We start from the raw sequence: 113,413 nt of genomic DNA, 5'->3' as shown, positions 1-113,413 counted from the left end.
GGTTGGGGGTGAGCCCGCGCCGCGCGCACCAGCGGGCGAGGTAGCGGGAGTACGGGCTGATGGCGTACGTGGTGAAGAACCCGTCGCGGGACTTCACGGCGGTACGCAGCCGGACGGCCTCGTCGTCGACGGCGGCGACGGCCTCCCGGGCGCCCTCGCGCTGCGCCGGGGTGAGTGCGACGGTGGCGACCAGGCTGCCCAGCTCGACGCGGTGCAGACCGGTCTCGTCGCGGTCGAGGGACTCGGTGAGGGTGTCGGTGAGGACGTCCGTGAGGTGGGCGGTGCCGGCGCCGACCGGGATCCTGCCGACCGCGCGGGTCAGCGCGGCACGGGCCGCGGGCTGCGCGGTGAGCGCGCCGGGCACGGCCGCGGCCGGGAAGCGGGGGTCGGTCAGCGCGAGCCGCAGGGCGTGCAGATGGCCGACGAAGCGGGGGTCGACGACGGCGACCCGCTCGCCCGCAGGCACCGCGTTGATCAGCTCGGCGGCGGCCGTGGGATCGTTCGCCGTATGGACGTCAAAGCCCAGCGTGCGCAGGTCGGCTTCGAGCGGCGACCCGGCGACCGGCGGACCGGTGAGGATGGCGGTCGACAGACGAACTCACTCCTTGGATGCTGACAAGGCAGCGCCGGTCGGTCCGCATTCGATACGAACTACCCGGGCAGCGGGCGTGGCACACCTCGCCCCTGGGAGGACCGGTGGCACGTCGGCAGAGGCTATCGGATCGCCGGATGCGGCCGTTCACCACGCATTCACCGCACGATCGAGTGACCGACGGCTGCGCCTGCCGCGATCATCATGGTGGATCGGGCGGCGCATGAACAACTGGCCGGGAGCCCGGGACCCGATCCGGTGCCGGTTATGAGAGGGCTGGTCACGGGGCGGGCGGGTTGTGCCGGGGCCGGTGTGGTGAGTGCCATCCCAGGTCCGGGGCGCGCGCCGTCCGCCGGTGCCGCCACGGCCGCCGCCCGGTGTCCACCGCGCCGGGAGCCGCGCGGCCCACGGCGGGTGTGGACCATCTCACGGCAGGCGCGCCGGGTGACCGGTGCGCGGGCTTGTTGCGCCGCGCACCCGCTGTGCCGGTGATGCGGACCCGGCTAGGGCAGACTTGGCGTCGAAGACCGACGACAAGGATGGGCATGCCGATCACACCTGCCAACGGACAGACCGCCGCGGACCCGGCGGTGAGCACACCGGGCGGCACCGCCGAACCGATCATGCTGGAGCTGGTCGACGAGGACGGTACGACGATCGGCACCGCGGAGAAGCTCGCCGCCCACCAGCCCCCCGGGCAGCTGCACCGGGCCTTCTCGGTCTTCCTCTTCGACGAGAAGGGCCGGCTGCTGCTTCAGCGCCGGGCGCTGGGGAAGTACCACTCCCCCGGTGTGTGGTCCAACACCTGCTGCGGGCATCCCTACCCGGGCGAGGCGCCGTTCGCGGCCGCCGCCCGCCGGACCGCGGAGGAGCTGGGCCTGGCGCCCTCCCTGCTGGCCGAGGCGGGCACGGTCCGTTACAACCATCCCGACCCGGACTCCGGCCTCGTGGAGCAGGAGTACAACCACCTGTTCGTCGGGCTGGTGCGGGCCGAGCCGGCGCCCGACCCCGAGGAGATCGGCGAGATCGCGTTCGTGACGCCGGAGGAGCTGGCCGAGCGGCATGCGGAGGCGCCGTTCTCCGCGTGGTTCATGACCGTGCTGGACGCGGCGCGGCCGGCGGTGCGCGAGCTCACAGGAGGAGCGGCGGGCTGGTAGCCGGCGGCGGGCTGGTAGCGGGTGGGGTGAGCGGAAGCTCGGCCCAGATGGCCTTGCCGCCGTTCCTGGTGTGCTCCACACCGCATTTGCCGCCCACCTCCGCGGTGAGCGTCTTGACCAGCCACAGTCCGCGGCCGCCGAGATCACCCTGATCCGCCTCCAGTGCCTTGGGGCGGTAGGGGTGATCGTCCTCGACCGCGACCCGTAGCCAGTTCGCCCCGAGGGTGACCTGTACGGCGATCTGGGGCGAGAGCAGGGCAGCGTGCCGGACGGCGTTGGTGACGAGTTCGGAGACGATGAGCAGCAGGCCGTCCATGATCGCGGCGGCGACGGGTACACACTGTTCGGCGAGCAGATCCCGGACCGCGTGCCGGGCCTGCGGCACCGAGGTCTCCAGTGCCGGGGCGGTGAACCGCCAGACACCTTCGTACGCGAGCGGGGAGGTCAGCTCTTCGGGGGGTTCTGCGGGGGGTCCGGAAGGCATCCTCACAGGAAGAGTGTTGGGAATGCATTGGTCCGGACCGGCCTGCTGACCACAAGTCAGCATCTATCGACGGCTTATGGCCGATTCCGAGTGGTTGGCCCGGCCCGGGGACCGGACCTGTTCCCTTTGCGCGGCGTTCCCGGACCGCCGCGCCCTGGATCACCGCCCTGGATCACGAAGAACAGCAGGCCCGGTGCCTGAGCACCGGACCTGCTGTTCTGTCATCAGTAGCGGGGACAGGATTTGAACCTGCGACCTCTGGGTTATGAGCCCAGCGAGCTACCGAGCTGCTCCACCCCGCGTCGGTGAACACCACAGTACGGGTCGGCGGCCTCAGGACCAAATCGATAATCACCACGGGTGCCGCGGGCCGCCGCTCCCGGGGTCCTCACACCGCCCGGTCGGTGATCCGTCCGCCGTCGACCTGGATACGGCGGGTGGTGTGCACCGCTTCGAGCATCCGGCGGTCGTGCGTGACCAGCAGCAGGGTGCCCGGGTAGGAGGCGAGCGCGGACTCCAGCTGTTCGATGGCCGGCAGGTCGAGATGGTTGGTCGGCTCGTCCAGTACGAGGAGGTTGACCCCGCGGCCCTGGAGGAGGGCCAGCGCGGCCCGGGTCCGCTCCCCCGGCGAGAGGGTGCGCGCCGGGCGCAGCACATGTGCCGCTTTCAGCCCGAACTTCGCGAGCAGGGTGCGCACATCGGCGGGCGACAGATCCGGTACGGAGGCCCGGAAGGCGTCCATCAGCGGATCGTCGCCGAAGAACAGCCCGCGCGCCTGGTCGACCTCGCCGACCACCACGCCGGGGCCGAGCGACGCCTGCCCGGCGTCCAGGGGGAGCCGGCCGAGGAGGGCGGCGAGCAGCGTGGACTTGCCGGAGCCGTTGGGGCCCGTGATGGCGACCCGGTCCGCCCAGTCGATCTGGAGGTCCACCGGGCCGAGGCGGAAGTCGCCGCGCCGGACCCCGGCACCGCGCAGGGTGGCCACGACCGCGCCGGCCCGGGGTGCGGCGGCGATCTCCATCCGCAGCTCCCACTCCTTGCGCGGCTCCTCGACGACATCGAGCCGCTCGATCAGGCGCTGGGTCTGCTTGGCCTTGGCGGCCTGCTTCTCGGTGGCCTCGACCCGGCCCTTGCGGGCGATCTTGTCGTTGTCGGTGGCCTTGCGGCGGGCGTTCCTGACGCCCTTCTCCATCCAGTTGCGCTGGGTGTGTGCGCGGGTCTCCAGGGCGGCCTTGGTGTCGGCGTACTCGTCGTACTGCTCGCGTGCATGGCGCCGGGCCCGCTCGCGCTCCTCCAGGTAGGAGGTGTAGCCGCCGCCGTAGGTGTTGACCTGCTGCTGGGCCAGGTCGAGTTCGACGACGCGGTTGACCGTACGGGTCAGGAACTCGCGGTCGTGGCTGACCAGGACGGTGCCGGCGCGCAGGCCGGTGACGAAGTCCTCCAGCTGTCCGAGGCCGTCCAGGTCGAGGTCGTTGGTCGGCTCGTCGAGCAGGAAGATGTCGTAGCGGGAGAGCAGCAGGGAGGCGAGCGAGGCACGGGCGGCCTGGCCGCCGGAGAGCGTGGTCATCGGCTGGTCGAGGCCGATGGTCAGGCCGAGCCGGCCGGCGATCTCCTCGGCGCGCTCGTCGAGGTCGGCGGCGCCCAGTGCCAGCCAGCGCTCCAGCGCGGTGGCGTAGGCGTCGTCCGCGCCGGGGCGTTCCTCGACCAGCGCCTGGGTGGCGGTGTCCAGCGCGAGCTGGGCGCCGGCGACGCCGGTGCGGCGGGCGAGGAAGGCCCGTACGGTCTCTCCCGGACGGCGGTCGGGCTCCTGGGGGAGATGGCCGACGGTGGCGGTGGGCGGGCCGAGCGCGAGCGAGCCCTCCTCCGGGGTGTCCAGGCCGGCCAGCAGGCGCAGCAGCGTGGACTTGCCCGCCCCGTTGGCACCGACGAGGCCGATCACATCCCCGGGGGCGACGACCAGATCGAGACCGGAGAACAGGACGCGCTCGCCGTGGCCGGCGGCGAGGTCTTTGGCGACGAGAGTTGCTGACATCAGGCCGCCGATCGTATCGGGCCGGGAACCGGCCGGCGCTCTAATATCCGGGACATGGAATCCGGCCTGAAGACGCATATCAGCGACGGCACCGCGACCGTCACCATCAGCAACACCGGCAAGCGGAATGCGATGACGGTGCCGATGTGGCGGGAGCTGCCGCCGTTGCTGGAGCGGCTGGCGGGCGATCGTGCCGTCCGGTCGCTGGTGCTGACCGGCGAGGGCGGCACGTTCTGCGCGGGGGCGGACATCGGCACGCTGCGGGACGGGGCGGGTGAGTCGCAGGGCCTGGCGGTGGCGGCCGAGGAGGCGCTGGCGGCGTTTCCCGGGCCGACGCTGGCGGCGATACGCGGCTACTGCGTGGGGGGCGGCGCGCAGTTGGCGGCCGCGTGTGATCTGCGGTTCGCGGAGGAGGGCGCGCTGTTCGGGGTGACGCCGGCCAGGCTCGGGGTGGCCTATCCGGCGTCCGCCACCCGGCGGCTGGTCCGGCTGGTCGGGCTCTCCGCCGCCAAGTACCTGTTGTTCTCCGGGGAGTTGATCGACTGTGCGCGGGCGCTGCGTACCGGCCTGGTGGACGAGGTGCTGGCCGAGGGTGAGCTGGGCAAGCGGGTGGCGGAGTTCTCGGCCGTCCTCGCGAGCCGGTCGCTGCTGACCCAGACCGCGGCGAAGGAGCTGGCCAACGGGACCTGGGACGTACCGCCCGCCGAGGCCCGGGAACGCGGCGCGTACTGGGCCGCGCAGGCGCGCGCGAGCGGCGACACCGCGGAGGGTGCCGCCGCCTTCCTGGAGCGCCGGGCGCCGCGCTTCAATTGGCCCACGGGCTGAGGCCGCGGGTCAGGGGACGGCCGGGCCCGCCCCTACTTCTCGCCGGTCAGCACGAACCGGCTGAGCCCCCGCATCGCCGCGGTGACCTCGGCCGGGGCCTTGTCCGGGGAGCCCGCGTCATAGGGCGGCTGAGGGTCGTACTCGATGCCGAGCTGGATCGTCTGCGCCGCGGTGTCCCCGGCGATCCGGCCGGCCAGCGCCAGCCCCATGTCGATCCCGGACGAGACCCCGGCCGCCGTGACGTACTTGCCGTCGAAGACCACCCGCTCCCCCGTCGGCTCGGCCCCAAAACCGGGCAGCTGGTCCAGGGCCAGCCAGTGGGAAGTCACCCGGCGCCCCCGGAGCAGACCGGCGGCGCCGAGGATCAGCGAGCCGGTGCACACCGAGGTGGTCCAAGTTGTGTGGGCGTCCACGGCGCGGATCCACTCGTGCAGCGGGCCGTCGGTCATGTGGGCCAGCTGTCCCGGGCCGCCGGGCACGACGAGGAGGTCCGGCGCGGTGACCTCGTCCAGCGTGGCGTCGGCGACCAGTGCGAGCGATCCGAGGTCGTTGCGGTACGGGCCGGTGCGCTCGCCGACGAACACCGCCTCCGTGTCCGGCAGCCGGCTGAGGGTTTCGTAGGGGCCGACGGCGTCCAGCGTGGTGAAGTGGTCGTAGAGAAGGATCGCGAGCTGCATCTTCGGTTCCTGTCGTCGGTGGATGGTGCCGGCGTGGGGAGTTCGTGCCGGCGCGGTGGGTTCGTGGTGGCCGGTGGGTTCGTGGCGGCCGGTGGGTTTCAGGCGGTGGGTACGGGCGGTCCGGCCGGCTGGAAGCGGCGGCGGTATTCGGCCGGGGAGGCGCCCAGGACGCGGAGGAAGGCGCGGCGCATCGCCTCGGGGGTGCCGTAGCCGCAGCGGCGCGCCACCTGCCCGATGCCGTCGGCGGTGTCCTCCAGGCACCGCCGGGCGGCCTCCAGCCGCACCCGGTCGACATAGCGGCCCGGTGTCATGCCGGTCTCTTCGCGGAAGGCCCGCGCGAAGTGCCGCGGGGAGAGCCGCGCGCGGGCGGCGAGGGCGTCGACGGAGAGGTCCGCCTCCGGGTTCTCGGTGATCCACTGCTGGACGTCACGCAGCGGCCGGCGCTGCGCGGTCTGGGCCGCGAGCTGGGCGCTGAACTGGGTCTGGTTGCCCGGACGCCGCAGGAAGACGACCAGATGCCGGGCGATGGTCAGCGCGAGGTCGCGGCCGAGATCCTCCTCCACCAGGGCCAGCGCGAGGTCGATCCCGGCCGTCACGCCCGCGGAGGTGGCCAGGTCGCCGTCCCGTACATAGATCGGCTCGGGTTCGACCCGCACCGCGGGGAAACGCTCGGCGAGCGTGCCGCAGAGCATCCAGTGGGTCGTCGCCCGGCGGCCGTCCAGCAGCCCGGCCTCGGCCAGCAGCAGGGCTCCGCTGCACACCGAGACCTTCCGCCGGGCGCGGGGAGCGTGCGCGCGCAGCCAGTCGATCAGCCGCGGGTCGGGGGTACGGGTGCCCTGGCCGCCGGGGACCAGCAGGGTGTGCGGGGTCTCGGCGGCGGCGAGGGTGAGGTCGGGGACGAGCGTCAGCCCGCTGGTGGTGCGGACCGGGGCGCCGTCAAGACTGGCGGAGCGGATCCGGTAGGCACCCGGGACTCCCTGGGCGGCACCGTTGAAGACGTCCAGCGGTCCGCAGACGTCGAGGGCCTGCACACCGTCGAAGAGAACGACGAGCACATCGCGCTGTTCCATACCGACCATCCTGGGCAGCGGCGGCGATGGCGGCAATGACGAAATTCCCACCTTTCCTGCCATCGCCGGGCGGCTGCGGTGTCCGGACGACCGTCGGCCGGGCCCCTGGAACCGGCCCATACCGACGGGTCGGTACCCTGCCCGTATGACCTCTTCCAGTGCACTGCCCGAGAAGGCCGGCCGCACCTGCCACAACGTCATCAACCCGTTCCACTCCACGCACTACTTCGCGCCGGAGCTGTCCGAGGAGATGGCGAAGCTCGGCCTCGACAACCGCAGCGCCGCCTACTTCGCCTGTCGTGGCGCGGCCATGGGTGCCGTGGGCCCCGGCACGATCACGGCCACCTTCTACAACTTCAAGCACGAGCTCATCGCCCAGCACGTCCCGCACATCTGGTCCGTCACCACGCCGCAGCAGGTGCTCGACGCGCGGCTGCGCGCCGCGGACGCCACGCTGCGCCGGCTGCTCGGCACCGAGGCCGTCGAGTCGCCGGAGATGGCGGAGGCGGCGAAGCTGGCGCTGCACGCCGCCGGGGCCTGCGCCCGCCGCGCCCGGCCGCTGTACGCCGCGCACGCCGATCTCCCGGTGCCCGAGGCCCCGCACCTGGCCTACTGGCACGCCGCGACGCTGCTGCGCGAACACCGCGGCGACGGCCACCTGATAGCGCTGCTGGACGCCGAACTCGACGGCCTGGAAGCGCTGGTCACCCACACCGCCACCGGTCGCGGCATGAGCCACCGGGGCATCATGGCGACCCGTGGCTGGACGGAAGAGGACTGGCAGGCCGCGCAGGAGCGGCTGCGGTCGCGGGGTCTCCTGGACGGCGGGGACGAGCTGACCGAGGCCGGAATCCTGCTGCGCAAGGAGCTGGAGCGGACCACCGACCGGCTGGACCGGGCCCCGTACGAGCACCTGGGCGCCGAGGGCGTGGCCCGGCTCACCGAGCTGGCGACCTGCTTCACCACCACCGCCATGAACGCCGGGGCCTTCCCCGCGGTGCTGTTCGGCAAGTGATCCGGAGCATATCGGCCCGTTCCGGTGTGTAACGCACCCTCAGGAGCGGTGCCCCGCGGTCGCCGGGGTGTGCGAGGTCTTCGCGCACCCCGGCACCGGGGGTGTCAGCACATCCCATACGGATTCCGGCGGACGAAGGTGACGTCACGGACACCCCGGCGGCTGGGCGGCGCGACAGTCCGGCCCGCCACCCGGCACAATGCAGGCTCAAGCAAGCGCTGGAAGGCGGGTCTGGATCAACGTGACGGCATCCACTGAGCCCATCGGGGCCCTCGGGTCCATCGAAGCGAGGATCGCCGGGGAGCTCGGCGTCAAGGAGCGGCAGGTGAAGGCCGCGGTCGAACTGCTCGACGGCGGCTCGACCGTCCCGTTCATCGCGCGCTACCGCAAGGAAGCCACCGAGATGCTCGACGATGCGCAGCTGCGCTCGCTCGAGGAACGGCTGCGCTATCTGCGGGAGCTGGAGGAGCGGCGGACCGCGATCCTGGAGTCCGTACGGTCCCAGGGCAAGCTGGACGCCGCCCTGGAGGCGCAGATCCGCGGCGCCGACTCCAAGGCACGGCTGGAGGACATCTACCTCCCGTTCAAGCCCAAGCGCCGCACCAAGGCACAGATCGCGCGGGAGGCGGGCCTGGAGCCGCTCGCCGACGGGCTGCTGAGCGATCCGTCGGTGGAACCGGCCGCGGCGGCCGCGGCGTTCGTGGACGACGGCAAGGGTGTCGCCGATCCGGCCGCCGCCCTGGAGGGCGCGCGGGCCATCCTGACCGAGCGGTTCGGCGAGGACGCGGATCTCATCGGTGAGCTGCGCGAACGGATGTGGTCGCGCGGGCGGGTGGCGGCGAAGGTACGCGAGGGCAAGGAGGAGGCCGGCGCGAAGTTCGCCGACTACTTCGACTTCGCCGAGCCGTTCACCGAGCTGCCCTCGCACCGGGTGCTGGCGATGTTCCGCGGCGAGAAGGAGGAGATCCTCGATCTCAACCTGGAGCCGGAGGACCCGTCGGCGGCCACCGAGGGGCCGAGCGCCTACGAGCAGTCCATCGCGCACCGTTTCGGGATCACCGACCGGGGCCGGCCGGGCGACAAGTGGCTTCAGGACACCGTCCGCTGGGCCTGGCGCACCCGGGTCCAGGTGCACCTCGGGATCGATCTGCGGCTGCGGCTGCGGCAGGCCGCCGAGGACGAGGCGGTCCGGGTCTTCGCGTCGAATCTGCGCGATCTGCTGCTGGCGGCGCCCGCCGGTACGCGCGCCACGATGGGCCTGGACCCCGGTTTCCGTACGGGCGTGAAGGTCGCCGTGGTGGACGCGACCGGCAAGGTGGCCGCCACGGAGACCATCTACCCCCATGTGCCGCAGCAGAAGTGGGACGCCTCACTGGCCACGCTGGCGAAACTGGCCCGTGAGCACGACGTCGAGCTGATCGCGATCGGCAACGGCACCGCGTCCCGCGAGACCGACAAGCTGGCGGCCGATCTGATCGCCGCCCAGCCGGAGCTGAAGCTGACGAAGGTGATGGTGTCCGAGGCCGGTGCCTCGGTGTACTCCGCCTCCGCGTTCGCCTCGCAGGAACTGCCCGAGCTGGATGTGTCGCTGCGGGGCGCGGTGTCCATCGCCCGCCGGCTCCAGGACCCGCTGGCCGAGCTGGTCAAGATCGACCCGAAGTCGATCGGCGTGGGCCAGTACCAGCACGACCTGTCCGAGGTGAAGCTGTCGCGTTCGCTGGACGCGGTGGTCGAGGACTGTGTGAACGGGGTCGGGGTGGACGTCAACACCGCGTCCGCGCCGCTGCTTTCGCGGGTCTCGGGCATCGGCTCCGGCCTCGCCGAGAACATCGTGGCCCACCGGGACAGCAACGGCCCGTTCCGCTCCCGCAAGGCCCTCAAGGACGTGTCGCGGCTCGGCCCGAAGGCGTACGAGCAGTGCGCGGGCTTCCTGCGGATCCGGGGCGGCGATGACCCGCTGGACGCCTCCAGCGTGCACCCCGAGGCGTACCCGGTGGTGCGCCGGATGGTGAAGTCGGCGGATACCGCGGTCGGTTCGCTGATCGGCAACACGGCGGTGCTGCGCTCCCTGAAGGCCGCGGACTTCGTCGATGACTCCTTCGGACTGCCGACGGTGAGCGACATCCTCCAGGAGCTGGAGAAGCCGGGCCGTGACCCGCGCCCGGTCTTCAAGACCGCGACCTTCAAGGAAGGCGTGGAGAAGATCGGCGATCTGGCGCCGGGGATGCTCCTGGAGGGCGTGGTGACCAATGTCGCCGCCTTCGGGGCGTTCGTGGACGTGGGCGTCCACCAGGACGGTCTGGTGCATGTCTCGGCGATGTCGAAGAGCTTCGTCAAGGACCCGCGGGACGTGGTGAAGCCGGGCGACATCGTGCGGGTGAAGGTGCTCGATGTCGACATTCCGCGTAAGCGGATCTCGCTGACGCTGCGGCTGGACGACGAGCATGGCAAGGGCGCTTCGGCGGGCGGCGGCGAGCGGCGCGGTGGTGGCGAGCGCCGGGGCGGCAACGGCGGCGGAGCGCGCGAGGGCGGCCGGGGCGGTGCGCCGCGGCAGCGGCAGGGCGGCGGCGGACCGCGCGGCGGGGACCGCCGGGGCGGCCGCGACGCCGGACCGGCCAACGACGCGATGGCGGACGCCCTGCGGCGGGCCGGGCTCCTGGGCAAGGACCGCGGCGGCCGCTGAGGCAGCCGCACGGTGTCCGGCGGCAGCGGGACCGGCCCGCTGCCGCCGTTCACCGGCCGTCGCTCCCCTGGTGACAGGTCCCGCCGTGCTCCGTTGTCAGTGCCTCCTGATACGAAAGGAGGCAGCTGAGAACGGGGGCGGGGCATGGCGTACGACACGACGACGGTGGGGCACCGGCCGGTGGTCGACCTGACCGACCGGCGGGCCCTGGAGGGCCGGCAGCCCGCGGCACCGGACGTGATCGCGGAGGCCCGGCGGCTCAAGGAAGCCGCACTGCTGGATTTCGGGCTGACGGAATCCGTGGTGGCGTCCTGGATCTACGCCAAGTGCCACCACCAGATCCCGACGACGGCCGTGGCGACCGCGGCCGTGGTGGCCTCCGGGGACGGCAGCTGTCCGCTGCTCTACAACCCCGACTTCTTCGTCCGACTGGGCCTGGAGGGCGTGAAGTTCGTCCTCTTCCATGAGGCACGGCATCTGGTGCACCGCCATCTGTTCGCCGATCCCGAGCTGCGCGCGGACCCGGTCTTCACGCTCGCCGCCGAGGTCGCCATCAACCATGTCGCCCTGGTCCGGCTCGGCCGCAAGGAACTGCCGCAGCTCGATGGCCGGCCGACGGGGGTCGACCCGCGCGAGATCCACCGGGACTACGCCGGCGATCTGACCGCCCAGGGCCTCGAACCACTCGGCTACGACGCCTTCGTCGAGACCGACATGACCGTGTTCTCCGAGCTCAAGCGCATGCGGCAGCCGCCCGTTCCCGCGGTGCCCTGTGTGCATCTCACGGACCCGGAGGCGGCGGAGGGCGATCAGCCGACCCTCGACGAGACGGTGTCCACCGCGCTGGTCAACTCCCTGCTGGCGGCGCGGCGCGGACACCCGGGCGCGGAGCGCGAGTTGCTCGATCTGATGGACCGTACGGACGGCACCTCGGAGCATGCGAGCCGGGTGTGGGGGCGGCTGGGCGCGGGGGCGCTGCGTGGCCGGACCCCGCGGACGGGGAAGGTCGACTGGTGGCAGCGCTGGCTGGTCGATGTCCTCGCGTCCAAGCTGCGGGAGGGCGAGCGGCTGGTCTATCCGAAGAAGCGCGGCGCCCTGCTGGCCGCGCTGGGCCACGATCCGATGCTGTCGCGGCGCGGCCCGGTGCGGCAGAAGAACCTCGTGATCGCGTACGACACCTCGGGGTCGATGCCCGCCGCGGTGGTCGACTGGCTGACGGAGCTGGTGGGCTCGATCGACGGGGTGGCCGCCCACTGGCTGTCGTTCGACGGTGTGGTGATGCCGTTCCGCCCCGGGGAGAGGGTGTACGGCGGCGGGGGCACGAGCTTCCAGGCGGTGGCCGACTACGTCGAGGGCCGCACGGCGGTCGACGGCCGCAGCTTCGAGGAGATACCGGACGCCGTGGTGATGCTCACCGACGGCTACGCCCCGCACATCACCCCCGCCGAGCCGGACAAATGGATCTGGCTGATCACGGCGGGCGGCGACGACTGGCCCGACCACCACACCCCGCCGATGGCCTGCCACCGTGTGACGACAGGAGACCGATGAGCACGACCACGCCGACCGCGGCGCCACTGGGGACTGCGGCGAGCGCGCAGAGCCCGCCGCCCCGCCCCGCGGGATGGCGGCCCAGCGCCACCTACCCCGAGCCCCCGGAGGGCTGGACGGGGGTGTCCCGGCTGGAGTCCTTCATCGACGCGATGATCGACATGGGTCAGACCGGCCAGATCTTCGGCGAGCACGGTATCGGCAAGACGGCCACCTTCTTCTCCCACCTGCCCGCGGCGTACCCCGACGCCGAGCTGGTCTTCGTGCCGGCCGCCAATCTCACCCCGGACGATCTGCTCGCCAACGCGCCGGTGCGCGACGCCGGGACCGGGGAACTGGTGCTGCGGCAGCTGGTGATGAGCCAGTTGCGGCCCGGCAAGCCGTTCGTGCTGCTGATCGACGACTCGCTCCAGGCGGGTGCCACGATCCAGTCCCAGCTGATGCAGATCGCCTGCAACTGGACGCTGGGCGAGTACGACCTGCGGCAGCTGGGCTGCATCGGCGTCTTCCTGACGGACAACGAATCGCTGGCGGAGACGGCGGCCCGGCGCAGCGATCTGGCCGTCCTGGACCGCATGGTGACGATCCGGATCACCGCCAACGACACGTCCTGGCGGCAGCAGCTGGCGGCGAAGTACCGCGACTGGAATCTGCGCGAGGTCTTCACCCTCTGGGCCACCCTCACCCCGGCCCTGCGCGAGCTGCTCTCCCCGCGCACCCTCGATCACATCCTGGCCAATGCCCGGGAGGGCTTCCCGCTGCGCTGGGGCTTGCCGCTGGTCAACGGCGAGCGGCTGCGGCTGGCCGAGCAGAAGGACAACGGCAGGCCGGGCAAGGACCGTACGACCGAGGTGCTGGACCGGATCGCGGCCACGGTGGGCGCCGACAACCCCGCCGCCCTTCCCGATCCGGTACGGGCCGTGGTGCGGGCGGCGCTGCGCAACCGCTGGTCGGTGCTGTTGCAGGGGCCGCCCGGGTGCGGCAAGACGGAGCTGGTCCGCGAGACCGTCCGCGAGGGCCTCGACGGGCGCGAACCGCTGTATTTCTCGATGCCGGTGACCAATGTCGAAGACCTCTGCGCACCGATCCCGACCACCGACGGCTCGCTGGACAACCTCCTGTCCGGTTCGTTCCTGGGTCCGGAGCCGAAGGCGATCGTCTGGGACGAGTACAACCGCCCCAAGGACAAGGCGGCGTTCGCCAAGCTGATGGAGATCACTCAGGAGTGGTCCCTGGCGGGCCGCCGGATCGAGAATCTGCGGGCGCAGATCGCGGTGCAGAATCCGCCGTACCATCTCGGCCGCAAGCTCCTGGTCGCCCGGAACAACATCGCGCAGGCGACCCGCTTCACCGTCTCGCTGACCGTCGAGCCGGGCGACATCCCGGCCAACGAGTGGCTGATCGCGAAGTACGGTGCCGTCGCCGAGACGGTCCTGGAGTGGTGGAAGCACGACATCGACGAGGACGGCCGGGCCTGGATCACCAAGCGCACCCTGGAGCGGCTGATCAAACTCCACCAGCGCGGGCTGCCGTTGGAGATGGGCACCATCTATCTCGGTGACGGCGAATACGCTCCGGTGTCGCTGACCGCCCTCCTCGACCGGCTCAGCAACCGCCCGGTCACCGGCCTGCGCGAGCTGGCCCAGGAGGTCGACGCCTGGGAGTCGCGGCTGCGGACGGCGGCGCAGGCGTCGAGCGAGGGCTCGAACGACAGCGATCTGGTCCACCAGGTCCTGGCCAACGCAGAGTTGTCGCAGCTGAAGCAGCATCAGGCGACGGTGGCCCGGCTGGTGGCGCTGCTCCCGCCGAAGCTGCGTTCCACCTATCTGGTGGGCGCGTCGAGCGAGGTCCAGCGCTTCTGGATCGAGGTCTTCGCACTGATACCCCGCGGCTGAGCGGCCGGGCTAGGCGGTCGGCGGTGTCGCCGACCGCAGTCGCCGGCTGCCGCCGCATTGTGTGGACGGGCCCCAGTCGCATGGCCGGGGCCGAATTGCGTGGACGGGGCCGAACGGCTCGATTAGTCTGCCCGCATGTCCAGCCCCGAGGCGTCAAGACGCTAGCCGCCGGCCGTCCGGTGGCTCCTTGCACGTCTCGCGGTCGCGCCGTCGCGCTGTCACTTCCTCGTCGCGCGCAGCACCCGGCACGTTTCCCTGCCACCGGATCGCCGTAGTACGGGCTTCTACCTGACCATGCGTCATTTCCCTGACGTCACAGGTTCTTTCGCGCGGTAGCCACGCTTGCCCGGCCGGACGGTCGCTCCCTTCACCTCCGCACGGGCACCGCTGTATCTGCCGTCGCGCCCTGTCGATCCACCCTGTGGTTGCGGAGTGTTGCTGTGCCCTTCGTTCTCTACCTGCTCGGCCTTGCGGTGTTCGCCCAAGGCACCTCCGAGTTCATGCTGTCCGGCCTCCTTCCGGACATCGCCCGTGATCTGAATGTCTCGCTCTCCACCGCGGGAGCGCTGACCTCGGCCTTCGCCGTGGGGATGGTGATCGGCGCGCCGCTGCTGGCGCTGTTGAGCCTGCGCTGGCCCCGGCGTCGCGCCCTGCTGGCCTTCCTGGTCACGTTCCTGCTCGTCCATGTCCTCGGGGCGGTCACCCCCGGCTACGGAGTCCTGCTGGCCACCCGGGTCGTCGCGGCGCTGCCAACGCCGGGTTCCTGGCGGTGGCCCTGACGACCGCGACCTCGATGGTCGCCCCCGACGCCAAGGGCCGCGCCACCTCCGTCCTGCTCGGGGGCACCACCATGGCGTGTGTCGCGGGTGTGCCCGCCGGTGCGCTGCTCGGTGAGCTGTGGGGCTGGCGCTCGGCGTTCTGGGCGGTGGCGCTGGTCTCGGTGCCCGCCGTTCTCGCGATCCGGTGGTCGGTTCCGGCCGGCCCCGCCGCACGGTCCGTCGCGGGCGGCCCCCGCGCCGGCGCGGAACTGCGTGCCCTGCGCAGCCCCCGGCTCGTGGTGCTGCTGCTCCTGGGCGCCCTGGTGAACGGCGCGACCTTCTGCGCCTTCACCTATCTCGCGCCGCTGGTCACCGAGGTCACCGGACTCCGCGCCGGCTGGGTGCCCGCCCTGCTGGCGCTCTTCGGCCTGGGGTCGTTCGCCGGGGTCAGCTTGGCCGGGCGACTGGCCGACGCAAGCCCCCTCCGCCTCCTGGCGCTCGGCGGACCGGCCCTGCTCGCCGGCTGGATCGCGACGGCGCTCACCGCCGGGAACCCCGTGGCCGTGCCGGTGCTCCTCTTCGTCCAGGCGGCGCTGTCGTTCGCCGTCGGCTCCACCCTCGTCTCGCAGGTCCTCTACGCGGCGACCGGGGCACCGACCCTGGGCGGCGGGTTCGCCACGGCGGCGCTCAACGTGGGCGCGGCGCTCGGCCCCTGGTGCGGCGGCGCCGCGCTCACCGCGGGGCTCGGCTACCGCTCACCGCTGTGGGTGAGCGCCCTCCTGACGGCGCTCGCGCTCGTCCTCGGGGGCCTGGCCCTCGTGACCCGGCGCGGGCCGGTCACCGCTCCGCGCCGGGCGGCCCGGCCGTCCCGTACGGACGACTCCGCGCCCCGTCCCGCGGCGGCGGGCGACGAACCGGCGGACGGCCGGCGGGGGCGGTGAGCCACGGCCGCCTCTTCTGCGGAGCAGGCGGCTCATGCCGCGAGGGCCGCCTCCCCATCAGCGGGGAGGCGGCCCTCACGACGCGATCATGTCGACCGGGGATGGCCGAAGAGGAGGTCGAAGTCCGGCGGCAGTTGCAGCAGGACGCGCTGCATGAGGTCTTCGTCCACGGCGTCGGCGACGACGCTGAGCACGGCACCGACGTCCCACTTGGCGGTCTCCTCGGTGGCGCCCTCGATCCAGGCGGCCGTGGCGCGCACGAACCGTGCCGGGTCCAGCGGCTCGACGGCCTGGAGCGGATTGAGCAGGATCAGGGCGAAGGTCTCCGGCAGATCGGCGGCCAGCTCGGCCCGTTCCTCACCGACCAGATGCGCGCCCAGCAGGGCCAGGACGACGCGGGCCGCCCGTTCCGCTTCCTGCGGTGACTCGTACTCGCCGCGCTCCTGGACCTTTGCCAGGAACGCCTCCCACAGCATGGGCGCCACAGCTGCCTCCTTCTCTTCGGAGCGCGGAGGGCGGTACCGGAGGGAGAGGCTTCCCCGTCCCCGCCGATGCGGGCGCGGTCCCGCTCAGCCGCGGATCTGCTTCCACACAGTGTCCCCGCCCATGGCGATCTTGCGGGGCCCGGCACGCTCGGCGATCGGGATCCGCGGGATCAGGACGCCCGCCTCGTGGTCCGCCTTGGCGCTCGGCCCGCCGGCCTGTCGACCCGCCGACCGCCCCCGCACACCCCGCCTCAGCCCGTCCCCGCGTACCCCCGGATCCGCTCCAGTTCCACGGCCACATCCGTGAGCGTGGCGCAGTCCGGAACCGGCGGGAGGTCAGGGGCGGACGGGCCGGGCTCGGGCCGGCGGCGCGGGTCCTCGAGGGCGTCGGCCATCGCCGCCAGCGCCTGGCACAGCCCCTCGGCCTCGGCCCGGCTCGGGCGGTGCGCACCGTGGTCGAGGCGTACCGCACAGGCGGTCGCGGCGTCCACGATGCGTTCGGCCGCGGTGACCACGGTCAGCCAGTCGGGGTTGCGGTCGCGGGCGGCGAGGAGTTCCGCCGCGGCGGTCTCCGCCGCCGCCCTGGCCTCCCCCAGCGCCCGGTAGGCGGCGCGGCGCAGCGCCAGCCGCCGGGTGGGGTCCGCGCCCGGTTCCGCCTCCAGGACGTGCCGCAGGAACTGCTCGGTGCTGCGCAGCGCCGCGGTGACGCGGTGGCCGACCCGGCGGCGCGGGTCGGCGAGCCGGGGCAGATGTCCGACCACAAGGACGATGCCGCAGGCGATGGAGGTGTCCACGATCCGCTCGGCGGCGGCCTGCGGATCGCCGCTGACATGCACGAACGACAGCACCATGAGGGTGATCGCGACGGTCTGAAGCGCGAAGTGGCGGGTGGCGAACGGCAGCAGCGCACCGCCCGCGCCCGCCATCAGCGCGGGCCACCAGGCACCGGTCAGCAGCAGGCCGGCCCCGGCGAAGACCAGCACGCCCGCGACGGTTCCGGCGAAGCGGTTGACCGTACGGGAGAAGAGCGGGCCCAGGTCCGGCTTGACGAGGAAGGTGACGGTCGCCGGGAGCCAGTACCAGTGGTCGGCGCGGAGCAGCAGCGCCACGGCGACGCTCGCGGCGATGCAGACGGCGACCCGCAGGCCGTAATCCCGCCCAGCCGGGCCGAACAGGCCGCGCCCGCGCCGCGTCCGTCCGCCGACGGCCTCCAGCGCCCCGCGGACCACGGCCTCGGGGCGGGCCATCCAGGCACGACGGCCCGGCGGGGCCGGCTCCGTTCCCGTGGGCACCTCCGGCTCCCGCCGGGCGAAGGCGACCGCGGCGTCCAGCAGGGCCTGGTCGAAGGCGCCGCGCGCGGCCGTGCTGGTCTCCGGGGCGGACAGCCGGCCCGGCGACCGCCCGGTGCGCAGGGCGTCGGCGAACCTGCGGGGGCTCTCCGCCACCCGGGGCGGCAACGAGCGGGCCTCCCACAGCAGCGCCACGCTGGCCTCGCAGAGCGCGGTGGCCGCGGCGAACCGCTCGGTGAGCAGCAGCTCTTCCGTACGGGCGGACCGGCGCAGCAGCCGGCTGGTGAGGAGGCGCAGCCGCACGGCCTCGTCGGCGCGGTCCAGGGCGGCGGTGAGCCGGCGCCGGGCGGGCTCGGCATCCGGCCCGCCGACCGCGCCCAGGGCGTCGGCGAGCGTGTCGAAGACCGTGGCGACCGCGGCCCGTTCGCCGCTGAGCGCACCGCCGGCGGGACGGGGCGGGCGCAGCACCAGCCGCAGCAGAAGCAGCCACAGGCAGCCGGCGAGGACATAGAGGGCCTTCGCCCAGGGCGCGCCGGGCAGCGGCATTCCGGCGCCCAGGATGGTGGTGGCCAGCATCTGCATTCCGGCGTTGGAGCGCACCGGCCCGGCCACGCTGCCCGCGCCGGAGACGTAGCCGACGGCGAACAGCGCCGGCAGCAGCCACCAGCCCGCGTCGGCCGCCCGGAGCGAGGCGCCGATCAGCATGCCGAGCGCCGAGGCGAGGGCGGGCAGGCCGATATGGACGATGCCGGTGCGCCGGGTGCCGGGGCGGTCGTTGACCCCGGCCAGCATCGAGCCGAGTCCGGCCAGGACGCCGGGCGCCGGGTGGCCGGTCGCGATGCCCGCGCCCAGCAGCGGGCCCGCACACAGCGCACCGCGGGCAACGGCCGCCCAGGGTACGGGCAGCCGCTGCCAGCGGAAGGGGTGGGCGAGCCAGGCGGGCACGGCGCGCGGCGCGCGGAGCATGAGCCTCCTCAGACGACGGCGTACGGACGGCGGTAAGCGGTTCCGAGGGGCGTCATCGGCCAACGGTGCTGGTACCAGCCTACGGTCCTGGAGGGGCCACTCCGCTGCCGCGGGGTTACCGCAAGATCACGAACAAATGGCGGGCGCCCGGCCGGGGGCGCTGCCCGCCAACCGGACCCCCGGCATCCGGCCCCTGGCCTCCAGCCCCCGACACCCGGCCTCCGCCTCACCACAACCCCGCCAGCCGGTACAGCACCAGCGACCCCGCCACCGCCACGTTCAGACTGGCGCCGGTCCCGACCATCGGGATCTCCACCACCTCGTCCAGCAGGTCCAGGGCCTCGGGCGGAATCCCGTGCTGCTCGTGCCCGAGGACCATCACCGTCGGCTCCCGCGCCGCCGCCAGATCCGCCAGCCGTACCGCCCCGTCGGCGAGTTCCACCCCCACCACACGCAACCCCCGTGCGCGCTGCCGCTCCAGCCAGCCCACCGGATCACCGGTCCAGTGCACACAGGCGGGTCTGCGGAGCGTATTGCCGCGCTCCAGCGCCTCGGGCACCCAGGGGAACCGCGGCACGGTCAGACAGGCGCCGACCGCGTCGCAGGTGCGCAGCAGGGTGCCGAGGTTGGCGCCGTTCCCTTTTCCGCGCCCGCGCCAGCGGTTAGCGTCCCGGCATGACGAGCAATACGGAGGGCCTGGACGTACGGGTGGTCGGCGGCGGGGTGATCGGGCTGACGTCGGCGATCGCACTGGCCGAGGACGGACACCGGGTACGGGTGCTGAGCCGGGACGCGGCCGGCGGGACGACCTCGGCGGTGGCCGGCGGGCTGTGCTGGCCGTACCGCATCCGGCCGTACGAGCAGGCGGTGGCGTGGTCCGTACGCTCCTTCCAGGTGCTCACGGCGCTCGCCGAACGGCCGGCGGAGACGGGCGCCCGGATGGTCACGGGCACGATGACGGCCCCTGCGGGCGGCGGCGCCGAGGAAGGGCTGGCCGCCTGGTACGACGCGGTGCCCGGATTGCGGCGGGCGCGGGCGGAGGAGCTCCCCGAGGGCTGTGCGTCGGGGTGGCGGGCCCGTACTCCCCTGGTGGACATGCCCACTCATCTCCGTTACCTGGAACAGCGGTTGGCGGCGGCGGGCGGGACCGTGGAGCGGCGCGAGGTCGCCTCGCTGGAGGAGGCCGGAGCGGCGGCGGACGTGGTCGTCAACTGCTCGGGGCTCGGCGCCCGCGATCTGGTACCCGACCCTCAAGTCCATCCGGTCCAGGGCCAGTTGGTGATCGTGGAGAACCCCGGCATCGAGGAGTGGTCCGTCTCCGCCGACGCGGGGGCGTCGGACACCACGTATCTGCTGCCCCAGCCGTACGGCCTGGTGCTGGGAGGCACCGCGCGGGAGAACGCCTGGTCCCGGGAGCCCGATCCGGCGGTGGCGGCGGCCATCGTGGCGCGCGCCGCCCGGCGCTTCCCGGAGCTGGCGCGGGCCCGGGTCCTGGCCCACAAGGTGGGGTTGCGCCCGGCCCGCCCGGCGGTGCGGCTGACGGCGGAGCGGCTCTCCGGGGGCCTGCCGTGCGTCCACAACTACGGGCACGGGGGTGCGGGCGTGACCGTGGCGTGGGGGTGCGCGGACGAGGTGCTGCGGAGGGTGCGGGAGGTCCAGGAGGGCCGCGGACCGGTACGTGCGTAAGTACGGCGCACCCTTACCGCGGTCTTCCCGGGCCGGAATCCGTCCTTTCGGCCGAGCAGCGGGCGGAAGAGCGGAATTCACCGGCCGGACGGCGCATCCATTCGCCCGTCTCATGCGTCCTACGGACAAGCGCCATTTCTATATGGCCGCACTTCAGGGATATTTGGAGTATCCATTTTGAAAAACCGCATTAAGGGCATTCGTCGCGTATCCGCGGTCGCTGTGACCGCGGGAGCCGTTCTGACGGCCGGGGCGTTCACCGCTCCCGCGCAGGCCGCTGCGCCCACGGCTCCCACGATCGCCGCCAAGGGCGGCTTCGTGATGAACAACGGCACGGGGAAGACCCTCTTCACCAAGGCCGCGGACACCCGTCGCTCCACCGGCTCCACCACCAAGATCATGACGGCCCGGGTGGTGCTGGCGCAGTCGAACCTCAACCTTGATTCCAAGGTGACGGTCCAGAAGGCGTACAGCGACTACATCGTCGACAACAACTGGGCCTCCTCGGCCAAGCTGATCGTCGGCGACAAGGTCACCGTCCGCCAGCTGCTGTACGGGCTGATGCTCCCGTCCGGCTGCGACGCGGCGTACGCGCTGGCCGACAAGTTCGGCAGCGGCTCCACCCGGGCCGCGCGGGTCCAGTCGTTCATCGGCAAGATGAACTCCACGGCCAGGTCGCTCGGCATGACGAACACGCACTTCGACTCGTTCGACGGCATCGGCAAGGGCGCGAACTACTCGACTCCGCGCGACCTGACCAAGCTCGCCTCCAACGCGATGAAGTACTCCACCTTCCGTACGGTCGTGAAGACGAAGTCGACCACGCAGAAGGTCACGACGAAGAGCGGTGGCTACCGCAACATGTCGTGGACCAACACCAACGCGCTGCTCGGCAGCTACTCGGGCACCCTCGGCGTCAAGACGGGCTCCGGCCCGGAGGCCAAGTACTGCCTGGTCTTCGCCGCCACCCGCGGTGGCAAGACGGTCATCGGCACGGTTCTCGCCTCCACCTCGGTGACGAACCGCACCGCTGACGCGAAGAAGCTGATGGACTACGGCTTCAAGAAGTAACCCGGGACAGGCGTGGGGCCTGCGCACGACCTTCGGGTCGGGCGCAGGCCCCTTCGTCATCCGGCCGCCGGCACCTCACCGGGGCCGTACGACGCCGCTCCGGAGACGGGCTAGCCGCCGCTCTTCACTCCGACGCCGTTGTCCTCGCCGGTGCCGCTGCCGTCACCCTCGTCGTCCCCGTTGCCGTTGCCACCGGGTCCGATCTGGATCTCGAAGTCACCGTCGTACTGCTCATGGCCCGCGATCACGGCCAGTTCGACGACCTCCGCGCCCTTCTGGCCGCGCACGATCAGCGGATCGCTGCGCAGATCGCGCATCAGCGCCCAGCACATGGCGATCATCACGACCATGAACGGCACCGCGACCAGAATCGTCAGATTCTGGAGGCCGGTCAGGGCATCGCCCGAACCGCCGCCGATCAGCAGCATGATCGCGGCGACCGCGCCGGTCACCACACCCCAGAAGATCACCACGAGCCGGGTCGGCTCGAAGGTTCCCTTCTGCGAGAGGGTGCCCATGACGATGGACGCGGCATCGGCACCGGACACGAAGAAGATGCCGACCAGGATCATGACGAGGATGCTCATGACCGTGGCGAGCGGGTACTGGTGCAGCACGTCGAAGAGCTGGCCTTCGGGCGTGCTCGACCCGCTGAGCTGCTTGGACTCCTGGAGCTTCATGGCCGAGCCGCCGAACACCGCGAACCACGCCAGGCTGACCACGCTCGGGACGAGGATGACCCCGCCGATGAACTGGCGGATGGTCCGGCCCCGGCTGATCCGGGCGATGAACATGCCCACGAACGGCGTCCAGGAGATCCACCACGCCCAGTAGAAGACCGTCCAGCTGCGCAGCCAGCCGCCCACCTCGTCGCCGCTGCTGGCCTCCGTACGGCCCGCGAGCTGCGGCAGCTCGCCGATGAACGAACCGAGGGAGGTCGGCAGCAGGTTGAGGATGAGGATGGTCGGCCCGACCACGAACACGAAGACCGCCAGGATGAGCGCCAGCACCATATTGATGTTGGACAGCATCTGGACGCCCTTGGCGATACCGGAGACCGCGGACAGGATGAAGGCGATGGTCAGCACGGTGATGACACCGACCAGCAGGGTGGTGCTGACGCTGTCCATCCAGCCGAGGACCTTGATGCCGCTGCCGATCTGGAGCGCACCGAGTCCCAGCGAGGCCGCCGAACCGAAGAGGGTGGCGAAGATGGCCAGGATGTCGATGACCCGGCCGCCCCAGCCGTTCGCGCGCCGAGTGCCGATCAGTGGCGTGAACACCGCGCTTATCGTCTGCCGCCTCCCCCGCCGGAAGCAGCTGTAAGCGATGGCCAGACCAACGACCGCATAGATCGCCCAGGGGTGCAGCGTCCAGTGGAACATCGTGGTGGCCATCGCGGTGTCCATCGCCTGGGCGGCGTCCTTCGGATCGGTGCCCGGCGGTGGGGTGCTGAAGTGCCCCAGCGGCTCACTGACGCCGTAGAACATCAAACCGATGCCCATGCCCGCGCTGAACATCATCGCGATCCATGACACGGTGCGGAATTCGGGCTCCTCGCCCTCCTTGCCGAGCGTGATCCGGCCGTACTTGCTGACCGCCAGCCAAATCGCAAAGATCACAAATCCGGAGGCGGAGAGCACGAAGGCCCACCCGCCGTTGTCGATCACCCAGTTCAGCATCGAGGTCGATGCGCTCTTGAGGGATTCGGTGGACGACGCTCCCCACGCGATGAAGGCGAGGGTGAGCAGTGAGGTCACACCGAAGACCACACGGTCGGTCTGTGGGGGCCCGTGGTGCTGCGGCTCGTCGGGGACGTCCGTCACGGATGGGGTGCCACCCCCGTCTCCGGCTTCTCTGACTGTGTCCGACACGTGTCAACCTTTCAATGGGCCATATTTTCCTTACCCGTTACCCCCTACCACACGACGGCAGACGTTGAGGGGCGTCGCGACCGTAAGGTGATAACCGGCCCTCCGGTCCAACAGCAGCGGAACGAGCTTCCGCAGCGGTTGGCGCAGCGGCACGACGACACCGTCACGGTCCCGGCGCCACACCACTCCGTGCCTCACCAGTTCTTCCCTGACCTGCGCAAACTGTCCCTCTTCGAGGCGATAGGCGCAAGGCGGGTCGGACAGGATCTGCTCTTCGGTGGCCGGTTCGTTATCCGCGCCGCCGAGGTACACCGGACCGTGATCGGCATAGCCCGCGAGCCGGGCGGCGGTGGTGGCCGCCTCGATCCGTGACCGGTGCCGGCCGAGGAAGGTAAAGGCGCCGTCCAGCGCGGCCAACTGGGAGTCCACCCGGCGGCGGTTGTTGAGCGCGGGGTCGGCCTTCTCGGCCTCGGTGAGCGCATCGACCCGGGTCTCGACGAGCAGCCCGAGCGAGCCCTTGACGCCCGCGGTGTTGCGCAGGATCCGCTCCTGGCCGTCGCCCGCGACCTGCTTGACGGGATCACCGGTCTCCGGGTCGGTCCAGATGCCGTAGACGCCGGTGGAGAAGCCCGCCCGCTGGACGGCGGGCCGCACGAAGTCCTGGGAGAGCGCGGCCGCTTCCCGGTGCACCCCGTCCGCGGTATTGAGGTTGCGCGGCCACAGCGACAGCACGTCCTTCATGTAATACGGGACGGTGGGACCGTATTCGTGCAGGTCATAGATGGTGTCGGGGCGGTAGTCGCGGATGACCTCGGCCATCGCCCGGCCCTCGGCGGTGCGCAGGGCGATGTGGTCGCGGTTGATGTCGGTGCCGTCGGCGTTGCCGCGGGTGTCCGCGGCCCGGCCGTCGGGGTTGGCGGTCGGGACGACCAGCACGCTGGTGCGTTCCAGGAAGCGCCGGGTCGCCGGGTCCTTGGCGTAGGCGAGATTGCGGACGGTGGTCAGACATGCCTCGCGCCCGGAGGGCTCGTCACCGTGCTGGGAGCAGATCAGCAGCACGGAGTTGCCGCGGCGGACCTGCGCCGGGCGCTCGGGGGCGGGGGCGCCGATCCGGACGAGCCGCAGCGGGCGGCCCTGCCCGGTGGTGCCGATCCGGTCGATCCGTACGCGCACCGAGCCCCGGTCGACGGCCCTGAGGAAGTCCTGTTCCTCGGCCTGCCCGGTCCAGCGGGCGCCATGGCTGATCTCGAATCCCGTACGGGGTGCGGGGGTTGCGGCAGCGGCGGGCGCGGGCGGCGGGGTCGCGCCGAGGGTGGCCGTCAGCCCGATGGCCAGCGGCCCGGCGGCGAGGCGGTGGGAGCGGGGTATCACGAGGAGGAGCCTCCCTTGGGTGAGCGGTGGAGAGGGGGACCGGGTGGGGCCGCCCGCGCTGCGGCGGCCCCGGGTGGTCATCCCACGGCCGGCAGCCGGCTGACCGAGCGCGGCGGGGCGATGCCGTCCAGCGGTGCCGCGGTGTCCGGGTGCCCGGGTGCGCCCGCGGTGGCCCGTACGAAGGCCGCTGTGCCGCCGGTCAGCGGGAGTTCGGCGGAGGTACGGGACAGGTCGAGGGTGAGCTTCGGCGTAGACGCGGGCGGGTCGATCAGACCGGCGTCGGTGCCGGCCACGATGAGCGCGAGCCGGTGCCCGGCGGGCACGACATGATCGCTCGGGGCCAGGTCCAGGGTGAGGGTGTAGGGCTTGCCGGGGGTGAGCGGGCGGCCCTTGTGGGCGTCGGCGTAGTTGCCGAGGTCGGCCCAGCCGCGGCTGAAGACGGTGTGGGCGACCTTCCGGGTGTTGGCGGCGGTCTCCTTGAAGCAGCCGGTGTCGCCCGTGGTTCCGGCGCCCCAGCAGGTGCGCCGGCCGAGGGTGGTGATGCCCTCGCCGTCGGCCGCGTAGTCGCGGATGGTGTCGGGGCCGAGGTCGGCCAGCACGGCGGAGAGATGGGCGGTCGAGGTGCTCGGGGTGACGGTCACGGTCACCGTGCCGGAGCCGGAGAGCCGCAGCGGCGCGCGCAGCGGCCCGGTGCGGAACCCGGCCTTGGCGGCGGTCGGGGCATCGATCCGGGCCGCCCAGTCGGCCTCGCTCAGCTTCGGGTCATCGGTGAAGGCCGCGGTCGCGCCGTGCGGTGCCTTACGGGTCCCCAGCACGCCGACGCCGGGCGCGCTGCCGTCGCGCGGGCGCAGTGTGGTGGGCGCGGTGCCGGGAGCGGGCCACTGCGGGTCGGTGGACCATTTGTCGGGCGAGCGCTCGATATCGGCCATCGGGGTGCGCTCGATGCCGTTGTCGTAGCCCAGCAAATAGTGGTCGAACCAGTGGTGCAGGGTCTTGACCCAGGCACTTCGCCGGTAGTCGAACGGGTCCACATGCCCGGTCTGGGAGAGCCAGATCTTGCGCTCGACGCCGTGCCGGGCGAGCGCGTCCCACCACTGCCCGGCGTGCCGGGTCCGGACGTTGAGGTCCTGCATCCCGTGCACCAGGAGCACGCTGGCCCGGACCCGGTCCGCGTCGCGGACGTAGTCGCGCTCGCGCCACAGACCGGTCCAGTCGCCGGTGCGGGGCGCCCCGTCGGCGAGCTTCTTCTGCACGGCGGCGCAGCGCCCCCGCGCAGCGGGGCTGTCGACGACATCGGCGAGGGAGTCCGGCCCCGAGTCATAGAGCGGGGCGCCCTTGGCGAAGTAGTAGTCGTACCAGGAGGAGATGCCGGCGATCGGGACGATGGTCTTCAGCCCCTGGACGCCGGTGGCCGCGACGCCGTTGGCGATGGTGGCGTCCCAGCTCTTGCCGATCATGCCGGTGCTGCCGTTGGACCAGCCGGCCGTGACGGGCTTGCCTCCCGTACGGGCGGTGTAGGCGCGGCCCCTGCCGCCGAGCCAGTCGACGACGGCCCTGGCGGACCGGATGTCGGAGCGGCCGCCGACGTCGGAGCAGCCGTCCGAGCGGTTGGTGCCCGCCAGGTCGACCAGGACCGTCGCATAGCCGCGCGGCACGAAGTAGTTGTCGTAGAAGAGCGGGAACCCGACCGGCCGGTCCCGCTCGTCGTAGGTCTTCTTCTGGCTCTCGTTGCCGCGCCCGCAGCAGGAGTAATAGGGACTGGCGTCCATGATCACGGGGATCCGCCGGCCCTGCTGCGCCGGTTCGGCGGGCCGCACGATGTCGACGGCGACGCGGTCGGTCCTCCCGTCCGCGTCGCCGTCCAGCCGTGTGTCCACCCAGACCGATTCGCGTATCGCGCGGTCGTAGGAGTAGACGGGTCTGCTCTCGGCGGGCGCCGCCTGCGCGGCGGCCGGCCCGATCAGGGTGGACAGCAGGGCGGCGACGGCTGCCATCACGAGCGCTGTGAAGGGGATGCGGGGGATCCGCGCAGGATTCGTCACGGGCGGACGGTAGCGCGGCCCAACTCACCTGCGTAAGGGCGTGTCCGGGCACCCGCGGGCCGCCCGCGGCCGAAAACAGGTCCATGGGTAGCTTTTCACCCCACGGGCGGTCCGGAAGCCCATGCCCCGCGATCGCGGCAGCGCCCGTCGCGGACCGTGGCGGAGGGGGCCGGCGGACGGGTGGGACGGATGAGGGTTCATGTCGGTCATGTGTCAGATCAGGCCATGTACATGACGTTGGCCGGGCTCAGTACATAGGGTCTGAACAGAGCCATCCCCCCTACGAGTTGGAGGACTCGTGCGTCACAGACTCCTCGTCCCGGGCGCGGTCGCACTCAGCCTGCTGCTGGCCATCCCGGCCTCCGCCGCCGACTTCACACCGGGCGCTCCGGGTGTGGGCGACACCTACTACCCCGAGAGCGGAAACGGCGGATACGACGTTTCCCACTACGATCTGCGGCTCAAGTACCAGCCGAAGACGGACCTGCTGGAGGGCACGGCCACCCTGCTGGCCACCACCACCCAGGATCTCTCCCGCTTCAACCTGGACTTCGGCCTCAAGGTCAGTGAGATCCGGATCAACGGCAAGAAGGCGTCCTTCGCCACCTCCGGCAAGCACGAGCTGGAGGTCACTCCGGCCACGCCGCTGGAGAAGGGCAAGCAGATCAGCGTCGTGGTGCGCTACGCGGGCAAGCCCTCCGAGCTCAAGATAGACGGCTACAGCGCCTGGGCCCGTACCCCCGACGGCGGGGTGATCGCACAGGAGCCGGACGCCGCCGTGTGGTGGTTCCCGAGCAATGACCACCCCACCGACAAGGCGACGTACGACATCTCGGTGGCGGTCCCGGACGGCACCCAGGCGCTGAGCAACGGTGTGCTGGCCTCGCAGTCCTCCAAGCTGGGCTGGACGCGCTACAACTGGCGCTCGGACAAGCCGCAGGCGACGTATCTGACGACGCTGGCCGTCGGCAAGTTCGACATCACCACCGACAAGACCGCGAACGGCCTGCCGGTCATCAACGCCGTCAGCAAGGACCTCGGCGCGAACGAGGGCTCGGCGAAGGCGAGCATCGAGCGCACCACCGAGATCACCGAGTGGCTGGAAAGCGTCTTCGGCGCCTACCCGTTCAACGCGGTGGGCGGCTATGTGCCGAACGTGCCGGCCGGATACGCGCTGGAGACCCAGACCCGCCCGTTCTACGGGAAGAAGGCCTTCGACCGCGGCACGAACGTCTCCGTAGTGGTGCACGAGCTGGCGCACCAGTGGTACGGCGACAGCGTCTCGCTGAAGGACTGGAAGGACATCTGGATCAACGAGGGCTTCGCCGCCTACAGCCAGTGGCTGTGGTCGGAGAAGGAGGGCGAGGGCACCGCTCAGGAGCTGGCTGACTATGTCTACGCCCAGCACCCGGCCGACGACCCGTTCTGGAAGGTCAAGCCGGGCAACCCGGGCGCGGAGAACCAGTTCGACGGCGCGGTCTACGACCGTGGCGCGCTGACCCTACAGGCGCTCCGCAACAAGGTCGGTGACAAGGTCTTCTTCGGCCTCCTCAAGTCCTGGCCGACGGAGAACCGGTACGGCAACGCCTCGGTGGCCGACTTTGTGAAGTTCGCCGAGAAGAAGACCGGCAAGCAGCTGGCCGGGTTCTTCGACACCTGGCTCTTCCAGCCGTCCCGGCCCTCCGCGGGGGCGGCCAAGCAGGCCCTCGGCGCCTCGCGGGCGCCGGTCGCCGCGCCCAAGTCGTGGAAGCAGATCGCGGCCACGCACCACGTGCACGGGCACTGAGCCGGTGGACGGTCGCTGAACGAGACGGAGCCGGGGCATCCCCGGCTCCGTCCGCGCACCGCGTCGCTACTGCCGCGCCGCCTGCCTGGCCCGGCGCGCGATCGGCATGAACCGCAGCCGCTCCGGGAGTACCGGCACCACGGCGCGCACGACCCGGCCGAAACGGCGCAGGGTGCGCTCCTGGGCGTCCGTCCACTCCAGCCCGATGGCCTGCCGGGCATCCGGCGGCATCAGCCCGATGGTGAGAAAGCGCCGGACACGGGCGAACCGCGGGCGCAGCCACGGCCAGGACAGCCGCAGAAGCAGCCGCAGCCAGCGCGGGCCGCGGTCGGGAACCGGCAGCGGCAGGTCCGTTGCCAGCAACTCCTTGACCACCACGGTCTCTTCGAGTTCATTGTCGAGGACCTTCTGGTAATACGGCCAGAACTCCTCGATCGTCTGCGGCATATCGCGGTCATGGATCCCCAGGATCCGGCCGACCTGAAGCCACTCCGCATACAGCGCCCGCTCCTGCGCCTCGGTGAAGGGGCGGCCCAGATACTGCTGGGCGTGCCGGAAGACGGGGTAGCCGGTGGCGTGCACCCAGGCGTAGTAGGCGGGGGTGAGCGCGTGGTAGGCGCGGCCGTGTGCGTCGGTCCCCTGGATGGTCTTGTGCAGCGCGCGCAGCCGGCGCCCCTCCGCGGCCGCCGCCTCCCCTCCGTACACCCACAGCTGGAGCGAGGTCAGGGAGCGCTCGCCGCGCCCCCAGGGGTCCGTACGGAAGACGGAGTGGTCGTCCACCCCGGCGCCCACCGCCGGATGGGCGACCTGCATGGCCAGCGCGGCCGGCAGCGTCAGCAGCATGCGGATGTCCCCGGCCAGCGACCAGAGCACACCTCCGACCGGCGGGGGATTCGGGTCATTTTTTACCGCAATCATGGTATTAATCATCATACGGTGACTCTCCGCGATCAGCGGACGCGAGGCCCGCTCCCCGCCGCCACACCCCCACATGCCGCCGAAACCGGCCCACAACACTCCACTGCGACATGACCCCACTCGGGCCCGAGGGTACCGAAAGCTCCTGCACGGGCACGCGAGTTGGACGCGGACAGGAACATCTGGTTCCGCGCGCCGGGACGAGCGTCGGCGGAGGGGCCGCCCACGCCGGGCGAGCGGCGGAGGGTACGCCGTCACTCGACACCCGGCCGTATGGCCTCGCCCCACCGAAATCACCTTGATCCCACAGCGGATATTCACCTCCAAGGGTGGTTTCGCCGCGCGATAAACCTCTGAGCTGGAGCGATCAAATCACCACTTTTCCCACTGGACGCACATAGTGACAAGTAGGTGACGGAACGCGACACTCGCAATGTTCCTCCGAACCACCCGAAAGGAGCAACTCATGTCCTGTCCCCCGCCCTGTCCGCCACCGGTCGATGCCCGTAAGGCACTCGACTTTCTGCGGACCAGCGGACTCGTCGACCTCACCGTTCCGCTACAGCGAGTCGTCGACCAGGTCAGCCAACTCGACGATGTGGCCGGCTACGTACTCGCCTGGGAGCGGTACGTGCTCGTAGTCGCCAACCAGGTCGCGGAAGACGACTCCGCCGCGGGCAGCTGAGCCATTGATCACGCCGATCGCCGGGAGGCATTGAGTGGACACGAAGCAGCCCGGTGACGGTTCGTCACAAAGGCGCGCGGTGGAGACCCGGGCAGTCGCCTGGCTCGCTGCGCGCCGCTCTCTGATCGATCCGGCCGAAGCCGCCACGGACCGGGTGCTGTTCGCCCGCAAGGCCCTCATCGAGACGGCATTCCTGGTGGGACTGCGGGCCCGCCTCGATCCTGAACCACTCGACGGCGACTACGCGGCCCTCCTCGATCAGGTCGAGCGGATCGCGGGCCGCCCCTCCTACCGTGAACTGATCGCCCGGGACGAAGCCGCCCTCCTGCTGTACGCGGGAACCTATGCGGCGCTCCGGCTCTGCGGACGCGAGGACCCGGAGTTCCGGCGGCTGATCACCCAGGCCGCAGCGGGCGGATATGCGGCGGCCTTCGAGCGGATTCCCTACCGGCAGCTCGATCTGCTGCACACCCTGGAGCTGTGCGGTGTTCCGCACCCGCTGCCCGCCATGGACGAGGTCCTGCCGTTCACCCTGCTCTGCAACCGCCCGAACGTCCTCAAGCTCACCGATCGCGACATCTACGCGATCACCCACACGATCTTCTACGCCACGGACTTCGGCCTCCGCGAGCCGCGCTGGCCAGGGGACTTCGATCCGGCCGCGGCGGTGGAGCTGCTCGAAGCGCTCCTCGTACTCACCCTCGGCCAGGAGAATGCCGACCTGGTGGGGGAGCTGCTGTGCTGCCTGCTGTGCCTCGGGGTCCGGGACTCCGAAGAAGCCCGCCGGGCCTGGGAGTTCCTCACGGCGGTACAAGAGGCCGACGGGCGGGTCAACGGGCCGCCGGGGGTGGTCCACCCCGGACTCGCCGACGGCGACGAGGCGTACCGGCACTGGTCCACCGGCTACCACACCACCATCGTCGCGGCCCTGGCCGCGCTCCTGGACCGCAGCCCCCGGGTGGCGCGGCGGCCCCGGCCGTCCGTACCGACGCCGCACCCGGCCGTGGAGCAGCCGCTCCGGCGGGCCGTGGGGTGGCTGGCGGACACGGGCCGGCGCCACGACCCGGCCGGCTGTCTGCCCGCCGCCGCGGCCGTCGCGTATGCGGCCGCGGCGCTGGGCGAACCCGGGCTCGCCCGCCCCCTGCTGCTCGATTTCTCCACGCGTCTCGCGGACGCGGACGCGGAGGTGTGGCAGCGGCACGGCATGGAGGTCGTCGGCGAGTTCGCCTCCGGTCTGCGGGCCCACGGGATCCCCTGCGCCTCGCTCGACCTGTTCCTCAAGTCCACCGTCGCCGCCGTCGAACTCCTGGACCGGGTGCCCCCGCAGGCGGTGCACAACGTCCAACGCCTGGTCGGCCTGGGGCTGCTCGCCCCGCAGCGTGCGGCCGCACTGACCGGTGGGGCCGACGCGCCGCCCCCGGCACCGGAGACCGCCGTCACCGACGTGCCCGGCGCCTGGAAGGACTATCACCTGGGGCAGATCGCCGGCTTCATCCGGGACTCGGCCCGCAGCGGGCGGGCGCGGCACCGCATCACCCGCGACGCCGTCTCCTTCCTCCTCGCCCAGCAGAGCGCGTGCGGCGCGTTCGGCCGCCCGGCCTGCGACGAACCATCGAGCCGCGAACGGGCGTTGCTGTCCTGGACCCAGAGCGCGGTCACCGCGCTGGCCGCCGTGCACACGGCCTGCGGCGCGGCGCTCACGGGCCCGCGGTCCGGCCCCTGACCCGAGGCGCTACGGCAAGAGCCTCGGCCCGTCCATCTCGTACCCCCCAGACGGTTACCTGGAAGTAACCCCAACTGCTTGGATAAGCGACGCTGGTTCACGTCCCCACCCCCACAGGGAGATTCAGTGTCGCACTCAGCGCTGCGCATACCCCGGATCGCCGCCCTCGCCACGGCACTCGCCGCGGTCACGGTGACGGCCGCGGCCCCCTCCGCGTCGGCCGCCGCCACGCCCCGTCTGAAGGTGCTCAGCTACAACGTCTTCCTCATGAGCAAGAACCTCTATCCCAACTGGGGCCAGGACCACCGCGCCCAGGCGATCACGGACGCGGACTTCTTCCAGGGCCAGGACGTCGTAGTGCTCCAGGAAGCGTTCGACAACTCCTCCTCCGAGACGCTGAAGTCCCGGGCCGCGGCGCAGTATCCGCACCAGACCCCGGTGATGGGCCGGAGCCGCAGCGGCTGGGACGCCACCGGCGGTGCCTACTCCGCCACGACCCCGGAGGACGGCGGGGTCACGCTGCTGAGCAAGTGGCCGATCCTGCGCAAGGAGCAGTACGTCTACAAGGACGCCTGCGGTGCGGACTACCTCTCCAACAAGGGCTTCGTCTATGCGGTGTTGGACGTCAACGGCACCAAGGTGCATGTGGTCGGCACCCACACCCAGTCCACCGACCCGGGCTGCAAGGCGGGCGAGGCGGCCGGCGACCGCGCCAAGCAGCTCAAGGAGGTGGACGCGTTCCTGGATGCCAAGAACATCCCGGCGGACGAAGAGGTCATCGTTGCGGGCGATCTGAACGTCGACTCCCACAGCGCCGAGTACGACGCGCTGCTCAGCAACGCCGACCTGGCGCCCGCCGACAGCCGCACCGGCCACCCGTACTCCTTCGACACCCAGGACAACTCCATCGCGAAGTACCGCTACCCGGACGACCCCCGCGAGGACCTGGACTACGTCCTGTACCGCAACGGCCACGCCCGTCCCGCCGGATGGCAGAACACCGTGGTCAAGGAGGAGTCGGCGCCCTGGACGGTCTCCAGCTGGGGCAAGGACTACACGTACACCAATCTCTCCGATCACTATCCGCTGATCGGCGGCTGAGCGGCGGCCGTTCGCCGTCCGGCAGCGCGTCGAGTGCCTTCTGCGGCTCGGCGCGCTGTCCGGTGCAGGTGCCCCGGCGGGGGCCCGCCGACGAGGGCCCGCCAGGCTCCGCGCCGATGCGTGCGGGTCAGCGCTTGAGATAGGCCAGGACGGCCAGCACCCTGCGGTTGTCGTCCGCCGACGGGCTGATCCGGAGCTTGGTGAAGATGCTCGCGGTGTGCTTGGCGACAGCGCTCTCGCTGATGTGCAGGCCGGCGGCGATGGCGGCGTTGGACCTGCCCTCGGCCATCAGCTCCAGGACGTCCCGTTCTCGCTGCGTCAGGCCGCCGATCGTGCCGCGGGCGTCGCTGCGCAGCAGCAGTCTGGAGATGACCTGAGGGTCCATCACGGTGCCGCCGGCAGCCACGCGGCGGACCGCGTCGATGAACTGCCCGGTGTGGGTCACCCGGTCCTTGAGCAGATATCCGACGGCTCCCTCGCCCCCGGCCAGCAGCTCGTTCGCGTACAGTTGCTCGACGTACTGGGAGAGGATGAGGACGGGCAGTCCGGGCCGCCGACGACGGGCTTCGAGTGCGGCCTGAAGGCCCTCGTCGGTGAAGGTCGGCGGCAGCCGCACATCGACCACGGCGACATCCGGTGCCGCGTCCCCGTCGTCGAGCAGCGCGCGCAGCAGAGACGGGCCGTTGTCCACCGCGACGACCTCGCAGCCGTGTTCCTGGAGGGTGCGTATCAGCCCGTCCCTCAGGAGGAAGAGGTCTTCGGCGAGGACAACGCGCATGGAATCTCCATCGTCACGGTGGTCGGCCCGCCCTGCGGACTGTGCAGGTCGAGGGTGCCATCGAAGGTATCCAATCGCTGTCGCACGCCGGCCAGGCCGGTGCCCCGTGCGGGGTCGGCGCCGCCGTGACCGTCGTCGGTGACGGTGGCGCGCAGCAGGCCGTTCCCGTAGGTCAGGGCGATGCCGACCGTGCGGGCCCCGGAGTGCTTCGCCGCGTTCGCCAGCGCCTCGCTCACCGCGAAGTAGGCGGCGGACTCGACCGGCGCCGGGAGCCGGTCCGACAGCCGGGTCTCGACATGGACATCGAGGAAGCTGTCGAGCGCCAGCGACCGGACGGCGTCGCCCAGGCCCCGGTCGGCCAGGACCGGCGGGTGGATGCCGTGCACCAGGTCGCGCAGGTCCTGCAAGGCCCCCTCGGACGTGCGACGGACGTCCAGCAGGAGCTCGCGCGCCGCCGCCGGGTCCGTCTCCAGCAGCCGGGTGGCGCGGTCCAGCGTCATGCCCAGGGCGACCAGCCGGGCCTGCGCTCCGTCGTGCAAGTCCCGTTCTATGCGCCGTAGTTCGGCGGCCTGCGCGTCCAGGGCCCGGCTACGGGTGTCGGTGAGCCGCTCGACCCGCCGGGCGAGCTGGACGCGGCGCGGCGCGGAGAGCAGCGGCCGGCTCACCCGGGTGTGCAGCCGGAGCGTGGCGGGCGCGACCAGCAGTCCCACGGCCAGGAAGACCAGGCCCAGCACCAGCGCGGCACACATGGTTGCGGTGCTGTGCACGGGCACGAACGCGTACCAGTTGCCGTCGTCGATGAGCCGCCAGATGAACGGCTGCACCAGCGCGCCGAACGCCCCGTACTCGACCAGGGCGAGGGGAACGGCGACGAGGAGCCCGCCGGACACCGGCTCCAGCCAGGCCCACACCAGGTCGCGCCAGAACCCCTCGTCGGCGATGATCGCGCCCGACCTCTTGCGGGCGTTGCGGGCACGGTCCATGGGCAGCGGTTCCGGTGGACCGATATGGACGCCCGTCCACCGGTCGGCGCGTGCCCGGGAACGATCGGACAGTACGCGCAGGGTCCGCGCGGCGGGCGGCAGCAGCAAGAAGCCCACGCCCACCGGCACCAGCAGCAGGGCGAGGACCACCAGCGAGCCCACCGCCGACGCCGCCAGGGCATGCAGGCTCGCCAGCTGGCACCGGCCGAGGGCGACACCGGCGCGGGAGGCGACCGCACGTGGCTTATCGAACATCGTCCATGATCGGAGGGATCCTAGCCGGTGCCGGCCCGGCCGTCCGCGGCCTGCCCACGCTCCTCCGCGGCCGCGCCCACGTCCACGTCCACAGTCCGGCCGCCGCCAGGCACGAGGCGCCGAACAACACCATGGGGAGCACCGCGCCGGACTCCTCGTCCATGAGCAGCAGCATGCCGAGGTTGATCAGTGCGTGAAAGCCCGCCGCGAGCGGCAGTCTGGCGGCCCGCACCCCTTCAAGGGCCCACCCCATCACGACCGACATGGACACCGCCGCCAGCATGAACGCCCCTGCGTACAGGGGGTGTTGAGCGAAAACCTGAACATGCCAGCCGCCCCACGCCACACCCACCGCGACCGATGCCGCAAGCGGGCCGCAGCGGGTGCGCAGCAGCGGCTGGAGAAAGCAGCGCCATCCGATCTCCTCGCCGCATGCGCCGATCAGCTGCGCCACGGCGATCAACAGGAACGGTGCACCCGGCCGCGTGAAGCGCGCATCCCCGCCGAGCGCCGCGTAGGCACCGGCACTCAGCGCGATGATCAGCGGCGCCGTGACGAGCAGCAGCACCCCCTGACCGCCGCGACCCGGCCCGGATCCGGCGAGCACCTCCCGCACCCGCCCCGGCCACAGCACCGCCACAAGCCCCACCCCGAGCGCGGGCCCGAACTGCGTCAGCTGAAGGACCTCACCGGGTATCCCGGTCACGGGCTGAAGCGCACCCAGCGCCCCGGCCGCCAGAAACGCAATGGCGAGGAACAAGACCATCGCCCTGATATCGACAGGTCTGCTCGGCATGGCATCTGTGCTGTGCATGGCATCTTCGCTTGGCATGGCATCTGTGCTTTGCATGCCAATGACGATGCCGTCCAACGGGCCCGCCGCCATTGCGTCTGGATGCCGGGCGGGGGTGTACCCAGATACACCCCTGGCCTGTTTCGGCGGTGGCCATCCGCTCACCATCCACTGACCAGCGGCTGAGCGCCGGAAGCGCCAAGGCGAAAGGGCGGTCGCGGAAGCCTTCCGGCCTCCGCGACCGCCCTTGATGACGCAGGCGTCCGCTGGTGCGTGACTACTTCGACAGCTCGCGCTCCGCGGCGATCCGGCTGACCCGGCCGCGTACCGCGAACCAGCCGCCGACCAGCGCGATGGCGAGGACCGGGATCAGCATCACGGTCTGCCGGCCGACACCGTCGTCGAACCACATCAGGACGATGACGCCGAGCAGGAAGGCGATGGTGGCGATGTCGGTGACCGGCGTGCCGGGGAGCCGGAAGCGCGGCCGCTCGACCAGGCCCTCCTTCGACCGGCGCACGAACACCATGTGGCAGATCATGATCGTGCACCAGGTGCTGATGATGCCCAGCGCCGCGATGTTCAGCACGATCTCGAACGCCTCGCCCGGCATGACGTAGTTGAGGCCGACACCCAGCACACACACCGAGGAGGTGAGCATGATGCCGCCGTACGGCACCTGGTTGCGGTTCATCAGGCCGGCGAACTTGGGCGCCGAGCCCGCCATCGACATGGAGCGCAGGATGCGGCCGGTCGAGTAGAGCCCGGAGTTCAGGCTGGACATCGCCGCGGTCAGCACCACGAGGTTCATCACATCGCCCGCCGCCGGCACACCGACGTTGGACAGCACCGTCACGAAGGGGCTCTCGCCGCCGACGTACTTGTTCCACGGCAGCAGCATCGCGAGCAGGATCACCGAGCCGACGTAGAAGACGCCCACTCGCCACATGATGGAGTTGACGGCCTTCGGCACGACCTTCTCCGGCTGGTCGGTCTCACCGGCGGTCACACCGACGAGCTCGACGGCGGAGTAGGCGAAGACCACGCCCTGGAGCACGATCACCACGGGCAGCAGACCGGTCGGGAAGAGCCCGCCGTGGTCGGTGAGCAGGTCCAGCCCTGGTGTGTGGCCGCCGACCGGGTGCTGGGTGGCCAGCAGGAAGATGCCGATGAACATGAAGACGACCAGCGCCGCGACCTTGATGATCGCGAACCAGAACTCCAGCTCACCGAAGATCTTCACCGAGATCAGGTTCACGGTCAGCACGACCGCCAGCGCGATGAGCGCCATGACCCACTGCGGGATGTCGGTGAACAGGCTCCAGTAGTGGGTATAGAGCGCGATCGCGGTGATGTCGGCGATACCGGTCGTCGACCAGTTGACGACGTACATCCAGCCGGCGACGTAGGCGCCCTTCTCCCCGAGGAACTCACGGGCGTACGAGACGAAGGAACCGGACGACGGGCGGTGCAGCACCAGCTCGCCAAGGGCCCGGACGACGAAGAAGGCGAAGAGGCCGCAGACCGCGTAGGCGATGGCCAGCGCCGGGCCGGCGGAGTGCAGTCGACCACCGGCGCCCAGAAAAAGGCCGGTACCGATCGCCCCACCGATGGCGATCATGTTGACATGCCGGCCCTTGAGGCCCTTGCTATAGCCCGCGTCGCCCGCATCCTGCTGCGCGCCGCTCCCCCCGTCAGGTGACCTGTGGGCTGTCTCGGTGACGGTTTCTGTGCTCACTGCTGGTGTATCTCACTTTCGGGCAGGCGCTGAAGCCATTGGCCTAGAAGTCCCGCAGATCGCGTGGACGGCCGACGGCACACCTTCCCTGAAGAGCCCTTTTCCGTCTGTGGGCAAGATCACAGCGTGTATAGGCCATGTAAGATTTGTCCATATTTGAAGTGAATTTCCCGGCGCATCAATTTCCAGAGGGGCGTCAGTTCACCCGATTCCGGACTCCGCTCCCCGTCCGGAAAGGAGGATTTCTTGACCTGTTCGGATCGCTTGAGACGTGCATTTTGCCTTCGTGACAACTCACTCCGCCTCGGCCCGTCCGCTGGCTGCCCGCCGTACCGGTCCGCTCCGGCCGGGTACGGCCCGGTCCGCGCGGAAGGTTTCACAAGAGTGGTGAGACAGCAATACTGTTGAACATGATGGAGCCCGCCACCGACCTGACGGTCGACGAACTGGCCGCCCGCGCCGGCGTCACGGTCCGTACGATCCGCTTCTACAGCACGCGCGGCCTGCTGCCCCCGCCGGAGATCGGCCCCCGCCGGGTCGGCCGCTACGGTCCGGACCATCTCTCGCGGCTCGCCCTCATCGAGGAGCTCCAGCACCAGGGCCTGACGCTGTCCGCGATCGAACGCTATCTGGAGCAGCTGCCGCCCGATCTGAGCGCCCAGGATCTGGCCATCCACCGGGCGCTGGTGGCGAGTTGGATTCCGGACAAGGCCGAGGACGCCACCCGGGAGCAGTTGGAGCGGCGGGTCGGCCGGGCGCTGACCGAGGAGGATCTGGACCGGCTGGCGGCCATGAGTGTGCTCGTACGGACCGAAGATCCCCGGGTCTTCCGCGTCGACCCGGGGCTGCTGCACCTGGGCACCCGGCTGCTGGATGTCCCGATCTCCCTGGAGACCATCCTCACGGCGCGCAGCGTGGTCATCGAGCACACCCGCTCGGCGGCCCGGGAGCTCAGCCGGCTCTTCAAGGACGAGGTGTGGGAGCCGAACCGGGGCGGCGGACCGGACGAGGACGAGATGGCGCGGATGAAGTCGCTCTCGGCCCATATGCAGCCGATGGTGGTGCAGGCACTGGTGACCGCGTTCCAGCGGTCGATGAAGCAGGAACTGCGGGAGTCATTCGGTAGGGAGGGTGAACGGGGCCAGGGGGACCACACCTCCGAGGGGTGAGGGGACGGGCCACCGGGGCCCGCCCCCTGACCGGTCAGTCGCTGAACTTCTCGCCCTTCTCGGCCTTCTCCACCAGCAGCGCGGACGGCGCGAACCGGTCTCCATAGGCTTCCTGAAGCTCACGGGCGCGGGTCACGAAGCCGGGCAGACCGACGAGCTCCTCCCGCCCCGGGCCGCCCTGGTAGCCGTTGATGTACTGGATCACGCCGCCGGTCCAGCCCGGGAAGCCGATGCCGAGGATAGAGCCGATGTTGGCGTCCGCGACGGAGGTGAGCACGCCCTCCTCGAAGCAGCGGACGGTGTCCAGTGCCTCGGAGAAGAGCATCCGCTCCTGCATGTCGAGGAACGGAACGGTGGCGTCCTTCTTGGTGAAGTGCTCGCGCAGTCCCGGCCACAGACCGGTGCGCTTGCCGTCCTCGCCGTACTCGTAGAAGCCCCCGCCACCACTGCGGCCGGGCCGGCCGAACTCGTCGACCATCCGGTCGATCACCGCGTCGGCCGGGTGCGGCTGCCAGCTGCCGCCGGACTCCACAACCGCCCGCTTGGTCTCCTCGCGGATCTTGCGCGGCAGAGTGAGGGTCAGCTCGTCCATCAGGGACAGCACCTTGGCCGGGTAGCCGGCCTGGGCGGCGGCCTGCTCGACGGAGACCGGGTCGAGGCCCTCGCCGATCATCGCCACGCCTTCGTTGATGAAGTGGCCGATGACGCGGGAGGTGAAGAAGCCGCGCGAGTCATTGACGACGATCGGGGTCTTCTTGATCTGGCGGACCAGGTCGAAGGCGCGGGCCAGCGCCTCGTCGCCGGTCCGCTCGCCCTTGATGATCTCCACCAGCGGCATCTTGTCGACCGGCGAGAAGAAGTGCAGCCCGATGAAGTCCTGGTCGCGCTCGACGCCCTCGGACAGCAGCGTGATCGGCAGCGTGGAGGTGTTGGAGCACAGCAGCGCGTCGGGCGCGACGATGTGCTGGATCTCCTTGAAGACCTTGTGCTTGAGACCCACGTCCTCGAAGACCGCCTCGATGACGGCGTCGCAGCCCGCCAGGTCGGCCGGCTCGGCGGTGGGCGTGATACGGGCCAGCAGCTCGTCGCGCTTCGCCTCGGTCGTACGGCCCCGGGAGAGCGCCTTGGCGAGCAGCCCCTCCGCATACGCCTTGCCCTTCTGCGCCGCCTCCAGGGAGACGTCCTTGAGGACGACCTGCATCCCGGCCCTGGCGCAGGAGTAGGCGATGCCCGCGCCCATCATGCCGGCGCCGAGCACCGCGACCTTCTCGACCTTGCGGGGCTCGATGTCCTTGGGCCGGTTGGCGCCGGAGTTGACGGCCTGGAGATCGAAGAAGAACGCCTGGATCATGTTCTTGGAGATCTGGCCGGTCACCAGCTCGACGAAGTAGCGCGCCTCGATGGTCTGCGCGGTCTCGAAGTCGACCTGGGAGCCCTCGACGGCCGCGGCGAGGATGTTGCGGGGGGCCGGGTAGGGCGCGCCGTTGAGCTGCTTCTTGAGGCTGGCGGGGAACGCCGGAAGGTTGGCCGCGAACTTCGGCTGGGCCGGGGTGCCGCCGGGGATGCGGTAGCCCTTGACGTCCCAGGGCTGCTGGGACTCGGGGTGCTCCTCGATGAAGGTACGGGCCTTGGCCAGCAGCTCCTCGGGGGTGGCCGCGACCTCGTGGATCAGCCCGGCCTCCTGGGCGCGGGTGGCGTTGTACTGGGTGCCCTGAAGCAGCACCTTCAGCAGCGCGTCGGCGATACCGAGCAGCCGGACCGTACGGGTGACGCCGCCGGCAGCGGGCAGCAGGCCGAGGGTGACCTCGGGCAGGCCGATCTTGGTGCCGGGGGTGTCGAGGGCGATGCGGTGGTGGCAGGCCAGCGCGATCTCGTAACCGCCGCCCAGCGCCGCGCCGTTGATCGCAGCGACGACGGGCTTGCCGAGGGTCTCGATACGGCGCAGATCGCGCTTGATGCCGTTGCCCGACTCGAAGGCCTGCTCGGCCTTCTCGGGGGTGACGGCGATCAGGTCACGCAGGTCGCCGCCGGCGAAGAAGGTCTTCTTGGCGGAGGTGAAGATGATGCCGCGGACGCTGTCCTTCTCGGCCTCCAGGCGGTCGGCGACCGCGGTCAGGGAGGCCTTGAAGGCGTTGTTCATGGTGTTGGCGGACTGGTCGGGGTCGTCCAGGACCAGGGTGACGATGCCGGTCTCGTCCTGCTCCCAGCGGATGGTCGACGACGCAGGGGACTCGCTCACTGTGGCTTCTCCGTAAGGGGGATGGGACGGGCGGTCAGAGGCGCTCGATGACGGTGGCGATGCCCATACCGCCGCCGACGCAGAGGGTGGCCAGGCCGTAGCGCTTGTCCTGCCGCTCCAGCTCGTCGATCAGGGTGCCGAGGATCATCGCGCCGGTGGCGCCGAGGGGGTGGCCCAGCGCGATGGCGCCGCCGTTGACATTGACCTTGTCCAGGCTCAGGCCCATGTCCTTGACGAAGCGCAGTACGACGGCCGCGAAGGCTTCGTTGATCTCGACGAGGTCGATGTCGTCGATGGTCAGCCCGGCCTTGGCCAGGGCCTTACGGCTGGCGGGCGCGGGGCCGGTGAGCATGATCGTGGGCTCGGAGCCGGAGACCGCGGCGGAGATGATGCGGGCCCGCGGGGTCAGCCCGTAGCGTTCACCGACCTCCTTGGAGCCGATGGCGACGAGCGCCGCGCCGTCCACGATGCCGGAGGAGTTACCGGCGTGGTGGACATGGTCGATCTTCTCGACCCAGTGGTACTTCTGGAGGGCGACCGCGTCAAAGCCGCCCGCGTCGCCGATGGTGGCGAAGGACGGCTTGAGGCCGGCCAGGGAGTCGGCGGTGGTGCCGGGGCGCATGTGCTCGTCGTGGTCCAGGACGACGAGGCCGTTGCGGTCGCGGACCGGCACGACGGAGCGGTCGAAGCGGCCGTCCTTCCATGCCTCGGCGGCGCGCTCCTGGGAGAGCGCGGCGAATTCGTCGACATCGCGCCGCGAGTAGCCCTCAAGAGTGGCGATCAGGTCGGCGCCGATGCCCTGGGGGACGAAATTGGTGTCGAAGTTGGTCATCGGGTCGGCGAACCAGGCGCCGCCGTCCGAGGCCATCGGGACCCGCGACATGGATTCGACGCCGCCCGCCAGGACCAGGTCCTCCCAGCCCGAACGCACCTTGGCGGCGGCCATGTTGACGGCCTCCAGGCCCGAGGCACAGAAGCGGTTCTCCTGTACGCCGGCGACGGTGTCGGGCAGCCCGGCGGCGATCGCCGCGATCCGGGCGATGTCGGAGCCCTGGTCGCCGACCGGTCCGACGACGCCGAGCACGATGTCGTCGACGGCGGCCGGGTCGAGGCCGGGGAATCGGCGGCGCACCTCGTGGATCAGGCCGACGACCAGGTCGATCGGCTTGGTGCCGTGCAGTGCGCCATTGGCCTTGCCGCGGCCGCGCGGGGTGCGGATCGCGTCGTATACGTACGCTTCGGTACTCAAGTCAACAAGCCTTTCGCAGGAGGGTGGAGGCAGGAGCAGCGGGTGAGGACCGGGGGCGGTCCGGGGTCAGTCGAGCAGGGAGCGTCCGATGATCTCCTTCATGATCTCGGTGGTCCCTCCGTAGATCGTCTGGATACGGCCATCGGTAAAGGCCCTGGCCACGCGGTATTCCGCCATATAGCCGTAGCCGCCGTGGAGTTGCAGACAGCGGTCGGCGACCCGCTTGTGCAGCTCGGTGGCCCACCACTTGGCCATCGAGGCGTGCACCGCGTCCAGTGCGCCGGCGGAGTGGTCGGCGATACAGCGGTCGAGGAAGGCGCGGGTGACGGCGCACTCGGTGGCCATCTCGGCTATCTCGAAGCGGATGTGCTGAAGCTTGGCCAGCGGCCGTCCGAACGCCTCGCGCTCCTTGACGTACTGGCTGGTGATCTCCAGCAGGTGTTCGGCACCGGCGATACCGGCGACCGCGATGCCCATCCGCTCCTGGGCGAGGTGGGTCATGAGATGGACGAAGGCGCCGTTCAGCTCGCCGAGCAGATTCTCCTTGGGGACGCGGACGTCGTGGAAGAACAGCTCGGCGGTGTCCTGGGACTTCTGGCCGATCTTGTCGAGGTTGCGGCCCCGCTCGAAGCCCGCCGTACCGCGCTCGACGACCAGCAGGCTCAGACCGTGCGCCCCGCCCTCCGGCGTCGTCCTGGCCACGACGATGACCAGGTCGGCGAGGATGCCGTTGGAGATGAAGGTCTTGGAACCGTTGAGGATCCAGTGGTCGCCGGCGTCCTCGGCATGGGTGCGGATGCCCTGGAGGTCGGAGCCCGCGCCGGGCTCGGTCATGGCGATGGCGGTGATGATCTCTCCGCTACAGAAGCCGGGCAGCCAGCGGCGCTTCTGCTCCTCGGTGCCGAGGCTCGTCAGATACGGGCCGATGATGTCGTTGTGCAGCCCCACGGCGAGCCCGGCGGCACCGGCCCGGGTGAACTCCTCGGCCAGCACCGCGCTGTAACGGAAGTCCTGCTGCCCGCCCCCGCCGTACTCCTCCGGTACCGCCAGCCCCAGCAGTCCCTGTTTTCCGGCCGCCCGCCAGGCGTCCCGGCTGACGATGCCGTCCTTCTCCCACTGCTCGTAATAGGGCGTCACTTCCTTGGCGAGGAAGGTCCGCACCATCTCGCGGAAGGCCTCGTGGTCCTCGGTGAAGATCTGGCGCTTCATCTGCGCGGTCATCTCTGCGGGCCCTCCCATGAGCCAGTTCTTGGCGGTCTCGGTGAACTCTGCGGGCTGCGGCCCCACGGGACGGGCAGGGAGCCTTGCCCCGCCCGCCGCCCGGAAATCCCTGGTCCGGTCGCGGACGCACCTTCTGCTCCGTACACGCCCTCGACCCCGCACCCGGCCGCGCGGGGCTCCGCTCGCGGAACGCGGCCCGGCCGATCGCTACGGGCCCGCACGGCATCGAGGCCGGCCGCTTCCCTGGCGGCGGCCTCGTCGGCGACCCGGCGCGGGCCGGCCGCGTACCGGAGCGTGCGGGCGGGAGCCATCAGCCGGCGGTGTCCTTCTGGGCGGTGCGGCTCGGGCCGGCGGACGGGGCGGGGGCGGCCGGCGACGGGGCGAGGAGGCCGGGGGCCTGCCAGTCACGGGCGATCTCTTCGGTGTCCGCGCCGGGCCGCGCGGGTGGTCTGCGTACCGCGCCGGGGGTGTGCGAGAAGCGCGGCGCGGGCGCGGGCTGGGTCATCCCACTGTGCTCGACGAAGGTGCCGCGGGCGGCCAGATGCGGATGCCGCGGCGCCTCGCGCAGGGACAGCACAGGCGCGACACAGGCATCGGACTCCTCGAAGACGGCCGTCCACTCCTCGCGGGTACGGGTCTTGAAGCGGGCGGCGATGGCGCTGCGCAGCTCGCCCCATGCGGCGAGGTCGTCGCGGCCGGGTGCCTCCTCCCCGAGGCCCAGCAGGCGGATGAATTCGCCGTAGAACCGCTTCTCCAGCGCGCCGACCGCCATATAGCCGCCGTCGGCGGTCTCGTAGGTCCCGTAGAACGGCGTCCCGCCGTCGAGCAGATTGGCGCCGCGCCGGTCCTGCCAGCCGCCGGCCGCCAGCATGCCGTGGATCATCGCCGTCAGGTGTGCCGTGCCGTCGACGATGGCGGCGTCCACGACCTGGCCCTTTCCACCGTCGGCGCGGGCGTGCTGGAGGGCGGCGAGGACGCCGATGACGAGGTAGAGGGAGCCGCCGGCGTAGTCACCGAGGAGGTTGGCGGGGATGGCGGGCGGGCCGTCGGGCGGGCCGATCATGCCGAGCGCGCCCGTGATGGCGATATAGCCGATGTCGTGTCCGGCGGTGTCGGCGAGCGGGCCCTGCTGCCCCCAGCCGGTCATCCGCCCGTAGACCAGCCGGGGGTTGCGTGCGAGGCACTCCTCGGGACCCACCCCCAGCCGCTCGGCCACACCGGGGCGGTACCCCTCCACCAGCACATCGGCGCGCTCGACCAGCTCAAGCACCTGCGCCACACCGTCGGGGCTCTTCAGATCCACCAATACGGAGCGCTTGTTGCGGTTGGTGACGTCGTAGGCCGGATCGATGCCAAGGCCCGCGCCTCCGGGCCGGTCCACCCGGACGACATCGGCGCCGAGGTCGGCCAGGAGCATCGCCGCGAAGGGGCCGGGACCGATGCCCGCGAGTTCGACCACCCGCACCCCGCTCAGTGGGCCGTTGCCTGGCTCTGCCATCGCGCCCCATGCCTTTCCGCACTGTGACACTTCTGATGTAACACTCGTGATGTTAAGAACGTGTTCCACTTTCCACAAGTCCCCCTTGCCAAGTGGCGACCACGGAAAAGGCCCGCGCCGACGAGGCTCCATCGCCATCGCCGTCACGGGCCGTTGCGCGCCTGCCGCCGCTGCGCCGCTATACCCCGTCGAGCTCGGCGATGAGCTTCTTGGGGGCTATGACGCGGTAGGACTCCTCCGCCCAGTCGCAGAGCAGCTCGGCGGGCGGAGCATCCGGCTCCTCCAGGGGGACCTGCACCCATCCGGACTTGCCCAGGCCGTAGCCCGCGGGCTTGGCGCCGGGAGAGGTCAGCGCATGGGCATGGGCCTCCGGGTCCGTGAGTTTCAGCGTGACCCCGAGCGGATGGCTGCCGTCGCCGACGCCGAGGAAGACAAAGACCTTCTTGTTGACCTTGATGACGCTCTCGCCCCAGGGAAACTCCTCCACCGCCCCGGGAAGCCCCAGCGCGAACGCACGCACCCGCTCCCGCACCGCCGCCGGCCCGACCGCCTTCGCCATCCGCTCCTCCATGTCCGTTCCCCCCACGGCACCGCCTGCGCTGCCGCTGAGCCGCACTCGCGTCCCGCGCGGGCCGACCCACGCATTCCACGCTAACGGCGACCACTGACAACGGCCCGCGGAGCGCCGGAGGGCGGGTTGGCCGAGGGGCATCTGACGCCGTGTCCGGCGCGCAACTGGTTCTGGCGAGCGGCGACTCGCTGCCGCTTCCACCGTCGTGAGGGTTACGCCGTGTCACCGCGCCGACGGCTGCGCCGGGGCCCCCGCTCCCCCGGCCGCCGGCACCAGATGATCGTCGGGCGCCTGACGGTCCACCAGCCGCCCCAGTCGCTGGGGGACATTGCCGCCCACCAAAAGGATGACGACGAGCGTCAGCCCGAAGGTGAGCACGGCGAGGGCCCGCCCCAGGGGCATGCCTTCGGCCAGATGGGCGCCGAGGACGGGCGCCGCTGCCCCGCCCAGCGCCCCGACGTTGTAAACGAAGCCCACGGACGCGGCCCGGGTGGCGGTCGGGAAGTGGCCGGCGAGGTACTTCGGCAGGATGCCGGAGATGCCCTGGCTGAGCGCGAGCAGCACGAAGACCAGTACGCCGAGCGCCGGCAGGCTGTCCCGCACCGCGAAGACCGGGAAGACGAAGACGAGCGAGGCGAGCAGCGTGTACGCGTAGGCCCGCCGGGTACCGAGCCGGTCGCCGACGAAGCCCGCCAGCCAGCAGCCCGCCATGGTGCCGAAGCCCGCGTAGAACATCACGTCGGTGACCTGCCCGGGGGAGTATCCGAGGCCGGTCTTGAGGTAGGTGGGCAGCAGGGCCTGGATCGGCCAGCTGTAGAGGAACGCGCAGAACACCGTCGCCATCAGGGACACGTACAACAGCCATCCGCGGCGGCCGCCGAGCTGGACGGCGAAGGCGGTCAGGCACAGCGCCGCGGTGGCGGACAGCCAGGGGACATGGCCCGTGCCGAGGGGCGTGAAGACACAGAACAGCGCCACCGAGGCGGCCACCGCCAGGACCGCGTTGGCCCCGGAGCGGAGCCGTCCCGTGAACAACGGCCGGAAGGGGTTCGGGCGCCCCGCTGCCGAACGGGTGGCGGCGGCGCCGATCTCCTCCTGCCAGTCCCCGGCTTCCGGCAGCGCCCTGCGCACCCAGAGCGCTACCAGGACGGGCAGCACGCCGATCCAGAACATCCAGCGCCAGCCCCATTGGGGCACCACCCACTTGTAGAGCTCGGCCGCGAGGACCGTACCGCCCGCGTATCCGGAGATCAGGAATCCGGAAGCCCGGTTGCGCCATCGGAGGGGCCAGCTCTCCAGTACATACGTCACGCTTGCGCTGTACTCCCCCGCCATACCGAGGCCGATCACCAGCCGGGCGACGAACAGGCTGGTGTAGTCCCAGGCGAATCCGCAGGCGAAGGTGCCGAGCGAGTAGAGCAGGATGCTGCTGATCATGGCGGCCTTGCGGCCGTAGCGGTCGCCCATCGCACCCAGTACGGCGCCTCCCAGCCATCGGGTGATGAAGGCGCCGGAGATCAGCGAGGCGGCGGTGGCGGTGCTCAGCCGGAAGTCCGCCGCGATTTCGGTCAGCACCAGCGTGATCAGGACGAAGTCGAAACCGTCGAGGAGGTAGCCGATCCAGGCGGCGAACATCGCCTTCCACTGGGGCGGGGTGACCTCCTGCCACCATCGCCGCCCCCGGTCAGGGGTGTTCGCGGGGAGCGTTGTCACAGCAGCCGGGCCTCCCTCCGACAGTCGTGCGAGCCGGACATTGGACGTCCTACGTCATCGGTGCCATCCGTGAATCTGGCCCCGCCGCGGCACCCTGTCAAGGCGTCATGCCAGACTCCGTACCACCCACAGGGCGGTCAAGAGGGCTGCCAGGAGCGGAACTTGACGGGGCGACGCCGACTGCCAGGGTCCGGACTCCAAGGCCGGTGGGCGGTCGAGAGGATGCGCGATGCCACGGCAGGACACCTCCGGACGGGCCTATGACCTCGTCCTCTACGGCGCCACCGGTTTCACCGGCGCCCTCACTGCCGCCTACCTGGCCGCCCACGTCCCCAAGGGCTGCCGCTGGGCACTGGCCGGGCGCAGCACCGCCAAACTGGAGCAGCTGCGCGACCGGTTGGCGAAGTCCGACCCGGCCTGCGCCGACCTGCCACTGCTGCGCGCCGACAGCAGCGATCCCGGCTCGCTGCGCGACCTCGCCGCCGACACCCGGGTGCTGGTGACGACCGTCGGTCCGTATCTGGTCCATGGCGAGCCGCTGGTGGCGGCCTGCGCCGCGGCGGGCACCGACTATGTCGATCTGTGCGGTGAGTCGGAGTTCATCGACCGGATGTACGTGCGGCACGAGGCGACGGCCCGCGCGTCCGGTGCGCGCCTCGTGCACGCGAGCGGTTTCGACTCGGTCCCGTACGACCTGGGGGTCCACTACACCGTGGGGCTCCTCCCCGAAGGTGTCCCCGTACGCATCGATGGCTTCGTACGGACCAACGGGGCGTTCTCCGGCGGCACGCTGAACTCGGCGCTGACCGCCGCCTCACGTCCGGTCGCCATGGCGCGGGCCGCCCGCGAGCGCCAGCAGGTCCAGGCACGACCGGCCGGCCGTACGGTGCGCGCCCCCTTCGGCCCGCCTGTACGGAGCAGCGAAACACGCACCTGGGGTGTGCCGCTGCCGACCCTCGATCCGCAGATCGTCGCCCGCTCGGCCGCCGCGCTGGACCGTTACGGGCCGGACTTCCGCTATCGCCACTACGCCGGGGTGCGGCGGCTGCCGGTCGCCGTCGGCGGGGTCTTGGGGGCGGGAGCACTGGGCGTGCTCGCTCAGGTACCGCCGGCCCGACGCTGGCTGTCGGGGCGTCTGGAGCCGGGTGACGGCCCGAGCCCCGAGCGGCGGGCGCGCAGCTGGTTCAAGGTGCGCTTCGTCGCCTCCGCCGGCCGCACCCGTCTGATCACCGAGGTCTCGGGCGGCGACCCCGGCTACGAGGAGACGGCGAAGATGCTCGCCGAGTCGGCGCTCAGCCTGGCCTTCGACGACCTGCCGGAAACCGCGGGCCAAGTGACGACGGCGGTCGCCATGGGGGACGCTTTGACGGCACGCCTCCAGGAAGCGGGCATCACATTCGGCGTCGTCCAGGAGTAACCCGAGCCGTAACCCGGGCCCGCCGTTACGCGTCGGCGAGCGCCTTCCGGCACAGTGCGTCGGCGGCCCGGGTCGTCTCCGGAAGGCGGTAATCGGCCGCCAGGTGGAGGGTGTGCGCACAGGCCCGGTCGAGGTTGGTGCGGTGCCCCACGGAGACAAAGACCGGCTTGACGCCCTTTTGGGTACGCAGCGCACGTCCCACCTCCTCGGTCCCGTCCAGCAGCGGCGAGGTGGCGCCGCGCTCCGGGCCAGGAGGGGCGTACCGGAAGGTGAAGGGGTTCTTGGCGACGCCGATGGTGGGCAGTCCGGTCAGCACCCCCAGGTGGCTGGCGAGCCCGAAGCGGCGCGGGTGCGCCAGCCCGTAGCCGTCGCAGACCACCAGGTCGGGAGTGCGGGCGAGGCGGCCGAGAGCCGCGAGCACGGTGGGGATCTCACGGAAGGCGAGCAGGCCCGGGACGTACGGGAAGGAAACCTGCCCGACGGCGGTGGCCCGGTCGACGACGGCGCGGGTGCGGGCGTCCAGGGCGACGGCGGCCGCCGCGACAACGTCTCGTTCATCGTCGTAGGCGACATCCACCCCCACCACAGTCCCCTCGAACCCCGGTTCCGGACCCGCCTCATCGAGGCGTACATGGGGCCGCAACCGGTCCTGCACCGCACGCGCCTGGGCTTCGTCGGCCGGCCAGTGCCGCAGTTCGTCGTCGCAGGAGATCATTCCGGGAGTGTCCATGATGCCCGCAACGCTACCGAACCGGTGATCGAGCCCACGACCGGGCGGATCGGCTCAAGGGCTGCGGCTCGGATGTCGCCCGCCGGGAAGAGTCCTACTGCCCGCTCCCCCGACGCCTGCCGTCCTGACACCCCCGGAGGTCCTTGATGCCCGACCCGCTTCACGAGCTCGATGCCACCGACCTCGCTGCCCGGCTGCGCCGCCGCGAGATCTCCGCCCGAGAGGTCGTCCAGGCCCATCTGGACCGCATCGAGCGGGTCAATCCGGCCATCAATGCGATCGTCACCCTCGACCCGGAGGGCGCCATCGCCGCGGCCGCACGGGCCGATGAGCGACTCGTCCGCGGCGCCGCCGTGCCGCCTCTGCACGGACTGCCGATCGCGTTCAAGGACACCCGCCTCACCCGCGGTATGCGCACCACACACGGCTCACCGCTCTTCGCCGATCATGTCCCGGAAGACGACGATCTGCTGGTCGACCGGCTCCAGCAGGCGGGCGCCATCCGCCTCGGCAAGACCAACGTCCCCGAATTCGCCGCCGGTTCGCACACCTTCAACGCCGTCTTCGGCACCACCCGCAATCCGTACGACCTCACCCGCTCGGCGGGCGGCAGCAGTGGAGGCGCCGCCGCGGCGCTGGCGGCCGGGCTACAGCCCCTCGCGGACGGCAGCGACATGGGCGGCTCGCTCCGCAACCCCGCTTCCTTCTGCAATGTCGTCGGGCTCCGGCCGACGCCCGGCCGCGTCCCTTCGCCTCCCGGCAGCGACCTCTGGGACACCCTGTCGGTCCCGGGCCCCATGGGGCGGACCGTCGCCGACACCGCGCTGCTGCTGTCAGCGATGGCCGGCCCGGACCCGCGCTGCCCCCTCAGCCTGGAGACCCCGGGGGCAGCCTTCCGTGTGCCACTCGACCGCGACCTGCGCGGGCTGCGGATCGCCTGGGCACCCGACCTGGGCGGATACGCACCGGCCGACCCGGAAGTGCTCGCCGTTCTGGAGCCCCAGTTGAGGGTCCTGGAGGAGCTGGGCTGCCGTGTCGACACCGCCTGCCCGGACCTCGCCGGCGCCGATGAGACCTTCCGTACGCTGCGGGCGCACAGCTTCGACCTCGTCCTCGGTGGCCTGCTCGACTCCGCCCCGCAGGCCCTCAAACCCAGCATCGTCCGGAACATCGAACACGGCCGCCGGCTGACCATGGCCGACCTCCACACGGCCACCACGACCCACAGCCGCCTCTACCTCAGCACGCTGGAATTCTTCTCCGGGTACGACCTGCTCCTCACCCCGGTCAGCCAAGTCATCCCGTTCGACGCCGAGTTGGAGTATCCGCGCGAGGTGGCGGGCCGCCGCACGGACAGCTATCTGGACTGGATGCGGTCCGCCTACCTCATCTCGGTCCTGGGCGTACCCGCCCTTTCGGTCCCCGCGGGATTCACCCCGGGCGGCCTGCCCGTGGGGCTCCAGCTCATCGGTCCACCGCGCGCCGATCTCGCCGTCCTCCAGGCCGGTCATGCCTACGAAAGCGCAACGCGGCACGGGCGCCGCCGCCCGGACCTGCCGACGGCCTGACCCCGGCACCCACCCCGGTCGGTGGCGGGAGCGGCCGCCCCGAAAGGGCGGGCCCCGCCGGCACCTCCTCTATATTGCAGTGATGTTCGTACTGGAACTGACTTACACCGCGCCCCTCGAACGCGTCGACGCCGTCCTCGAGCAGCATGTGGAATGGCTTCAGAAGGAGTACGCCGCCGGGCATTTCCTCGCCGCCGGCCGCAAGGTCCCACGGGACGGAGGCGTGATTCTCGCGGCCGGGATGGACCGTGCCACCGTCGAGCGGATCGTTTCCGAGGACCCGTTCACTCTCGCCGGGGTGTGTGCGTACCGGATCACGGAGTTCGTGGCGACGACGACCGCGCCACCACTGGAGCGGTACCGGGAGCAGCTGCCCTCCTGAAGCGCGTCGCCGGGGGCACTCGGACCACCGGCGATCCGGCAGTCCGAGCATTGCCCTCACGCCCTGTTGGCGGCACCGCTCCCGACAGCCCCGCCCAGTCGCGCCCAGCCCCGACAGCTACGACGTCGTGGTCGGAGGCACCGCCGAATCACCGAGCGAGCGGGGGCTTGCGGCAGTGGACGCAGCCGGCTCGGGCCAGCGCCCCCCGTTGCGCCAGTAGTCCTGGATCTCCTCCAACTGACGGCCCTTGGTCTCGGGTGCGGTGACGGCGGCGAAGACCAGGGCGGCAAGGGCGAGGACACCGAGGCCCGCGAAGGTCCGGGCCGCGCCCGCCCAGGTCATCAGCGAGGGGAAGAACTGGGCGATCAGTAGATTGGCGACCAGGTCGGCGGTGAGCATCACCGAGGCGCCGGTCGAGCGCAGCTGGGCGGGGAATGCCTCGCTCGCATAGACCCAGATCAGCGAGCCGAAGCCGAAGTTGAAGGCCGCGGTGAACAGCAGGATGGCGGCGAACCCCACCCAGGTCGTCGCGCCCTGGAGCTCGCCCGCGCCGAAGACCACCGTCAGGACGGCGAGCATGACGGCCATCGTGCCGATGCCGGAGAGCAGCACCACCCGGCGGCCGAGCCGGTCGATGATGAGGATGGCGAGCACCGTCGCGGCCAGCGAGGCGAGTTGGACGAATGACGGCAGCAGAAAGTTCTGGCCGTTGCCGGTGAACCCCATCTCCTCGAAGATCTGCGGGCTGTAGTACGTCACGGCGTTGATACCGGTGATCTGGCAGAAGAATCCGAGGCCGACGACGAAGACCCCGGCGCGCGCATAGGGCTTCCGCAGCAGCGAGCGTGCCGAGCCGCCGCTCTCCTCGGCGAGCGCGGCTTCCACGGCCGCGACCTCCGCACGCGGATCGACATCGGGGTCGGTCATGGCCATGACCTCAACGGCTCGTTCCGTCCGCCCCTTGAGGACGTACCAGCGCGGGGTGTCCGGCAGCCGGAGCAGCGGGATCAGGACGAGCGCGGCGGGGACCGCGGAGAGGCCGAGCATCCAGCGCCAGTGCCCGCCGTCGGACAGCCCCCAGTTGACGAAGTACGTGAGCACGATGCCCGCGACCGTGGCCACTTGGTAGGCGGCGACGGAGGCTCCGCGGATGCGTGCCGGGGTCGATTCGGCGACATAGAGCGGGGCGGCGACGATCGAGATCCCGATGGCGACGCCGAGCAGGAAGCGGACGATGTCCAGCACGACGACGTTGGGTGCGCCCGCGGAGAGGGCGACGAAGACGGCGTACGAGCCGGCCACGATCAGCATCGCCGCCTTACGGCCCAGGGCGTCGGCGAGTTTGCCGCCGATCAGCGCGCCGACGATGGAGCCGAACACCAAAATGCTGTTGACCAGGCCCTTTTCTGCCTCGGTGAGATGGAAGTCCTTGCTCAGGAACACCAGGGCGCCGGAGATGCTGCCGGTGTCGTAGCCATAGATGACGCCGACGACCGCGCCGGTGAGCGCGAACAGCCTGCCGGTGCGGTGTGTGGTCTTGGAGGACGGCGGCGGAGGCGTCGCCGAGAGCGTGGCAATGGACATGGGAAGTCCTCTGTGCGGCGGAGCGGGCCTTGCTGCATGCCGATGCACGCATGACTGATCATGCGAGTATTCGGCGCCTTTCACGCAGCTGTCAACACTTCCCTTCACCCCTCCCTGCCATCCACCCACCCCACACCAAGCCCACCTCCGCCCCACCCAAGCGACTCACCCCAGGCCCTCACTCCCGCGCTCCCCCCTGGTGCATCCACTCGTACGAGGGATGGATCGCGATCAGATTTCTGCGTACAGTCGATTGCAACGAAGCGAAAAAGTGCAGCTTCACGCAAGCACTTTTCATTCCATTGCCGCATCACGGGAGGGTGGGCCATGAGCGAGACCTCGTACATGGAGCAGGAGCTGGGCAGCCAGCCGGAGACCTGGCGGCAGGCCGCACGGATCGGAGCAGCGGCGGGGCCCCTGCCGAAAGCCGGCCGGCGGGTGGCCGTCGTCGGCTGCGGCACCTCGTGGTTCATGGCCCAGTCGTATGCGGCGCTCCGCGAGGCGGCCGGACAGGGCGTGACGGATCCGTTCGCCGCCTCCGAGGCCTTCCTCGGCAGCGACCGCGGCTATGACGCGGTGGTGGCGATCACCCGCTCCGGCACCACGACCGAGGTGCTGCGGGTACTCGACGCCGTCAAGGGGCGCATCCCGACGGTGACGATCATCGGTGACCCCGAGACGCCGGCGGTGGCGCTATCCGACGAGACGGTCGCGCTGCCGTTCGCCGACGAGAAGTCGGTGGTGCAGACGCGTTTCGCGACCACGGCGCTGACACTGCTGCGCGCGCACCTCGGCGAGGACATCTCCCGGGCGGTGACCGATGCGGAGGAGGCGCTTGCCGCGCCGGTGGACAAGGAGTGGGTGGAGGCCGAGCAGTTCTCCTTCCTCGGCTCCGGCTGGACGTTCGGTCTGGCCAATGAGGCGGCGCTCAAGATGCGGGAGGCATCGCAGAGTTGGACGGAGTCGTACCCCGCGATGGAGTACCGCCACGGTCCGATCGCGATAGCCGCACCCGGCCGGGTGACCTGGCTCTTCGGGCAGGCGCCGGACGGCCTGGAAGCCGATGTGGCGCGGACGGGTGCGCGCTTCGTACACCATGCGCGTGATCCGCTGGCGGATCTGGTGCTGGTCCAGCGGGTGGCGCTGGAGCGAGCCCGCGCCCGCGGCCTGGACCCGGACAACCCGCGCAGCCTGACCCGTTCGGTGATGCTCGAGACGCCGGCCGCCTCGTAGCCGCCACCTCACCCCCTCAACCAGCCCTGCCCGCAAGGGAGAAGGGAGCCGGCATCCCATGCCACTCGTTCCGACCTCATCGATCGTCGACGCCGCGCGTGAGGCGCGGGTCGGTGCCGCGGCCTTCAACGTCATCCATCTGGAAACCGCTGAGGCGCTCGTCACCGCCGCCGAGCGCACCGGTATCCCACTGATCCTTCAGATCAGCGAGAACTGCATCCGCTACCACGGCAGCCTGCTGCCCATCACCCGCGCCACGCTCGCCCTCGCCGAGGACTCCACGGCCCGGATCGCGGTCCACCTCGACCACATCACCGATGCGGACCTCGTTCGTCAGGGCATCACCGCCGGGGTGGGGTCCGTCATGGTGGACGCCTCCGCTCTTCCCTACGAGGAGAACGTCGCCACCACCGCCGACCTCGCCGCCTGGTGCCACGAACGCGACGCCTACGTCGAGGCCGAGCTCGGCGAGGTCGGCGGCAAGGACGGAGTCCATGCGCCCGGGGTACGCACGGACCCGGACGAGGCCCTGGCCTTTGTCCGCGCGACGGGTGTGGACGCTCTCGCCGTGGCCGTCGGATCCTCACATGCGATGCATGAGCGCACGGCCGTACTGGACAAGGACCTCATCACGGCGCTGCGCACCACTCTGCCGGTGCCGCTGGTCCTGCACGGCTCTTCGGGTGTGCCGGATGAGGAGCTGCGCCGCGCCATTGCCGCCGGAATGACGAAGATCAATATCTCCACACATCTGGTCTCCGTCTTCACCCACTCGATACGGCGGACACTGGGCGCCGATCCCTCGCTCGTCGACTCCCGCAAGTACGTCAAGCCGGCCCGGGAGGCGGTGGCCGAGGAAGCGGCGAGGCTGCTGGGTGTGCTGAGCACTCCGGCGACGGTCCCGGGCCGGTACGCGACCCAGGCACGTGCTCGGGGTTGAGCCCGTGGACTCCATGTCCACCCTTGCCACACCCCGTGACAGGCCGTGACGAGCCGCGACGGGCTCATGGCGAGACCATGACGACAGAACCCCTGCGCCGGATTCCGGCATGGTGTCCCACCCGGCCCGCGGCCCCCTGCCTCGGCGGTGTCCGGCGGTCTCGGCGGTGTTCAGCGGTGTCTGCGGGACCTCTACCGCGGGTCACCGTGGTGTGCCGAAACGAATTAGGCTCGCGCCATGAAGCGCCATGAACGGATGAACGCACTGCTCGAGCTGCTCGGGGACCGAGGCCGGGTGGACGTCGAGGAGGCGGCGACCGCGCTGGAGGTTTCGGCCGCCACGATGCGGCGCGACATGGACGCCCTCGCCGAACAGCAACTGCTGACCCGCACCCGGGGCGGGGCGGTCCTCAGTTCGGTGGCGTACGACCTGCCGATCCGCTACAAGCACGCTCACCGGTCGGAGGAGAAGGAGGCGGTGGCGAAAGCCGCGGCGAAGCTGGTCGAGCGGGGTGACGTGGTCGGGCTGAGCGGTGGCACGACGACCACGGCGATCGCCCGGGTGCTCGCCACCCGTCCGGACTTTGCAGAGGCCGGACCACAACCGCACCTGACGATTGTCACCAACTCCCTCAACATCGCGAATGAGCTGGCCGTGCGGCCGCAGATCAAGATCGTGCTCACCGGCGGGGTCGCGCACTCGCGGTCGTTCGAACTGGTGGGCCCGTTCAGTGAGTTGCTGCTTCAGCAGATCTCCATCGACATCGCCTTCATCGGGGCCAACGGCATGGACCCGATGATGGGGGCGACGGTGCACGACGAGGCGGAGGCCCGGGTCAACCGCCTCATGGCCGAGCGTGCCCGGCGTGCCGTCGTCGTCGCGGACTCGTCGAAGATCGGCGAGCGCTGCTTCGCCCGGGTCGGCGACGCGGATGTCTTTGACACATTCATCACGGACAACGGAGCAAAGGAGGCAACCCGCCGCGAATTCACGGACCGGGGCCTGAAGGTGGTGACCGCCCGCCCGCCTGCTAGCGAGTGACACACCGGCCCCGGGCGGCAGGGCAGGCGACGCGGCGGCGTTGCCCGGGGGGCCTTGGCGTGTGGGGCTTCGGGGTGCGGCTTGTGACAGGGCCCCCTGGTCCGCCCGCGCGAGAGGGCCGATCTGCGGCGTCGCAGGGATTCCTCGATGCGCCTGGTGAGGGGCTTCCCCGGTACATCGTGCGGCAGGACTTTCCCGGTGCGTCGCGTGACGGGGCATCCCAGGCCCGCCACGTGACGGGACTCCCACGGGTGCGTGTGGTGGGGCTTCCTCCGTCCGCCGCCTGACTAGGCTTCCGGGCCCGCCGCACGACGAAGCTCCCCTGGCGCGTCGCGGGGAGAGACCTTTCCGTTGGACGCGTCGCGGGGAGCCACTTTTCCGTCCGCCGTGTGACTGGGCTTCGCCCGGGGGCGACGCGTAACCCGGGGCGCAGTCGGGGCTCCTGGTTGGTGGTTACCAGGTGTTGTCTCCTCGGAGAATGGCGTCGGCGCCGCCGTCGAGGAAGATGACCTGGCCGGTGACATGCGTGTTCTCGGGGGAAGTCAGCCAGGCGAGCAGTGGGGCGACCTGTTCGGGGCGGGCGTGGCCGTGCAGGGGCATGGGGATGCCGGCGTCGATGGCCTTACGTGTTGCGGCGTCGGTGAGCATGGGCTCGGTCATGGGGGTCACGGTCGTGCCGGGGGCGACGGCGTTGAGGGGGATACCGGCGGCGGCCCAGTCGTCGGAGATGGCCGTACGGCGGAGCCAGCGGGTGATCGCCTGCTTGGAAGCGCCGTAGATCGCATAACCCTCCCCACGGTCGACGGCGGCCTGGGCGGCGGCCACAGTTGCCTCCTCGTCGCCTGCGAGCGCCGCGTCGACGATGGTCTGGTCGGCCGGGTGGACCGAGGCGACGGACGAGAGGAGTACGGCGCGCGGGTCGGTACCGGCGGCGAGCAGCGGGCGCAGCCCTTCGAGGGTGGCGACGACGCCGAAGTAGTTGACCTGGACGGTGCGGGGGATGAAGTGGGCCAGGCCGGCGCAGGCGATCACGGCGTCGAGTCGGCCGTGGGTCAACTCGTGGGCACGGTTGACCAGTTGGTTACGGCCGTCGGGGGTGGCGAGGTCTGCGGAGATGTCGGTGTCCTTGAGGTCGGCACCGATCACGGTGTGGCCCTGTTCGCGGAGGTGGGCCACGGTGGCATTACCTATGCCGGAGGCGGCTCCGGTGACGAGGTAGGTACGGGGCATGGGCACCGGCGTGGGCATGGTCGGCTCCTTCGCTGACGCGTTCAGGTTGTGGCGATGGTTCGGGTGCGGGTTCTGGTGCGGGTTCTGGTGCGGGCTGTGTTTTGGCTCTCGTTTTGGCTCTGGTTCGGGGCCGGGGTCGGGGTCGGTTATCGCCCGTGGTGCGGGTCGAACCGTTGAACCGTTAATGCGGGTCGGGTGGTTGGGCGGAACTCATGGTTGGCGCGGAACTCATGGCTGGCGCGGAAAGCGTGGTCGGTGCGGACGCGTGGTCGGTGCCGAACGCAGGGCATTCGGTGGGCGGATGGGGGCACCGGTCCGTGTGGCATGCCGGTTCATGGGCATGCGCCGGTCCTTGCGGCGCGCCGGTTCATGGACACGCGGCGCTGCGTGCGGCGCGCCGTTCTGGTCGGTGGACTACTCCGTGCAGCGCGCCGTTCTGGCAGATGGGCAGTTCTGGTCGGTGGACCGCTCCGTGCGGCGGGCCGTTCTCGTCGGGGCAGTGGTCGTCACCCACCCGTCGGTGCGGTGAGCGGGTTGGCATGCGCGTTCGGCGTGGGCGGTCTCGGGGGGCGGGGCGAAAGGGGACATCGGTAGAGCGCCGGCGAAGGGCACGTGGGGGCCGGTGGTCCGGGCGGCACCACCATAGCGATTTTTTGGCATGACGTGCCAGAAAGCTGGTCTGTGACAGAAAATGGCTCCTGATAGACATGGCGGCCGGACGATCAGGAGAGGTGGATGACGGCAGCGCGAGGTAGACCATCGTTGACGGAGCGGCGGCGGCAGGAGACTCGGCTGGAGATCGCCGAGACGGCGGCGGCGTTGTTTTCGGACCAGGGGTACGAGGCGACGACGGTCGAGGACATCGCGTCGGGGGCCGGCATCTCGCTGCGCACCTTCTACCGCTACTGCGCGGCGAAGGAGGACGCGCTGACACCCGTCATGACGTCCAGCGTCGGTGTGCTCGTCGAGGAGCTGGCGAGGCGCCCCGTCGATGAACCGCTGAGCAGCGCAGTGCAGGCGTCGTTCACGTCGTCGGCCGCGGCCCGGCAGCTCGCGGACCGCGAACAGGCCCGCCGGCTGGTGCGGGTCATGGGCACCGTCCCGGCCATTCGGATGCGATGGCTCGCGGCGGGGCGGGAGATGCAGGACCAGCTGGTGCCGGTGCTCGCGGCGCGCAAGGGCGCACCGGAGACCAGCATGGAGGTACGCCTCCTGGCCTGCGCCTTGCTCGACGGCATCAGTGTCGCCATGGAGCACTGGGCCTGGCAGGACGAACCGGAGGACGTGGCGGAGCTGACCCTCCGCGCACTGCACTATCTGCGCATCGACGAGTTGTAGCCCGGCCGGCCCCCCTGTTCCGAAAGGGTTGCCGGTATGTAGCGCTTGTGTCCCTGTGTGGCCCCCGGGGCTGATTTCCATTGGGGAGGTATGGACAATGGGGAATGAACGTGCGAACACGGTAGGAGTTCGCGAGGGGATTCCAAGGTTTTCAACGGGGGAGATCACGTGCGGAAGATCATCGCCATAGCACTGGCCACCGTGGCGTGCAGCGCCTCGCTGACCCTGGCCACCGCCTCGGAAGCGTCCGCCGCGGGCCGCGCGCCGCAGTGCGTCAAGGTGCGGAAGTACTTCAACAAGGGCCACCAGCGCTACGTCCGCCTGTCGAATCTGTGCACGCAGCGGACCTCATGCTTCACCATCGTCGTCCCGCATCACCGCGACCCCCAGGGCCGACTTCCCAAGGGCACGACCAAGGACATCCGCTATGGCACGACCGGGGCGCCGCGGGCCCTGTTCGTGAAGAACACTTCCTGCTGAGCGGCCCACGGTCGAAGGGCCGGGCCGCGGTCGGCAGTCGAAGGACCGTGGAGCAGCCGAAGGACTTGTGGAGCAGCCGAAGGGCCGGAGCGCCGCGGTCGACGGGATCGCGCCCGCCGCCAGGACCGCGATCGCTGCCGGGACCTCGCCCCCCCCAACGAAGAGCGGGTCAGGCGCGTACGGCGATGCCGTCCAGCACCATCGAGAGGTATTGGCGGGCGATCTCCTCGGGGCTGTGCTGCCCGCCCGGCCGGTACCAGCTCGCCGCCACCCAGACGGTGTCGCGGACGAAGCGGTAGGTGAGCCGGATGTCGAGGTCCGCACGGAACGCCCCGTCAGCCACGCCGCGTTCCAGGGTGCCCAGCCATGCCTTCTTGAACTTCTGCTGGGAGTCGGCGAGGTAGCCGAAGCGGGGCTGGGCGGCGAGGTGCTTGGACTCCTTCTGGTAGATGGCGACGGCCGCGCAATGCCGGTCGATCTCCCGGAAGGACTCGGTGACCAGGGCTTCGATGGTCTCCCTGGGGCCGAGACCGGCGGCGAGTACGGCGTCGTAGCCGTCCCACAGCTCGGTCAGGAAGCTGGACAGGATCTCGTCCAGCATCGATTCCTTCGAGTCGAAGTGGTAGTAGAGACTGCCGGCGAGCATGCCGGCTTCGTCCGCGATGCGGCGGACGGTGGTGGCGTTGTAGCCGTGTGCGGCGAAGACCTCCGCCGCGATGGTGAGCAGTTCGCGGCGACGCTCGGGCGAGGCGCTCGCGGTCGTCGTCTTCTTCTTGGCGGCTGGCACCCGGCCATTGTCACCCTCCGCCCCACCCCGCTGGTCGCCCGCTCGTCGATCGCTCGTCGATCGCTTTCCTCCCGCCGGTCGCCGGCCAGCGCCTCCTCTCGTACGCACCTCCCGTTCGCCCACTAGCTGCCGCCCGCCCCGCCCCGACGGAATCCCACTCGTCCACCCCCGCCCTCCCGCTCGCCGGCCGCCCACCCCACCTCCCGCCCGCCACCCGGCTCCTATATTTCACGAGTAAAACACCTTCTAATGTTCCCTCTATGGGAAAGCACGCCGACCCGCCCGGCAAGAGTGCGCATGACGCCCCAGGGGCCGTGGTGCGTGCCCGGCCGCTGTCGGTCAGGGGTGCGGTGCGGCTGCGAGGGCCCGTCGATATCTGGCACAAGCCGGCGTTCAGCGCGCTGGTGGCGCTGGCGGTTCCCGACCTCGCGCTGTATGCGCTGGGGCGGCTGGATCTGATCCTGTACACCTCGGCGGGGGCGATGTGTGCCCTGTATGCGCACGGTCTGCCGTATGCGGCGCGTGCCCGCACGCTGCTGTGGGTGGTGCTCGGCATGGTCGCGAGCCTCGGCGTCGCGCTGACCGCCGCATCGCTGATCGCCTCGACCGCGCTGCTGGTCGTGTGCGCGTCGCTGGTCGCCGCGGTCCACAAGGTCGCCTGTGACGCTACGCGGATCGGCCCGCCGGGCAATCTCATCCTGACCTTTGTCACCGCGTCGGCCTTCTTCGTGCCGCAGCACCTCGGGCAGGTGCCCCAGCACCTGGCGCTGGCACTCGGCACCGGGGCACTCGCCTGGCTGGTCTGCATGGCTCCGGCGCTGATACGGCCGCAGGGGCCCGAGCGGATCGTGGTCGCCCGCGCGCTGGAGGCCGCCGCGCGGCTGCTGCGTACGGAGGCGGGCACCGACGGCGGGGCACCGGACGGGGTGGCGCACGCCCGCCATGCCGCCGGGGCCGGGGTCGCGTACACCCGCCAAGTCACCGCGGCCGAGGTCGCGCACGCCCGCCATGCCGCCGCGGCCGCGGTGAACGCCGCCTGGCACACGCTGTTCCTGGTCCCGATGCGTACCCCGGACACGGCCGCGGCGCGGGCCGGGCTCGAACGGCTGCTGGTACGCGCCGAGTCGGCGTTGGGGAGTACGGAGCACGCCGGCGAGGTGGCCGAGCGGACCGCGCCGTACGAAGCGGGGGCCGAGGCCGATCGGCTCGGTGGCTGGGCGCGTGAACTGCGGGGCGGGCGGCCGTTGCCCGAGGTGGCCTTGTCCGCGGCAGAGGCCGAGGAGCTGGCGGGTGTCGCCGCGGAGGCGCCGGGGCCGCGGAGGCCCGCGCCCGGTCATCCGCGCGGGGTGCGGGCGGTGCTCGCCCGGTTGGCGCCCGGGTCACCGCTGCTGCCCATCGGCGCGCGGGTCGCCGTGGGGTGTGTACTGGCGGGCTGGGCGTCGATGGCTGTCGGGGTCGGGCATCCGTATTGGGCCGTGGTCACGGCGGCCTCCATCTACCAGGCCAACACCACGCTCTCCTGGCAGCGGGCACTTCAGCGCACCCTCGGCAATCTGCTCGGGCTGCTCCTCTACACCGCGCTGCTGCCGCTGATGCACCTCGGACCGCTCGCGATGATCGCGGTCGCGCTGGCCTGTCAGCTCGGCGCGGAGGCCACCATCACCCGCAACTACTGGCTCGGTTCGGTGTGCGTGACCCCGATGGCGCTGCTGCTGACCGAATTCGGCAGTCAGGTGCCAGCGACGACGCTGATCGCCGACCGCTGGCTCGACACCGTCGTGGGGGCGGCGGTGGGTCTGGCCTGCTGCGTTCTGGTCACCAATCGGCGTGCCGCGGACCGTATCGAGGTGGCGCTGGAGCGGGCCGCGGCCGCGGAGGCCGTCGCGTCCCAGCTGCTCGGCGAGGGGCCCGCGACCGGCGTGGACGAGGCCCGGGAACTCGGCTGGGCCCGCGACCGGCTGGCGGGATGTCTGGTCGAGCTCCGGGAGGCGGTGGAGGTCGCGGCCGGTGAGTGGTGGCAGCGGGCCGTTCCGGAGGAACGGATCGCCCACGCCGAACAGCGAGGTCACCGCGCGCTGGCCGGTCTCGTCCGGCGGCTCGCGGCGCCGACACTTGCCGCCTGACCCATGCGCCCGATCGGCACCGTACGGCAGGCACAATTGGGTGCCTATGGCACGGCCGAGAGGAGAGTGCGGGTGACCGAGGACATCGTCGCGGGGGTGCTGCGCCAGTGGCAGCAGGTGCACCCCGGGCTGGACACCGGCCCGATGGCGGTGATCGGGCGGCTCAACCGCTGTTCCGCGCTGCTTCAGCAGGCGGCCGACGCACCGCTGCGGAGGGCCGGACTCACCCGGCCCGAGTTCGACATCCTCGGCACCTTGCGCCGGATGGACCGCGAACTGACCCCCGGGCGGGTGGCCCGTGAGACCTTCGCGTCCGGTGCCGCGGTCACCAAACGCGTACGGCAGTTGGAGGAACGGGGGCTGATCGTCCGCCGCCCCGACGACCGGGACCGCCGCGTCAGCCATCTCTCGCTCTCCGAGGAGGGGCGCGACACCATCGACCGGCTGCTGCCCGAACAGCTGCGGTACGAGGCGTCGCTGCTCGACGGCATCGGTGCCGAGCGGCAGGAGGAACTCTCCACGGGGCTCGGTGAGTTGCTGGTGGTCCTGGAGGGACGGCTCGGCAGCCTGCTGGACTGAGGCCGACGGGCGGCGGGGCGGGCGACCGGCGGCCAGCGGCCGGGGCAAGCGGCGGGCGGACGGCCGGGGCAGACGGCGGGCGGCGGGGCGGCCAGCAGCGGGCAGCGGGCCACGCGTTCCCGCTGGGCCCGGAGGCCACCCCCGCCCGGCGGGCGCCTGACCGAAGCACCCGCCCCCTCCCCGCCACGAATCGCCCGGCACCCGAACCGCCCCACGCCACCGAATCGCTACCGCCCCGCGACCGCCCCGGCCCCACCTCACCCCCGCCCTCACCACTCCAGCCGGGCGATCCTCCCCTTCTCGCCCGCGGCCCAACAGCCCAGGTCGGGGGCGCAGTCGACGGTGTCGTACGAGCCGGTGTCGAAGGTGTGCCAGGTGTGGCCGCCGTCGAGTGTCAGATCGCTGCCGGTCGGGCCGACCGCCAGGGCGAGGCGGCGGGAGTGCGGGAGCCAGGCGGCGCCGGAGCGGTACGCCTTCGGGGGTGCGGCGGCCGGTGTCCAGGTGGCGCCGGCGTCGTCGCTGACCGCGGCGGCGTGCGGTGAGGGCTGGTCGGGGCGGTAGTCGCCGCCGACCGCGAGGGCGTGGCCGCGGTCGCGGACGGCGAGCGCGAAGATGCCGCGCGCCGGGTCGCCCGCGGGCAGCGGGGTATCGGTGGCCGTCCAGGTACGGCCGCGGTCGGCGGTGTGCAGGACGCGGGCGGTGGCCGCACCACCGGTCGCGATCCAGGCGTCACGGCTGCCGGAGGAGACCAGGCACTGGCCACTGGCAGCGAACGCTGCCTCGCCCTGCTGGGCCGGTGGCATACCGTCCGACGGCAGTACCCGCCAACTGCGGCCGCCGTCCCCGGTGGACAGGATGCGGTACCTGCCGTCAACGGGGTCGCTGAGCGCGATGCCGTGCCGTCGGTCGAAGAAGGTCAGGCAGTCGTAGAAGGCCCGGGGGTCGGGGTTGCGGAAGCTTTCGGTCCAGGTGGCGCCGGCGTCCTCGGTACGGAAGACGCGCGAGGCCGCGCCCTCGCCGATCGCGAGGACCACCGCGCGGCGCGCATCGAGCGCCTCGATGTCGCGGAACTCCAGTCCCCCGGCATCGGGTGGGGAGATGGTGCGCCAGTGCTTGCCGCCGTCCTGGGTGCGCAGCACGGTGCCGGCCGTGCCGGCGGCCCAGGCGGTCGTACGGCTGACGGCGGCCAGGCCGCGGAAGCGGGCGGTGCTGCCGCTGTCCTTGAGCCGCCAGCCGGCGTGCGGGGTGGTGAGCGAGGCCGCCGTCAGCGGATCAGGGGCCGGGGCGTGCGCCGTGCCGTAGGAGGCCGGGGAAGGGGTCGCGTCCATGGGGGCGTTCGCCGGCCGGGCCACGGCCACGGCGCCGGCCGCGAGCGTGGCGAGGGCCGCCGCACCGGCCGTGAGGGCCGCCCGGCGTCCGGCACCGCGTCGACGCGCACCCCGGCCCTTCCTCTGATCCGATCCCAGACACAACAAACGTCCCGTGTGCCGCATTTCGCCCCACCCCGCTCTGGTTTTGGGCTGGAAGCTAGCCCAGCCCGACCGCCCCGTCCAGACCGCCGCCCCGCGCTGCTGGTGACCTTCCCCGTCACTGCCCGCACCCACCGGTGAGCCCTCGGTGGCCGTGGGGCCGCAGTCGAGGCATGCCGCTACGCCTGACGGCACGTCAAGTTGAGCCCAAGAGGGCCGGTCATGGGTCCCGGGCGGCCAACAAAGAGGGCAAATACGTACATCCGAAGGCCCGTGATGCAGGTCACGTAGGAATCCAATGCACCTGGCGCGATGACCCGTGCGTCTTAGTGGTCGAAGAATCAAATGAACCGCACCGAACACAAGGGAGCCGGCGATGTCCAGCGTCATCGACCAAGCCGTTCAGGCCCGTCTCATCGCGACCGCTCCCCGGTCGCAGGTGATCCCGGCGAGCCTGCGATACGACCGCGCCGACCCCTTCGCGGTGCGGTTGGTCTTTCCGCCCGCCGCTTCGCTGGACGGGGCGGAGGTGACCTGGACGTTCGGGCGCGAACTGCTGGAGGAGGGCCTGTGCGGACCCGCCGGGGCGGGCGACGTCCAGATCTGGCCGTACGACGCCGATGCCGTGGTGGTGGAGTTCCACGCCGCCGGCGGTATGGCGGTGGTGCAGTTCGAGACGCAGGAGCTGAGAGCGTTTCTGACGCGGTCGTACGAGCTTGTCGCGCAGGGCGAGGAGGCGCGGCACCTGGACGTCGAGGCCGATCTCGCCGCCCTGTTGCGGGAGGCGTAAACCACATCTGTCGGCAGCCACACCCTGCCGGCAACCGCACCCCGCCGACGCCGGAGCTCGATCGGAGTTCCGGCCCCACACCACTTCACCCCGCTCCCCCGCCCGGCCGGCTTCACTGCACGCCCCCCGCAGCCTTCACCGCCCGCGCCGCCCCGGCTTCCGCCGTCCGCTCCGCTCCGAAGAGATTCGCCAGTTGCAGGTCCAGCAGCCGTAGGGCGGTCTCGGGGCTGTGCACCTCCAGCAGGACGTAGGTGGCGAGCCCGTCGGCCGCGCTGATCAGCAGCATCGCCTCGTCCTCGTTGGCGCGCTCCGGCGGCAGTTCGCCGCGGTCCGCGGCCAGCCGCAGCTGGTCGGCGAAGAAGGCGCGGAGCCGGGGGATGCCGTCCTCGGCCTCGGCACGCAGGGCCCCGTCATGGACGGCGCGGGCGTAGTACGCGGCGCTGACCAGCAGCCCGATCCGGCTCCTGTCGTCCAGCGGCAGCATGCCCGACAGACAGGCACGCAGCACCTCCCGGGGCGTCGGCTCCTCGGTCAGCGCCTCGATGCGCTCCCTGATCCGGTCCCCGGCAAGCCGGTTGATGTACCGGAGGGCGAAGAGCAGCATCTCGTCCCTGGTGCGGAAGTAGTGCTGTAGCCGGCCGAGCGAGATACCGGCCTCCGCGGCGACATCGCGCAGACTCGCCCCGTCCAGGCCACGGGTGCCGGCGATCCGGCACAGCGCCTCGGAGATCTCCTGGCGTCTGGCTTCGTGGTCCACCTTCTTGGGCACGGATGACCTCCCTCGTACGGTGCGCGGTTCCTCGCGCGCGGGGTCGCTTCCGGGGACCGGGCCCGCTTTTACAAGTCGCTTGTACCGTTATAACGTATCGCTACTCAATACGCTTGACTTGGAAACCGGTGACCCCATGCCCGAGCACGCCGCCCCGCTGCTTCGACCACCCCGCCACCGCGTCGATCCCCGGGCCCGCCGCTGGTGGACGCTCCAGGCGCTGCTGACGCTCAGCGGCCCGATGCTGCTCACCGCGCTCACCATGGCGGTGCTGTCCCTGCTCTTCTTCCCGGGCGCGCTGCCCTGGCTCGGCCCGTTGCTGCTGGTCGTGCTGGTGCTGCCGGCCCTCGGCTATCTCCTGGTGATGCCGCGGTGGCGGTATGCGGTGCACGCCTGGGAGCTGGGCGGCCAGGCGGTCTACGCGGCGGGCGGCTGGTTCTGGCAGAAGCGGCGGATCGCGCCGCTGAGCCGGGTACAGACCGTGGACACCGCGCGCGGGCCGCTCCAGCGGCGGTACGGGCTGGCGACGGTGACCGTCACCACCGCCTCGACCGCGGGCGACATCAAGATCGCCGGGCTGTCCGACGCGGACGCCGAGGAGCTCTCCCAGCGGATCAGCGAGGCCGCGCAGGACGTGCCGGGTGATGCCGCATGAGCACGCCACGGGAGCCCGGCGCGCCCGGAGCCGACCCCGGCGCGTCCGCCGGGTCCGGGCCCGCCGACCCGCCCGGCGCCCCCTTGGAGGAGACGCCGTGGCGGCGGCTGGACCCGCGCACCCTTCTGGTGCACTGCGGCTGGATGGCGGCACCGTTCGGTTCGCTGGCGCTGACGGCGCTGGCCACCGGGGGCCGGATCAGCATCGAAGCCTGGATCACGCTCGCCGCCCTCACCGCCTCGTTCGCCGTCCTCACCACGCTCGGCCTGATCCGGTGGGCGCGTACGGACTTCCGTATCACCATGCCCCGGCCCGGCAGCGGACCGGGCGGCGCCTCCCCCACCTTCGATGTGCGCAGCGGGCTGCTGACCCGGCGGCTGCGCAGTGTGCCGCTGCACCGGATACGCACCGTCGATCTGACCGCGACACCGATCCACCGGGTGCTGGGCGTCACCGTGTTGCGAGCCGGTACGGCCGGCTCGGGGGACGGCAGCAGCGAGCTGTCCCTGGAGGCGCTCGCGGTCCCCGAAGCGGAACGGCTGCGCACGGAGCTGCTCGCCTACGCCGATGCCGAGGCGGTCGCGAACGACCCGGTGGTGGCCCGGATCAGCTGGCGCTGGCTGCGCTATGCGCCGCTCACCTTCTGGGTCATCGGCGGGGTCTTCGTGGTGGCCGGGGGCGCCTACCGGGCCCTGGACGGCATCGGCATCGAGCCCTGGAAAATCGGCCTCGTCCAGCAGGCTTTCACCGAATTCGGTGCCAGTGCGCTCTGGCTGACGATCCCGGCGGCGCTGCTGGTCATCCTCGCCCTCGGTTCGGTCGGCGCGGTCGTCCTGTACGTCGAGAACTGGTGGAGCTACTGCCTGGAGTGGACCGACTCGCGCACGCTCCGGGTGCGCCGCGGGCTGCTCACCACCCGCGCGGTCACCATCGAACGGGCCCGGCTGCGCGGCGTGGTGCTGCGCGAACCGCTGCTGCTGCGGGCCGGCGGCGGCGCGCTGGTGCGCGCGGTGGCGGGCGGGCTGGGCAACCGCGAGGAGAACCGCAAGCGCAGCGGGCTGCTGCCGCCGGCGCCCCGCGCGGAGGCACTGCGGGTGGCGGGTGGCACCCTGCGCTCACCCTTCCCCGGCAGCGCGGCGCCCGCGGCGCTGACCCCGCACCCCCGGGTCGCGCTGCGCCGGCGGCGGGTGCGCGGTCTGCTGTTCGTGGTCCTGCCGGGCACCGCCGTTCTCGCCGGTCTCGGCGCGGCGTTCACGCCCGTCCTGCTGCACTGCGCCTGGATCTACGCGCTGGTCACCACGGCGCTGTCGCTGTGGCTGGCCCGGGACGCTTACCGCAATCTGGGGCACGGTCTGGACGGCCGGTATCTGGTCGCCCGCTCGGGAACCTTCAGCCGCGACACCGTCGCCCTCCAGCGCGATGCCATCGCCGCCTGGACGTTCTCGACCTCGCCGTTCACCCGCCGGGCCGGGCTCGTCACGCTCACCGCGGCGGTCGCGGCGGGCGAGGACGGCTACCGCATCCCGGACCTCCCGGCCACCGACGCCCCCGGCTTCGCCATGACGGCGGCCCCGGGAATCCTGGACGAGTTCCTGGTGCACCCCGGACCGGCTCCTGTGCCGGGACAGCGGTCGCGGTAGCGGCAGGGCCGTCGCCAGGAGAACGGGCGGTTTTTCAGGGGCAGTTGGGTGGTGGTGCGGCTGCCGCCGCCACGAGAGCCGGCACAGGGCGGCGGTAGCCCCACACGGCAGCCGGCGCCTACGACGGCGGCCCGTCCCCCGACGGCGGGCCGCCGCTCGCGCCGGACCGGGGCGGGAGCCGCCCCGCAACTTCGGGCGGCAGCCGGGGCATCCGGCCCACTCCCGCCCGGAGGCGCCGTGACCTGCACACACGCCTCGACGCTGCACGAAACCACCACCGCCGCAACATGAGATACCTCACACCCATGTCGCGTGCACGACGAGGCTGGGCACACCGTCCTACTGGACGAGCCTTTGCCCATGATCCGACAGCCGTGAGGGAGCAGCGCGATGGACCCCGTCATCGACCAAGCCGTCCAGGTCCGCCTCATCGCCACCACCCCCGGCCCGCACGCGGTACCCGCGGTGCTGCACTATCAGCCCGCCGATCCGCTGGCCGTACGGATGTCCTTCCCGCCGGAGATCTCGCTGGACGGCTCGGCGGTGGACTGGGCGTTCGCCCGCGAACTGCTCGACGAGGGGCTGCGGGTGCCGGCCGGGCGGGGTGATGTGCGGGTGCTGCCGTCCGGGCCGGACCGCACGGTGATGGAGTTCCACGCGGACGAGGGCATCGCCATGGTCCAGTTGCGGACCGAGGACGTACGGCAGTTCCTCGCCCGCTCCTACGCGGCCGTGCCCGCCGGCGCCGAGCCGGTGCACCTCGGTCTGGAGCGCGGCCTCGCGGAGTTGTTCGGCGCGGCATAGGCGGCATGGGGCGGTGCGAGGGGCGGCGGCACCGTCGCCCCCCAAACGTCAATCAGGGCGGCCCGGAGGCCGCCCTGATCCATACGGCACGCATCAGCGCTTCGGGAACCCGAATCCGTAACCCTGCTGCTTCATCCACGGCAGCAGCCGCTTCAGCGATTCGACGGTCCGGGAGCGGTCGCCGCCGCCGTCGTGGAACAGGACCGTCGGGCCGTTGGAGAGTTCATTGCGCACCGTGTTGTCGATCATGTCGACGGTGCCGCCCTCGAAGTCCTTGCTGTCGACGTTCCAGCCGAGCGGGCGCATGCCGTGGTCCGCGGCGAGCTTGCGGCTGTAGGGCGTGAAGGCGCCGCCGGGGGCGCGGTAGTACTCGACCTGGGTGCCGCCTGCCGCGTTCTCGATCATCTGCTGCGCGTCGAGTATCTGCCGCGACTGGAAGCTCTCCGGCTTGTGATTCATGGTGGTGTCGTGGTCGATGGTGTGGTCGCAGAGCTTGTGCCCCGCGGCCACCACCTGCTTGACCAGGTCGGGGTGTGCCTTGGCCTGCGGGCCGATCATGCAGAAGACCGCTTTGACGTTCTGCTGCTTGAGGACGTCCAGCACCTGCGGGGTCCAGGTCGGGTCCGGGCCGTCGTCGATGGTGATGTTCAGGCTGCGGCCGGGACGGTCCGAGGCGTGCACGATGGAGGGGTCGACCGGTGCGGCCCGGGGCGCCTTCTTGGGTTGCTTGGCGGCGTCCGCCGCGCTGGAGTCCGTACCGGCTCCGGAGAAGACGAGCGTCCCCGCGACGCCGAGTGCCACGACAGCCGCCGCGGCCACCCCGATGATGCCGCTCTCTTTACCGAAGCCCCGTGCCATCCCGATCCCGTCCCTCTTACCCTGCGCGTCTGCGGTCCGACGGCGGTGGGTGCTGCATCCGCACCGCCCTGCACCACGGAAGATGCGTCAGAGATCGAGGAGGCTGCTCCTGTTACCGATCCATCATGAAACTTATTGATACTGGTCCCATGCCACGTGTACTTCTGATCGAGGACGACGCCGCCGTACGGGACGGAGTGACCCTCGCGCTACGGCGGCGCGGCCATGAAGTGGCCGCCGCGGCCAGCGGCGAGGAGGGCCTGGACGTGCTGCCGGGCTTCCGCCCGGACATCGTGCTGCTGGATCTGATGCTCCCCGGCAAGGACGGCTTCGAGGTCTGCCGGCTGATCCGCGCCGAGCGGCAGCTGCCGATCATCATGCTCACCGCCCGTGGCGACGACCTCGATGTGGTGCTCGGACTGGAGGCCGGGGCCGACGACTACATCGTCAAGCCGGCCCGCGGTGAGGTCCTCGAAGCCCGCATCCGTGCGGTGCTGCGCCGTACCGCGCTGCCGGCCGAGGGCACACCGGCCGCCGCCGAGCCGGGCCCGGCCCCGGTCGAGACCTACGGCGAACTGGCCATAGACCGCGCCGGCCTGGTGGTCGGCAAGGGCGGCCAGGACCTGGCGCTGGCTCCCTCGGAGATGAAACTGCTGCTGTTCCTGTCCGCCACCCCGGGGCAGGTCTTCAGCCGCCAGCAGCTGCTGGAGCAGGTGTGGGAGCACAGCTACCACGGCGATGCGCGGCTGGTGGACGCCTGTGTCATGCGGCTCCGGACGAAGATAGAGGACACCCCGCGCAGCCCTCGTTACGTCCAGACCGTGCGTGGCTTCGGCTACCGCTTCGGACCCCTGTGAAGCGCCCCCGCCGCTGGGCGGACCTCCCCCGCCTCGGGCGCGGGAATCCCCAGCTGCTGCGTGGGCTGCGGGCCCGGCTCGTGGTCGGATTCCTGGTGGTGGCGGCCGTCAGTGCGCTGACCACCGCGCTGCTGACCTACCAGGAGGCGCGGAACGCGATCCTCCAGCGCTCCCAGGACATCGCCGTCAACGATCTGCGGGCGCAGGTCAATTCGCTGGCCCCGGAGCTCCCGGTGCCGCCCTCGCAGGCCGACCTGGACTCCTTCCGGGTCCAGCTGGAGCGCTCCGGGAAGTCCCGGGACTGGGACATTTCGGTGCATTACCGCGGTGTGCGGGACAGCGGTGACGGCAGTCTGCGCGGCGATGTCGTGATCCCGGCCGGCCTCAAGGAGTCGGTGGAGAAGCGCCATGTGCCGGTCTTCCAGCGGGTGGACCGTGGCGGGGATCCGTGGCTGCTGATCGGGATGCCGGTGCGGCAGACCGACGGCGAGGCCTCCGCGCTGTCCGTTTATGCCCAGCTCCCGCTGTACGCCGAGGAGGACAATGTCGAGGCGCTGGTGAGCGCCGCCCAGCGGGGTGCGCTGCCGGTGCTGGTGCTGACCGTGATCCCGGCGCTGCTCGCCGCGCGCGGGGTGCTCCGGCCCGTACGGGGGCTGCGGCAGGCCGCCGGGCGGATCGCCGAGGGCAAGCTGGACACCCGGCTGGAGGTCAAGGGCGCCGATGAACTCGCCGATCTGTCCCGGACGTTCAACGACATGGCGGCCCGGCTGGAGGAGAGCATGGCCGAGCTGCGCCGGCTGGAGTCCAACGCCCGGCGGTTCGCCGCCGATGTCTCGCACGAGCTGCGGACCCCGCTCGCGGCGATGACCGCGGTCACCGATGTGCTCGACGAGGACGCCGACTCCCTCGACCCCGACACCGCCTCCGCAGTCCGGCTGATCAGCCAGGAGACCGGGAAGCTGGCGCGGATGGTGGAGGACCTGATGGAGGTCTCGCGGTTCGACGCGGGGGCCGCGGCGCTCCATCTCGACGAGGTGGACGTCGCCGAGACCATCCGTAAGACCCTTCAGGCCAGGGCCTGGCAGCAGCGGGTGACGGCCGAGCTGCCGGCCGGCGTACGGGCCCGGCTCGATCCGCGGCGGCTCGATGTGGTGGTCGCCAACCTGGTCGGCAATGCCCTGCACCACGGCGGCGAGCCGGTCCGGGTGCGGCTGCACACCCCGGAGCCGGGCGCGGACCGGCTGCTGATCGAGATCTCCGACAGCGGGCCCGGTATCGACCCCGAGGTCCTGCCGCATGTCTTCGAGCGCTTCTACAAGGCGGACTCCGCCCGGGCCCGTTCGGAGGGCAGCGGCCTGGGTCTGGCCATCGCGATGGAGAACGTCAGGCTGCACGGCGGCGTGATGCGCGCGGCCAACTCCCCCGAGGGCGGTGCGGTGTTCACGGTGGATCTGCCGCTGCGGCACGCCGGGACGCACGACGCGGCGGCCGAAGGGGCACCGGACGCACCGGACGGCCCATGGGAGGCCGACGAGACACCGGACGACAGCCGGGGCGGCGCACACCCCGAGGCCGGAAAGCCCGCACAGGAGAGCCACATATGAGCGTCAGCAACGTCCGGAACACCCTGCGTGCGGCGCGGGCCCGGCGGCTCGTCCTCGGAGGTGCCGTCATCGGGGCACTGGCCTGCGCCCTGTCCGGCGCGCTGACCGGCTGCGGGATCGCGCCCACCGATGTCATCGACGCCGGTGAACCCGCCAGCGGCGTGCGGTCGCCGGGCCAGCCCGAGGCCGATGTCCAGCTGTTCTTCTACGGTCCGTCCGGGCTGCGCTCCGCGACCCGGCCGGCGGAGAAACCGGCCGACCCGGAGACGGCCCTCCAGCTGCTCATGAAGGGCCCGAATCACGCGGAGCGGATGCGCGGCCTGACCAGTGTGCTGTCGAAGGCCCTCGCCATGCCGCACGCCGAGACCCGCGAGGGCGCCGTGGTGATCAGCCTGCCGGTGTCCGCCGCGCGGCTGGACTCCGGGTCGCTGAACCAGTTGGTGTGCACCGCGGCCAATGCCCGGGTGCCCGGGAACAAGCCGTCCGGGGAGGTCGCCGTGACGCTGACGAGCGAGACCGACCGGATCGGCCCCATGGTGTGCGGCGGCAACAACGCCTTCCCCGTCGTCGAGCCGAGCCCGACCCCGCCGTCCAGTACAGCGCGGCCGGACACCGGTGAGCCCGGTACGGACGGGTCCGCCACCGGCGAGTCCGGTCCGGAGCCCGGCCCGACCGGCTGAACCGCCGCGCCCGCCCGTACCGCCCCGGCTCCGCGTTACCGTGAAGGTGGGTACGGGCCCGCCCGGCACACCGCCCGGGGAAGCGGCCGACCGGCCCCTGCATCCTCGGGAGACGCACGCGATGACCGAGCGCAAACCCCCCGGTGTCAGCTTCGAGAGCTGGATCGACAGACAGATCCGGGAGGCGACGGAGCGCGGCGATTTCGCCGGCCTCCCGGGTGCCGGGAAGCCCCTCCCCCACCTCGATCAGCCGTATGACGAGATGTGGTGGATCAAGGACAAGATGAGCCGGGAGCACCTCTCCTACCTGCCGCCGAGCCTCGCCCTGCGCAAGGAGACGGAGGACGCCCTGGAGGCCGCGGCCGCCGCCCCCACCGAGGCGGCCCTGCGCCGCATCCTGACGCCGGTCAATGAGCGCATCCGCGCGGCGCTGCGCACCCCGCTCGAAGGCCCTCCGCTGAACCTCGTACCGTTCGACCTCGACGAGGTGGCCCGTAAGTGGCGGGAGCAGCACGGGAGTTGAAGAAGCTGGGCGCCGGACCCGCGCCGCGACTCACGGCCCGACGGGGCCCAGCCGTACCCGCAGGAAGCGCGGCCGGTACAGGTCCACATCGCCGTTGAGGCGGGTGTCGGCCGGGACGCCGGGCGGGCCGAGCCAGTTGATGTCGTAGCTGAGCAGCAGCGCGCCGTCGGCGGTGAACTCGGGGTGCGCCTGCGGGTTGTAGACCGCGAGGTGCTGGGGATCGGGGGCCGGTGGGCGGGGTGGGGTGACCCGGCCGTTCGGTCCGTGCCAGGGGCCGCGGGCTGAGCAGGACCAGTAGCTGGTGAGGGCCCGCATCCCGGCCGCGCCGCCGCCCCCGGTGTCCATGGTGATCAACACCCAGGCGGGGCCGTCGCGGACGACGGTGAAGGCGGTGCCGACGCCGCGCGGGCCGCCGTCCCGCAGCACCGGCCGGGCCCGCCCGGCCCGCCGCTGCCAGTGGGCACCGTCCCAGAACCGCCAGCTTCCGCGGTCCCCCAGCCGCCCGGCCGGGACCCGTGCGAGATAGGCGCTGGAGGCCGGTGCCGACGGGGGGTCGTCGCTGCCGAAGACATAGGTCCAGTCGCCGTCGCGGACCGCCGCCGCACCGTAGAGGACGCGCCGGCCCGGGTCCGCGGAGGTCGGGCCGACGGCTTGGGTGATGCCTTCCAGGCGCAGGCCGGGGAGGGAGAGCGTGGCGACCTCGGTGCTGTGCGGCATGCCGAAGATCCACGGTCCGGTGCCGGGGGCGCGGTTCCACAGCAGGACCCGGACCACTTTCCGGTCCGATCCCGGCCCGCGGGGCTCCACGCTCGCCCGGACCGGCCAGCGCCAGCCGCCGCCGGGCGGGTCGGGGAAGTACGGGCCGGGGGCGGTCGCGGTGCCGCCGGTCAGGGTGCGCTCCAGCCGGCCCGAACGGGACATCACCACCGCGGAGTTGTGCCGCAGGAACGGGGTGCCGCCGGTGTCGGCGGTGCGCCAACGGCGGTGCTCTCCCTGCGGATTGGGCGGTTCCTGGATCCGGTCGAGGAAGGTGTCGGAGAAGAGCCAGAGCGTCCGGCCGTCGGGGAGGCGCACCGAGTGGGTGCCGTCGCCGCCGGTCCAGTCGTCGACCCGGGTGTTGTCATCGCCGTAACGGGCGAATTCCGCGGTATGCCGGGAATCGGGGGACCAGGCGGTGATCCGGCGCCCGGTGCAGGTGGCGGCGTGGCCGGGGGCGGCGGTCCGCGGCAGCGCCCAGAGGAGCGCGGCGACGGCCAGCAGTAACGTGGCGACGGTCACGGTGCGGGTCAACGGCGCCTTGGGCATCGCACTCCTCTGGGGGTCCCCCTGCTCCTTAAGAGCTTGGGGGAAGGGGCCACGTCCTTAAGAGCTTGGGGGAAGGTGCCGCGCCCACCGTACTGAACCTGCGCCGACGCCCCGGGGCGGACACGTCCCGTAGGTCACCGGATGACTTCGTGCGAGAGGGGCGACCCGCCCCACCTGCCCCATCCGGCCCATGGATATCAACATTTCTGCACGGTCAACGAGTGCAACGTCACAGCTGGAGCCCCTGCTCCAGCTAACGGTCGTTCGCCTAGCCTGCTGCCATGACCGCCGAGTCCCCCGAACTCCCCCTGGCCGCAGCCTTCCCGGATGCCGACCGCGCACAGTGGCAGCGCCTCGTCGAAGGCGTGCTGCGCAAATCGGGCGTCGCAGAAGCAACGGGCGCCGCCGCCGAGGACGCGCTCGCCACCGATCTCCAGGACGGCATCCGCGTACGCCCGCTCTACACCGCCGAGGACGGTACGGCCGCCCTGGGCCACCCGGGCTTTCCGCCCTTCGTACGGGCCGGCCGGCCCGAGGGCACGACCGTCGCCGGGTGGGACGTACGCCAGCGCCATGTCCACACCGATCCCCAGCGGGCCAATGAATCGGTACTGGCCGATCTGGAGAACGGCGTCACCTCGGTCTGGCTGACCGTCGGCGACGGCGGGGTGCCGGTGGCCGGTCTGGAGCAGGCACTTCAGGGGGTCTATCTGGACCTGGCCGCGGTGGTGCTGGACGCGGGCGCCGATTTCGCGGCGGCCGCCGAGGAGTTGCTGCGGCTGTACACGGCGTCCGGTGCGCCGCTGCGTGAGGCGGCCGGCTGTCTGGGCGCCGACCCGCTCGGCCTGCTGGCCCGTACGGGTGATGACGCCAAGCTGCGCCTCCAGTTGGAGTCGGCCGCCCGGATGGCCGCGCGCTGCGCCACCGACGCACCCGGTGTGCGCGCGCTGGCCGTCGACGCGCTGCCGTACCACGAGGCGGGCGGCTCGGCCGCCGAGGAGCTCGGCACCTCGCTGGCCACCGGCGTCGCCTATCTGCGGCAGCTGACGGGCTCCGGCCTCGGCATCGACGACGCCTGCCGGCAGCTGGAGTTCCGCTACGCCGCCACCGCGGACCAGTTCCTGACCATCGCCAAGCTGCGGGCGGCCCGCCGGCTGTGGGCGCGGGTCGCCGAGGTGTGCGGGGCCTCCCCCGCCGCGTCCGCGCAGCGCCAGCACGCCGTCACCTCCACGGTGATGATGACCCGTCGGGACCCGTGGGTGAACATGCTGCGCACCACGGTCGCCGGGCTGTCCGCGGGAGTGGGCGGCGCCGACGCGGTGACGGTGCTGCCGTTCGACGCCGCGCTGGGTCTGCCCGACGCGTTCGCCCGGCGGATCGCCCGTAACACCCAGTCCGTGCTGCTGGAGGAGTCGCATCTGTCGAAGGTGATCGACCCGGCGGGCGGCTCCTGGTACGTGGAGAGCCTCACCGATGAACTGGCCCGCGCCGCCTGGGCGTGGTTCCAGGAGGTCGAGGGGGCCGGCGGCCAGGCCGCGGCACTGCGCTCCGGGATGATCGCCGGCCGGCTGGCCGACACCTGGGAGCGCCGTAGCGAGGACCTCGCCCACCGGCGCGAACCGGTCACCGGGGTCAGCGAGTTCCCGCATCTCGCCGAGCCGCCGGTGGAGCGCGAGCCGGCGCCCGCACCGATCGGCGGAGGGCTGCCGCGGGTGCGCAGGGACGACGCCTTCGAGCGGCTGCGGTCGCGCTCCGACGCGCAGCTGGCGGCCAGCGGCTCCCGTCCGAAGGTCTTTCTTGCCGCGCTGGGCCCAGTCGCGACACACACCGCGCGGGTGGCCTTCGCCGCCAATCTGTTCCAGGCGGGCGGCATCGAGACGGTCGCCGGGCCCGCGCCGGTGGATGCCGGGTCGGTGGCCGAGGCGTTCGCCGCCAGCGGCGCGCGGATCGCCTGTCTGTGCGCGAGCGACTCGGTGTACGGCGAGCAGGCGGCGGCCGTGGCGGCCGCGCTGAAGTCGGCGGGTGCGCTGCGGGTGTTCTCGGCAGGGCGCCCGGACGAGCGCCGCGAGGCATACGAACGAGCCGGTGTGGACTCGTTCGTCTTTGCCGACTGCGATGCGGTCGGAGTGCTCACCTCGGCGCTCGATGTCATGGAGGTGGCGTGGTGACTCCGCTCCCCTGCCTGACGGAGGGGGGCTTCCAACCCGAAGATTGCGGTCCAGCCCGAACCGATCCCCTGCGGGACTGGGCAAAACTACCACGAGCCAGCGAACCAATTCCCTCAGTAACCGAAACTGGCAGCCCATTCGCTAGGAGCCTCCATGGGTGACACAACACAACAGGCGGGCGCCATCCCGGACTTCAGCACGATCGAGCTGGGCGAGCCGGGCGCCGCAGCGGAAACCGGCCGGTGGGTGGAGGCCGTACAGCAGGCCACCGGCAAGGGCGTGGCGGATCTGACGTGGGAGACGCCGGAGGGCATCGACGTCAAGCCGCTGTACACCGAGGCGGACCTCGACGGGCTGGACTTCCTGGGGACCTACCCGGGCATCACGCCGTATCTGCGCGGCCCGTACCCGACGATGTACGTCAACCAGCCCTGGACGATCCGGCAGTACGCCGGTTTCTCCACCGCCGAGGAGTCCAACGCCTTCTACCGCCGCAACCTCGCGGCCGGCCAGAAGGGCCTGTCGGTCGCCTTCGACCTGCCCACCCACCGCGGCTACGACAGCGACCACCCCCGGGTGACCGGCGATGTCGGTATGGCGGGCGTCGCGATCGACTCGATCTACGACATGCGGCAGCTCTTCGAGGGCATCCCGCTGGACAAGATGACCGTGTCGATGACGATGAACGGCGCGGTGCTGCCCGTTCTCGCCCTCTACATCGTGGCCGCGGAGGAACAGGGCGTATCTCCCGAGAAGCTGGCCGGGACCATCCAGAACGACATCCTCAAGGAGTTCATGGTCCGCAACACCTACATCTATCCGCCGCAGCCCTCGATGCGGATCATCTCCGACATCTTCGCGTACACCTCGCAGAAGATGCCGCGCTACAACTCCATCTCCATCTCCGGCTATCACATCCAGGAAGCGGGCGCGACGGCCGACCTGGAGCTGGCGTACACCCTGGCCGACGGGGTGGAGTACCTGCGCGCGGGCATCGAGGCGGGCATGGATGTGGACTCCTTCGCCCCGCGCCTCTCCTTCTTCTGGGCGATCGGCATGAACTTCTTCATGGAGATCGCCAAGCTCCGCGCGGCGCGGCTGCTGTGGGCGCGCCTGGTCCAGCGCTTCGAGCCGAAGAACCCCAAGTCCCTTTCGCTGCGCACCCATTCGCAGACCTCGGGCTGGTCCCTGACCGCGCAGGACGTGTTCAACAACGTCACGCGTACGTGTGTGGAGGCGATGGCCGCCACCCAGGGGCACACCCAGTCCCTGCACACCAACGCCCTCGACGAGGCCCTGGCGCTGCCCACCGACTTCTCCGCCCGTATCGCGCGCAACACCCAGCTGTTCCTCCAGCAGGAGTCGGGCACCTGCCGGGTCATCGACCCGTGGGGCGGCAGTGCGTACGTCGAGAAGCTCACCCACGATCTGGCGCAGCGGGCCTGGCAGCACATCGAGGAGGTCGAGGCGGCCGGCGGGATGGCCAAGGCCATCGACGCGGGCATCCCCAAGCTGCGCGTCGAGGAGGCCGCGGCCCGGACACAGGCCCGGATCGACTCGGGGCGGCAGGCGCTGATCGGCGTCAACAAGTACCGGGTGGAGACCGACGAGGAGATCGAGGTCCTCAAGGTCGACAACTCCTCGGTGCGGGCCCAGCAGATCGAGAAGCTGAAGCGGCTGCGCGCCGAGCGCGACGAGGCGGCCTGCCAGAAGGCGCTGCGTGCGCTGACCGCGGCGGCCGAGTCCGGTCCCGGCGAGGGGCTGGAGGGCAATCTGCTGGCGCTGGCGGTGGACGCGGCCCGTGCGATGGCGACGGTCGGTGAGATCTCGGACGCACTGGAGTCGGTCTACGGGCGGCACTCCGGCCAGATCCGTACGATCTCCGGTGTGTACCGAGACGAAGCGGGCCCCTCCTCCGGTGTGGAGCGCACCCGGTCGCTGGTGGCCGAGTTCGAGCGCGCCGAGGGCCGCCGGCCGCGCATCCTGGTGGCCAAGATGGGCCAGGACGGCCATGACCGCGGCCAGAAGGTGATCGCCACGGCCTTTGCCGACCTGGGCTTCGACGTCGATGTCGGCCCGCTGTTCCAGACGCCGGCCGAGGTGGCCCGCCAGGCGGTGGAGGCGGACGTCCATATCGTCGGGGTGTCGTCGCTGGCGGCCGGCCATCTGACGCTGGTGCCCGCGCTCAAGGAGGCGCTGGCGGCGGAGGACCGCGAGGACATCACGATCGTGGTGGGCGGGGTGATCCCGCCGGCGGACGTACAGCCGCTGCGCGACATGGGCGCCGCCGCGGTGTTCCTGCCCGGCACGGTGATCCCCGAGGCCGCGCACGATCTGGTGCGGGACCTGGCCTCGGTCCTCGGCCACGAGCTCTGAGCGGGGGGTCATGCCTGCGACGATCGATGTCGAACGGTACGCCGAGGGTGTCCGGGCGGGTTCCCGGGCCTGGATCGCCCGCGCCGTCACCCTGGTCGAGTCGACCCGCCCGGACCACCGGGCGGCGGCCCAGCGGCTGCTGATCGAGCTGCTGCCGTACTCCGGTTCGGCCCGCAGAGTGGGCATCAGCGGGGTGCCGGGCGTCGGCAAGTCGACCTTCATCGACGCGCTTGGCACGCTGCTGACGGGGATGGGGTACCGGGTGGCGGTGCTCGCCGTCGACCCGTCCTCCAGCCGTACCGGCGGCTCCATCCTGGGCGACAAGACCAGGATGGAGCGGCTGGCGACCGACCCGGCGGCGTTCGTCCGGCCCTCCCCCACGTCCGGCACGCTGGGCGGGGTCGCGCGGGCCACCCGGGAATCCATCGTGGTGATGGAGGCGGCGGGCTATGACGTGATCCTGGTGGAGACGGTCGGCGTCGGACAGTCCGAGACCACCGTCGCCAACATGGTCGACACCTTTCTGCTGCTGACCCTGGCGCGCACCGGTGACCAGCTCCAGGGCATCAAGAAGGGCGTGCTGGAGCTGGCGGACCTGGTCTCCGTCAACAAGGCCGACGGCCCGCACGAGCGCGATGCCCGCTCCGCGGCCCGTGAACTGGCCGGTGCGCTGCGGCTGTTGCAGCCACCGGACGCGGCCTGGACGCCACCCGTGCTGACCTGTAGCGCCCGCGAGGGCACCGGCCTGAAGGGCGTCTGGGAGCGGATCGAGCAGCATCGCACCCTGCTGGAGTCCACCGGGGCGCTGGCCGAGCGGCGCCGGGTCCAGCAGGTCGACTGGACCTGGTCGATGGTGCGCGAGCGGCTGATCGACCGCCTCCAGGAACACCCCGAGGTACGCCGCCTGGGCCCGGAGGTCGAGCGCGCGGTACGCGACGGCGAACTCACCGCCACGCTGGCCGCCGAACGCCTGCTGGACGCCTTCGGCTTGGGGGACGGCGCGCGGGGCGAAGCCTAGGGAATCCCCCCGTCATCCCTGGCGGGCGCACGACGACAGCTACGGCGCATCCCGGCTGCGGCTCATGCGCAGCCGGGATGTGCCGTGACCGGACGGGTCAGTCGACGAGGGCGAGCTCCCGCTCGTCCGACGACGGCGCCGACTTCACGGCCGGCTTCTCCGCCGGGTCTTCCACCGACGCGTCCGCCGGCCGGTCGGCCTTGCGCCGTCCGAGCACTCCCGACAGTCCGATGAGCAGGCCGATCGCCGAGAGCACGGTGATCGTGAGCAGCGCCGGGGTGAAGCCGGCGAGCAGGGCGTCGGGGCCGGTCTTGCCTTCGCCTCCGGCGGTGAGCACCGCGGTGACGATGGCGAGTCCGATCGCGCCGCCGACCTGCGTCGAGGTGTTCAACAGGCCGCCGGCCAGGCCCTGTTCGTGGTCCGGGATGCCGGCGGTGGCCTGGATGTTGAAGGACGCAAAGGCCAGGGTGAACCCGATACCCAGCAGGATCATGCTGGGCAGCACACCGACGGCGTACGGGGCGTCCCGGTCGATGACGAGGAAGAGCACATAGCCGACGAGGTGAGCGATGACGCCGCCCGCGATGGTGCGCGCGGTGCCGACCCGTTCGATCAGGGGATCCATCCGCGGCGAGCCGAAGGCGACGATCACCGCGGCCGGAAGGAAGCCCAGCGCGGTCTGGAGCGCCGACCACTGCAACACCGACTGGAAGTAGAGCATGACCACGAACTGGAAGCCGATGTAGCCGCCGAAGAACACGGATATGCCCAGGTTGGCCCGGGCCAGCGAGCCTGAGCGGAGGATGCCGAGCCGGACCAGCGGATGCGCACTGCGGCGCTCGATCACGAGGAAGGCGGCCAGCAGCACCGCGGCGATCGCGAACTGGATCAGGGTCTTCGGCGCGGCCCAGCCGGCCTCCGGTGCCTCCACGACGGTGTAGACGAGCAGCAGCATCGCGCCGACCGAGGTGATCGCCCCGGGGATGTCATAGCCGCCGGAGGCGCGGGGGCCGTCCTTGGGGAGCAGGCGGTTGGCCGCTATCCACGCGATCACCGCGACCGGGACCGGGAGGAAGAACGTCCACCGCCAACCCACCTGGGTCAGCAGGCCGGAGAGCACCAGGCCGGCCGAGTAGCCACTGGCACCGAAGACGGAGAAGACGCCCAGCGCCTTGTTGCGCGCCGGCCCTTCGGCGAACGTGGTCGTGATGATGGACAGCGCGGCGGGCGCGGTGAACGCCGCCGCCATGCCCTTGAGTATGCGGGTGGCGATGAGCAGGGCTCCGTCGTCGACCAGACCGCCGAGGACGGAGGCCGCCGCGAACACGGCCACCGCGGTCAGGAACACCCGGCGGCGGCCGAGCAGGTCGGCGGCGCGTCCACCGAGCAGCAGCAGTCCGCCGTAGCTGAGGACATAGCCGCTGACGATCCACTGAAGCGCGCTGGTGGACAGGCCCAGGTCCGCCTGGATGGACGGGAGCGCGACACCCACCATCGAGACGTCGAGCGCGTCGAGCCCGATGACCAGGGAGACCGTGAGCAGAACTCCCCAGAGTTTGGCGTTCCACGTGGGTGTGGAGGCGGACAGGGGTGCGGAGGAAGTCATGCCGTGACTCTTACATGCACGCACATCGAATGCAAGCGCATTTAATTTCTGTGCATCAAATGCTTCCGCATGTTAACCTGGCCCCATGACAGGTGGCTCGGAGCAGGAACTGGTCAAGGAGTGGCATGGGCTTCTCGCCCGCCATGCCACCGTGCACAGTGCCCTGGAGCAGGAGTTGCAGGCGGAGCACGGCCTCAGCGTCAGCGAGTTCGAGGCACTCGAGCTCCTCGCCTCCTCCGACCACGGCAAGTGCCGCGGCCAGGACCTCACCAATGTGGTGCATCTGAGCCAGAGCGCCGCCTCCCGGCTGGTCGCCAGGCTGGAGCGCGGCGGCCTCGTCGAGCGCGTCATGTGCGATCTCGACCGCCGCGGCATCTTCGTCGTCCTCACCGACCAGGGCCACCGGCGCTACGACGACGCCAAACCGACCCACCGCTCCGTACTCGCACGGACCCTCCGCGGAGAAGACTGACCGGCTCCCGCAGGCAGGCGATGACGGCCACGGTCGGACGTGGCCGTAAGCGATGCCGGCCGACCCCTAGGACAACGGGAGGGGACCGGCCGACGTACGCAACTCCGGTGCCGGTACGCCATGTAGCCGTCCGGTGAAGTGGGCGACGGCCAGATCCCGGAAGCGTGCGGCGGCCGTGGTGAGGTAGCTGTCCTCGCGCCGGACCAGGCTCAGGGTCCGTACGCAGTCGGGGGTGTCGAGATGCAGCCAGGCGAGCGGCACGGCCGCGAGGTCGGGCCGGGCCAGCGAGGGCATCAGGCCGATGCCGAGACCGGCCGCGACCAGGAAGTGGGTGGCGCCCGGTTCGTCACCCTCGCAGGAGATCACCGGGCGGCGTCCGATCGCGCCGAACAGCCGCTCCAGCAGGGCCCGTTGCCAGTGACCCGGCCTGGTGGTGATGAAGGGTTCCTCGGCGAGCTCGGCGACCGTGACCCGTTCCCGGCCGGCCAGCGGATGCCCGGACGGGACCACGAGCAGCACCTCTTCGTGCAGCAGCCGCACCGCGCCCAGACCGGGCCCGGACAGCGGCTGCGAGGCGATGCAGAAGTCCACCTCCCGGGCCCGCAGCTGCTCCCGCATCACGTCGGGGGTGGACTGGAAGCAGCGCACGGTGACCCCGGGGTGGGCGGCGCGGTATCCCGCCAACAGCTCGGTGAGCGGCAGCAGCGTCTCGGCGGCGACGGCCACCCCGCCGTCGTCGAGTCCGGCCGCATCGGCCATCTCCCGGCGGGCGTCGTCGAGTTCGTCCAGCGCCCGCTCGACCCGGGTCAGGAACGCGGCGCCGTAGCGGTTGAGCCGGATGGCGCGGCCGTGCCGGTCGAAGAGCGGCACGCCCAGTTCGGCCTCCAGCCGAGCGATCGTCCGGCTCACCGAGGGCTGGGCCACCCGTAGTTCCTCGGCGGCCCGGCTGATGTGTTCCCGGCGCGCGACCGCACGGAAGTAGCGCAGGGACAACAGATCCATCGGCTTCTCGGGCCTTCCGCTCGGGTGACGGCGACCCGGGAATCGTCACACACGGCAGACCGGCCTGCTCCGTGCGCGGGCCGCCGCGAGGTTCCGTACGAGCGGCCTCAGCCGCGTACGGACATCGTCGCCCAGACCGTCTTCCCCGACCGGTCGGGGGGCGTCCAGCCCCAGGACTCGCTCAGCCGGTCAACGATGTGCAGACCGCGCCCGGATTCCGCCAGGATGCCCCCGGGCCTGATGACGGGTGCGCCGGGGCCGGCGTCCGAGACCGCGCACAGCACGGTGGTCTCCTGCCGGGTCAGTGCCAGCCAGGCGTTGCAGAAGGGCGTGGGTGCCACGGTGTCCTCGTCCTCCGCTCCGGCGGTCCGGAAGCCGTGGCGCAGGGCGTTGCTGACGAGTTCGGAGACGACCAGGACCGCGTCATCGGCGAGGCCGGTGCACACCTGCCAGCTCTCCAGGGTCGCCCGGGTGAACCGGCGGGCTTCCGGCACGGTGCGTGCGGTGCCGCTGAGGGCACAGGCGGCGAAGCCGTCGGGGGCGGGCATCCACCAGGCGTCCTCACACGGTTCCTCCCGAGGGCTGTGGTGCACGGTGTCTGCCGGATGTGTGGTCATCACCATCTCCGCGAAGGGGAATTCGGGGCTGGGCCGGACTGCCTCGGAGGGTTAATATCCTCGGCAGCCGTCAGCCGGTGCAAGTGCATCTGCAATTACATCGGCAAGGACGGTGCCCCAGGGGCTCGTTCACGCCAAGGTGATCGAAGGCTCGGCATCGGTCGGAGGAATGACCTCCAGTAAGGGAGCAGCTGTGATGGAGTCGGTGAGCAACGGCATACAGGCCACCAGCATCGAAGGCGCCGTCTGGCGCAAGAGCCGCCGCAGCAACCCCAGTGGCAACTGTGTTGAACTGGCGGTTCTTTCGGACGGCGGGGTGGCGGTGCGTAACTCCCGGTTCGCCTCGGGTCCGGCACTCGTCTACACCCGCGAGGAAATGGTGGCCTTCGTCCAGGGCGCCAAGGACGGCGACTTCGACGATCTCATCGCCTAGGACCGGCGCGGACGCCGCCACGATTGGCGCATATGTCGACTGGATAGTCACCCCAGCTGTACGCACGCTGGGGGCAATGGGACACTAAGCGTTCACCCGACCACTCAGGGGAGTCAGCATGAGCGAGCACCGGATGGGGGTTCTCCCGGCCGGAGGTCGGGGGACCGTTGAAGGGTGCGAGCCGCGCGCAGGCGAGGCCGGGCGAAGTGAGGATTCGGCATGAACGCCGCGCAGCCGAACAGCGCTCCGTCCCTGCGCCGCTATCTCGACCACCCGCGGGGCGGCCCGACCGTTCTGCGCATCGTGCTGGGCACCCAGCTGCGCCGGCTGCGGGAAACGGCGGGCATCACCCGGGAGGCCGCCGGGGACGCCATCCGCGGCTCGCACGCCAAGATCAGCCGGCTGGAGCTCGGCCGGGTGAGCTGCAAGGAGCGGGATGTCGCCGATCTGCTGACGCTCTACAACGTCACGGACGAGGCGGTCCGCGCCGACTTCCTCAAACTGGCCCGCCGGACCAGCAGCCCCGGTTGGTGGCATCAGTACGGCGATGTGCTGCCCGGCTGGTTCGAGACGCATATCGGCCTCGAAGAGGCCGCCTCGGTGATCCGCACCTACGAAGTCCAGTTCGTTCCGGGCCTGTTGCAGACCGCCGACTATGCCCGTGCGGTGGCACAGCTCGGTCATCCGCGGTCCTCGCCCGAGGAGATCGAGCGCCGGGTACAGCTGCGGGTCCAGCGCCAGGAACTGCTGACCCTCCCGGACGCGCCGCGGGTATGGGCGGTGATCGACGAGGCGTCCCTGCGCCGCCCGCTCGGCGGGCCGGAGGTGATGGCGGGCCAGCTCAGACATCTGCTGAAGATGACCGAGCTGCCGAATGTGACGCTCCAGATCGCCCCGTTCAGCCTCGGTGGACTCGCGGCGGCCGGTGGTCCGATCACGATCCTGCGGTTCCTGGAGCCGGATCTGCCGGACATCGTCTATCTGGAACAGCTGACCAGCGCGCTCTATCTGGACAAGCGCGATGATGTGGACCACTACCTCGCGGTGATGGACCGGCTCAGCGCCCAGTCCGAGTCGCCGCGCGAATCCGTGGCGATCCTGGAGCGGCTGCTCAAGCAGGAGAGCTGATTCGCACGGTCCCGGCGGAGCGGGGCGGGGCACCCACCGGGGTGCCCCGCCCCGTTTCCGCGTTGCGGGGTGCCCGCGCTACGGCTTGCGGGCGACGCCGCCGTACTCGATCCACTCCTGGGTGAGCTGCTTGGGGCCGATGCCCGCCTCCGGCTTCCAGGTGGAGACCTCCACCAGGCCCGGCTCCTGGACCTCCAGCCCCTCCAGGAATCCGGCCAGTTCATGCGCCTGACGCACCCGCCCCCACTGGCCGTGGGTACTGACCCGCATGAATTCGGTGACGAAGTCGCGGGTCGCGGCGTCCTCGCTGACCAGCTGGCACACCACCAGGAAGCTGCCGGGAACCAGCCGGTCGGCGACCCGCTTGATCAGACCCGCCGGGTCGTCGGCGTCCGGTATGCAGTGCAGCACGGAGACGAACAGCGCGGCGACGGGCTGCTCGAAGTCGATCAGCCGCTCGACCTCGGGGCTGCCGAAGATGCCGTCGGTGTCCCGCATATCCGCCTGGATGACCGCGGTGTTGGCGTTCTCCTCCAGCAGCGCCCGGCCGTGCGCCAGCACGATGGGGTCGTTGTCGACGTACACCACACGGGACTCCGGGTCGACCTGCTGGGCGACCTGGTGGACGTTGTCCTGGGTCGGCAGACCTGATCCGTGGTCGATGAACTGCCGGATGCCGTGTTCCCGCGCCAGCCAGCGGACCACCCGCTGGAGGAAACGCCGGTTGTTGATCGCCAACACCTGGGTGCTCGGGACGACCTTGCTCAGCTCGTCACAGGCCTCGCGGTCGACGGCGTAGTTGTCCTTGCCCCCGAGGTAGTAGTCGTACATCCGCGCCACACTCGGGATGCTGACGTCGACGACGCTGGACTGCGGTCGCGTCTCTTGGCTCATTCCACACTTTCCCGTCGCTTCGACAGCCCTCAGGCAGGGGGCAGCGGCTGATCGTTGCGTGATTGTACGACCACGCCCCGCAGTCCCCAACATACCCAGCGGAGGGCTGCTGTTGCAGACGAGCGACCGTGTTCCTTGTGCCAATAGGTGAGGTGACGGAGTGTCAGGAGAGCCAGTCCCCGCCGTCAGGACAGGCAGCCCGGGGGTACGGGCCGCCACCACGCCACTCACAGGCGGCGGCCCGTTCCATGTCCGGCGACACCCAACGCCGGGCACGCCCCCCGCGCGGTCCGGGCCCGACCCAGGAACAGACACCCAGGCCCTGCCGCATCCGGTTCCGTCCCGGCAGGCACCCGAGCAACTGCCGTTACGGACTGGGGCGTTACGTGAGATCGCCTACCACCGTCACCCCGCTTTACACCTATCGATCACGACGCCGATCAGCGCCGCCGGCCACCGGCAAGCTGACACCCAGGTCACCTTACTCGCCAGTAAGGTGGGGGTAAGGTGGCACGAATGAGCGACATACGCAGGCGACGCCTCCCCCGGCCGGTCCGGGAGCAGCTGATCATCGACGCGGCGATCGGGGTCTTCGCCAAGCGCGGCTACCACGCCTCCTCGGTCGACGAGATCGCTGAACTCGCCGGAATTTCCAAGCCGATGGTCTATCTGTACCTCGACTCCAAGGAAGGACTGTTCCTCGCCTGTCTGCGCCGCGAGACCGAGCGCCTGGTGACCGCGTTCCGGGCCACCGCGGGCCCGGCGCCCTCCCCCGAACTGCGCCTGCGGGCGGGGCTGCTGGCGTTCTTCACCTTCGTCACCGAACACCCGGACAGCTGGGTGATGCTGCACCGCCAGGCATCGGAGCTGAGCCCGGCGATAGCGGCGGAGCTGGCGCAGAGCCGACGGGCGGTGCTCACCGAGGTCTCCGGGGTCGTCCGGACCTGTAGTGCGGAGCGGGCCGGCCCCGCCTGCGCGGAGGACGAGGCCGACTTCGTGGCGTACACCCTGGTCGGGGCGGCGGACTCGCTCACCGACTGGATGGTGCTGCATCCCGACGAGCCCCCGGAGCGGATCACCGTGCGGCTGATGAACATGGTGTGGGTGGGGATGCGCAATGTCCTCGACGGGGAGGTGTGGACGACGCCGGCCGCGGAGGGGTAGGGCGCCCGCCGCCTCGCCGTCCCTACTGGTGGGCACCCCGGCCCGGCGGGTAGAAGGGACGGATGACCATGAACAAGAGTGAACTGACGCCCCGCCCGGGAATTCCGTCCACCGCCGAGGAGATGGTGCTGGCCAACCAGGCCAACTGGGACGCCCGCACCCCGATCCATGTGGCCAGCGAGTTCTACGGGCTGGACGGCTCCCGCACCGCCGAGGACTGGTTCGCGCCCTTCGAGTGGACCGATCTCGGCGAGCTGACCGGGCGGGACGTGCTGCATTTACAGTGCCATCTGGGCACCGAGACGGCCGCCTTCGCGGAGCGGGGCGCGCGCACGGTGGGCCTCGACTTCTCGGCGGCGGCGGTTACGGAGGCGCGGCGGCTGGCCGAGGAGGCCGGCCGGGACATGGAGTTCGTGCAGGCGGATGTGCACCGGGCCCCGGAGGCGCTCGGTGCGCGGCGCTTCGATGTGATCTACACGGGCAAGGGGGCGCTGTGCTACCTGCCGGACCTGACCGCCTGGGCGGGGATCGTCAGCTCACTGCTCCGGCCCGGTGGGACGTTCTATCTGGTCGAGTTCCATCCGCTGCTGGACTCCCTGGGGCCGGCCGGCGGCCCGGACCAGCAGGAACTCCGGCTCCGGAACGACTACCTAGGGGGTCGTGGCCCCCTCAGGAGCGATACGCCGTGCACCTACACCGACGGTCCGCCGGTGCAGGGCGCCACCACGAGCTATGAGTGGCGGCACGGCCTCGGGGAGGTCATCTCCGCCGTGGTCGGCGCGGGGCTGACCGTCCAACTGGTCCGGGAGACCGAGCTGCTGCCCTGGAAGCGGTTCGACTCGATGGTGCCGGGCGAGAACGGCTGGTGGCGGCTTCCGCCGTCGGAGCCGATCGTTCCGCTGCTGTACGCACTGCGGGCGGTCAAGAACTGAGGCCGTTCCGGCGGGCGGTGGCAGCAGCTGTGCAGCGAGCATCCGGTGGTCCGAAGCCTTCGGACCACCGGAGAGCACGGCCCGGGACCTAACGGGCGGTCGGCGTACCGGGCGGAGCGGTGACCTGCGCAAGGCTGCGGCGGTATAACAGGCCAGGGCGACCGCAGAGCTCGCTCTCGCCGACGACGGTGAATCCTGAGCGGGCCAGCACGGCCCACGAGGCCGGGTTGTCGAGCGTGGTCGCGGCGCGCAGGGTGGTCAGCCCGTAGCTGGTGGCGGCCAGGTCGCACAGCGTCCGTACGGCCCGGGTGGCCAGCCCCCGGCCCGTGGCACGCTCGGCGATCCGGTACCCGAGTGCGGCGCCGCCCTCCGCGACATCCACGAGGTTGACCCGCCCCAGCACCTCGTCCTCGGCGCCTACCAGGACGTGGAAGTAGCAGATCCCGGCCGCCTGTTCGGCGAGCAGGGCACGGTGCCGTTCGTCGAACCGGGCGAAGTAGTCATCGCCCCGGTCAGGGACGGACGCGGCGAAGTAGGCCCGGTTCTCCTGCTCGAAGGCGAGCAGCGCGGGGGCGTGGCCTGGGCGGAGCAGCTGTATCTCGGGCATGAACAGGAATATAGGCAACCCGGCCGGGATCCGGTTCTTGTTTTGCGGCAGCAGCGGCAGGCGCCTCAGTTCGCCGGCCCGTGGAGCCGGCGGTGGGTCAGCGCCCACCAGACCTCGGCCAGGTCGGCCGGGTCCCGGAGGTTGGTGCCGGTGATCTCCTCGAAGCGCCGCAGGCGGTTGCGCAGGGTGTTGGGGTGCACATAGAGGGTGCGCGCGGCGGCCTCCAGGCGCAGGCCCTGTCGTAGGTAGGCGGCCGCGGCCTCCGCCAACTGGGCGCCGTCCTCGCCCCGTTCGGCCAGCGGGGCCAGGCGGAGCCGTACCAGCTGTTCTCCCACGGCCGGCAGCGCCACGACCGTGGCTCGCAGCCCCAGCTCCTCGCGGGTGTACGCGCCGACGAGCCCGAATCCGGCGGCGGCCCGCAACGCCTGGGTGGCCCGGGTGAATTCGGTGGCGACCCCGGAGACAGGCGCCGGGGCGCCCAGGCCCAGGATCAGGCTGCGGCACAGCCCGGCCGGGCGCCCGACCAGCAGTCCCGCCACATCCCCGTCCACGGTCGTGACCAGTGGGCGCCCCGCCTCGTCCAGGGCGAGCCAGGGGCGCAGCAGGGCGACGGTCCGGTGGAACGCGCGGTCACCGGGGCCGGCGTGGCCCACGACGGCAGGGGCACCGACCGGTGCGCCGGGCGGGGCGTCCTCGGGCAGCCGCGCCCGGAACGGGAGGCGGAGGGCGCTGTGTTCGTAGGAGCCGTCCTCGGTCTCCGCGTCGTCGGCGTGGCCCTCTGGCCGGTATCCGTCGGCCGGGCCGTCGCCGGTTCGCCCGGCGCCCCAGGCACCGAGGGACGTGTCCCACCGTGCCTCGCCGAGCAGCAGGGCGCGGACCATGGCCGCATGCCGGCGCTCGGCCGTCGGGTCGTCTCCCTGGAGGCCGACCCGGCAGCTGCGCACGATCCGCAGGGTGTTGGCGTCGACCCAGGCGCGCAGGGTCTCGGCTATCGGCAGCAGGTCCTCGGCGGTCCCGCCCCGGGCCGTCATCTCCTCACCGAAGCGGCGCCAGACGATATCCGTGCCGATCCGGTAGGCCGAGATGACGTCCTCGACGGGCAACGCGTGGGCCAGGGACGTCACCTCGTCGAGATGGCTCTCCGGGATGCCGTACGCGGGGGCGTCGCCACGACCGGCGGCTCGCGCGCTGCGCCGCTCCTCGGCCCAGCGCTGCACCAGCGAGAGGCCGTTGCGCAGGGACGCCAGCACCCTGGGCCTGAGCCGGTCCGCCGACACCGCCGCGTAGGAGGGGAGTTGGGACCGCAGGCCGTCGATGACCTCGTCGGTGAGCGCGTCGATGCCGGCATGCAGCGCGGCGGTGGACTCCGGCACCGTTGTGGAAGTCTCCACCCGTCCCCTCCCGACTCGGTGTCTTTCCCCATGGCGAAAGCGATCATTCGTCGCCATGCTACGAGGAAGCCGCCCGAACCCCTACAGATGTTCGAACTTGGACGACTTTCCCCAGCCGTCCGGACTCGTCCCGGCGTTCGGTGCGCGGCCCCGCTGTCCCCCTCCCCATCACCCCCCGCACCATCGAGGAATCCCATGGCTGTTTCCTGGCGTCGTATCGCGGTGCCCGCCGCCGCGGTCGGCGTACTCGTCCCCGCCGCCCTCGGCACCCACGCCCTGCTCTCGGGTCCCGACAAGCCGCGCACGTCCTCGGCCGGCGCACCGGCCGCCGGGCCGACGGCCCCCGGTGCCGTTCCGGACGATGCCCAGGCCACCGGTCCGGAGGGCGGTGCCGCGGTCGCCAGGCCGTCCGACGCACCGAGCCCGTCCGGCAATTCGGTCTCCGTACAGCTCTCGTCGTACGACGCGCACCGCAAGCAGGCGGAGCTCAAGCCGTCCGCCGGCAAGACCGTACGGTCCGGGGATGTGGTCGCCGCCGCGCCCAACCGGCACGCCCCTTCGGGTGCGCTGTTCAAGGTCCGCAAGGTCACCGGCTCCCACGACGGCAAGGTCCGGGTGACCACCGCCCCCGCCACACTCTCGGAGCTGCTCGGCGATCAGAACGTGAACCAGCGCACCGCGTTGCGTCCCGGCGAGATCTCGGTCAAGCCGCTCTCCTCGGGTGTCACCGTCCAGAAGCGACCCGGTGCGGACACCGGTGGCACGGCCACTCCGTCCGGCGAGCCGGGCACTCCGTCCGGCAGCCCGGACGCCACCGCCTCCGGCTCCCCGAGCCCTTCGGCGTCCGACTCCTCCGGGGTCCGCACCCAACTCGCGCCCTCCGGTACCCGGGCCCCCTCCTCCTCCGACAGCGCGCTGCCGCCCGAGGCGCGGAAGGCGCTCACCACCCTGCGGCTGGGGCTCAATATGCCGCTGCCCAAGGGCGTGCAGGCGACCGCCAAGTCTCCTGCCCGGCTGTCCGGCGAGGTGTCGTTCCGGCCCGAGCTGATCTTCCAGTACGAGAAGCGCGGCGGGCTGAACCTGCTGCCGCAGCGGGCCGCCATCGGCCTCGGCGGCTCCTACGGCTATGGCTGGCAGGTGCACGGCAAGGTGCGCGGTACCGCGGACACCGGGCAGGTCGCGGTGCCGATCGCGGCGGTCACCGGCCGGCATGTCTTCTGGGTGGGCCCGGTGCCCGTCGTGGTCAGCACCGAGGTCACCTTCACCTACCGCTTCACCGCGGACGGCCGCATCGTGCTCGACGCCGACCAGCGCACCAACGGTTCGTTCGCCGTCGGTGCGAAGTACGACCGCAGCAACGGGTGGCAGCCGCTGCACGAGGCGCGGCAGCAGACGAAGGGCGCGGCGCCGCGGGTCGAGGGCGCGGCCTCCGCGACGGCCCGTATCGGGGCGCGTGCCGAGGTGTTCCTGTACGACACGGCGGGCGTCGGCGGTGATCTGTCCGTCCACCTGACCGGGCGGGCCGCGGCCGCGACCGGTGGCGGCGCCCCGGCGTGGGCGCTCAGCGCGGGCTACGACCTGAAGACCGAGCTGATGCTGCAACTGAAGATCTTCGGTATTCAGATAGCCGATCTGCGGACCACGCCGTTCGCGCTGCACGACGAGCGGAAGCTCTTCGGACGGGGCAAGCTGCCCGCCGCCTGATCCCGCCGCGAAACGACCGCCGGCGCCCCCGGGGACACCTGTCCTCGGGGGCGCCGTGCGTGGTGGGAGGCGGCCGGCCCGGCCACGGTCACCCCAGCCGCCGGTACACCGAGCGCAGTAGTTGGTCCTTGGCCGGGCCGCCGACCCGCCACTCCAGATGCCATTCGTCCGGGCCGACGGCGGTGAAGGTCCCCTCGTACCGGTCCGCGGCACAGGGGTGGACGGCGGTCCACCGGCCGGTCCGGAGGTCGAGGTCGTGGAAGGGCCGGCCGTCGGCGAATTCGACCCCGGCGGTGCCGTCCGGGCGGGGCCGCAGACGCAGCGTGCGGCTCGCGGGGTTCGCCGTCCCGCCCCACGTCAGCCGCCCCTCCTCGTGGTGCAGCAGCGTCTCGCCGGCCGCGTCGGGCCGGAACTCGGCGGTGCCGCGGTAGCTGCCCTCGGTGCCGTTCCGCAGGTCGCCCACGGTGCGCTCGATGCTCCAGCGGCCGGAGAGGTAGGCCGCGACATCGGGCACGGGGTGCGGCCCGGTGGCCGTCCCTTCCCGGTCCCGCCCCGGCTTCCGCTCCCGGCTCAGCTCGCTGCCCATCCGTCCATTGTCCCGTCCGCCGCACCTGTCACTCCGTCGGCCCCACCCGGTGCCGCTCCCCTCTCCCCCGGCCCCTCGTACCGTGCGGAGCCGCACCGCCCGTCTTACTCTCGGTTCAGTGATCGTCACCGAGGTCCGCACGGCGGGCCGACCGGCGGCCTGACGCCGTCGGGCCGGGGCGGCCGGGTCCTGCCGCGGCCGCCCCGTACGAGCCCGGAGACCGGAGGCACCACCATGCCGGAGCTGTTCATCGGCGGTCTGTGGACCGCAGCGGCCGACGGGCAGGTGCGTGAGATCCGCTGCCCCGCCGACGGCACGCTGGTCGCGACCGTGGACGAGGGCGGGCCGAAGGACGCGGCGGCAGCGGTCTCCGCCGCCCGCACCGCCTTCGACGACGGGTCCTGGCCCCGCACCCCGGCGGCCGAGCGCGGTCGGCTGGTGCTGCGCGTCGCCGAGCTGCTGGAGCGCGACCGGGACGTGCTGGCCAAGGCCGAGTCGCTGGACACCGGCAAGCGGCTGGTCGAGAGCGGCTACGACATGGACGACATCGCCAACTGCTTCCGCCACTTCGGCAACCTCGGCGCGGCCGGCGGCACCGACCGGGTGGTGGACGCCGGTGCCCCGGAGATCGACAGCACGGTGTGCCACGAGCCGGTCGGCGTCTGCGCGCTGATCACCCCGTGGAACTACCCGCTGCTCCAGACCGCCTGGAAGGTCGCCCCCTGTCTGGTCGCGGGCAACACCTTCATCCTGAAGCCCAGTGAGCTGACCCCGCACACCGCCGTCCACCTCATGCGGCTGCTGTCCGAGGCCGGGCTGCCCGGCGGCGCCGCCAATCTGGTGCTGGGCACCGGCCCGGGCGTGGGCGCGCTGCTGACCGAGGACCCGCGGGTGGACATGGTGTCGTTCACCGGCGGGCTGCTCACCGGCCGGCGCATCATGGCCGCGGCGGCCCCGACGGTGAAGAAGATCGCGCTGGAGCTGGGCGGCAAGAACCCGAACATCGTCTTCGCGGACGCCGACTTCGACACCGCCGTCGACTACGCCCTGATGGCCGTCTTCCTGCACTCCGGGCAGGTCTGCTCGGCGGGCGCCCGGCTGCTCGTCCAGGAGGAGCTGCACGATGCCTTCGTCGACGAACTGGTCTCCCGCGCCCAGCGGATCCGGCTCGGCGGACCGTTCGACGAGCATGCCCGCACCGGCCCGCTGATCTCTGCCGCGCACCGCGCGAAGGTCGAGGCGTATGTGGCGGCCGGGCTGGAAGAAGGCGCCGTACTGCTCTGCGGCGGCTCCCCGCCCGACGATCCGTCGCTGGCGAACGGCTTCTACTATCTGCCGACCGTGCTGGACGAGTGCACCCCGGACATGACCGTCGTCCGCGACGAGAGCTTCGGCCCGGTGCTGACCGTCGAGCGCTTCCGGGACGAGGACGAGGCGGTCTCGCTCGCCAACGACACGGTGTACGGGCTGGCCGGGGCGGTGTGGACACAGGACAGCGAGCGGGCCCACCGGGTCGCCGCCCGGCTGCGCGCGGGCACGGTGTGGATCAACGACTTCCACCCCTATGTGCCGCAGGCGGAGTGGGGCGGGATGAAGCAGTCCGGCGTCGGCCGCGAGCTGGGGCCCGCGGGGCTGGCGGAGTACCAGGAGGCCAAGCACGTCTGGCGCAACACCGCGCCACGGCCGCAGAGGTGGTTCGAGTGACCGGCCCCGAGTCCCCCCACCCCGGCAGCCGGGCCCACGGTGAGCACGACGACGACTCGCTCGCCGAGCTCGGCTACAAGCCGGAACTCAAGCGCACCCTGGGCAACTTCCACACCTTCGCCGCCGGCATCAGCTATATCTCCATCCTCACCGGCACCTTCCAGCTGTTCTACTTCGGTATCGCCCACGGCGGACCGGCCTACTGGTGGTCCTGGCCGATGGTGTTCTTCGGCCAGCTGATGGTGGCGCTGTGCTTCTGCGAGCTGGCCGCCCGCTACCCGGTGGCCGGATCGGTCTACAACTGGGCCAAGAAGCTCGGCGGCCCGCACATCGGCTGGCTCGGCGGCTGGATGATGCTGACCGCGACCATGGTCTCGCTGTCCGCGGTGGCGCTGGCCTACCAGGTGACGCTGCCGCAGATCTCGTCGTGGTTCCAGTTCATCGGCGACGGCACCGGCAAGTCCGCGGCCGAGAACGCCGTCCTGCTCGGCACCGTACTGATCGCCTTCACCACCCTGGTCAACGCCTTCGGCGTCAAACTCATGGCCCGGATCAACTCCGCGGGCGTGGCGATCGAGCTGATCGCCGCCATCGTCCTGATCCTGCTGCTCGCCGCGCATGTCACCCGCGGCCCCGACGTCGTGACCGACACCTTCGGTCTGGGCGCGGGCGAGAACCTCGGCTACTTCGGTGCGTTCCTCACCGCGTCGCTGGCCTCGGCCTATGTCATGTACGGCTTCGACACCGCCTCGTCACTCGGCGAGGAGTCCAAGGACCCCGGCCGCAACGCCCCCCGCGCGATCCTGCGGGCACTGGTCGCGTCGTTCCTCATCGGCGGTCTGATCCTGCTGTTCGCGCTGATGTCGGTGCCCAACCTTCAGGCCGAACAGCTGAAGGTGGACGGTCTCCAGTACGTGGTGCTCTCCACGCTCGGCTCGACCGTCGGACAGATCGTGCTCTGGTGTGTGGTCATCGCGATCACCGTGTGCGAACTGGCGGTGCACACCGCAGGCATCCGGCTGGCGTTCGCGATGGCCCGGGACAACAACCTCCCGGCCGCCTCGCTGCTCGCCAAGGTCAGCCCGCGCTTCCAGACACCGGTGCTGCCGGCCGTCATCATCGGGCTGGTGGCGATCGGCATCCTCGTCATCAACGTCAATCAGCCGCAGATCTTCTCGGTGATCACCAGTATCGCGATCATCATGATCTACCTGGCCTATCTGGCGGTCACGCTGCCGATGCTGATCCAGCGGCTGCGGGGCAACTGGACCCCGGCCAAGGGCAAGTTCTCCCTCGGCAAGTTCGGCATTCCGGTGAACCTCCTGGCGGTGTGCTGGGGCATCGCGATGTCCCTGAACCTCGCCTGGCCGCGCGCCGCGGTCTACAACGCGACCGGCCCGCAGCACTGGTATCTGCGCTGGGGCGCCTTCCTGTTCATCGGCGTCGTGGGGCTCGGCGGTTTCGCCTACTACTGGTTCGTCCAGCGCAAGAAGACGGGCGTCCTGGCCATGCACGCCGCCGTCCACCCGGACCGCGGCACCTCGGGCGACGCCGGCAACCCCACCCCCTGATCTGGAGACGGCACGATGTCCCAAGAGGCTCCTGTGGACGAGTTCGACTATGTCGTGGTCGGCGGCGGCACGGCCGGCGCGGTCGTGGCGGCCCGGCTCAGCGAGGATCCGGCGGTCACCGTCTGCCTGCTGGAGGCCGGCCCGTCCGATGTCGGCGACGAGAACGTGCTGCGCCTGGACCGGTGGATGGGGCTGCTGGAATCCGGCTACGACTGGGACTATCCGGTCGAGCCGCAGGAGAACGGCAACAGCTTCCTGCGGCACGCCCGCGCCAAGGTGCTGGGCGGCTGCTCCTCGCACAACTCCTGTATCGCCTTCTGGACCCCGGCCGAGGATCTCGACGAGTGGGCCGCGATGGGCTGTACGGGCTGGGGCGCGGCCGACTGCTTCCCGCTCTTCCAGCGGCTGGAGAACAACGACGGCCCCGGAGACCACCACGGCCACGACGGCCCGGTCGTGCTGCGCACCGTCCCGCCGCACGACCCGTGCGGAGTGGCCCTCCTGGAGGCCTGCGCGGCGGCCGGCATCCCGACCGCCGCCTTCAACACCGGCGAGACCGTCATCCGGGGCGCGAACTGGTTCCAGATCAACTGCCGCCCCGACGGCACCCGTTCCTCGGCCTCGGTGTCCTATCTCCACCCCGTCATGGGCACCCGCAAGAACCTGGAGGTACGGACCGGGCTCCAGGCCCGACGCCTGAATTTCGACTCCGCACGGCACTGCACCGGCGTGGACTACCTCGCCCCCGACCTGATCCACACCCGCACCGTCCACGCCCGCCGCGAGACCGTCGTCTCCTGCGGCGCCATCGACTCACCCAAGCTCCTGATGCTCTCCGGCATCGGCCCGGCCACCCATCTGCGCGCCACCGGCATCGAGCCGATCGTCGACTCCCCCGGCGTCGGCTCCAGCCTCCAGGACCACCCGGAGGGCGTGATCATGTGGGACGCCAAGCAGCCCATGGTCCGCTCCTCCACCCAGTGGTGGGAGATCGGCATCTTCGCCGACACCGAGCCGGGCCTGGACCGCCCGGACCTGATGTTCCACTACGGCCAGGTGCCCTTCGACATGAACACCTACCGCCGCGGCTACCCCACCTCGGAGAACGCCTTCTGCCTCACCCCGAACGTCACCCGCGCCCGCTCCCTGGGCACCGTACGGCTGCGCACCCGCGACTTTCGTGACAAGCCCAAGGTCGACCCGCGCTACTTCACCGACGAGCACGACATCCGCGTCATGACCCATGGACTCCGGCTCGCCCGCGAGATCATCGCCCAGCCCGCGATGGCCGACTGGGCGGGCACCGAACTCGCCCCGGGCCCCTCCGCCCACTCCGACTCCGAGCTCCTCGACTACATCCGCACCACCCACAACACCGTCTACCACCCCGCCTGCACGGTCCGGATGGGCTCCGCCGACGACCAGGCCACCCCGCTCGACCCCCAGCTGCGGGTCAAGGGCGTCACGGGTCTGCGGGTGGCCGACGGTTCGGTAATGCCGTTCCTGCCGGCGGTGAACCCCTGCATCACGACGATGATGATCGGGGAGAAGTGCGCGGACATGATGCGGACATGACGCAGCCCCGGACGCGAAGCGCATGACCGGGGCACACAAAAGACCTACGAGGTGGGCTCCCTTCGCCGGCATTGTCCGGATCAGGTGCTTGGGGGTCGCCGTCCGGTCTTACGACCTTTCAGCCTCTCAGCCCGACCTTTCCTCTTGTCCTCGGCGAGAGCCAGAGCTCCCTTCCCCGAGGCCAGTCCGGTCGAACTCCCTCGCTCGCCCCGTAGGCCGACCTTCAGGATACTCCCGCAGAACGGGACATAACACCCCTATTGCCCACCTTTTCGATGCCCTTCACGGCGCCCCGGAACGGGACCCCCCGCGGACCGCTAGAGCACGTCCCGCAGCAGCAGACACAGAGCCACGGCGACGGGATAGCACGCGACACCGGCCCAGGTGATCATCCGGCGCGAACTGCGACGCCCGAACCAGACGAGCAGCAGCCCGGCGTGCGTCACCACCAGAGCAAGGAAGGGGAGGACCTTGGGGAGGTCATACACAAAAGCGCAATAGACCCACACCCAAGGAAGCAGCACCCCGAAAAAGAGCGGAAGCAGCGCCCAGGACCGGACCTGACGTTGAAAGTATTCGTCAGCCGGCCCGCGCGTCTCACCATCGAGTTCAAGCGGCGGAAGATTTCCGTCGTCATCGCCGATAAGTTTCACTCAGATACAGTATCAGCGCACTCAGAGCGCGTCAAAGTCGCGATGGGGGACAGAATGAGCTTTTCGGTCGATTCAGACGATCTGACAGGTTTCGGAAAGCAGGTGAAACGGGCGGCTGACGACGTCGAAGAATCAAGGGATTACGTCAAGAAGTCTTGCGAGATGCTTCCCTCCGATGTCGGCCCTATTTCCACAGTGGCTCAGATTTGGGACGGCGCCCACAAGGACGTGGTAAATCGCGTACAGAATACACTCAAAGCATTGCATAAGATCCTCACTTCATCGTCCACAGAGCTGCTCCAATCCGCGAAGCATTACGATTCGACGGATCAGAATGAAGCCCGAAAGATGGATGCCACCTATCCGGCATCCAAGCGCTAGATCACGTCACATCTATCTCGGGGAGCAAGCGAAATGGGATTCGCCGACACAGCAAAGCCCACCAGCCACCTGGTGCCGCCGAAGGTGGACGACGACAAGGAGGAGCCGGAAGGCGGAGTCGTCAAGGACCTTCTTTCCTTCGGCGACGTACTGAGTCCTTCCTGGGTAATCAGCAAGGGCCTGGAAATCGCCTTCGACTTCAATCCGGTCGACGAGGCAAAGAAGTTGATCGCCGGTGACTGGACCGAGTATGCACAGTGCGCTAAGGCCTGGAAGGCGATGGGGGAATTCTGCGAGGATCTTGCGGAGAACATCAAGGCCGGCAATACAGCACTGGACAAAACATGGAACGGTAACGCCGCCGACGCCGCATACATCTACTTCGATACGCTCTCGAAAGACATTGCGGACATGAAGCACTCCTTCGTTGACCTGAAGGAGAACTACGAGAAGACAACCGAATCCGTCTGGAACGCGGCCGAGGCGTGCGGTGACCTGCTCCAGGGGATTTTGGACACCGCGGCGATCGTCGGCCTGACGGCACTAGCCGGCGCCTCGACGAGCTTCACTTTGTTCGGTCCTGCGATCGCCGCGGGGGCGATCGCAGGTGAGGTCATCGCCATGATTAATATGTGGTCGAAGCTGACGACGGTCATCAGTGAACTTCAAACTGCCATGAACGGTTCCGTAGCGCTAGTTACCGGCATCACCTCCTCGATCGAAAACAAAGCGATCAAGTTCCCCATCCCGGGCAAGGCCTACGACAGTCCAGTGGCCTGATCCCCCACCCCGATGGCCACACAACGCCATCCAGCCACAGAAGCACATTCGACACAGAAAACGGGGAAGAGTGCAGCCCAACGGAAATCAGCGTGAAGTCGGCGACGCCGAATTCATGGACCTGGCCAAGGATGAGGCCAGGGCCCGTATGCTTCGTAAAATGCTGAAGAACCTGGCGCAGGGAGACGGCCGCGATCCGCTGGCCGAGATGGCCAGGGACGTCATGTCGGGCCGCCGGGGAATCCGGGAAGCCATTGACGGCCTGCCTCGGAACGAATCCCTTGAGGAGCGCTTCGACACGTTCCAGCAACGCTGGGACGCGATGCCGGAGAGCGAACGCCTAGCAGCGGAACGTGAAGGGTCCCGTTACCTGGACGAACAGCGTCGAGAGATTCAGGCAGAGCGTGAGGCGGCAGCCGGCCGGCACGCGGCACCACCTCGCCACCGCGACTAACGACACGGGCGCCCCTCGGGGCGCCCGTCGCTGTCATCCCGGCGCCACCGGCCCTGCGGACTGACTCGCCCCCTCACCGACCCCGGGAAGGCGCCGGCCCCTGGGCCGGACCCCGGTCGTGCCGCAAGCGCAGAGACGCAGAAAGACCCCTGCTCAGCAGGGGTCTTCGCTGGTGTCCGAGGGGGGACTTGAACCCCCACGCCCGATAAAGGGCACTAGCACCTCAAGCTAGCGCGTCTGCCATTCCGCCACCCGGACTAGGTGTGATCTTCACGGGGCGTTCCCCGCGGCGACATGGACAACAATACCAAGGTTTCGGAGTGCCCTTCACCTGCGTATCCGTCGCCCACATAACCTCGATTTATGGGCAATGAGGGACATGTCGCGCATATCAGTGGTCCCCGCAGGCCACGTGCGCTGTCGCCGCTACGGGAGCATCTGCGGGACACGTTCTGGTTCGCGCCGTCGGCGGGGCTGGTGTGTGCCGGGCTGCTGTGGTGGGGGGCGTCGGCGCTCGATCTTGAGATCGTTGCGCTGCTCCAGCGCGAGAAGGCGTATGCGGCGCTGCGGGACCTGGTGTCGGTGGCCGAGGACACCAGGACGATCGTGACGACGATCAGCTCGGCGATGATGACCTTCATCGCCGTGGTCTTCAGCATTTCGCTGGTCGCGGTGCAGATGGCCAGCGGTCAGCTCACCCCGCGGGTGGTGCGGATCTTCATCCGGAGCCGGATCAGCAAGATCACGCTCAGCATCTTCCTGGCGACCTTCCTGTTCTCGCTGCTGGTGCTCACCTCGTACGAGAGCGAGACCGACATCCGCCAGGTCACCTCGGTGCCCGTGGTGCAGAGCGTGCTGACGATGGCCCTGGTGGTGCTCAGCCTGCTGCTGTTCATCGCGTATGTGTCGGCCACGCTGCGGCTGATGCAGGTGGGGCCGGTGGTCGACCGGATCACCCGGGAGACGCTGCGGATGCTGGCGCGACAGGGCACGGGCAAGGAGGGCGCGGAGGACGGGGGCTCCCTGGCGGCCGAGACGGGACGGGTCGCGCACACCGGCCGGGCCGGGCTCGTACGGGATGTGCATGTGGCGCGGCTGGTGCGGGTGGCACGGCGGCAGGGGGTTGTGCTGCGGCTGCTGCCGCGGATCGGGGATTTCGTGCTGCCGGGGACGCCGGTACTGGCGGTGCACGGCGAGACGGTGCCGCCCCGGTGGGCGTTGCGGCGCACGGTGTCGGTGGGGGTGGAGCGCACCTTTCACCAGGATCTCGGGCTCGGGCTGCGGCAGTTGGCGGACATCGCGCTGCGGGCGCTGTCGCCGGCGGTGAACGATCCGACCACGGCCGTGCAGTGCCTGGACCGGATCGTGCAGATTCTCGCGGCGGTGGTGGGGCGGCCGCTCGGGGCGGTGCACCACCGGGACCGCCGGGGCGCGGTGCGGCTGGTGCAGAACGTACCGGCCTGGGCCGATCTGGTGGACCTGGGGCTGACCGAGATCCGGGTGGCAGCGGTGCACAGTCCGCAGGTCAGCCGGCGGATGCTGGCCGGGATCGACGATCTGCTGCGGCTCGCACCGGAACCGCGGCGGGAGCCGCTGGTGCGGCACCGCACGCTCCTGCTCCAGGCGGTGGAGCGCGCGGTGCCGGCGGCGCCGGACCGGCGGTTCGCCTCGTCTCCCGACCGGCAGGGGATCGGCTAGTACCGGTCCGGCGCCCTGGTTACGGCATCAGGTGGTAGTCCGGGAAGTTGCCCGGCAGACGTTCGGGCTCCGGGCCTTCGGTGACCGCGCGGACGAGGAGTTCGCCGCCGACGAAGGCACCGCTCCAGGAGTTGCCGAAACCGCCGAAGAGTTCATCGCGGTCGCCCCGGGAACGCGGCTTGCCGTGGCCGACCTTGAAGGCGCGGATCTGCGGCGCGAGGCGGTCGTAGGTGTCCTTGTCGTCGCAGGAGAGGCTGGCGACCAGGGCGCCGTTGCTGGCGTTCATGGCGGCGAGGAGTTCCGCCTCGGTGTCGACGAGGACGAGGGTGTCGACGGGGCCGAAGGGCTCGGCGTGGTGGAGCGGGGAGGACGGGGGTGGGGCCAGGAGCGTGGTCGGCGGGAGGTAGGCCGAGGTGTCCTGGGACGGCAGGAAGTGACCGTCCGCCAGGCTGCCGCGGTGCAGGGGGACCGCGCCCCGGGAGATCGCCTCGTGGGTGAGGTCGGCGAGTTCCTTGGCCTTGGCGGCGTTGATCAGCGGTCCGAAGTCGAGTTCGGGGAGCGGATCGGCGGGGTCGGCGACGGCCAAGGGGTGGCCGAAGCGGACGCTGCGGACGGCCGGGAGGTAGGCGGCGAGGAAGTCGGCGAAGGCTGCACGCTGGACGACGAAGCGGGGGTAGGCGGTGCAGCGCTGCTTGGCGTAGTCGAAGGTCTTGCGGAGCAGCGGCGTCAGGGCCGGCCAGTCGGTGAAGTTCCAGATGCCCCAGGTGTTGAGGCCCTCTTGTTCGAGGATGTGGCGTTTGCCGAGGTCGGCGACGGCGGTGGCGACCCGGGCGCCGGTGTCCCGGCCGCCGACGAAGGACACACAGCCGATTTCGGGTGAGCGGACGAGGGAGGGCGAGAGCTCCTTGCCGCTGCCGCTGACGAGGGTGGCCGGGACGCCTTCCCGGACGGCCAGCGCGCAGGCGAGGGTGAGACACACCAGGCCGCCGTCGGTGGGGGTCTTGGCGATCACCGCGTTGCCGGCCAGCGCCTGTACCAGCATCGCGTGGATCAGGACCGACATCGGGTAGTTCCAACTGGCGATGTTGCTGACCGGGCCGGGCAGCGGGGTGCGGTCGACGAGCATCCGGTCGATCTCGGAGACGTACCAGCGGACCCCGTCGATGGCTCGGTCGACGTCCGCCTGCGCGAGCTTCCAGGGCTTGCCGATCTCCCAGACCAGGAGCAGGGCGAGCAGTTCGCGGTGCTCGGTCAGCGCGTCGAGGGTGGCGGAGATCCGGGCCTTGCGTTCGGCCAACGGGACCTGGCGCCAGGCCCGGTGCTGGTCGAGGGAGGCGCGTACGGCGTGCAGCGCGGCGTCCGCGTCGAGCCGGGGCGGACCGGCGACGGGGCTGCCGTCGACGGGGCTGGTGGCGGGCAGCGGGTGGCCGTCCGGATGCCAGGCGGCGCCCCAGAGGTTGAGGGCCTGGTCGTCGCGGAACGCCTCGGGGGCCGCGGCCAGGCTGCGCTGCCAGGCGTCCTGCCAGGACGTACCGGGCTTGAGTATGAGCGTCGGTGCGGGGCGGTCGCTCCGCGCCGGGTCGGCGGGGGATGCGGGGGTGGTGGCCATCATGTGTCTCCGCTCTCGGTGCACGGCCGGAGGGGCAGGGTGGTGGCGCTCGATCGGCTCCCGATGGAACCGTGTTACTGGACGGTAGTGGGCGCGGCGACACTGCGGGACGGTCCGGCGTCAGGTATGGCGAGTGTCACTCGGCGGAGGCGGCGGGGCCAGCTGGGTGAGGCGACCGTGGGGCCGGACGGTCAAGGAGGAACTGCGCCATTCTTCGCGGTGGGCCCTGCGCGCTGCACCGGAAACGCGGGCGCCCACGCGGCTCGTTGCCGCGCGGGCGCTGCCATGCCGTCCGCTGGACGTACGGGACTCAGCCCGCCGCGGGCCCCGCCGCTTCCGTCGTCGCCTCTTCGTGCGTACGGTCGGCGATCGCCCGGTGGTGGCGGACGACCTCGCCGATGATGAAGTTGAGGAACTTCTCGGCGAAGGCCGGGTCCAGCTTGGCGTCCTCGGCCAGCCGGCGCAGCCGCTCGATCTGCGCGGCCTCCCGGGCCGGGTCGGCGGGCGGCAGGCTGTGCCGCGCCTTGAGCTCGCCGACCTGCTGGGTGCACTTGAAACGCTCGGCGAGCAGATGCACCAAGGCGGCGTCGAGGTTGTCGATGCTGCCGCGCAGGTAAAGCAGCCGCTCACGGGCCGCCTCGTCGGCAACGGAGGCCGCTTCGCCGGCCGCCGGTGCGGTCCCTTCGCTCATGTGCGTCTCGCCATTCGTGGTCGGTCGGGTGCCCGGCGCGGTTTCCTGCTTCGGGTACGTCATGCCTGATCGGCTGCACATTACCCGGACAAAGGCCGGTGACCTGGGCTGGTCTCGCGGATCGGACCGAAGGGCCGGGACCGGGCCGGGCGGCGCCTGAGCGACGCGCGGGCGGCGACTGCGCAACGCCCGGTAGCGGGATCCCCCACAGATCCCGCCACCGGGCCGTTTCGCGCGGGGCCGCGGCAAGGGCCGACCCCGGATGCGGGGCGCTGACCGGGCCCCGGCTCAAGCACCTACCCACACCACGGCCCGGCCATCCCTCCGTCTTCCCTTGATTCGCGCTCTTCGTGGGCACCACACCGGCCGCCGTGCGGTGCGCACGTCCATCTCGCCCATGTGGCAAGCGAGTTGCTGCTGCCGTACCGGGCGGGCTGATCCTCCTGACACCGCGCGAAGAGCGCTTCAGCCGGCCCGTGGACGACTTCACGACGCGGCGCACCACCGCACCCGGCAGGTGCAGGAGAATGAGAACGTCAAGGTCACCTCGCCCCCACGGCCACCGGTGACCCACGGCGATCCGTATCAGGGGCCGCTTCGGCCCTCGGCACATACAGCACCGGGACCACGCCGGACCGGTGCGGACGGGACTGATCAGACATGGGACGGGTCACCGAGCGACGCCGCGTCATCCGCATCCGCGACGGTGCCGTGAGCACCCGCCCGGACACCCTCGTCGCCGAGGAGCCACTGGAGATCCGGGTCGGCGGCAAACCGCTGGCGATCACCATGCGCACGCCCGGTGACGACTTCGCGCTCGCCGCCGGCTTCCTCGTCAGCGAGGGCGTCCTGGCGAGCGCCGATGAACTGGCGAACATCGTCTACTGCGCGGGGGCCACCGATGGGGGCACCGCCGGCCCGGACGACGCCGGGAGCGGGAGCGGGGGCAACAGCTACAACGTGGTCGATGTCCGGCTCGCGGACGGGGTTCCGGTCCCGGACATCAGCCTGGAACGCCATGTCTATACGACCTCGTCGTGCGGGCTGTGCGGCAAGGCCAGCCTGGACGCCGTCCGCACCACCGCCCGCTGGTCCCTGGACACCTCCCCCGACACCCCGGTCCGGATCGCTCCGGAGACGCTGAGCGCGCTCCCCGACCGACTGCGGGCGGCCCAGCGGGTGTTCGAGCGGACGGGGGGCCTGCATGCCGCGGCGCTGTTCACGGCGGACGGTGAGCTGCTCGACATCCGGGAGGACGTGGGGCGGCACAACGCCGTCGACAAGATCGTCGGGCGGGCGCTGCAACAGGGGCGGCTGCCGCTGTCCTCCAGCGTGCTGATGGTCTCCGGCCGGGCGTCGTTCGAGCTGGCGCAGAAGGCGGTGATGGCGGGCATTCCCGTGCTGGCCGCGGTCTCGGCGCCGTCCTCGCTCGCCGTCGATCTGGCCGTCGAGACGGGGCTGACCCTGGTCGGGTTTCTGCGTGGCACCTCCATGAACGTGTACGCGGGTGAGCACCGGATCGCCCTGGACGCGGCGGCCACCACGGGCTGAGGCGCGCCCGGCACGGCCGGCGGCCGTGCGTCAGCCCGCCGGCAGCGCGATCCGGGTCAGCAGCGCGATCAGCTGCTCGCGTTCGGCGGGGGTCAGGGCCGCGGTCAGCTCCGCGTTGGCCTCGTCGCCGAGCCGCTGGGTGCGGCGCAGCCGCTGTCGGCCCTCGGCGGAGATCTCGACGGCGTTCTTGCGCCGGTCCTTGGGGTCGGGGGTGCGGGTCACCAGCCCGTCCTGCTGGAGGTCGTTGACGATCGCGACCATGTCCTTGGGGTCGATGGCCAGCGTCCGGCCGAGCTCCGCCTGGGAGACCGGACCGAGTTCGGCGACCGCCGAGAGAACGGCGTGATGCATCATCCGCATGCCTTCGGCGGCCAGCGCGTCGGCGACCAGGCGGTGCCCGCGGGCGGCGGCGCGGCCCAGCAGCCAGCTGGGGAGCGCGCGGATACGGCTGGGGGCGTAGGGAGTGTCGGCCATGGGGCCACCGTACCGAGAAACCCGTTGGAGGACCCAACGAAAAACCATTGGCTGCCCCAATGATCCATGACTATCGTTGGGGCACCCAATGAAGCCACCGGTGCCCACCGGCCGACGAACCCGGAGGTGCTGCCCATGCGCCGCGTCCGATTCCATTCCTACGGCGGTCCCGGCGTGCTGCGGGTCGAGGAGGCGGCGGCGCCGGTGCCCGGCCCGGGGGAACTCCTGGTGCGCACGGAGGCCATCGGCGTCACGCTGCCGTGCGTACGGCGGGTGCGCGGCGACGGCAACGGCGGCGGCGATCCGCTGCCCGCCATGCCCGGCGGCGAGATCGCCGGTACGGTCGTCGCGCTCGGCCCGGACGTCACCGGCTTCGCCCCCGGCGACCGCGTCACCTCGCTCACCCTCACCGGCTCGTACACCGAACTCGCCCTCGCCCCCACCTTTCTGGCGAGCCGGATACCGGACGGGGCGAGCGCCGTGCAGGCGGTGGCACTGGTGCGCAGCGGGCATGTCGCACTCGCCGCGCTCAGCACCGCCGCACCCTGGGGCGCCGAATCCGTCCTGATCACCGGCGCGGCCAGCGGCACCGGGCATCTCGCCGTCCAACTGGCCAAGCTTCAGGGGGTGCCACGGGTGGTGGCCGCCGTCAGCTCGGCCGCCAAGGCGGAGTTCCTCCGCGACCTGGGGGCCGATGAGGTGGTGACGTACGACCAGGAGTCCTGGGGCGCGCCGGTCGACATCGTGCTGGACGGTGTCGGCGGCGAGCTGCTGCCGCGCGCGCTGGCGGCGCTGACCCCCGGCGGCCGGCTGATCTTCTTCAACTCCGGTGGCGGCACGGTCCCGGCGCATGAGCTGCTGGCCGGCGCCAAGACGATCACCGGGCTGACGATGCGCCACTTCTCCACCGTCCACCGGGAGCTGTACGAGGAGCACCGGGCGCGGCTGTGGGAGCTGGCCGGCGCCGGCCGGCTGCGGGCCGCCGTCCACGCCGAACTGCCGCTGGCCGAGGCCGCGAAGGCGCACGCGATCATCGAGGCCAGGGCCAACCTCGGAAAGGTGGTGCTGCGGCCGTGAGGCCCGGCGGGCACATACGGCAGATTCGGGGCACCCGGCCCACGCGGCACTCCCGGCCCCCGCACCGCAGTCGGCGCTTCCGGCGCACCCGGCGCAGTACCTGCGGGCCGGGAGAGTGAATTCCGGCTACGGCACGGAGAACCGACGCACGCTCCTTGTCGCGCTCCGCACGCGGCAGTAGCTTCCGTCGCGATGCACACATAGGACGTGGGATGTCCTGATGACCCGACGCCGATGCCTCGAAGGGCAGGCCGGACCATGACGTCAGTTCTCCGCGCACACCCCAGCCCCCGCAGCAGACCCCGCCACCGCGTCGCGGCCCTGCTCGCCGCACTGACCGCCACAGCCCTCGCCCTCCTGCCGGCCGCCCCCGTCCACGCCGCACCGGACGGCGCGCCGGGCACCCCCGCCGGCGGCTTCGACCAGCAGATCCTCTTCAAGGCCGCCCAGGACCCGGGCTACTACTGCTTCCGTATACCGGCCGTCGTACAGTCCACGCGGGGCACCCTGCTCGCCTTCGCCGAGGGCCGGCGACACGACTGTGGCGACGCGGGCGATATCGACCTCGTCCTCAAACGCTCCACCGACGGCGGCCGGACCTGGGGACCGCTCCAGGTCATCAACCACGGCAACGGTGACACCCACGGCAATCCGGCGCCCATCGTGGACCGCCGCACCGGCCGGATCGTGCTCGCCGAGACCTACAACAAGGGCCGCGCCGACGGCCTCAGCTGCGATGTCCCCTGCGATCGCACCCCGCACCTTCAGTACAGCGACGACGACGGCGCGACCTGGTCCGCGCCCCGGGACCTGACCGCCGGCATCCGCCCTCCGGAGTGGAACTCCTGGTACGCCACCGGTCCCGTGCACGGCATCCAGCTCACCCGTGGACGGCATGCGGGGCGGCTGGTGTTCAGCGTGAACGCCGAGAGCTACGCGGACCACCGGGTCACCGCCAACCATGCCGCCCTGATCCACAGCGACAACGGCGGCACCACCTGGAAGGTCGGCGCGCTGGACAGCTGGCCCGTCGCGGCCGGCTCCGCTTCCGAAGGTCCGTCGAAGAGCGGAGGCGGAACGGAGTGGAGCGGGACGTTCCGTCAGAAGCCCTCGGAGATGACGCTCCTGGAACGCTCCGACGGCTCCCTCTACATCAACGGCCGCGAACAGGACGGCACCGACCTGGGCCATCGCACCGCGGCGGTCAGCCGGGACGGCGGCGACTCCTTCGCCGCACCGTTCCGCGCCCTCCCCGGCCTCTACACGCCGATGGTGCAGGGCTCGGCGCTCCGTCTGCCGCATCCGCGCACCGGCCGCGGCCGCACCCTGTTCGCGGCCCCCGCCGACCCCGACCGGCGCCGGACCATGACCATCCGCTCGTCCTACGACGAGGGCCGCACCTGGGAGGGCGTCGACCGCGGCGCCCGGGTCACCACCGACTGGTCCGGCTACTCCGATCTGGTCGCCATCTCCCCCGAGGTCACCGGCCTGATGTACGAGGGCGGAGCGGTCGACGCGCGGGACGAGATCCGCTTCGCCCGCTTCACCGAGGACTGGCTCGGCCCGCGGCGCGCCCCGGACCCCACGACCCGCGACACCGCCCCCGGCGCACGGCCGGCGCTCGTCCTGGGCGGCGCCCGCGGCACCGACGGCCGCTTCGGACCGGCACTGTCCTTCGACGGCACCGACGATGCGGTACGCCTCCCCTTCCGCCGCGCCTTGCCCCTGGGGACCCACGACTTCACCAGCAGTCTGTGGTTCCGCTACGACGCCACCACCGGTGAACAGCCGCTGCTGTGGATGGGCGGCGTGGGCGCCAGGGCCCCGCAGGTCGCGATCTCCGGCGACCCCGCCCATCACCGGATCGTCGCCCGTATCACCGCCGTCGACGGCGCCCAACCGGCCGCCGGCGCCCAGGCGGTGACCAACTCCGCCTACAACGACGGCAGTTGGCACCATCTGGCACTGCGCCGTAGTGGCGGCAGGCTGCTGCTCTCGGTGGACGGGGACGAGACCACCGTCGCCCCCGACGTCCCGGGGTCGGTCAGCCGCGGCTCGGTCTTCGGCGTACACCTCGGCCAGAAGCCCGACAGCCGCGTCCAGTTCACCGGCGCGCTGGACGAGGTACGCGTCTACCGGCGGGCCCTGTCCGACGCCGAACTGTCCCGGGTACGTACCGAGAACGCTCCGGCGAGCGGCCCGCTGGTCCTTAGACTGTCGCTGGACCGGGTACGCGGGGGCGCGAAGAACTGATCAGCGCGGCGGACTAAGCCAGGGCCTGTCCGGACGTGACCGCTCCGGGCGGGCCCTGGATGCTTTACGGGCCGGGCGGACTCGCGGGGGCGGGCACACGGGCTTCCGCTGAACTGGCCCCTGAAATGGTCCACCCCCGTTCCCGCCCTACCGCCGCGCCCCGCTCACCGCCAAGTCCCCCGCGGTCTCCGCCTCCGGGCTTCCCCCTGCGGCGGCCGCCACCGCCGGCTCCCCTGGCGCGGAGGCCGCGAAGCGCTTCGCGAGGACCGCGCACACCATCAACTGCATCTGGTGGAACACCATCAGCGGCAGCACCGCGAGCCCGGCCTGTGCGCCGAACAGGACGCTGGCCATCGGAAGGCCGGCCGCCAGGCTCTTCTTGGAGCCGGCGAAGGTGATCGCGATCCGGTCCGCCCGGTGGAAGCCGAGCCGCTTCGAGCCGTACCAGGTGGCGGACAGCATCACCGCGAGCAGGACGGCCTCCACCCCCAGCAGGCACAGCAGCCGCAGCGCGGAGACCTGGTGCCAGATGCCCTGGACCACACCGGCGCTGAAGGCGGCGTAGACGACGAGCAGGATCGAGCCGCGGTCCACCCGGCCGAGGGCCTTCTTGTGGCGGGCGAGCCGGTCGCCGATCCACCGCCGCAGCAACTGCCCGGCGAGGAACGGCAGCAGGAGCTGGCAGACGATCGGGACCAGTGACCCGGCGGAGAAGCCGCCGCCGTTCCCGTGCAGGACCAGGCCGGCCAGCAGCGGTGTGACGACGATGCCGACGAGGCTGGAGAACGAGCCGGCGCAGATCGCCGCCGCGACATTGCCGCGGGCCAGGGAGGTGAAGGCGATGGAGGACTGGATCGTGGACGGCACCAGGCACAGGAACAGCAGGCCGGTGTAGAGGGTGGGCGGCAGGACCTGGGGGACCAGCAGGTAGGCGGCCAGGCCGAGCACCGGGAAGAGCAGGAAGGTGCAGGCAAGAACGGTCAGGTGGAGCCGCCAGTGGCGCAGGCCGTCCATGGCCTCGCGGGTCGAGAGCCGGGCGCCGTAGAGGAAGAAGAGCAGCGCGACGGCTCCGGTGGCGGCCCCCTCGGCGGCGGTGGCGGCCGGCCCGCGGGCGGGCAGCAGCGCGGCCAGGGCGACGGTGCCGGCCAGCGCCAGGAGGTAGCCGTCCACGGGCAGCCGGGACGGGAGCTTGGGCAGAGGGGGGCGGCGCATGGTCTCTCTTCGGTCGTTCGGGGGCTCGGGGCCTGGGGCGTGCGGCAGGCACAGACGGCACGGTGGCCGGTGCGGGCCCCTCCAGGGTGCCGTGACCTGCGGCCATCGGGAACCCTGTTTACTGTGGTCACTGTGATGCTGTTTCGCGATAAGCGCCGTTAGGGGCCGCAGGCCCTGGGACCGGCCCGGGACGGAGAGCCGTGTTCGAACCCGCGCAGTTGCGCACCTTTCTCGCCGTGGCGCAGACGCTGAGCTTCACCCAGGCCGCGCACCGGCTCGGGCTGCGGCAGTCGACGGTGAGCCAGCACGTACGGAAGCTGGAGGAGGCCGCCGGGCGCCGGCTGTTCGTCCGCGACACCCACGGTGTGCAGCTGACCGAGGACGGCGAGGCGATGCTCGGCTTCGCCCGCACGATCCTGGAGGCGAACGAGCGCGCCGCGAGCTTCTTCGCGGGCACCCGGCTGCGCGGCAGGCTCCGCTTCGGGGCCTCCGAGGACTTCGTGCTGACCCGGATGCCGGAGGTCCTCGAAGAGTTCCGGCGGGAGCACCCCGAGGTCGATCTGGAGCTGACCGTCGAGCTGTCGGGGACCCTGCACGAGCTGCTGGCGGCCGGCCGGCTGGATCTGGTGCTGGCCAAGCGGCGTCCGGCGGACTCGCACGGACAGCTGGTCTGGCGCGACCGGCTGGTGTGGGTGGGGGCCGAGCGGCTGCGGCTCGATCCGCAGCGTCCGGTGCCGCTGGTCGTCTACCCGCCGCCCGCGCTGACCCGCGCCCGTGCGCTGGAGGCGCTGGAGCGGGCGGGCCGGGAGTGGCGCATCGCGTGCACCAGCGGAAGTCTCAACGGACTGATTGCCGCAACCAGGGCAGGACTGGGCGTAATGGCACATACGAGAGGCATGATCCCGCCAGGCTTGGTCAAGATTCAGCCACGTGCCGGACTTCCGGAACTGGGCGGCGTGGATTTCGTTCTTGTGTACGGACAGCGCGACCGCGCGGCGCGGGGCCCGGCGGAGGCACTGGCCGAGGCGATCCTCGCGGGCGGCGACCGCCTCCAGCTCCCCTGATCCGCGGCGGCGTTCCGGACAGGCCGGCCAATCCGCTGTCACGTGCAGAGATTTGGTGCAGATATGGTCCCGGCGCCGTGATCGTCCGGCGTTGAACCAGCTGATCCCTGTCCCTGCTTCTCCGGAGTAACCCGATTTCTCCAGTTGGTCATTTCCTGTGCCGCCGCGTTCGCGACGTGGTACGGCTCTGCCGGATGCCGTCACGGTGGGGTACGGTCGCGGCCTTGTGAGCAACACCACGAGGAGCTGGGTCATTGCGCGAGTTCACCGTCCCGCCTTTGGCGACCGCGCCCCGGGTCGGCGGGCTGGCGGATGCTGTCTACGAGCACGCCGAATCCGATCCCGATCGCGTCGCCCTGGCGCGTAAGGACGACGCGGGGAACTGGCAGAACGTCACCTCCGGACAGTTCCGGGACGAGGTTCTCGCCGTGGCCAAGGGCCTGCTGGCCCAGGGCGTCCGGTTCGGCGACCGGGTCGGCATCATGTCGCGTACGCGCTACGAGTGGACCCTGTTCGACTTCGCGCTGTGGTCCATCGGCGTCCAGTCCGTACCGCTGTATCCGACCTCGTCGGCGGAGCAGGTCTTCTGGATGCTGCACAACGCGGGCGTCTCGGCGTGTCTGGTGGAGCACGAGGACCATGCGATGACCGTCGGCTCGGTCATCGACCGGCTTCCGCAGCTGCGCAAGCTGTGGCAGCTGGACGCCGACCCGGTGGCCGAACTGACCGCGGCCGGTGCGCACATCGAGGACGATGTCGTCCACCGCCACCGGATGGCCGTCACCCCGGACGCCACGGCGACGATCATCTACACCTCCGGCACCACCGGCCGCCCCAAGGGCTGTCTGATCACCCACGCCAACTTCATGGCCGAGTCCGACAACATCGTGCTGCGCTACGAGGCGGTCTTCCACTCCAAGCCGGGCGACGAGGCGGCCACTCTGCTGTTCCTTCCGCTGGCCCATGTCTTCGGGCGGATGGTCCAGGTCGCCGCGATCCGTGGCCGGGTCAAGCTGGGCCACCAGCCCGAGCTGGCGGCCCGTGCGCTGCTGCCCGACCTCCAGACCTTGCAGCCCACCTTCATCCTGGCGGTGCCGTACATCTTCGAGAAGGTATTCGCCGCGGCCCGGCGCCGGGCGGAGGCGGACGGCAAGGTGGGGCCGTTCGACAAGGCCGTGGAGATCGCGGTCCGTTATGCCGAGGCGCAGGAGCACAAGGCCTTCGGGACCGGCTCCGGCCCCAGTGCCTCCCTGCGGATGCAGCATCAGTTCTTCGACAAGGTCGTCTACAGCAAGGTCCGGGCGGCGATGGGCGGCCGGGTGCGGCATGCGATGTCGGGCGGCTCGGCCATGGAGCGCCGGCTCGGGCTGTTCTTCGCCGGCGCCGGAGTGCGGATCTTCGAGGGCTACGGCCTGACGGAGAGCACCGCGGCCGCCACCGCCAACCCGCCCGAGCGGACCCGCTTCGGCACCGTCGGCACCCCCGTCCCGGGCACCACCGTGCACATCGCGGAGGACGGCGAGATCTGGCTGTACGGCGGGCAGATCTTCCACGGCTACCACAACGACCCCAAGGCCACCGATGCCGTGCTGAACGACGGCTGGTTCTCCACCGGTGACCTGGGCGCGCTGGACGAGGACGGCTATCTGACGATCACCGGCCGCAAGAAGGAGGTCCTGGTGACCTCCGGCGGCAAGACGGTCTCGCCGGTGGGCCTGGAGGAGCGGGTGCGGGCGCATCCGCTGGTCGCCCAGTGCATCGTGGTCGGCAACGACCGGCCGTTCATCGCCGCGCTGGTGACCCTGGACCCGGAGGCGGTCACCCACTGGCTGGCCATGCGCGACAAGCCGGAGATGCCGCCCACCGACCTGGTGCGCGACCCGGACCTGGAGACCGAGATCCGGCGCGCCGTCGTCGCAGCCAACACCCTGGTCTCCCAGGCCGAGTCGATCCGTACGTTCCGGATACTGGCCAACCAGTTCAGCGAGGAACACGGGCTGCTGACCCCGTCGTTGAAACTCAAGCGCAAGGCGATCGAGACGGCCTACACGGTCGAGGTGGACGCGCTGTACCAGACGTGACCGGGGGCGGTCAACCGGCCCCGCCCACGGCGCGGACCCGGGAACGCTCCGCGTGGCGCGCATCCCGTCCCGCCGCGCGGGAATGCGCCCCGGCGGATGATCGTTGACATCCGAGAAGAAGAAAGCCGACGTAAGGATCGATTCCCCCGTGAGCAAGGTTCCGTCCATCACGCTCAACAACGGCGTCGCGATGCCGCAGCTCGGCTACGGCGTCTGG

General features: G+C 71.2%; 95 protein-coding genes, 2 tRNA genes and 2 pseudogenes (2 of these 99 running past the window's edge). 54 read left to right on the top strand and 45 right to left on the bottom strand.

All coding sequences use genetic code 11. The features are described 5' to 3' along the window. Positions 1-592: the 5' portion of a DUF5941 domain-containing protein gene (locus AC3EUV_RS02130; protein ID WP_435602052.1), read on the bottom strand. It extends 1,220 nt beyond the left edge of the window; 592 of the gene's 1,812 nt are visible here — the first part of the coding sequence; its start codon is at positions 590-592; its stop codon lies off the left edge, out of view. A 545-nt stretch (positions 593-1,137) separates the two neighbouring features. Here AC3EUV_RS02130 and idi point away from each other — a divergent pair. Further along, complete coding sequence (gene idi / locus AC3EUV_RS02125) at positions 1,138-1,749, top strand: isopentenyl-diphosphate Delta-isomerase (protein WP_432140624.1); 612 nt, start codon at positions 1,138-1,140, stop codon at positions 1,747-1,749. Here the strand turns inward: idi and AC3EUV_RS02120 are convergent. The 3 genes from AC3EUV_RS02120 to AC3EUV_RS02110 form a co-directional block, all read right to left on the bottom strand. Further along, positions 1,724-2,233: an ATP-binding protein gene (locus AC3EUV_RS02120; protein ID WP_432140623.1), complete on the bottom strand. Its 510-nt coding sequence runs from the start codon at positions 2,231-2,233 to the stop codon at positions 1,724-1,726. The genes idi and AC3EUV_RS02120 overlap by 26 nt on opposite strands. A gap of 228 nt (positions 2,234-2,461) precedes the next feature. Further along, positions 2,462-2,535: transfer RNA gene (locus AC3EUV_RS02115), tRNA-Met, on the bottom strand. An 86-nt stretch (positions 2,536-2,621) separates the two neighbouring features. Next, positions 2,622-4,265: an ABC-F family ATP-binding cassette domain-containing protein gene (locus AC3EUV_RS02110; RefSeq protein ID WP_432140622.1), complete on the bottom strand. Its 1,644-nt coding sequence runs from the start codon at positions 4,263-4,265 to the stop codon at positions 2,622-2,624. A gap of 54 nt (positions 4,266-4,319) precedes the next feature. Between AC3EUV_RS02110 and AC3EUV_RS02105 the strand changes: the two genes are divergently transcribed. Beyond that, positions 4,320-5,090: an enoyl-CoA hydratase/isomerase family protein gene (locus AC3EUV_RS02105; protein WP_435601982.1), complete on the top strand. Its 771-nt coding sequence runs from the start codon at positions 4,320-4,322 to the stop codon at positions 5,088-5,090. Between the two features lie 32 nt (positions 5,091-5,122). Here AC3EUV_RS02105 and AC3EUV_RS02100 read toward each other — a convergent pair whose 3' ends face one another. Beyond that, the gene (locus tag AC3EUV_RS02100; RefSeq protein WP_435601981.1) at positions 5,123-5,767 is read right to left on the bottom strand and encodes a DJ-1/PfpI family protein; all 645 of its coding nucleotides are present in this window, start codon (positions 5,765-5,767) and stop codon (positions 5,123-5,125) included. A gap of 98 nt (positions 5,768-5,865) precedes the next feature. Beyond that, positions 5,866-6,837, bottom strand: coding sequence for a GlxA family transcriptional regulator (locus tag AC3EUV_RS02095; RefSeq protein WP_435601980.1), 972 nt, complete (start codon positions 6,835-6,837; stop codon positions 5,866-5,868). Positions 6,838-6,982: 145 nt separating this feature from the next. Between AC3EUV_RS02095 and AC3EUV_RS02090 the strand changes: the two genes are divergently transcribed. From AC3EUV_RS02090 to AC3EUV_RS02070, 5 genes and pseudogenes are all read left to right on the top strand, one after another. After that, the gene (locus tag AC3EUV_RS02090; protein ID WP_435601979.1) at positions 6,983-7,852 is read left to right on the top strand and encodes an SCO6745 family protein; all 870 of its coding nucleotides are present in this window, start codon (positions 6,983-6,985) and stop codon (positions 7,850-7,852) included. A gap of 241 nt (positions 7,853-8,093) precedes the next feature. Then, a complete protein-coding gene (locus AC3EUV_RS02085; RefSeq protein WP_432140617.1) occupies positions 8,094-10,535 on the top strand; it encodes a Tex family protein in 2,442 nt (813 codons plus the stop codon). A 144-nt stretch (positions 10,536-10,679) separates the two neighbouring features. Beyond that, a complete protein-coding gene (locus AC3EUV_RS02080) occupies positions 10,680-12,086 on the top strand; it encodes a DUF2201 family putative metallopeptidase (protein WP_435601978.1) in 1,407 nt (468 codons plus the stop codon). Further along, positions 12,083-13,981 (top strand): ATP-binding protein, encoded by a 1,899-nt coding sequence (locus AC3EUV_RS02075; protein WP_435601977.1) that lies wholly within the window; start codon positions 12,083-12,085, stop codon positions 13,979-13,981. Before AC3EUV_RS02080 ends, AC3EUV_RS02075 begins: the two co-directional genes overlap by 4 nt. Before the next feature lie 440 nt (positions 13,982-14,421). Beyond that, a pseudogene (locus tag AC3EUV_RS02070) lies at positions 14,422-15,680 on the top strand (Cmx/CmrA family chloramphenicol efflux MFS transporter). Positions 15,681-15,766: 86 nt separating this feature from the next. Here AC3EUV_RS02070 and AC3EUV_RS02065 read toward each other — a convergent pair. From AC3EUV_RS02065 to AC3EUV_RS02050, 4 genes and pseudogenes are all read right to left on the bottom strand, one after another. Then, positions 15,767-16,156, bottom strand: a complete 390-nt coding sequence (locus AC3EUV_RS02065; RefSeq protein WP_432140732.1) for a DUF2267 domain-containing protein — start codon at positions 16,154-16,156, stop codon at positions 15,767-15,769. 93 nt (positions 16,157-16,249) lie between these two features. Further along, positions 16,250-16,360: pseudogene (locus AC3EUV_RS02060) on the bottom strand (Hsp20/alpha crystallin family protein); the annotation flags it as partial. 56 nt (positions 16,361-16,416) lie between these two features. Next, entirely contained in the window at positions 16,417-18,420 is a 2,004-nt protein-coding gene (locus tag AC3EUV_RS02055; RefSeq protein ID WP_432140613.1) for an FUSC family protein, read from the bottom strand. A gap of 226 nt (positions 18,421-18,646) precedes the next feature. Then, the gene (locus tag AC3EUV_RS02050; RefSeq protein WP_435601976.1) at positions 18,647-19,171 is read right to left on the bottom strand and encodes a TrmH family RNA methyltransferase; all 525 of its coding nucleotides are present in this window, start codon (positions 19,169-19,171) and stop codon (positions 18,647-18,649) included. Between AC3EUV_RS02050 and AC3EUV_RS02045 the strand changes: the two genes are divergently transcribed. Together AC3EUV_RS02045 and AC3EUV_RS02040 are read left to right on the top strand one after the other, a co-directional pair. After that, positions 19,096-20,106: an FAD-dependent oxidoreductase gene (locus AC3EUV_RS02045; protein WP_432140611.1), complete on the top strand. Its 1,011-nt coding sequence runs from the start codon at positions 19,096-19,098 to the stop codon at positions 20,104-20,106. The genes AC3EUV_RS02050 and AC3EUV_RS02045 overlap by 76 nt on opposite strands. Positions 20,107-20,283: 177 nt before the next feature. Continuing rightward, a complete protein-coding gene (locus tag AC3EUV_RS02040) occupies positions 20,284-21,177 on the top strand; it encodes a D-alanyl-D-alanine carboxypeptidase family protein (protein WP_432140610.1) in 894 nt (297 codons plus the stop codon). Between the two features lie 110 nt (positions 21,178-21,287). Here the strand turns inward: AC3EUV_RS02040 and AC3EUV_RS02035 are convergent, their stop codons facing one another. The 3 genes from AC3EUV_RS02035 to AC3EUV_RS02025 form a co-directional block, all read right to left on the bottom strand. Further along, positions 21,288-23,003 carry a BCCT family transporter gene (locus AC3EUV_RS02035; RefSeq protein ID WP_432140609.1) on the bottom strand — a complete coding sequence of 572 codons (1,716 nt, stop codon included), beginning with the start codon at positions 23,001-23,003 and terminating at the stop codon, positions 21,288-21,290. Positions 23,004-23,081: 78 nt separating this feature from the next. Beyond that, the gene (locus AC3EUV_RS02030) at positions 23,082-24,422 is read right to left on the bottom strand and encodes a M14 family metallopeptidase (RefSeq protein WP_432140608.1); all 1,341 of its coding nucleotides are present in this window, start codon (positions 24,420-24,422) and stop codon (positions 23,082-23,084) included. Positions 24,423-24,499: 77 nt separating this feature from the next. Then, positions 24,500-26,416: a Xaa-Pro dipeptidyl-peptidase gene (locus AC3EUV_RS02025; protein WP_435602051.1), complete on the bottom strand. Its 1,917-nt coding sequence runs from the start codon at positions 26,414-26,416 to the stop codon at positions 24,500-24,502. Positions 26,417-26,762: 346 nt separating this feature from the next. Between AC3EUV_RS02025 and AC3EUV_RS02020 the strand changes: the two genes are divergently transcribed. Continuing rightward, positions 26,763-28,250, top strand: coding sequence for a M1 family metallopeptidase (locus tag AC3EUV_RS02020; protein ID WP_435601975.1), 1,488 nt, complete (start codon positions 26,763-26,765; stop codon positions 28,248-28,250). Between the two features lie 66 nt (positions 28,251-28,316). Here AC3EUV_RS02020 and AC3EUV_RS02015 read toward each other — a convergent pair whose 3' ends face one another. Next, positions 28,317-29,168, bottom strand: a complete 852-nt coding sequence (locus AC3EUV_RS02015) for an oxygenase MpaB family protein (protein ID WP_435601974.1) — start codon at positions 29,166-29,168, stop codon at positions 28,317-28,319. A 466-nt stretch (positions 29,169-29,634) separates the two neighbouring features. Between AC3EUV_RS02015 and AC3EUV_RS02010 the strand changes: the two genes are divergently transcribed. The 3 genes from AC3EUV_RS02010 (at position 29,635) to sph (ending at position 32,677) form a co-directional block, all read left to right on the top strand. Next, positions 29,635-29,853 (top strand): hypothetical protein, encoded by a 219-nt coding sequence (locus AC3EUV_RS02010; RefSeq protein ID WP_085922571.1) that lies wholly within the window; start codon positions 29,635-29,637, stop codon positions 29,851-29,853. Positions 29,854-29,932: 79 nt separating this feature from the next. Next, a complete protein-coding gene (locus AC3EUV_RS02005) occupies positions 29,933-31,576 on the top strand; it encodes a DUF6895 family protein (RefSeq protein WP_432140605.1) in 1,644 nt (547 codons plus the stop codon). Between the two features lie 126 nt (positions 31,577-31,702). Next, entirely contained in the window at positions 31,703-32,677 is a 975-nt protein-coding gene (sph, locus tag AC3EUV_RS02000; RefSeq protein ID WP_435601973.1) for a sphingomyelin phosphodiesterase, read from the top strand. Between the two features lie 127 nt (positions 32,678-32,804). On the opposite strand, the gene AC3EUV_RS01995 is transcribed toward sph, so the two are convergent. The 4 genes from AC3EUV_RS01995 to AC3EUV_RS01980 all read right to left on the bottom strand — a co-directional run bounded on the left by AC3EUV_RS01995 (position 32,805) and on the right by AC3EUV_RS01980 (position 37,224). After that, a complete protein-coding gene (locus AC3EUV_RS01995; RefSeq protein ID WP_432140603.1) occupies positions 32,805-33,455 on the bottom strand; it encodes a response regulator transcription factor in 651 nt (216 codons plus the stop codon). After that, positions 33,419-34,693 (bottom strand): sensor histidine kinase, encoded by a 1,275-nt coding sequence (locus tag AC3EUV_RS01990; RefSeq protein WP_432140602.1) that lies wholly within the window; start codon positions 34,691-34,693, stop codon positions 33,419-33,421. The genes AC3EUV_RS01995 and AC3EUV_RS01990 overlap by 37 nt, the downstream gene beginning before the upstream one ends. Next, positions 34,683-35,543, bottom strand: a complete 861-nt coding sequence (locus tag AC3EUV_RS01985) for a CPBP family intramembrane glutamic endopeptidase (RefSeq protein ID WP_488187947.1) — start codon at positions 35,541-35,543, stop codon at positions 34,683-34,685. Before AC3EUV_RS01985 ends, AC3EUV_RS01990 begins: the two co-directional genes overlap by 11 nt. A gap of 220 nt (positions 35,544-35,763) precedes the next feature. Beyond that, complete coding sequence (locus AC3EUV_RS01980) at positions 35,764-37,224, bottom strand: amino acid permease (protein ID WP_432140600.1); 1,461 nt, start codon at positions 37,222-37,224, stop codon at positions 35,764-35,766. A 410-nt stretch (positions 37,225-37,634) separates the two neighbouring features. On the opposite strand from AC3EUV_RS01980, the gene AC3EUV_RS01975 reads away from it, so the two are divergent. Next, the gene (locus tag AC3EUV_RS01975; protein ID WP_432140599.1) at positions 37,635-38,393 is read left to right on the top strand and encodes a MerR family transcriptional regulator; all 759 of its coding nucleotides are present in this window, start codon (positions 37,635-37,637) and stop codon (positions 38,391-38,393) included. Between the two features lie 34 nt (positions 38,394-38,427). Here the strand turns inward: AC3EUV_RS01975 and AC3EUV_RS01970 are convergent, their stop codons facing one another. The 6 genes from AC3EUV_RS01970 to AC3EUV_RS01945 form a co-directional block, all read right to left on the bottom strand. Next, positions 38,428-40,632, bottom strand: a complete 2,205-nt coding sequence (locus AC3EUV_RS01970; RefSeq protein WP_432140598.1) for a 3-hydroxyacyl-CoA dehydrogenase NAD-binding domain-containing protein — start codon at positions 40,630-40,632, stop codon at positions 38,428-38,430. 34 nt (positions 40,633-40,666) lie between these two features. Next, a complete protein-coding gene (locus AC3EUV_RS01965; protein ID WP_435601972.1) occupies positions 40,667-41,881 on the bottom strand; it encodes an acetyl-CoA C-acetyltransferase in 1,215 nt (404 codons plus the stop codon). A gap of 66 nt (positions 41,882-41,947) precedes the next feature. Beyond that, positions 41,948-43,090, bottom strand: a complete 1,143-nt coding sequence (locus AC3EUV_RS01960) for an acyl-CoA dehydrogenase family protein (protein ID WP_432140730.1) — start codon at positions 43,088-43,090, stop codon at positions 41,948-41,950. A gap of 322 nt (positions 43,091-43,412) precedes the next feature. Beyond that, positions 43,413-44,600: a CaiB/BaiF CoA transferase family protein gene (locus AC3EUV_RS01955; protein ID WP_435601971.1), complete on the bottom strand. Its 1,188-nt coding sequence runs from the start codon at positions 44,598-44,600 to the stop codon at positions 43,413-43,415. 178 nt (positions 44,601-44,778) lie between these two features. Next, positions 44,779-45,171, bottom strand: a complete 393-nt coding sequence (locus AC3EUV_RS01950; protein ID WP_435601970.1) for an MmcQ/YjbR family DNA-binding protein — start codon at positions 45,169-45,171, stop codon at positions 44,779-44,781. A 222-nt stretch (positions 45,172-45,393) separates the two neighbouring features. Beyond that, positions 45,394-46,806, bottom strand: coding sequence for a sialate:H+ symport family MFS transporter (locus AC3EUV_RS01945; protein WP_435602050.1), 1,413 nt, complete (start codon positions 46,804-46,806; stop codon positions 45,394-45,396). A 307-nt stretch (positions 46,807-47,113) separates the two neighbouring features. Between AC3EUV_RS01945 and AC3EUV_RS01940 the strand changes: the two genes are divergently transcribed. Then, entirely contained in the window at positions 47,114-48,301 is a 1,188-nt protein-coding gene (locus AC3EUV_RS01940; RefSeq protein ID WP_432140593.1) for a saccharopine dehydrogenase family protein, read from the top strand. A 25-nt stretch (positions 48,302-48,326) separates the two neighbouring features. Here AC3EUV_RS01940 and AC3EUV_RS01935 read toward each other — a convergent pair whose 3' ends face one another. After that, on the bottom strand, positions 48,327-49,031 hold the full coding sequence (locus AC3EUV_RS01935; protein WP_435601969.1) for an endonuclease V: 705 nt from the start codon (positions 49,029-49,031) through the stop codon (positions 48,327-48,329). 146 nt (positions 49,032-49,177) lie between these two features. Between AC3EUV_RS01935 and AC3EUV_RS01930 the strand changes: the two genes are divergently transcribed. Together AC3EUV_RS01930 and AC3EUV_RS01925 are read left to right on the top strand one after the other, a co-directional pair. Further along, positions 49,178-50,599 carry an amidase gene (locus tag AC3EUV_RS01930; RefSeq protein ID WP_435601966.1) on the top strand — a complete coding sequence of 474 codons (1,422 nt, stop codon included), beginning with the start codon at positions 49,178-49,180 and terminating at the stop codon, positions 50,597-50,599. Between the two features lie 82 nt (positions 50,600-50,681). Beyond that, positions 50,682-50,981: a YciI family protein gene (locus AC3EUV_RS01925; protein WP_432140590.1), complete on the top strand. Its 300-nt coding sequence runs from the start codon at positions 50,682-50,684 to the stop codon at positions 50,979-50,981. Between the two features lie 117 nt (positions 50,982-51,098). On the opposite strand, the gene AC3EUV_RS01920 is transcribed toward AC3EUV_RS01925, so the two are convergent. Then, positions 51,099-52,565 carry a sugar porter family MFS transporter gene (locus AC3EUV_RS01920; RefSeq protein ID WP_432140589.1) on the bottom strand — a complete coding sequence of 489 codons (1,467 nt, stop codon included), beginning with the start codon at positions 52,563-52,565 and terminating at the stop codon, positions 51,099-51,101. 327 nt (positions 52,566-52,892) lie between these two features. Between AC3EUV_RS01920 and AC3EUV_RS01915 the strand changes: the two genes are divergently transcribed. From AC3EUV_RS01915 to AC3EUV_RS01905, 3 genes are all read left to right on the top strand, one after another. Further along, positions 52,893-53,798 carry an SIS domain-containing protein gene (locus AC3EUV_RS01915; protein WP_432140588.1) on the top strand — a complete coding sequence of 302 codons (906 nt, stop codon included), beginning with the start codon at positions 52,893-52,895 and terminating at the stop codon, positions 53,796-53,798. A 58-nt stretch (positions 53,799-53,856) separates the two neighbouring features. Then, entirely contained in the window at positions 53,857-54,738 is an 882-nt protein-coding gene (locus AC3EUV_RS01910; RefSeq protein ID WP_432140587.1) for a class II fructose-bisphosphate aldolase, read from the top strand. Between the two features lie 237 nt (positions 54,739-54,975). Continuing rightward, positions 54,976-55,779 (top strand): DeoR/GlpR family DNA-binding transcription regulator, encoded by an 804-nt coding sequence (locus AC3EUV_RS01905; RefSeq protein ID WP_432140586.1) that lies wholly within the window; start codon positions 54,976-54,978, stop codon positions 55,777-55,779. 453 nt (positions 55,780-56,232) lie between these two features. Here AC3EUV_RS01905 and AC3EUV_RS01900 read toward each other — a convergent pair whose 3' ends face one another. Then, a complete protein-coding gene (locus AC3EUV_RS01900; RefSeq protein WP_432140585.1) occupies positions 56,233-57,027 on the bottom strand; it encodes an SDR family oxidoreductase in 795 nt (264 codons plus the stop codon). 717 nt (positions 57,028-57,744) lie between these two features. Between AC3EUV_RS01900 and AC3EUV_RS01895 the strand changes: the two genes are divergently transcribed. Both AC3EUV_RS01895 and AC3EUV_RS01890 read left to right on the top strand, forming a co-directional pair. Next, positions 57,745-58,347, top strand: coding sequence for a TetR/AcrR family transcriptional regulator (locus AC3EUV_RS01895; protein WP_488187946.1), 603 nt, complete (start codon positions 57,745-57,747; stop codon positions 58,345-58,347). 168 nt (positions 58,348-58,515) lie between these two features. After that, positions 58,516-58,827, top strand: coding sequence for a hypothetical protein (locus AC3EUV_RS01890; protein WP_432140583.1), 312 nt, complete (start codon positions 58,516-58,518; stop codon positions 58,825-58,827). A 169-nt stretch (positions 58,828-58,996) separates the two neighbouring features. Here AC3EUV_RS01890 and AC3EUV_RS01885 read toward each other — a convergent pair whose 3' ends face one another. Further along, complete coding sequence (locus AC3EUV_RS01885; RefSeq protein WP_435601965.1) at positions 58,997-59,614, bottom strand: TetR/AcrR family transcriptional regulator; 618 nt, start codon at positions 59,612-59,614, stop codon at positions 58,997-58,999. Positions 59,615-59,874: 260 nt separating this feature from the next. Here AC3EUV_RS01885 and AC3EUV_RS01880 point away from each other — a divergent pair, with 260 nt between their 5' ends. Next, on the top strand, positions 59,875-61,737 hold the full coding sequence (locus tag AC3EUV_RS01880) for an FUSC family protein (protein WP_435601964.1): 1,863 nt from the start codon (positions 59,875-59,877) through the stop codon (positions 61,735-61,737). Between the two features lie 72 nt (positions 61,738-61,809). Then, complete coding sequence (locus AC3EUV_RS01875; protein ID WP_432140580.1) at positions 61,810-62,316, top strand: MarR family winged helix-turn-helix transcriptional regulator; 507 nt, start codon at positions 61,810-61,812, stop codon at positions 62,314-62,316. 269 nt (positions 62,317-62,585) lie between these two features. On the opposite strand, the gene AC3EUV_RS01870 is transcribed toward AC3EUV_RS01875, so the two are convergent. Further along, on the bottom strand, positions 62,586-63,644 hold the full coding sequence (locus tag AC3EUV_RS01870) for a WD40/YVTN/BNR-like repeat-containing protein (protein WP_435601963.1): 1,059 nt from the start codon (positions 63,642-63,644) through the stop codon (positions 62,586-62,588). A gap of 517 nt (positions 63,645-64,161) precedes the next feature. On the opposite strand from AC3EUV_RS01870, the gene ssgD (AC3EUV_RS01865) reads away from it, so the two are divergent. Next, positions 64,162-64,575, top strand: coding sequence for a spore wall synthesis regulator SsgD (gene ssgD, locus AC3EUV_RS01865; protein ID WP_435601962.1), 414 nt, complete (start codon positions 64,162-64,164; stop codon positions 64,573-64,575). 112 nt (positions 64,576-64,687) lie between these two features. Here ssgD (AC3EUV_RS01865) and AC3EUV_RS01860 read toward each other — a convergent pair whose 3' ends face one another. Next, positions 64,688-65,344, bottom strand: coding sequence for a TetR/AcrR family transcriptional regulator (locus AC3EUV_RS01860; protein ID WP_435601961.1), 657 nt, complete (start codon positions 65,342-65,344; stop codon positions 64,688-64,690). Between the two features lie 136 nt (positions 65,345-65,480). Between AC3EUV_RS01860 and AC3EUV_RS01855 the strand changes: the two genes are divergently transcribed. The 3 genes from AC3EUV_RS01855 (at position 65,481) to ssgD (AC3EUV_RS01845) (ending at position 68,443) form a co-directional block, all read left to right on the top strand. Beyond that, entirely contained in the window at positions 65,481-65,999 is a 519-nt protein-coding gene (locus tag AC3EUV_RS01855) for a PH domain-containing protein (protein WP_432140576.1), read from the top strand. Continuing rightward, positions 65,996-67,639, top strand: a complete 1,644-nt coding sequence (locus AC3EUV_RS01850) for a PH domain-containing protein (protein WP_435601960.1) — start codon at positions 65,996-65,998, stop codon at positions 67,637-67,639. The genes AC3EUV_RS01855 and AC3EUV_RS01850 overlap by 4 nt, the downstream gene beginning before the upstream one ends. 390 nt (positions 67,640-68,029) lie before the next feature. Then, positions 68,030-68,443, top strand: a complete 414-nt coding sequence (gene ssgD / locus AC3EUV_RS01845; RefSeq protein ID WP_435601959.1) for a spore wall synthesis regulator SsgD — start codon at positions 68,030-68,032, stop codon at positions 68,441-68,443. A 93-nt stretch (positions 68,444-68,536) separates the two neighbouring features. On the opposite strand, the gene AC3EUV_RS01840 is transcribed toward ssgD (AC3EUV_RS01845), so the two are convergent. Further along, positions 68,537-69,301: a polysaccharide deacetylase family protein gene (locus tag AC3EUV_RS01840; protein ID WP_432140573.1), complete on the bottom strand. Its 765-nt coding sequence runs from the start codon at positions 69,299-69,301 to the stop codon at positions 68,537-68,539. 149 nt (positions 69,302-69,450) lie between these two features. Here AC3EUV_RS01840 and AC3EUV_RS01835 point away from each other — a divergent pair, with 149 nt between their 5' ends. From AC3EUV_RS01835 to AC3EUV_RS01820, 4 genes are all read left to right on the top strand, one after another. Beyond that, complete coding sequence (locus AC3EUV_RS01835; RefSeq protein WP_042161105.1) at positions 69,451-70,158, top strand: response regulator transcription factor; 708 nt, start codon at positions 69,451-69,453, stop codon at positions 70,156-70,158. Beyond that, a complete protein-coding gene (locus AC3EUV_RS01830) occupies positions 70,155-71,762 on the top strand; it encodes an ATP-binding protein (RefSeq protein ID WP_435601958.1) in 1,608 nt (535 codons plus the stop codon). Before AC3EUV_RS01835 ends, AC3EUV_RS01830 begins: the two co-directional genes overlap by 4 nt. After that, positions 71,759-72,442 (top strand): hypothetical protein, encoded by a 684-nt coding sequence (locus AC3EUV_RS01825; RefSeq protein ID WP_435601957.1) that lies wholly within the window; start codon positions 71,759-71,761, stop codon positions 72,440-72,442. Before AC3EUV_RS01830 ends, AC3EUV_RS01825 begins: the two co-directional genes overlap by 4 nt. Positions 72,443-72,563: 121 nt before the next feature. Continuing rightward, complete coding sequence (locus tag AC3EUV_RS01820) at positions 72,564-72,965, top strand: DnaJ family domain-containing protein (protein WP_435601956.1); 402 nt, start codon at positions 72,564-72,566, stop codon at positions 72,963-72,965. 30 nt (positions 72,966-72,995) lie between these two features. On the opposite strand, the gene AC3EUV_RS01815 is transcribed toward AC3EUV_RS01820, so the two are convergent. Further along, complete coding sequence (locus AC3EUV_RS01815; protein ID WP_435601954.1) at positions 72,996-74,270, bottom strand: DUF5005 domain-containing protein; 1,275 nt, start codon at positions 74,268-74,270, stop codon at positions 72,996-72,998. Positions 74,271-74,551: 281 nt separating this feature from the next. Here AC3EUV_RS01815 and AC3EUV_RS01810 point away from each other — a divergent pair, with 281 nt between their 5' ends. The 3 genes from AC3EUV_RS01810 (at position 74,552) to meaB (ending at position 79,832) form a co-directional block, all read left to right on the top strand. Continuing rightward, on the top strand, positions 74,552-76,438 hold the full coding sequence (locus AC3EUV_RS01810) for a methylmalonyl-CoA mutase family protein (protein ID WP_435601953.1): 1,887 nt from the start codon (positions 74,552-74,554) through the stop codon (positions 76,436-76,438). 153 nt (positions 76,439-76,591) lie between these two features. Further along, positions 76,592-78,814: a methylmalonyl-CoA mutase gene (gene scpA, locus AC3EUV_RS01805; protein WP_432140567.1), complete on the top strand. Its 2,223-nt coding sequence runs from the start codon at positions 76,592-76,594 to the stop codon at positions 78,812-78,814. Between the two features lie 10 nt (positions 78,815-78,824). Next, the gene (meaB, locus tag AC3EUV_RS01800) at positions 78,825-79,832 is read left to right on the top strand and encodes a methylmalonyl Co-A mutase-associated GTPase MeaB (protein ID WP_435601952.1); all 1,008 of its coding nucleotides are present in this window, start codon (positions 78,825-78,827) and stop codon (positions 79,830-79,832) included. A gap of 97 nt (positions 79,833-79,929) precedes the next feature. On the opposite strand, the gene AC3EUV_RS01795 is transcribed toward meaB, so the two are convergent. After that, the gene (locus AC3EUV_RS01795; protein WP_432140565.1) at positions 79,930-81,438 is read right to left on the bottom strand and encodes an MFS transporter; all 1,509 of its coding nucleotides are present in this window, start codon (positions 81,436-81,438) and stop codon (positions 79,930-79,932) included. Positions 81,439-81,523: 85 nt separating this feature from the next. Here AC3EUV_RS01795 and AC3EUV_RS01790 point away from each other — a divergent pair, with 85 nt between their 5' ends. Beyond that, a complete protein-coding gene (locus tag AC3EUV_RS01790; RefSeq protein ID WP_435601951.1) occupies positions 81,524-81,910 on the top strand; it encodes a MarR family winged helix-turn-helix transcriptional regulator in 387 nt (128 codons plus the stop codon). A 66-nt stretch (positions 81,911-81,976) separates the two neighbouring features. Here AC3EUV_RS01790 and AC3EUV_RS01785 read toward each other — a convergent pair whose 3' ends face one another. Together AC3EUV_RS01785 and AC3EUV_RS01780 are read right to left on the bottom strand one after the other, a co-directional pair. Then, the gene (locus tag AC3EUV_RS01785; protein ID WP_432140563.1) at positions 81,977-82,912 is read right to left on the bottom strand and encodes a LysR family transcriptional regulator; all 936 of its coding nucleotides are present in this window, start codon (positions 82,910-82,912) and stop codon (positions 81,977-81,979) included. Positions 82,913-83,019: 107 nt separating this feature from the next. Then, the gene (locus AC3EUV_RS01780) at positions 83,020-83,529 is read right to left on the bottom strand and encodes an ATP-binding protein (protein ID WP_432140562.1); all 510 of its coding nucleotides are present in this window, start codon (positions 83,527-83,529) and stop codon (positions 83,020-83,022) included. A gap of 196 nt (positions 83,530-83,725) precedes the next feature. Here AC3EUV_RS01780 and AC3EUV_RS01775 point away from each other — a divergent pair, with 196 nt between their 5' ends. Both AC3EUV_RS01775 and AC3EUV_RS01770 read left to right on the top strand, forming a co-directional pair. Next, positions 83,726-83,962 carry a DUF397 domain-containing protein gene (locus AC3EUV_RS01775; RefSeq protein WP_190142334.1) on the top strand — a complete coding sequence of 79 codons (237 nt, stop codon included), beginning with the start codon at positions 83,726-83,728 and terminating at the stop codon, positions 83,960-83,962. 219 nt (positions 83,963-84,181) lie between these two features. Then, positions 84,182-85,090 carry a helix-turn-helix domain-containing protein gene (locus tag AC3EUV_RS01770; protein WP_435601950.1) on the top strand — a complete coding sequence of 303 codons (909 nt, stop codon included), beginning with the start codon at positions 84,182-84,184 and terminating at the stop codon, positions 85,088-85,090. Positions 85,091-85,168: 78 nt separating this feature from the next. On the opposite strand, the gene AC3EUV_RS01765 is transcribed toward AC3EUV_RS01770, so the two are convergent. After that, positions 85,169-85,984, bottom strand: coding sequence for an SAM-dependent methyltransferase (locus AC3EUV_RS01765; RefSeq protein ID WP_432140560.1), 816 nt, complete (start codon positions 85,982-85,984; stop codon positions 85,169-85,171). A gap of 516 nt (positions 85,985-86,500) precedes the next feature. On the opposite strand from AC3EUV_RS01765, the gene AC3EUV_RS01760 reads away from it, so the two are divergent. Together AC3EUV_RS01760 and AC3EUV_RS01755 are read left to right on the top strand one after the other, a co-directional pair. Then, the gene (locus AC3EUV_RS01760; RefSeq protein ID WP_435601949.1) at positions 86,501-87,148 is read left to right on the top strand and encodes a TetR/AcrR family transcriptional regulator; all 648 of its coding nucleotides are present in this window, start codon (positions 86,501-86,503) and stop codon (positions 87,146-87,148) included. Positions 87,149-87,210: 62 nt separating this feature from the next. Next, complete coding sequence (locus AC3EUV_RS01755) at positions 87,211-88,080, top strand: class I SAM-dependent methyltransferase (protein WP_435601948.1); 870 nt, start codon at positions 87,211-87,213, stop codon at positions 88,078-88,080. An 88-nt stretch (positions 88,081-88,168) separates the two neighbouring features. Here the strand turns inward: AC3EUV_RS01755 and AC3EUV_RS01750 are convergent, their stop codons facing one another. Together AC3EUV_RS01750 and AC3EUV_RS01745 are read right to left on the bottom strand one after the other, a co-directional pair. Next, a complete protein-coding gene (locus AC3EUV_RS01750) occupies positions 88,169-88,687 on the bottom strand; it encodes a GNAT family N-acetyltransferase (protein ID WP_432140557.1) in 519 nt (172 codons plus the stop codon). A 65-nt stretch (positions 88,688-88,752) separates the two neighbouring features. Continuing rightward, positions 88,753-90,078 (bottom strand): PucR family transcriptional regulator, encoded by a 1,326-nt coding sequence (locus AC3EUV_RS01745; RefSeq protein WP_432140556.1) that lies wholly within the window; start codon positions 90,076-90,078, stop codon positions 88,753-88,755. 195 nt (positions 90,079-90,273) lie between these two features. Here AC3EUV_RS01745 and AC3EUV_RS01740 point away from each other — a divergent pair, with 195 nt between their 5' ends. Next, complete coding sequence (locus tag AC3EUV_RS01740; RefSeq protein WP_435601947.1) at positions 90,274-91,782, top strand: hypothetical protein; 1,509 nt, start codon at positions 90,274-90,276, stop codon at positions 91,780-91,782. A gap of 88 nt (positions 91,783-91,870) precedes the next feature. Here the strand turns inward: AC3EUV_RS01740 and AC3EUV_RS01735 are convergent, their stop codons facing one another. Then, a complete protein-coding gene (locus AC3EUV_RS01735; protein ID WP_432140554.1) occupies positions 91,871-92,368 on the bottom strand; it encodes a DUF6314 family protein in 498 nt (165 codons plus the stop codon). A 234-nt stretch (positions 92,369-92,602) separates the two neighbouring features. On the opposite strand from AC3EUV_RS01735, the gene AC3EUV_RS01730 reads away from it, so the two are divergent. Genes AC3EUV_RS01730 through AC3EUV_RS01720 form a run of 3 tightly spaced genes read left to right on the top strand, consistent with a single transcriptional unit; the run spans position 92,603 to position 97,218 of the window. After that, positions 92,603-94,072 (top strand): aldehyde dehydrogenase family protein, encoded by a 1,470-nt coding sequence (locus AC3EUV_RS01730; RefSeq protein WP_432140553.1) that lies wholly within the window; start codon positions 92,603-92,605, stop codon positions 94,070-94,072. Further along, on the top strand, positions 94,069-95,643 hold the full coding sequence (locus AC3EUV_RS01725) for an APC family permease (protein WP_432140552.1): 1,575 nt from the start codon (positions 94,069-94,071) through the stop codon (positions 95,641-95,643). Before AC3EUV_RS01730 ends, AC3EUV_RS01725 begins: the two co-directional genes overlap by 4 nt. A 15-nt stretch (positions 95,644-95,658) precedes the next feature. Next, positions 95,659-97,218: a GMC family oxidoreductase gene (locus AC3EUV_RS01720; protein ID WP_432140551.1), complete on the top strand. Its 1,560-nt coding sequence runs from the start codon at positions 95,659-95,661 to the stop codon at positions 97,216-97,218. 317 nt (positions 97,219-97,535) lie between these two features. On the opposite strand, the gene AC3EUV_RS01715 is transcribed toward AC3EUV_RS01720, so the two are convergent. Beyond that, complete coding sequence (locus tag AC3EUV_RS01715; protein WP_432140550.1) at positions 97,536-97,706, bottom strand: hypothetical protein; 171 nt, start codon at positions 97,704-97,706, stop codon at positions 97,536-97,538. A 78-nt stretch (positions 97,707-97,784) separates the two neighbouring features. On the opposite strand from AC3EUV_RS01715, the gene AC3EUV_RS01710 reads away from it, so the two are divergent. The 3 genes from AC3EUV_RS01710 (at position 97,785) to AC3EUV_RS01700 (ending at position 99,486) form a co-directional block, all read left to right on the top strand. Beyond that, positions 97,785-98,252, top strand: a complete 468-nt coding sequence (locus AC3EUV_RS01710) for a WXG100 family type VII secretion target (protein ID WP_435601946.1) — start codon at positions 97,785-97,787, stop codon at positions 98,250-98,252. 33 nt (positions 98,253-98,285) lie between these two features. After that, positions 98,286-99,032 (top strand): hypothetical protein, encoded by a 747-nt coding sequence (locus tag AC3EUV_RS01705; protein ID WP_432140548.1) that lies wholly within the window; start codon positions 98,286-98,288, stop codon positions 99,030-99,032. 70 nt (positions 99,033-99,102) lie between these two features. Continuing rightward, the gene (locus AC3EUV_RS01700) at positions 99,103-99,486 is read left to right on the top strand and encodes a hypothetical protein (RefSeq protein ID WP_432140547.1); all 384 of its coding nucleotides are present in this window, start codon (positions 99,103-99,105) and stop codon (positions 99,484-99,486) included. 170 nt (positions 99,487-99,656) lie between these two features. Here AC3EUV_RS01700 and AC3EUV_RS01695 read toward each other — a convergent pair. Continuing rightward, positions 99,657-99,744, bottom strand: a tRNA-Leu gene (locus AC3EUV_RS01695). A gap of 105 nt (positions 99,745-99,849) precedes the next feature. Here AC3EUV_RS01695 and AC3EUV_RS01690 point away from each other — a divergent pair. Beyond that, positions 99,850-101,184, top strand: a complete 1,335-nt coding sequence (locus AC3EUV_RS01690) for a DUF2254 domain-containing protein (RefSeq protein ID WP_432140546.1) — start codon at positions 99,850-99,852, stop codon at positions 101,182-101,184. 19 nt (positions 101,185-101,203) lie between these two features. Here AC3EUV_RS01690 and AC3EUV_RS01685 read toward each other — a convergent pair whose 3' ends face one another. Together AC3EUV_RS01685 and AC3EUV_RS01680 are read right to left on the bottom strand one after the other, a co-directional pair. Continuing rightward, positions 101,204-102,793 carry an aldehyde dehydrogenase family protein gene (locus tag AC3EUV_RS01685; protein ID WP_432140545.1) on the bottom strand — a complete coding sequence of 530 codons (1,590 nt, stop codon included), beginning with the start codon at positions 102,791-102,793 and terminating at the stop codon, positions 101,204-101,206. Positions 102,794-103,103: 310 nt separating this feature from the next. Beyond that, positions 103,104-103,484 carry a chorismate mutase gene (locus tag AC3EUV_RS01680; RefSeq protein WP_432140544.1) on the bottom strand — a complete coding sequence of 127 codons (381 nt, stop codon included), beginning with the start codon at positions 103,482-103,484 and terminating at the stop codon, positions 103,104-103,106. A gap of 660 nt (positions 103,485-104,144) precedes the next feature. On the opposite strand from AC3EUV_RS01680, the gene fdhD reads away from it, so the two are divergent. Beyond that, positions 104,145-105,035 carry a formate dehydrogenase accessory sulfurtransferase FdhD gene (gene fdhD / locus AC3EUV_RS01675; protein WP_435601945.1) on the top strand — a complete coding sequence of 297 codons (891 nt, stop codon included), beginning with the start codon at positions 104,145-104,147 and terminating at the stop codon, positions 105,033-105,035. A 30-nt stretch (positions 105,036-105,065) separates the two neighbouring features. Here the strand turns inward: fdhD and AC3EUV_RS01670 are convergent, their stop codons facing one another. Further along, positions 105,066-105,509: a MarR family winged helix-turn-helix transcriptional regulator gene (locus tag AC3EUV_RS01670; RefSeq protein WP_432140542.1), complete on the bottom strand. Its 444-nt coding sequence runs from the start codon at positions 105,507-105,509 to the stop codon at positions 105,066-105,068. 135 nt (positions 105,510-105,644) lie between these two features. On the opposite strand from AC3EUV_RS01670, the gene AC3EUV_RS01665 reads away from it, so the two are divergent. Beyond that, entirely contained in the window at positions 105,645-106,586 is a 942-nt protein-coding gene (locus tag AC3EUV_RS01665; protein ID WP_435601944.1) for a quinone oxidoreductase family protein, read from the top strand. A gap of 258 nt (positions 106,587-106,844) precedes the next feature. After that, a complete protein-coding gene (locus AC3EUV_RS01660) occupies positions 106,845-108,839 on the top strand; it encodes an exo-alpha-sialidase (RefSeq protein ID WP_435601943.1) in 1,995 nt (664 codons plus the stop codon). A gap of 147 nt (positions 108,840-108,986) precedes the next feature. Here the strand turns inward: AC3EUV_RS01660 and AC3EUV_RS01655 are convergent, their stop codons facing one another. After that, positions 108,987-110,051, bottom strand: coding sequence for a bile acid:sodium symporter family protein (locus AC3EUV_RS01655; RefSeq protein ID WP_435601942.1), 1,065 nt, complete (start codon positions 110,049-110,051; stop codon positions 108,987-108,989). Positions 110,052-110,251: 200 nt separating this feature from the next. On the opposite strand from AC3EUV_RS01655, the gene AC3EUV_RS01650 reads away from it, so the two are divergent. The 3 genes from AC3EUV_RS01650 to AC3EUV_RS01640 all read left to right on the top strand — a co-directional run. Continuing rightward, positions 110,252-111,115 (top strand): LysR family transcriptional regulator, encoded by an 864-nt coding sequence (locus AC3EUV_RS01650; RefSeq protein WP_435601941.1) that lies wholly within the window; start codon positions 110,252-110,254, stop codon positions 111,113-111,115. A gap of 254 nt (positions 111,116-111,369) precedes the next feature. Beyond that, positions 111,370-113,196 carry an AMP-dependent synthetase/ligase gene (locus AC3EUV_RS01645; protein WP_432140537.1) on the top strand — a complete coding sequence of 609 codons (1,827 nt, stop codon included), beginning with the start codon at positions 111,370-111,372 and terminating at the stop codon, positions 113,194-113,196. Positions 113,197-113,344: 148 nt separating this feature from the next. Next, positions 113,345-113,413 carry the 5' portion of an aldo/keto reductase gene (locus AC3EUV_RS01640; protein ID WP_432140536.1) on the top strand. 765 nt of this gene lie beyond the right edge of the window, so only the first 69 of its 834 coding nucleotides appear in the window; the start codon lies at positions 113,345-113,347; the stop codon falls past the right edge of the window.

The sequence above is a fragment of the Streptomyces sp. bgisy130 genome (genome assembly GCF_057708345.1).
The sequence above is the reverse complement of the archived record's forward strand: the minus strand, read 5'-3'. Positions and strand labels throughout refer to the sequence as shown.

What these genes read in the sequence shown, in the direction of transcription:
- AC3EUV_RS01955 (WP_435601971.1), bottom strand. Translation starts at nt 44,600, where the DNA reads ATGGCAGAGCCAGGCAACGGCCCACTGAGCGGGGTGCGGGTGGTCGAA.
- AC3EUV_RS02090 (WP_435601979.1), top strand. Translation starts at nt 6,983, where the DNA reads ATGACCTCTTCCAGTGCACTGCCCGAGAAGGCCGGCCGCACCTGCCAC.
- AC3EUV_RS01790 (WP_435601951.1), top strand. Translation starts at nt 81,524, where the DNA reads ATGACAGGTGGCTCGGAGCAGGAACTGGTCAAGGAGTGGCATGGGCTT.
- AC3EUV_RS02045 (WP_432140611.1), top strand. Translation starts at nt 19,096, where the DNA reads ATGACGAGCAATACGGAGGGCCTGGACGTACGGGTGGTCGGCGGCGGG.
- AC3EUV_RS01775 (WP_190142334.1), top strand. Translation starts at nt 83,726, where the DNA reads ATGGAGTCGGTGAGCAACGGCATACAGGCCACCAGCATCGAAGGCGCC.
- AC3EUV_RS01825 (WP_435601957.1), top strand. Translation starts at nt 71,759, where the DNA reads ATGAGCGTCAGCAACGTCCGGAACACCCTGCGTGCGGCGCGGGCCCGG.
- AC3EUV_RS01870 (WP_435601963.1), bottom strand. Translation starts at nt 63,644, where the DNA reads ATGGACGCGACCCCTTCCCCGGCCTCCTACGGCACGGCGCACGCCCCG.
- AC3EUV_RS01720 (WP_432140551.1), top strand. Translation starts at nt 95,659, where the DNA reads ATGTCCCAAGAGGCTCCTGTGGACGAGTTCGACTATGTCGTGGTCGGC.
- AC3EUV_RS02055 (WP_432140613.1), bottom strand. Translation starts at nt 18,420, where the DNA reads ATGCTCCGCGCGCCGCGCGCCGTGCCCGCCTGGCTCGCCCACCCCTTC.
- AC3EUV_RS01945 (WP_435602050.1), bottom strand. Translation starts at nt 46,806, where the DNA reads ATGTTCGCCGCCTGGATCGGCTACCTCCTCGACGGTTTCGACTTCGTC.
- AC3EUV_RS01670 (WP_432140542.1), bottom strand. Translation starts at nt 105,509, where the DNA reads ATGGCCGACACTCCCTACGCCCCCAGCCGTATCCGCGCGCTCCCCAGC.
- AC3EUV_RS01750 (WP_432140557.1), bottom strand. Translation starts at nt 88,687, where the DNA reads ATGCCCGAGATACAGCTGCTCCGCCCAGGCCACGCCCCCGCGCTGCTC.
- AC3EUV_RS01740 (WP_435601947.1), top strand. Translation starts at nt 90,274, where the DNA reads ATGGCTGTTTCCTGGCGTCGTATCGCGGTGCCCGCCGCCGCGGTCGGC.
- AC3EUV_RS01780 (WP_432140562.1), bottom strand. Translation starts at nt 83,529, where the DNA reads ATGACCACACATCCGGCAGACACCGTGCACCACAGCCCTCGGGAGGAA.
- AC3EUV_RS01810 (WP_435601953.1), top strand. Translation starts at nt 74,552, where the DNA reads ATGACCGCCGAGTCCCCCGAACTCCCCCTGGCCGCAGCCTTCCCGGAT.
- ssgD (WP_435601959.1), top strand. Translation starts at nt 68,030, where the DNA reads ATGGACCCCGTCATCGACCAAGCCGTCCAGGTCCGCCTCATCGCCACC.
- AC3EUV_RS01815 (WP_435601954.1), bottom strand. Translation starts at nt 74,270, where the DNA reads ATGCCCAAGGCGCCGTTGACCCGCACCGTGACCGTCGCCACGTTACTG.
- AC3EUV_RS02010 (WP_085922571.1), top strand. Translation starts at nt 29,635, where the DNA reads ATGTCCTGTCCCCCGCCCTGTCCGCCACCGGTCGATGCCCGTAAGGCA.
- AC3EUV_RS01755 (WP_435601948.1), top strand. Translation starts at nt 87,211, where the DNA reads ATGACCATGAACAAGAGTGAACTGACGCCCCGCCCGGGAATTCCGTCC.
- AC3EUV_RS01900 (WP_432140585.1), bottom strand. Translation starts at nt 57,027, where the DNA reads ATGCCCACGCCGGTGCCCATGCCCCGTACCTACCTCGTCACCGGAGCC.
- AC3EUV_RS01915 (WP_432140588.1), top strand. Translation starts at nt 52,893, where the DNA reads ATGAGCGAGACCTCGTACATGGAGCAGGAGCTGGGCAGCCAGCCGGAG.
- AC3EUV_RS01760 (WP_435601949.1), top strand. Translation starts at nt 86,501, where the DNA reads ATGAGCGACATACGCAGGCGACGCCTCCCCCGGCCGGTCCGGGAGCAG.
- AC3EUV_RS02065 (WP_432140732.1), bottom strand. Translation starts at nt 16,156, where the DNA reads ATGCTGTGGGAGGCGTTCCTGGCAAAGGTCCAGGAGCGCGGCGAGTAC.
- AC3EUV_RS01940 (WP_432140593.1), top strand. Translation starts at nt 47,114, where the DNA reads ATGCCACGGCAGGACACCTCCGGACGGGCCTATGACCTCGTCCTCTAC.
- AC3EUV_RS01795 (WP_432140565.1), bottom strand. Translation starts at nt 81,438, where the DNA reads ATGACTTCCTCCGCACCCCTGTCCGCCTCCACACCCACGTGGAACGCC.
- AC3EUV_RS02015 (WP_435601974.1), bottom strand. Translation starts at nt 29,168, where the DNA reads ATGATTGCGGTAAAAAATGACCCGAATCCCCCGCCGGTCGGAGGTGTG.
- AC3EUV_RS02095 (WP_435601980.1), bottom strand. Translation starts at nt 6,837, where the DNA reads ATGGAACAGCGCGATGTGCTCGTCGTTCTCTTCGACGGTGTGCAGGCC.
- AC3EUV_RS01975 (WP_432140599.1), top strand. Translation starts at nt 37,635, where the DNA reads ATGATGGAGCCCGCCACCGACCTGACGGTCGACGAACTGGCCGCCCGC.
- AC3EUV_RS01705 (WP_432140548.1), top strand. Translation starts at nt 98,286, where the DNA reads ATGGGATTCGCCGACACAGCAAAGCCCACCAGCCACCTGGTGCCGCCG.
- AC3EUV_RS01835 (WP_042161105.1), top strand. Translation starts at nt 69,451, where the DNA reads ATGCCACGTGTACTTCTGATCGAGGACGACGCCGCCGTACGGGACGGA.
- AC3EUV_RS01995 (WP_432140603.1), bottom strand. Translation starts at nt 33,455, where the DNA reads ATGCGCGTTGTCCTCGCCGAAGACCTCTTCCTCCTGAGGGACGGGCTG.
- AC3EUV_RS01665 (WP_435601944.1), top strand. Translation starts at nt 105,645, where the DNA reads ATGCGCCGCGTCCGATTCCATTCCTACGGCGGTCCCGGCGTGCTGCGG.
- AC3EUV_RS01910 (WP_432140587.1), top strand. Translation starts at nt 53,857, where the DNA reads ATGCCACTCGTTCCGACCTCATCGATCGTCGACGCCGCGCGTGAGGCG.
- fdhD (WP_435601945.1), top strand. Translation starts at nt 104,145, where the DNA reads ATGGGACGGGTCACCGAGCGACGCCGCGTCATCCGCATCCGCGACGGT.
- AC3EUV_RS01895 (WP_488187946.1), top strand. Translation starts at nt 57,745, where the DNA reads ATGACGGCAGCGCGAGGTAGACCATCGTTGACGGAGCGGCGGCGGCAG.
- AC3EUV_RS01735 (WP_432140554.1), bottom strand. Translation starts at nt 92,368, where the DNA reads ATGGGCAGCGAGCTGAGCCGGGAGCGGAAGCCGGGGCGGGACCGGGAA.
- AC3EUV_RS02100 (WP_435601981.1), bottom strand. Translation starts at nt 5,767, where the DNA reads ATGCAGCTCGCGATCCTTCTCTACGACCACTTCACCACGCTGGACGCC.
- AC3EUV_RS02120 (WP_432140623.1), bottom strand. Translation starts at nt 2,233, where the DNA reads ATGCCTTCCGGACCCCCCGCAGAACCCCCCGAAGAGCTGACCTCCCCG.
- AC3EUV_RS02075 (WP_435601977.1), top strand. Translation starts at nt 12,083, where the DNA reads ATGAGCACGACCACGCCGACCGCGGCGCCACTGGGGACTGCGGCGAGC.
- AC3EUV_RS01880 (WP_435601964.1), top strand. Translation starts at nt 59,875, where the DNA reads ATGGGAAAGCACGCCGACCCGCCCGGCAAGAGTGCGCATGACGCCCCA.
- AC3EUV_RS02025 (WP_435602051.1), bottom strand. Translation starts at nt 26,416, where the DNA reads ATGGCAGCCGTCGCCGCCCTGCTGTCCACCCTGATCGGGCCGGCCGCC.
- scpA (WP_432140567.1), top strand. Translation starts at nt 76,592, where the DNA reads ATGGGTGACACAACACAACAGGCGGGCGCCATCCCGGACTTCAGCACG.
- AC3EUV_RS01920 (WP_432140589.1), bottom strand. Translation starts at nt 52,565, where the DNA reads ATGTCCATTGCCACGCTCTCGGCGACGCCTCCGCCGCCGTCCTCCAAG.
- AC3EUV_RS01655 (WP_435601942.1), bottom strand. Translation starts at nt 110,051, where the DNA reads ATGCGCCGCCCCCCTCTGCCCAAGCTCCCGTCCCGGCTGCCCGTGGAC.
- AC3EUV_RS01935 (WP_435601969.1), bottom strand. Translation starts at nt 49,031, where the DNA reads ATGGACACTCCCGGAATGATCTCCTGCGACGACGAACTGCGGCACTGG.
- AC3EUV_RS01930 (WP_435601966.1), top strand. Translation starts at nt 49,178, where the DNA reads ATGCCCGACCCGCTTCACGAGCTCGATGCCACCGACCTCGCTGCCCGG.
- AC3EUV_RS01840 (WP_432140573.1), bottom strand. Translation starts at nt 69,301, where the DNA reads ATGGCACGGGGCTTCGGTAAAGAGAGCGGCATCATCGGGGTGGCCGCG.
- AC3EUV_RS01950 (WP_435601970.1), bottom strand. Translation starts at nt 45,171, where the DNA reads ATGGAGGAGCGGATGGCGAAGGCGGTCGGGCCGGCGGCGGTGCGGGAG.
- AC3EUV_RS02105 (WP_435601982.1), top strand. Translation starts at nt 4,320, where the DNA reads ATGGAATCCGGCCTGAAGACGCATATCAGCGACGGCACCGCGACCGTC.
- AC3EUV_RS01770 (WP_435601950.1), top strand. Translation starts at nt 84,182, where the DNA reads ATGAACGCCGCGCAGCCGAACAGCGCTCCGTCCCTGCGCCGCTATCTC.
- AC3EUV_RS01985 (WP_488187947.1), bottom strand. Translation starts at nt 35,543, where the DNA reads ATGCAAAGCACAGATGCCATGCCAAGCGAAGATGCCATGCACAGCACA.
- meaB (WP_435601952.1), top strand. Translation starts at nt 78,825, where the DNA reads ATGCCTGCGACGATCGATGTCGAACGGTACGCCGAGGGTGTCCGGGCG.
- AC3EUV_RS01855 (WP_432140576.1), top strand. Translation starts at nt 65,481, where the DNA reads ATGCCCGAGCACGCCGCCCCGCTGCTTCGACCACCCCGCCACCGCGTC.
- AC3EUV_RS01820 (WP_435601956.1), top strand. Translation starts at nt 72,564, where the DNA reads ATGACCGAGCGCAAACCCCCCGGTGTCAGCTTCGAGAGCTGGATCGAC.
- AC3EUV_RS01730 (WP_432140553.1), top strand. Translation starts at nt 92,603, where the DNA reads ATGCCGGAGCTGTTCATCGGCGGTCTGTGGACCGCAGCGGCCGACGGG.
- idi (WP_432140624.1), top strand. Translation starts at nt 1,138, where the DNA reads ATGCCGATCACACCTGCCAACGGACAGACCGCCGCGGACCCGGCGGTG.
- AC3EUV_RS02110 (WP_432140622.1), bottom strand. Translation starts at nt 4,265, where the DNA reads ATGTCAGCAACTCTCGTCGCCAAAGACCTCGCCGCCGGCCACGGCGAG.
- AC3EUV_RS01690 (WP_432140546.1), top strand. Translation starts at nt 99,850, where the DNA reads ATGGGCAATGAGGGACATGTCGCGCATATCAGTGGTCCCCGCAGGCCA.
- AC3EUV_RS02080 (WP_435601978.1), top strand. Translation starts at nt 10,680, where the DNA reads ATGGCGTACGACACGACGACGGTGGGGCACCGGCCGGTGGTCGACCTG.
- AC3EUV_RS01685 (WP_432140545.1), bottom strand. Translation starts at nt 102,793, where the DNA reads ATGGCCACCACCCCCGCATCCCCCGCCGACCCGGCGCGGAGCGACCGC.
- AC3EUV_RS01785 (WP_432140563.1), bottom strand. Translation starts at nt 82,912, where the DNA reads ATGGATCTGTTGTCCCTGCGCTACTTCCGTGCGGTCGCGCGCCGGGAA.
- AC3EUV_RS01680 (WP_432140544.1), bottom strand. Translation starts at nt 103,484, where the DNA reads ATGAGCGAAGGGACCGCACCGGCGGCCGGCGAAGCGGCCTCCGTTGCC.
- AC3EUV_RS01925 (WP_432140590.1), top strand. Translation starts at nt 50,682, where the DNA reads ATGTTCGTACTGGAACTGACTTACACCGCGCCCCTCGAACGCGTCGAC.
- ssgD (WP_435601962.1), top strand. Translation starts at nt 64,162, where the DNA reads ATGTCCAGCGTCATCGACCAAGCCGTTCAGGCCCGTCTCATCGCGACC.
- AC3EUV_RS01905 (WP_432140586.1), top strand. Translation starts at nt 54,976, where the DNA reads ATGAAGCGCCATGAACGGATGAACGCACTGCTCGAGCTGCTCGGGGAC.
- AC3EUV_RS01765 (WP_432140560.1), bottom strand. Translation starts at nt 85,984, where the DNA reads ATGAGCCAAGAGACGCGACCGCAGTCCAGCGTCGTCGACGTCAGCATC.
- AC3EUV_RS01660 (WP_435601943.1), top strand. Translation starts at nt 106,845, where the DNA reads ATGACGTCAGTTCTCCGCGCACACCCCAGCCCCCGCAGCAGACCCCGC.
- AC3EUV_RS01960 (WP_432140730.1), bottom strand. Translation starts at nt 43,090, where the DNA reads ATGAAGCGCCAGATCTTCACCGAGGACCACGAGGCCTTCCGCGAGATG.
- AC3EUV_RS01990 (WP_432140602.1), bottom strand. Translation starts at nt 34,693, where the DNA reads ATGTTCGATAAGCCACGTGCGGTCGCCTCCCGCGCCGGTGTCGCCCTC.
- AC3EUV_RS01850 (WP_435601960.1), top strand. Translation starts at nt 65,996, where the DNA reads ATGAGCACGCCACGGGAGCCCGGCGCGCCCGGAGCCGACCCCGGCGCG.